The following is a 115,343-nucleotide window of genomic DNA, read 5'->3' as shown; positions in this document are numbered from 1 at the left end:
TATGTGCCAGAAGTAGTGTGTGTGCCCCAGGTATCTCATAGACTTCACGAGATTTTATGCCAACTAGGCGATTTTCTACATGATCAATACGTCCAACCCCATGCTTACCAGCTATATCGTTTAACTTAAGAATAAGTTCATGTAATGGATATTTAACTCCGTCTATAGCTACAGGAACCCCTTGTAAAAATTCAATTTCAATAATATCTGCAACGTCTGGTGCATTTTCTAAAGAAACTGTTAAATCGTATGCATCCTCTGGTGGTGCTGCCCATGGATCCTCTAGAATGCCACATTCGTTCGCACGTCCCCAAAGGTTTTGGTCTATAGAAAATGGACTGTCTAGGTTAATTGGAATTGGAATGTTTTTCTCTTTGGCATAAGCGATTTCTTCCTCACGGCTCCAGCTCCATTCACGTACCGGAGCAATTACCTCTAAATCTGGGTTTAATGCATTAATAGACACCTCAAAACGAACTTGATCATTTCCTTTACCTGTACATCCATGTGCTACAGCAGTTGCACCTGTTTTCTCTGCAATTTCTACTAGTTTCTTAGAAATCAATGGACGTGACAATGCTGATACTAAAGGATATTTGTTTTCATACCATGTATGAGCCTGCATAGATATGAGTGCATATTCATTAGCAAATTCTTCTCTTGCATCAATCATATAGCTTTCAATAGCTCCAACCTCTAACGCTTTGTTTTTTACAAATTCTAAGTCTTTGCCCTCTCCTACATCTAAACAAACAGCTACTACATCATAGCCCTCATCCTTAAGCCAAGTAATTGCTACAGAAGTATCTAATCCACCTGAGTATGCTAAAACAACTTTTTTGTTCATTAAATATTCCTCCAATGTATTTATATACGGTTATTTTGTATTAATATACATAATGTAACACTCAAAATGCATAAATACAACTATAAATTTATTAATTATACAAATATATTAATTATTTATAAAAACTATTACTCTCTTAACGCGCATTATTTGAATCAACGGACAAAACAAGCGATAATATGAAAAAGGAGTGATTCAAAGAAATGTCCAAATTATTTACACCATATAGCGTAAAAGGCTTAAGCTTAAAAAATAGAATAGTAATGGCTCCTATGTGCCAATACTCTGTCGAGGCCAAGGATGGAACTCCTAATGACTGGCACTTCGTCCATTATGTATCTCGCGCAGTAGGCGGCACCGGCTTAATCATTGTAGAAATGACAGACGTAGAGCCTGATGGAAGAATTACCGATTATGATCTAGGCTTATGGTCAGATGAACAGATTCCTGCTTATGCAAGAATAGTTGAGGAAGTACATAAACATGATGCCAAAATAGGTATACAAATTGCTCATGCTGGAAGAAAAGCAACAGATGCTAAACAACCAGTTAGTTCTTCCAACATTCCTGTTGAATCTGATGGCACATGGAAGGAACCAAGACCCTTAACAATTGATGAGATAAATGAAATGGTTAATAAATATAAAGAAGCAGCTCGCCGTGCAGTAGAGGCCGGGTTCGATACAATAGAATTACACGGAGCCCATGGTTATTTAATACACCAGTTCCACTCACCTTCTATTAATAACCGAACTGATGAATACGGAAAGGATTATGCTAAATTTGGTGTGGAAGTTATAAGAGCAGTGAAAAGCGTGATACCAGAAGATATGCCTCTCTTGTTCCGTATATCCGCAATTGAGTATATCGATGGTGGCTATGGCTTGGAGCACTCACTGGAAATAGCAAAACAGTACAAAGAAGCAGGAGTGGACGTTTTCCATGTTTCCAGCGGTGGTGAAGCAAATCCAGGGAAAGTGAAGCCGGCAAATACCCCTGGTTATCAAGTTCCATTTGCAAGAGCTTATAAACAAGCTTTAGATTTACCGGTCATTGCTGTAGGAATTTTAGAAGAGCCAGTTTTAGCTGAAAAGACTTTGGCAGAAGAGGATATAGAATTGATAGCAATCGGTCGAGGTATGTTAAAAGACCCTTATTGGGCATTGCATACGGAAGAAGTATTAGACGGAAAAGCAAATGTTCCAAAGGCATATAAAAGAGGATTCTAAAGCCTTAAAAGCAGAACCAAAATTGAAAACAAATATAAAAAAGCTATGGAAATTTTACGACTGTAAAATCTCCATAGCTTTTTTGCATTATATCTTGTCTGTTTGTTGAATCTCTATACCCTGAGAAACAACCTTAACACCATTAATTAAAGAGTCGAGTGCGGGACAATGATCCTCTACATATGTAATGAATTCTTCAATTTTCTCAGGCGATTCATTAGATTGAATATTAACTTTATATCTTACCTCTAAAAAACCAGGACGAATATCTGAAAGTCCAAGGAAACCATCCGTATCAATATCGCCTTCTAAATCAACAGATATATGATCGTACTGAATGCCAAATTTCTTTGCTGACATTTGCGCAACAATTGTTTGGCAAGCACCTAGCGATGAAAGCAATAATTCTAAAGGATTCATACCTTTGTCTGTACCACCTAAACGTTCCGGTTCGTCGATGATAACTTGATGTCCGCGTGTTCCAACCTCCACTTGGAGCTTATCCACTAAATTTGCAGTTGAACTCATAGTAGTAATTGCCAATTATATCCTCTCCATTTCTAATGATATTATATTACAAAACTATTAAAATAGAACATTAAATAACAAATTTAAAATTCCGTTTTAGCTTTTACTTTCTATGCTCTCCGCTATCCTTTTTAATTCCAGAGAACGATGTTTAATAAAATTTGTCATGTATTTTTCGAGGAATAATAAATCTGCCAACCTCCCCAGAATTCCCAAAGGAGAACGATACACAAACTCATCCCTTACCAATGTACCATTTTCTTGTCTTTTAAATTGATGGTTGTGTGTAAATGAATGGAAGGCTCCGCTTACCATCACGTCTCTAAAAGTATGAGGCTTGTCCATCTCAATAATTTTTGCGGTTAACCTTTGCCGAACACCGAAGTGTGTAGCTTCCCATGTTACACTATCTCCTTTTTCTAATAACCCTTTTACTTTACCACCAACAGCCTTTTCCTTTGTTTTTCCAGTCGTTTGAGTGTGTATGGCTACATCCCGTGATAAATCAAAGCAAAGATCTATTGGGGCATCTATTAAAATCTCATATATAATAGTTGGCATTATTTTTCCCTTTCTTAAATAGGTTAACTCTAAAATGAAGGCGTAAATGTCATTGCTTCATTACAGCTGATATAACCTTTACGTTTATAAAACTCAATACTATCATCACTTGGCCAAACGATAACAAACTCGTACTCGTTCGACTCCACCCATTTATTCACTACTGTAAGAAGATTAGAGCCAATTCCTTTGTTTCGTTCCGCAGGAATAGTGTAAACATTGGTCATATATACAAATGGATTAGTAATTCTACCTGGACGAGGAACCTTATGAATAAGCTCCATATAAATATGAGATACTACCTGTTCATTTATTTCTGCAATCCATATAACCCATGAATTACTTTCGATTGCTTGTTCCAAAAATTGTCTACATTCCATTTGAAATTCCTCTAGATCATGATCAGCCGCTTTTTCATTATGCTCTATTGTAAAATCCCATCGCATTTGAATTAACTGAGCTATATCTTTTTTCTGCGCAAGCCTGATATTCATAGCATCCTCCGTTTATGCATAATGCATTTTCCAGAAAACTACCTTTAATAAGTTACATGTAGTTTCTCCTACTCTACAATTATAACAAGAACAGTTGCTTCATTGATTCGATTTATTAGGTGAACTTAGGTCTTGGAAGAAAAACTTATTATTTAATAATAACTTTTTATGCAAATTGGAATAAAGAGATTGCTTTAATCCTCAACTTCTCACAGCTTGTAATCCTTCATGTTCCTTGCATTTACCTCAAATTCATACTATACTAAACCCTAACGTTACGGTTAGGAGTGATACTATTGGGACAGAGAAACTAAGAATTGGCGAGTTAGCTGAAAAAAGTGGCATTACTAAGCGTACCATCGATTATTATACTACTCTAGGGCTATTAGATGCTGAACGTTCTAGTTCCAACTATCGTTACTACCCTTATGAGGCTATTGAAAGACTAAGAGTTATAGAAGAGAAAAAGTTAAAAGGTATGTCACTTGAAGAAATAAAAAGAGAGCTTGCCAAAGATAGCATAGAAGAGATTGATATCCAGGAAATACGATTACAGATGCAATATTTAGAAAAAGAAGTTTCTCACTTATTGGAACAAATAAATGAGAAGGAAGATAACACAAAGTATTCCATCAAACAGAAAGTTTCATCAGAAAGTGTTGCTCTTATGCAATCCTTATTATTATTAATCACTTAGGAGGTGAAGTCTTACTTTCGAGTAAGACAACTTATTGACCGCATTGAATTTAACTATTTTTGTCATATTAATCGCTTTAACCGCATTCTTCGTAGCTACGGAGTTTGCTATCGTAAAGGTACGTCATTCCAGAATAGATCAGTTAGTAGCAGAAGGTCGTAAAGGTTCTAAGGCTGCAAAACAAGTTACATCGCGCTTAGATGAATACCTGTCTGCCTGTCAGCTTGGTATTACTGTAACTGCTTTAGGAATAGGGATGGTTGGTGAATCGACATTCGAATTTATCCTACATCCATTGTTTGAAACAATTGGAATTAGTACGGACAACATTCATTACTTTACGATTGGTGCTGCATTTTTAATCGCTACTTTTTTACATGTCGTGGTCGGAGAGTTGGCTCCAAAAACAATAGCTATCCAAAAAGCAGAAGCAGTAACCCTTGTTTTTGCTAAACCGATAATGATTTTCTACAAAATCCTATATCCATTCATTTGGTTCCTAAATGGCTCTGCTCGCTTGCTCGTTGGGCTTTTTGGTATGAGACCAGCATCAGAACATGAACTATCTCACACAGAAGAAGAGCTTCGATTATTACTTGCGGAGAGTTATAAGAGCGGGGAAATTAACCAAAATGAATTGAAGTATGTAAATAATGTATTTGAATTCGATGACCGCATTGCTCGTGAAATCATGGTACCTCGTACTCAAATTATTGGTTTTGAAAGAAAAGCTACCTTTAATGAGGTATTAACTACGATTTCTGAGGAACGTTATACACGCTACCCTGTTTATGAAGAAGATAGAGATAATATCATTGGATTTATTAATATTAAAGATTTCTTAACTCTAGGTATTAATAATCGTATAACATTGGAAAACTTCAATATAGAGGATTTTGTTAATCCTGTGATTAATACAATAGAAACTACTCCGATTAACAGTCTGTTATTGAAAATGCAAAAAGAGCGTATTCATATGGCTATATTGTTAGATGAATATGGTGGTACGTCTGGGCTTGTAACCGTTGAAGATATCTTGGAGGAAATTGTAGGAGAAATCCGAGATGAATTTGATGACGACGAAATAGCAGATGTTCGGAAAGTCAAAGAAGACCACTATATCATTCACACAAATGTGTTACTTGATGATGTCGCGAAATTGTTGAAAATAGATCTTTATAATCCTGATGTAGATACAATTGGTGGATGGTATTACACTCAGGACATAGAGTTACACATGGATGAACAAATTGAGTATGGTGGTTATATATTCTCCATCAATGAAAAACAAGACAATCATATCCAATTTATCGAAGTACAAAAATTTAATGCTTAATTTAATATATAAAACCCATTTTGATATTTCAAAATGGGTTTTATATATATTCGCTCAATCATTGTTATAGGACTTACTTAGCATATTTTCTTAATGATTAATTTATTAATAGATTTAATGCCTTCTCAACTATAAGTTCAGCACTATTCTCTTCAGGTGGCATCCATAAGCCAGTAACAGGTCCATATATAATGGGATTCACCTCAACTTCGTAACCCCCTGCTATTCGACTCTTTAGCATCTTTTCAATTTTCTAATGTAATACTATGTTCTATCATATTAACGTTTTTACCTGCTTAAAATCATAATTTTAATCTCTCTTGGTTATAGAATATTCTACTTTAACAAGAGAAAGCTTGACTTAAAAGAAATGAATTTTTATGATGAGATAGAAGGCAAAAAAAAGGGAGAAGAAATATGAGCCCACTTATTAGTATTTCAGATTATATCTTTAATAATAAAGAATTGTTGGCTAGTAATATCGTTGATGAGGTAATCAATTCTCTAGATATGGATATACCTCGTTGGGAACAGGAACAAGCTAAAAATATGTATATTGAGTTTGTTACCTTTATTGGAGAGTATATTTTAAGTGGTGAGGAGAAAATCCCTGAATCCTTATTAATATGGAGTAAAAAGAATGCAGCAATGGTTTCTCTTGATGGTAATCTATCTACCCTAGTAGTCAGATATCTCCCTACTCGCAATGTAATTACTGACATACTGACTAATTTAGCAATCACATTCGATCTTAATTTGAAAGAGCTAAGTAAATTGATTAAACAGGTTAACAGAATGTTAGATATGAGCCTTAACGAAACGGTTGCCAATTATGAGTATCTAGCAAGCGAATACCAAAAGATGTCCCAAATGGAATTAGCAAAGGTCGGAGCACCAATAGTTCCTGTTAAAGAAGGAATTATAGTTTTGCCATTGGTAGGACACATTGATACATATCGGATAGACTATATGATAGAAAATTTAACTCCTAAAATTGCAAGTGCTGGTGTATTTTACGTTATAATTGACTTTTCAGGGGTATATAAAATCGATAAAGGAAACGTTCAATATATAAACGAATTGGTTCAAATGATTCGTATAATGGGAATTAGTGTTATGGCAACAGGGATTTGCCCTGATTTAGCTAAAATGACCATTAATGAAGGAATAGATGTGGCTGCAGATGTCATTTACCCTAATTTAAAGATTGCATTAGAAAGCATTAATTAATATTATTACTTCAGGAAAAGTACCCATTATATACCACTATGTTATAGTTTGCTAATCCTACAAGTTGTTCTGTATGATTGTGTACAAATCCTTGTAAGGAGCTAGTAACTATGATGTATCTTTTAGCTATTGTTTTACCACCAGTAGCAGTTTTATTCTCCGGGAAGCCATTTCAAGCTTTTCTTAATTTACTACTATGTTTTTTAGGTTACGTACCTGGAATTATTCATGCTATCCTTGTAGTACATGACCATAAAGCAAATAAACGAACGCTTAAACAAACAGAGCTAATAAAAAGGAATAATAAATAATCGAATATTTGCAGGGAATAAAATTGCCCCTCTAAAAAGCTCCAAAAATTTTGCGCAAAGCAAAATTTCTGGAGCTTTATTTTGAATTAGACATTTATAGCTTTATGGGATTCATTTATTATTACTCCTAAAAGTCCTTCATACTTTCTCCAAGAATATAATGTGAATTTTGTTTCCCCCTTGTAAAGGTAATCAATCTATAAAAGCCATATTTTCCCCTGTTCCTTGTCCTTTCTGTTATCTCTTTAACCTCATTAATGTACTACCATTCACATCGGTAGAAAATCCAAATTGCTCATAGTAGGAAACTAATCTTTCAGGACAATAAAGCTCGACTCGCTCTACATCCTGAATGACTGAGTGATTTAACAGACTGTTCATTAGAGTAAACCCATATCCTTGCTTCCGACCGTTTTCTTTTACAATTACATCAAAAATAAACGCCCTGTATACTCCATCTGAAATTGCTCTTGCGAAACCCACTAGCTCACCTGAGTCCTGATCAACTAAGCCTATCGTTACATGACTCAAATCAATCATTGTTTTTATATCAGCTAAGCTACGCTCTTTTGTCCACCATTCATTTTGAAATAATTGATACAAGTCTGTTAAATGCTTTTCAGTAAAATGATGGATTACTTTTATAGACATTTTAACTCCTCCAAGAAATATAAAATTTATTATAATGTGTAATCATTTTAGTAGGATAAAAGGACTTAGCTTACTTCAAACAAACTAAGTCCTTTTAAAAATCATATGGTTATTTAGATATTCAACAAAAACCCAGTTACCTATCCTAGAACGGCAGGCTCTGAAAAAGGGAAATGCTTAACCCTAATGCCAATACGGTTCCTACAGAAAGTAAGCTTATCATTTTCCACCAATTTATCTCTTTTGAGGGTTTTACAGCCTCTTGGGAAACTACAATCCAGATCACTACAGAAACTATTGATATTATGGCAAAAAACTCTTTAGACATATTTAATCCCCCCCTTAACCCTTATGTTCCTTAGTTTCTAGCATTAATTATCAAAAAATGTGGAGTTGTCATCAGCTTGTGATAACCTTTAGGATCTATATTCTTAAATTCTTCCGTAGGCTGTGGCTCAATAAGACGCTCTAATTTAAAATATTTTAAAGTTTCGTTTAAGATGGCTTGCATAGGTCTCCTATAAAAAGGCACTTCAATTATTTTCCCATCACGCTTCCACTGATCTATTATAAATTCATGTGCAAAATAATCTCCTTCCTCTGTTTTTTTCATATCCATAGATGGGTGGTGTACCGAAAATATGAATTGACCGCCTGGCTTTAAGATTCTTTGAAACTCTTTAAATGTCAATTCCCAATCATTGATATAATGTAGCACTAATGAGCTAATAATGAGATCAAAACTATTGTCTTCAAAGGGAAGTTCTTCTTCTAAGCTTAAGCAAAGAACATTTGCTATGTCCTTTACTCTTCTTTTCGTTGCCTCTACCATTTTAGGACTGATATCGATTGCTGTAACCGTTGCCCCTTCCCGTATAAGCTGGGAGGTATACCATCCTGCAGCACAACCCGCATCCAAAACGCTTAGATTATTTAAATTAGAAGGCATTTGTTTGACCATTTCTGGTCTCTCATACTCCGTGTTATATATACTTCTTTGATCGACGTTAAATTCATAATCATCGGCGAGCTGGTTATACGCCTGAATGACACGATCCTTCATGTTAGCCCTCCTTGCTGACTTGTATATACTGGTCTAACCAATCCTCTATCTCTTCCGTTTTTAATCGCTGTTGCACTTCTTTTTCAAATAATGGAGGATCTAAAAGCTCATCCAAATTCCCTAGAACACTCTCTACATTGCTTCTGTTAACGAGAAAATTTTCATTTGGAAGTCTTAACTCTATTTGTTCCAAATTCTTAATAAGTACAAAAGCAGCTGTAGTATTATAAATGACCGATTGTTGTACTTGACGAGGAGAAACGTCACTTAAATCTTTATAATTCACGATTAACAAAAAACGATCAGGGTCCTGTTCAAAGCCATTCAAATAATTTTGTAAAGGAAGTGATTGAAACAAATGTGCATTATTTGAGTTGTTTCCCATATATAGATTTTCATATACTAGCACCTTGCTAAAATCATGGGTCTCTGGATCAAGCTGCCGTAGCATTTCTTCCGCTTGTAAATTTTCTTTTTCTGGTAGGTAAAAAAGGTTCGTCCATCCAAAAAGTATAAGCCCAGTAATGAATAATCCAATTATTAACTTATTCTTCATAGTTCGCTTCATTACCTCCTCTGATAACTATGTTTTTAAATCTGTTAATTAATAAAGGTACAATGATGGAGAAAAATGGAGCCAAATAGGCTGCTATAGTCTGACCGAATTGATAAGGACCTTCAATAGAGATATTACGGCCAAACCATAGATCACTACCAAAATGGATGGCAGTAATCATTCCCCACTGCGCTACCATAAACAATGCCCAAATAATCCAAATCCATTTTTGCCATCTATTCATAAAAGCTAATTGGATTGTTCTTTCATTCGTTAAAGAACCTGCTATGATTTTTAACACGATATAAAATACGCCAATTATTAATATGATTATTAACAACAGCCAGCTCGTAGCCCTTAAGGAACTAAAAACATTAAACGGAATAGAGATGATCCATGCTATCAATAAATAAATCAGCGACCATTGCGTAAGCTTGACCAACACTTTACTTAATTGAACTGATTGTACACCTTCGATTACACTATCCAGTTTAGACATCTTCTCTGTGCTAATCCTAAATGCTTGTTTAGAAGTTATGCCCTTGTTCATAACTAAGTCTTCAATTTCAGCCTCTAAATTTCCGATTACTTCTTCTTTTAACTCTAATGTTTCTTCATTTTTTGGGTATCCAGCAAACATTTTATTAACATAATTTCGTACCTCATTCATCTTAATCACACCCTCCTAAAACTAATCGATCAATGAGCAGCTTTGCTCGATTCCATGCTCTTACATTTTCTTCGTAGGCCGCTAAGCCTTCTTTTGTAATCGTATAATATTTTCGTCGGCCACCTTGGGACTGATCACCCCAGTAGGCATGGATAAGTTCAAACTTTTCTAATCGTTTCAGACTGCTATATAAACTCGGCTCTTTCAATATATACTCTCCATTGCTACCGACTGAGATAGCCTTCATAATTTCATATCCATAATTATCTCCTGCCTTTAAAACCTTTAAAATTATGGTATCGATATGACCTCTTATTAAATCAGCACTTACTTCATTTTCTGACAAACTTATCACCTCTTATTAAAATGTATATCAAATTACTATGTCTGTCAAAGTACTATGTCATAAGTAAAAAAATAATTGCTTCCCCGCCCTCTCATCATGACAAATCAAGAAAAGTAGGAAAGATAATAGGGGCTTTCCTAAAAAGAAATCAAATAAAAAATAAACAGCTTATGATTTTAAAATCAATAAGCTGTTTATTATCAACTGAACTTAAATTATTTGTTATCCTTTTCATTTCCATGCTTAAAATTTCCTGTCGCTTTGGCCATTAGCAATTGTGCTTCCTTGAAGTCTGCAGAATGGATCTTGCTCAAAAATTTTTCGCTAGCTTTTCCTACGAGCGTGGTAACATGTCTTCCTTGAAAAGAGATAAATACTTTTTTATCTTTCGTAATTCTATACGTAAAGACTTCCTCGCCCAATCGATTCCGTTTATCAATGTTATCCATTAATTCACCTCTTTACATTGCCACTAAACTGCTTATCTTTAAGCACTCACAATTACACATTTCAAGTAAAGGTATTTTGATCATGAACCAATAACCATTTTTCATTATTTTTTTTAAATATTAATGTAAGGTAATAAATTTTGTTATATGGATTCCCATTCTGATCCACGTCCTTATACTCAATCTCCACAACAGCGTAGCCCATCTCGTCTGTACACTCTTCTTTAATGATTTGATAACTTAAACTCCAATCGATATCAGCAAACCAATCTTTATTAAATTCAGCGACATCTTTATACCCGCTAATCAAGCGACCGTTAGGCATTATTACACTTATATCTTCTTGTTCAGAAATAGTTTGTAGAAAAGGAATAATATCTTTATTTTGCATTAAATCTAAGTGCTTAATCAGCACAGTGTGAAAACTCTCTTTAATCATACGGTTACTCTCCTTCATAAGTTAATTGCCAGTTGATAATTCATACTTACTTAAAATTTTTTATATTTTCTTACCTACTTTGCTTACGTATTGTTAGAGTTGTAGTTAGCGCTCTTAAAGAACGACATCTTGCTTAAAGCTAAGATATATATATATTTGTATATGAAGACATACCCATACTTCTAATCCAATTCAAGTTAACCTATAGCTTCCGTTTCTTTGGACGTGCCATCACTCTAATAAATGCTTAAGGACACGCTAAGTATTCCTCTTCCACACGTAATTCTCAAAACAAGTATATTTAATGACTTTCATCATACCGCCCCCTTTTAAAAAAATAAAAATTCAGACTATTTAAATTTAACATTATTTACCTTTCCTTTCAAGGAAATATGTAAAAAAGGAATAACGAGCACAAAGGAGTGGGAATTTTCCGGTATAAAGAAACTTCTAGGTAGAGATAGAGAACATTTCTTACCGTCCTCTTTATTAATTTAAAATAAATGTTTATGACCACTTAAAAGTAGGTATAATAGAATAGATACTTTTGACTAATGAAAAAGGAGGCATTTATAATGAACCTCATTTATATAGAACTAGTTAGACTAGTAGATGATTACTATAGATGTGAAAATGACGCTTTTAAACAAGAAATTCTCTATGATATACAGTTATTAACTAAGGCTGTTTGCCTTACCGAGTAGTTTTAATTAATAACTTAAGAGAATAAGAAAAGTCCTATAAAAAAAGACTCCACAATATGGAGTCCATTTAATATATATATTTTTACTATATATTCTTAATAGCTTCTTTAATGGATTGTGTCCCATTAACGACATTAAAACTTTTTTGATAGGTGCCTGATTCTTCTAAAGATGCTACAAGTATCTCCGCTACATCCTCGCGAGTAATTGTACTTGGCTCTGCATCCACCCCAACCGTCACTTTTCCTAGTGCTTTTTCATTTATTAACCCACCAGGTCGAACAATAGTATAGTTTAGTTTACTTTGCTCAAGCATTCGGTCTGCATAATGCTTTGCAACATAGTATGGTCTCATTTCAGCGTTCCAATTTTCACGCTTGTCAGCATCAAATGCACTAACCAAAATATATCGCTCAACCCCAGCCGCTTCAGCCGCTTCCATTGTTTTTACTGCTCCGTCTAAGTCAATAAGTAATGTCTTATCAGGACCTGTATGTCCTCCTGAGCCTGCTGCGAAAATGATTGCATCAGCTCCAGTAAATGCTTCGGTTAATGAGTCTACCTTACCCTCGAGATCAAGTAATGCTGCTTCTATCCCTTTTTTCTTAAATTCATTAACCTGCTCCTGTTTTCGAACTACTGCTGTCACCGTATGTTCCCTATGATCTTGTAATTTTTCCACGACCTGTTTACCAATCTGACCATTCGCTCCTACTACTATTACTTTCATTTATATACACTCCTTTTGATAATTGAAATAAAGAACCCCTTCATTTAAGTGAAGGGGTTTGAAATTATTAGTAAGGTTTAGATTCTCGACCAACATCTTCTGCTTTATCCGCAGCAGCATTAGCACCCGGAGAGCTCTCTTGTTTTTGTTGTTTTTTTAAGTCTTCCATTTCTTTCATCTTCATCTCGATACCTTCTTTTACACGACGACCATAATCTCCGTCTGCCTGTGTAAAGTGGTAGACCATAGCCTCTTGGATACGAGGATCACAAATCGAAAGTGCGGTAGACAGGTTGTTTATCAATTCATCGCGCTCCCAATCTTCAAAGCTACGATAAGTCTCGCCTGCTTGTCCATAGTTATTCTCTCGATCTATTGGTGCACTTGTAGCCTTAGCATTATATTGTGGCTCGTGCTTAATTCGTTCCGTTTTTTCTGCTTCCTGCAATCCACCTATCATGGATGGTTCATAATTGATATGTGGATTTCCACCAGCTTCCTCTGGTCTATGCACATCCATTTGACCACGATGCTGATTTGTTCTTACAGGAACCTTAGGCGCATTAACTGGAAGCTTCAAATAGTTTGCTCCTACGCGGTAACGTTGTGTATCAGAATAAGAAAAAGTACGACCTTGAAGCATTTTATCATCTGAGAAATCCAAACCATCTACTAGTACACCAGTACCAAAGGCAGCTTGTTCAATTTCTGCATGATAATCTACTGGATTTCGATTTAATACCATTTTACCAACTGGTAGGAACGGGAATTGTTCCGGTGGCCATAGCTTTGTATCGTCTAATGGGTCAAAATCTAATTCAGGATGCTCATCATCGCTCATAATTTGAACAAATAACTCCCACTCTGGATATTCTCCTCGCTCAATGGATTCATATAAGTCCTGTGTGGCATGAGCAACATTTTTTGCCTGAATGGCATCAGCTTCATCTTGAGTTAGGTTGCGAATACCTTGCTTTGGTTCCCAATGATATTTTACTAATACTGCTTCGCCTTTATCATTTACCCACTTATACGTGTTTACACCAGATCCCTGCATATGGCGATATGTAGCCGGAATTCCCCATGGGGAGAATAGGAAAGTAATCATATGTGTCGCTTCAGGTGATTTAGAAACAAAGTCAAACATACGCTCTGGGTTAGGGATATTAGAAGCAGGGTCTGCCTTAAATGCATGAATCATATCTGGAAATTTCATCGCATCACGAATAAAAAATATTTTTAAGTTGTTTCCTACTAAGTCCCAGTTACCATCTTCCGTATACATTTTAACTGCAAAACCTCGTGGATCACGAGCAGTCTCTGGAGAATCCTTAGAACCTGCAACTGTTGAAAAGCGCACCATCAAAGGTGTTTGTTTTCCAGCACCTGAAAATACTTTTGCACGAGTATACTTTTCTACGGGCTCGTCCCCTACTTTTCCGTAAGTTTCAAAATAGCCAAAAGCACCAGCTCCACGAGCATGAACTACTCGCTCAGGAACTTCTTCTCGGTCAAAGTGTGAAATTTTTTCAATGAAATGATAGTTTTCAAGAGTAGCTGGACCGCGATTTCCTACAGTTCGAATATTTTGATTATCCGTTACAGGATGACCTTGTCGAGTTGTAAGCGTCTCTTTTCCTTGGTTACTTTCGGTTGAACCATTTCTCATTTCTTTTTCTTCTGCCATTATGAAATCCTCCTTCGAAATAGTGCATTCCTTATTTGTAATTCCCTGATATATCACCTTAAAACCTATTTATCAGTTGTTTTTCGAAAAATAATCCAGTTAAACAAAATAAAAAAGAGACATAGGTAGTCTCTTTTTTATCAGTTCCTATTATTTTTAAAAGAAGGACTTAATTCGCTCCATACATCAAATTTGTTTTCATCAAGATCCTGAAATACAAAATTTCTACCAGCATGTCCTCTATCTTCTATTTCCCCAACCCGCAATCCTTTTTCTTTAAATTCTTTGTGTAATAATAGGAGATTATCTACCCCATCTACTTCAAATGTTAAGACAAATTGCTCTCGGCCATGGAAATCTTTAAAGTTCAGACTTTCTTCTTTTTTACTTTTAATCAAAAAGACACTTTGATTGGCTAGGTCCAAAATGGCCTTATCCTCGTCCTTATAATTCTCGACAGCGCCGAGTTGCTCCTGGTACCAGTCGCTTGCGAGAGAAACATTTGAAACTGGGATATAAATAGTTCCAACTCTTATTAATTTCTCATTCAAAGCCTTCCCTCCAATATTGTCCACGTAAGTCCACATATTATAAAAATATTATGTATTAAAAAACTACCAAATCTTCATTGCTGTGTCGAATTATTTCTGGTAACTTAAGTTAAATCCGTTAAAATTCACAAATTCTCCGACTGGTTTTCGATAACCTCTTGGCCTAGTATTGTCTACACTTTTACCTATAGTAATCATCATATAAGGTTGTAGATGATCAGGAATATTGAACTCTTTCCTCATTTCATCTACATTATGCACATGCATTGGACAAGTATCAAAACCGAAATGTTTAGCGCAAAGCATAAATAACATTGCATGGATCCCAACATGGAGCGCTAACTCAGTATCTAGTCCATTAGAATTTAAACGCAAATTATCATTATATTTTTTTATATTTTCTATAGTATTTTCATATTCCAATTCACTCATCATTTTAAGCATTTTCATAGGACTAAATATTCTTTCTGCCTCGGACTTTTCAGCACTATTTTTATTACCCATTACGATAACAACAGCACTTGCTGTCTGAATTTTATGTTGATGGTGGTTTAATTCCTTTACTTTTTCTTTTTTCTTTTCATCCATGATTACCAAGTAATTCGCAAATTGAAGATTGAATGCGCTTGGTGCAAGTTTTGTTAAATTGAAAATTTTCTTAAAGTCATCTTCTGTCATTTTTTCTTCTTCAATAAAGTTAACTGCTGAATGACGAAATTTTATTAATTCTTCTATATTCATGTTTATTCTCCTCAAAAAATAATTTGTATTATAAAAACAATAGATTAGTTCTTTCGACTGATACTCAATAGGACTAATTACACTTTAACATATATTAGTAACTAATTTCAACAATTTTCTGAAAATTATATAAATATAATATTAAGAGTTACTTGAAATTCCAATAAAAACACTTGGTTAGAGCAAAGATTGGTGACTCAGTTAGTATATCGCAAGCCGAAGACCCTAGTAACATCAGAAAGAGAAGCAACTAAAGCCTTTCCTTGGAAAAAATACCGCTGATAGCGAAAGTGAAACTTCCTCACTTAATTTCTATATAAAAGATGAAAGACTATAGGTAAACACCAATATTCAAGGTGTCTATCTACAGTCTAAAAATAACATCTGCACTAATCTCAGATGAATCCATATTTATACTAAAATTTTCGGTTTTCGTTGCTCAAGCTTTGGTTCTTCGCTATTTATTTCTTCGCCTGTCTCAATATCAATAAATGTGCTAGTTTCATTGAACCATTTGTCTGGTGCCTGATGTCCCCAGAATGTTTGACGTAGAGGATCATTTAAATCCCAACGCTTTGGCTTCATATCTGGGTCGCAAGTCAAATAGTCTCCTGTATATAACTCTATACGATGACCATCTGGATCTCTTAAATATAGAAAGAATGCGTTAGATAATCCATGTCGACCTGGTCCGCGCTCGATACAATCCGCATAGCCCATACTAGCCAACACATCACAGCAGTCGAGCACGCTCAGCCTGTCAGATAAAGTATACGCAAAATGATGAAGCTTAGGACCTGGCCCACTCATGAACGCTTGATCATGAACTGTAGGCTTTCGGAATAACCAGGCAGCCCATAAGTCACCTTCTTCCGTTTCTGTGTATTCGGAACAAGAAAATCCTAAACTCTTCACATAAAAATCATAGGCTTTTTGCACATTTGGTACAGCACAATTGACATGGTCTATTCGCTGAATTTTTGCTCCGCGATATAGATCGTATTTTTGAAGCATCCGATCCACGGTAGGCATTTCTGCAAAAAATTCTAGCGGAATACCCGAAATGTCGTGAACTCTAAGCGTTCTACCGATAGCATACTGATTTCCTTTAGGCATCCACTTCGTTTTAAGTCCTTTAGCCTTGAATAATTTTTCAATGTGCTCCAAATCTTCTTCCTTCATCACCTTGTAGCTTAGCACTTCCACAACTGATTTTTCGGCTTTTTTTAGTAACAGACTGTGATGACAATGCTCTTCTAATCCTCTTAGATAGACATGCCTATCATCTCTCTCAGTTTCTATCATCCCCAACCCATCTACATAGAATTTACGAGATAGCTCTAAATCCTTAACATGTAGCACTGTGCGAGCGATACGTATAATGGAAAAATCCAATGGCCTTCTCCTCCTTTCTATTGTTTTCCGAATTGCTGGATATGATGGTCAGCAATTGATACGTGAATAATTTTATGCTCCGTGTAAAAATCAAAGCTGTAATGCCCACCTTCTCTGCCTATGCCAGAATACTTCGTCCCTCCAAAAGGAGTTCTAAGATCTCGAACGTTTTGGGCATTTACCCATAGCATTCCTGCGTCCACTTTATGTGCTACACGATGTCCACGTTTAATATCGTTCGTCCACACATAACCTGCCAATCCATAATCAGTGTCATTCGCAAGCTTAATGACTTCTTCTTCATTTTGGAACGACATAGCAATTAGAACAGGGCCGAATATTTCTTCTTTAGCAACCCGCATTTGGTTATGAGCATTTAAAATTAATGTTGGAGGCACAAAATTTCCTTTGGAAAATTCAGCTGGAATATGTCCTGAGATTACATCAGTACCTTCTTCACGTGCTATGTCTATATAGCCACGTACCTTGTTATAGTGACCTCGATCAATAAGAGGACCAACCTCCGTCAGGTCATTTAAAGGGTCTCCCACTTTGATATTAGCAACTCTCTTTTTTAATGCATCTATAAATCTGTCTTTTATGCTTTCTTGGACGAATAATCGAGAATTAGCCGTACAGCGTTCTCCATTAAAGGAAAAGATACCCCATACACAGGCGTCTAGTGCTCGCTCGAAATCAGCATCCTCAAAAACAATTATTGGAGATTTGCCGCCTAGCTCCATGGAACAGCTCTTCAAGGTGTCTGCACTATTTTTTATAATAGTAGATCCAGTTATAGTCTCCCCGGTAAACGAAATGAGCTGTACGTCTGGGTGCTTAACTAAAGCATCACCAGCTACTTCTCCCTTACCGTGAACCACATTAAAGACTCCTTTTGGTAGATCTGCCTTATGAATCACCTCTGCTAATAGATTTGCCGATAGAGGAGAAAGCTCTGCTGGCTTTAGGACTACTGTATTTCCTGTAGCAAGTGCTGGAGCAATCTTCCATGTCTCAAGCATGAAAGGTGCATTCCATGGAGTTATTAAACCGGCTACGCCTACAGGGGCATGAATCGTATAATTGACAAATTCGTCATCCACCTGATAGACATCCCCTACCAGACGACTCTCAACCATTCTTGCATAAAAGCGAAAGTTTTCAGAGGCACGGTTTACCATTTTTCTTGTTTGGCTTATTGGCAAACCGGTGTCTAAAGCCTCTAAATATGCGATTCGTTCTACTTCCTCGTCAATAAGGTCTGCAATACGATAAATATAAGACAGCCTTTTACTTAACTTCATTGTTTTCCATGGACCATTGTCAAAAGCATCACGAGCTGCTGCAACAGCTTTATCTATATCTTCCTTTTGGCCTTCCGAGACTGTATTGATTTGCTCGTTCGTAAAAGGATTCATGTTGTTGAAAGTTGCACCACTAGCTGCAGGCGTAAACTCACCATTTATATAGAGGGAAATGCTTTGTTGGGTTTCATGCTTGAGTGACATTAACTCATGAGAAGACACCATGTTCATCACCTTCTTTCATTAAAATTGTTGGGCAGTTTCTTTCGGCAGAATATCTAAGCTTATTAGAGTCTGTCGCACTTCATCCTTTACTGCTTGTGATGGTGGACCTAATGGAAGTCGCAGTTTAGGGTTTATCTTCCCCATCATCCCTAGGGCCACCTTTGCCGGAGCAGGATTCGTATCTCTAAATAACGCATCATTCAAAGGCATTAGTTCGAAATGTAGATCCTGAGCCCTCTCCACATCTCCAGCTGTCCAAGCATTGTAAAGCTCCGCTACTTTAGCAGGTTCTACATTAGCCGTCGCGCTAATAAAGCCTGCACCGCCAATAGCTAGCATTGGATAACATAGAAGCTCTATTCCTGAATAAAGAAGAAAATCTCTTCCACAATTAAGTAGGACACGATTAACATGCTCAAAATCCTTATTGGCCTCCTTTACTCCAACAATGTTTGGACACGCTTCAACTAGTCTCTTCATCGTACCGACTTCCATATTTACTGCAGATCTGCCTGGAATGTTATAGATGATAATTGGGATTTTCACAGAGTCTGCAACTACTTTGAAGTGTGTATATAAGGCTTCCTGATTTGGTTTATTATAGTAGGGAACAATTACCATAGCAGCATCAGCGCCTAGTTCCTCTGCATACTTAGTAAGCTCCATTGTTTCTTCGTGGTTGGTTGACCCTGTACCAGGTGCAAAAAATACTCGCCCAGCAATTGTTTCACTGGCTAGCTTCATTACTCTTTTACGCTCATTAATCGTTAACGAGCTTGGTTCCCCACTTGTACCCGTCACAGATATACCGTGACTCCCACTTTCTATTTGCCAATGGATAAGGTTCTTAAAGGATTCCTCATCTATTTCTCCATTTTCTGTAAAGGGAGTAACTACAGGACAAATAGAACCTCTTAGCTTCTTTTTTTCTTCTTCATACGCCATTTTATTCGACTCCTTTCAACCCTTTATTTTCTTCCTCCAGCTATTTGTTTAACTCTTGGTATTTACCTCCAAAAAACAAGAGAGGCTCACTTGGTTCGTGCTTTACCCCTATTACTTTTCCGATGAAAATAGTATGATCGCCTGCGTCTATTTGGTTAAACAACTCACATGTGATAACTGCAAGTGAGTTCTTTAAAATAGGGTGCTCCTGATAGTAATCAAATGCTACTTCCAGGTTTGAATTCAACTGCCCGGCAAACTGCTTAGAAAGCTCCAGTTGGTTAGCAGCCAAAATATTGATGGCAAATCGTTTAGATGAGTTTATATAAGAATGCATTTTAGCTTGGTCTCCTATGCTTATAGCCACTAGCTTAGGCTCTAGAGAAACTGACATGAATGCATTCGCTGTCATGCCATAAACTTCGTTCTCTACTTTTGTAGTAATTACCGTAACTCCAGTTGCAAAGGTGCCCATTATCGTTCGGAATAACTGATTATCTATTTCATTTTTAAGCTGTTGCATGGATACACTCCTTTAGAAAATCTTTACTATGAAAGTATGCCTGCTTCCTTTTTGGCTCTATTTAGAAAGCTAGTCACCATATCCTTATACGGTTGTTTATTGAAGCTATCATAATAAGCATTGGACATACGAACCGGATCTCCAAAGAAATAATATTCATATAGAGCTTGTCGATTTCCAAATGCACTGATGGATATATCCCAGCCTAAACGGAAAAGCTGCACACGTTCTTCCCCATTTATATTTGCACCCTGAGTATAGCGATGTACTAAAGAACCTACATCATCGTTGCTAAAGTCTGCTTCAGTTGGCAATGCCATTAATCCTGAGGCACCTAAAATTTTGATAATTTCATTCATACGCTGGTACATTTTAGGGAACCAGTTTCTTGCTGCATTTAATGGCTCGAAGTCTGGAGTCATATTGCCATATTGGTCTATCTTCGCATTATGCTCTGCTCGGTATAAATGAGAGCGCATCACCTCTAGAATCACCATGATTTCACTGGCCTTTTCCTTTACATGCATGAACTTATCGATACCAATGGCCTCCATCATGCTAATAACTACACCTAGGATAAATTCAGTTTTCACAACGTTTTTAGAGATTACTTGATGCGTCATATGGATAACAGCATTCGTTTCTGCATACGTACGATTACAAATATCAGTGCTTTCACAAACGAAGACTCTCTCCCAAGGCACTAACACATCCTCGAACGATATAATCGCATCACTTTCATCAAATCTGGCACCTAGGGGATGGTCCCATTTACTCTTTCCATAATCAAAAGATTCGCGAGAGAGAAATTTTAAGCCTGGCGTGTTGTTCGGAATAGCAAATGCAAAGGCAAATGGATCGTCCACTGTACCGGGAGTTCGATTTATAGTAGATGGAAAGACGACTAATTCATCCGTTATTCCCCCTAAGGTAGCTAGAAGGCGACAACCGTTTATGATAATTCCATCTGTCGTCTTTTTAGTAATACGGGCAGATAAGAAAGGGTCCTTTTGTTCCGATTGTGTTAGCATGGATCGGTTCACCTGCGGATGAATAAGTGTATGCGTAAGACTGATGTCGTTCTCTCTCGCATATTCATAATAATCTTCTGCATTTTTAGCAAATTGCTTACTCCCGCCGCCCTCCTGTGCAAAGAACTTACTTGCTGTTCCAAACGCCATAATGCTTGTGTTTAAATAGTCAGGTGAACGACCCATCATTCCACCCGAAAAAGCTGCCCATTCACTATGCATTTCTCTTCTTTTAAACAAATCTTCCTTTGTTTTCGGTGCGATAAAGGAAAGCCCCACCTTATCTCCGGTAGTTGGTGATTTGTATAACATTTTTTCTGGCTTTTCATGCTGGAGATCATATAAACCCGCTACACTTTCTATCACGTTTTTAAAAGCTGGATGGGTAGTCACATCCTCTACTTTTTCTCCGTGAATCCACACCTCTGTTTGACGATCCTTCACACCTTGGATGTATTCCTTCCCTGTTCGAGCACCCATATTTACTACCTCCTAAATCCGAATTTTCTGAACAAATTAAACAAGAATATATGAAATAATATATGATTTAAAGCATGATGATATTTAAAAACGAGAATGAATATTGTTCTGCTTGTACGTTCCTGAATCACTAAATTCAACCAATTCCATAGACAGTGCTAAGTATCTTTTATTCATCGTTTCATCGAAGTGAGCTTTAATAACCTCGAATATAGTGTCACATACTTCTGCCTTGATTTCTTCAGACCTACCTGCAGCAATCTTTAATGTGGCATGTACAAAGGCATCATCCTCTAACCCATCAGCTACTCGATAATCTGTTAGCTCGATTGCTCTCGATCGAATTCCTCCAATTGGGAATGTATCGTTTCTAGCTATAAGTATTTGATGAACATCTTTTAAAAGCTGCTCCACGTTAATGTCTTCCTTTAAGTTGTCTGTATACTCTACAATAAAATGAGGCAAATCAATTCCCCTTCCGTATTAACTCTTAATGAATTTTTCATCGCCTATAATAGTATTTGCTAGACGACCAACTCCTTCAATTTCAGTCACAATATGATCGCCCACTTTAGTGTCCACCGAGCCTTTAGGTGTCCCGGTTAAAATGACATCATTTTCACTTAAGGTCATAAAGCTACTGATATATTCAATAAGTGTTGGAATATCAAATATCATATCTTTCGTATTACCCTTTTGAACGAGCTTATCATTAACATACGTATATAATGGAAGATTCATTGGATCTGGAATATACTCCTTATCCACTAACCATGGTCCAAGCGGAGTACAGCCATCTCTATTTTTCACACGAAGATTTGGTCGGTAATAGTTCTCGAGGTAATCTCTAAAAGCATAGTCATTTGCTATACTATAGCCTTTAACATAATCGTAAGCGTCTTCTTTTTTTACATGTTTGCCTTTTTTACCGATTACAACAGCAAGCTCGCATTCGTAATGCATGTAAGTTATATCTGATGGTCGTCTGGTAAACCCATTATGACCTACAAATGTATTAGGTCCCTTTAAAAAGATAAGAGGTTCAGAAGGAGCATCAAAAGCTAATTCTGCAGCATGATCGGCATAGTTAAGACCTAAAGCAAAGGTAGTTCGCGGGTTAAGGGGTGTTAACCATGTAACCTCATCCTGGTTCACAATCCTACCATCCTCAAGCTGAAGCCTAGTGTCATATTCATTTGCATTATAAATAGCTCCACCATATGCAACTCTAGCTCTTTTTATAGGAAACACCCCTCTTCCTCATCCATCATATAGTTTTCTAATGATCCTATTTCGCTTATATCAATTCTGATCTGATCTCCTACGTGTACTTTAGGAGAAGCTGTAGGAATTCCGACCAGTAGGAGGTCCCCAACGTCTAACGTCATAAACTCCGTTATTTCTTCTAGCAATCTAGCAATTGGGCGCACTAGAGTAGACGTGTTTTTTTCTAACCGGAGTTCATTGTTTATATAGACCTTTATCGTAAAGGAATTTGGATCCATAATATTTTTGGCATCTATGATCCAAGGTCCAATGGCACAAAAACCATCCCTTGCCTTGTATGGCACCGCTGGTCGGAAAATACTATCGTGTGGAATACTGACATCATTTACAATTGTGTAACCAGCAATATAAGAAAATGCATCCTCTTCTTTTATAGCAATTGCCTTCTTACCAATAACTACTCCTAACGATGCTCCAACTTCTAGTGTAGAGACCCCCTTTGGCATAGGAATAGGAGCACTATGAAAATTGATTGTATTTGCCGGTTTTATATACAAGATAGGTGCGTTAGGAGGAGCAGCATAAGGTTTTTGATGAAGCTGCTCTTCTATGGCTGTGAGATCTTCTTTATAGTTAAGTATAGTTCCGTACACTGTCCCACAAACGGGAGAAGCAACAGGGTAATCCTTTAGCCCATTTCTTTGTCCATTTAAGTAAAACGAATTAGTGAGAGGATCCACCTCAACTGTTTTTAACGCGTTTAGATGACGAAGCTTTATGCTTGCTGAACTCATCTGTATACCTCCTTAGACCGATAACAATGCTTTATCGCTTGTTAACTTCTCTCCCCGGATTCGTTGGAATTCATCCATAAGCTTATTAATTGTTAAAGTTCTTTTCTCCTCGGCATCTATTTGTAAAATGATTTGACCTTTATCCATCATTATTAATCGATTGCCTAAATCTAAAGCCTGCTGCATATTATGCGTAATCATCAACGTCGTCAACTTATCCTTTTCCACCAGTTCCTTTGTTAAACTCGTAATGAGTTCTGCCCTGGAAGGATCGAGTGCTGCTGTATGCTCATCTAAAAGTAAAATGGCCGGCTTTGTAAAGGTTGCCATTAATAAGGAAAGTGCCTGCCTTTCTCCACCAGACAGCAACCCGACTTTTGCATTTAGTCGATTTTCTAAGTTGAGATGTAACGTTTCCAGAGAGGTCCGAAAAAATTCACGCCTTTTCTTATCGACACCAATTTTGAGACTTCTTTTTTTATTTCTTGAATAGGCCATCGCAAGATTTTCCTCAATAGTCATCGTCGGAGCGGTACCAGCCATCGGGTCCTGAAAAACTCGACCAATCATTTGAGAGCGTTTATATTCAGGCATCTTAGTAACATCTTTTTTTTCAATCTCTATTGTTCCAAAATCTGGAGATAGAGCGCCCGATATCATATTAAGCATGGTTGATTTACCTGCTCCGTTACTGCCAATGACTGTCATAAAGTCACCCGAACGGAGCTCAAGGTTAATTTGGTCTAATGCTACCTTTTCATCTGGTGTTGCTTCATTAAAAAGCTTATTAATCTGATTGAGCTTTAACAATAGCTGGCCCCTCCTTCATCAGTAAGGATTGGTTTTCTCGAAGTCTTTCAGAATGTCGCTTTGCCTTTCTATTTTTTTCCCGTTTCTTTTCTAAAAACTGTGGTAGCACAAGTGCTCCTATAACAATTACCGCGGTGATAAGCTTCATATCACCTGTATCCAAAAAGTTTAAACGGAGAGCCAGTGCAAGCACGATACGATAAATTATCGCTCCAGCTATTACGGCTAATGTTGTACGGACAATCGTTTTTGTTCCAAAAATAGCTTCACCAATAATCACAGAAGCAAGACCAATTACAATCATCCCAATCCCAAGGCCAATATCCGCAAATTTAGCATACTGAGCGATTAAGGCCCCTGAGAAAGCAACTAGTGCATTTGAAAAACCAAGACCTATAATGATTAAAGTATCTGTATTGGCTGATAGACTGCGGATCATTTTCTTATTGTCACCAGTTGCTCTGATCGCTAAGCCTATCTCGGTCTTTAAAAACCAATCTACTATGATTTTAATAAGGATGACTACTAAAGCCATTAGAAAAAATGTTCCCCATGTAGATGGAACTCTTTCTACTCCAAGCATTTGCAAAAAGCTATTGAGAGCGGAATCTATCCCAAGCCCACTCCAAAATGATTGGAACTGAACAAAAAGAGTTTCCGCATTCAACAGGGGAATATTAGGACGACCTATAGAGTTTTCAGAGGTGAGTCCCATAATTCTTAAATTAATCGAGTACAGTGCAATCATCATTAATATCCCAGATAGAAGGGGATTTATCTTTCCCTTCGTATGCAGTAACCCAGTTATACAGCCTGCTATAAAGCCTGCTAATATAGCCATGCTTGTTGCCAATACGGGATGATACCCAAGTATAATCATCGTAGCGGCAGTCCCTGCCCCTGTTACAAAGCTACCGTCAACCGTCAAATCTGGAAAATCTAGCACTCGGAATGAGATATACACTCCAAGTGCCATAATTGCATAAATGATTCCTTGTTCCATTGAGCCGAATACTGCTGAAAACATAAAGAATCACCTCCTCGTTATTCGCTCATTTCAGCTTTCCACTCGTCTTTAATATCCACACCAATTGTATCTGCAGTTTCTTTGTTCATAATTAGTTTTAGCTTTTGAGGCACCTGTACTGGGATATCAGCAGGCTTACTTTCCCCTTTTAATATTTTGACTGCCATCTGACCAGCCTCATAACCAATATCAAAGTATTCAAATCCATAAGCTCCTAAGCCACCACGTTTAACCGAATCAAATTCTCCTACCATAACTGGAATTTTATTTTCATTTGCTACCGAGATTACCGACTCCAGAGCGGATACAACTGTGTTATCTGTAATGATATACATAGAATCGACTTTCCCTATAAGTGATTCCGTTGCTTGCTTGACGTCAGCTGTTGTAGCTACAGATGCTTCTACAACTGTCATATCCATGTCTTCCAATAACTCCTTTACGGAATCTACTTGAGAGCGTGAATTTTGTTCTCCGGAGTTAAATACCATTCCTACTTTCGTTGCACCAAGCTCTTCTTTTAAAAATTTCATTGTATTAGCAATAGCGTCCGGGTGGGAATCAATAGTACCCGTGACATTACCACCTGGCTTTTCCATCGATTCGACTAGCTCTGCACCAACTGCATCTGTAACAGATGTAAATACAATCGGAATGTCCTGCGTTGCACTAAGTGCAGCTTGAGCACTTCCTGTTGAGTTTGCAAAGATCAAATCTACATTGGAGCTAACTAAGTTTGTAGCTATAGTTGTGTTATTATTACCGTCTCCTTGCGCATTTTGAAACTCGTATTCTGCCTCGATCCCTGCATCCTCTAAAGCCTTTTTAAAGCCGTCATAAGCTGCATTTAAGGATGGATGCTCCGCAATTTGAGTAACTCCAATATTATAGGTTTTGGACGAAGAAGCTTCATCTCCCTCATCTCCACAGGCAGCAAGTAACAAGGATGCACTAGCTAATACAGTTAAAAGACTCTTCCATCTCTTCTTCACGTTTATTTCCCCCTCCGACTCTTTTAGTTATATAACAAGCTTCTGGTAAAATAGTTTACAGCCGTAATTTAACCAATTACCACTTCCTTCTTTACTGGAGCTAGATGAATCGCTTGTCCAAGCAATCCTTCCACAGATTCCAGTAGTGCCTCATTTATGCCTGGGTGCACGTAATTTGGAAATTTTATATCCTCCTCCTTCGCAGCCATCTCTAATAGTTGTAAAAAGGAGCCTGACAATTCGATAGCGCCATCCCCAATCATATGAATTCCTTGAATTACTTCGGTCGTAGATTCAGAGATTACCTTTATAAATCCATCTCTTTTCCCAGTAATTGTGGAATAACCATTGCTGCCAAGCGGAAATTTACTTGTACGTACAGAAAGTCCTAGGTTATTTGCCTGTTGTTCCGTTAAACCAACAGTTACTACCGGAGGGATTGTATGAGCACAAGTGGGTGCGATCGTTATGTCCACCTCTGGTCTTTCTCCAGCAATGAAAGATACTGCCGCTTTTCCTTGTTTGATAGCCTTCCAAGCAAGCAGGGGACCACCTGTTACATCTCCAACTGCATATATGTTGGGGATTGAAGTTTCTAAACGATTATTTACTTGGATAAAACCATTTCCACCTAACTCCATGCCCAGCCGCTTCAACCCAAGCTCTTCTACGTTTGAGACCCTAAGCTCAGGAACCACTAAACAAGAAGCCCCCATTTTCATTTCTTTATGCTGATTGGTTAACACCGTAACAGAGACACCGTTTAAATCCTCATGAGTCCCAATAATTTCTTTTTTCTCTACTACTTTTATTTTTCTCTTTTTAAATATTCTTAATAACTCCTTATTGACCGATTCATCAAAAGGTAGCCCAGTATCGGATTCTATTAATAAGGTTACTTGTGTGCCAAGTGCTGCCAAGCTTGAGGCCGCTTCTAGGGCAATATAATCTTGACCATCAATGATTACATCTTCAGGCAGCTTGCTTAGTTGAAACAGTTCAAACGGATATAGCACATGAGGACTCTTAGATGTTATATAGCTAGGAAGTATATTTTTACTACCTGTAGCGATAATTACTTGGTCAAACTCATACATATCGAATTGGTGACCATTTTCCACACCAATTTTATGCTTTGCTATAAACGTAGCTTTCCCTTGAACGATTTCTACCTTATTCGCCTGGCAAAGTCTTTCTACACCTGACCTCAGCTGTCCGATTACTTCCTTTTGATATTCAAGTAATCTCTGGATATCTATATCTCTTCCAGCCGCATCAATACCAATCTTAGCTAGCTGATCCAACTCGGAACGTTTCGAGCTTGCAAAAGTATAAACCTTTGAAGGTATACAGCCTTCGTTTAAGCACACTCCTCCCAGGTTTTTTTGCTCAATTAAAGTAACGGAAAGGCCAAGCTGAGCACCTCGTATAGCCGCGCTGTATCCTCCTGGTCCACCCCCAATAATGATCAGATTTCGTTTATGGCTTATTTCTCCTACAACCATCTAAATCATCTCCAAAATTAGTTTATGTGGATGTTCGATTAAACTTGAAAAACGATTCGTGAATGCAATTGCAGTTGCACCGTCTGCTACGCGGTGATCAAATGACATGGATAGATTCATGATGTGTCCAATAACAATCTCATCCTGCGCATTAACGATTGGCTGTTTTTTGGTTTTATGAAAAGCGATTAATGCAGTCTCGGGATAATTGATAATAGGAGTGGCGGCTATGCTGCCTAAAGGTCCTACATTACTAACTGTAAATGTGCTGTTTTGCATTTCTGATGGTTGAAGCTTTCCTGCTATGGCCTTTTGTGTTAATTCTTTTATTTCTTGATTTATTTGTATGAGAGATTTTTTATCGGTATCGTGGAGTACAGGGACAATCAGTCCGTTTTCTGTGTTGGTGGCTATGCCTATGTGATAGCTTTTCTTGAGGAGTATCCGACTATTTTCTTCGTCAAGCTCGGCATTGAATATCGGAAAATCCTTTAAGGAAATGACAAGTGCTTTCAAGAGAAAGGCTGGAATACTTATGGAATGACCAGTGGCTTTCAACTGTGCCTTCATTTCTAATAGATTAGTCATATTCACTTCGTCAAAATGGGTTACATGTGGGATGGTAAAGAGTGATTTCTTCATATTTTCAGCAATCTTTTTTCTAATTCCTTTATAGGGTATTTCATCTGGTTGCGTCTGGACAACAATCTTCTCAGGTATAATCTTCTTCTCTGTTTTATTATCTATAAACCTCATAACGTCCTCTTCTGTAATTCTTCCTGAAGGATCTGAAGGGGTCACATCCTCTAAATTGATGTTATGTTCCCTAGCTATTTTTCTTGTGTAAGGCGTAGCTAGTATTCTCTTATAAGTAAACTCTAAGGATTTATCTTCTTTTAAGGGCTGGTTACTGCTAGTCTCTACTGATATATCCTTTGACGACTGCTCGGTTGAGGAACCCCCTCCGCCCTCACTTTCTAAGGAAAGAAGACTGGTACCTACTTTTACCATTTCTCCTGCAGCAATTCGAATCTCTTTGACAATACCAGTACAAGGAGAGGTAAGTTCAGCAACCATTTTATCTGTTTGGACTTCAACTAAAGGCTGGTCCGTTTGCACCCTATCACCCACTTTAACTAAATAGTGGATAACCTCTCCTTCAGTCATTCCTTCTCCTATATCATGTAATTTCACATCAATCATTCAAAACCCTCCTTAAAAATGAATTACTTTATCAATCCCCTCCATCACTCTAGCGGGAGTAGGTAGATAATGCTCTTCTAAAGTAAAGAATGGAACAGGAACATCAAAACCTGTAATTCGCTCAACAGGTGCTCGCAAATATAAGAATGAGGTATCGTTAATAATAGATACGATGTCATTACCTAACCCACCTGTAGGATGAGCTTCATGAATGATTACTGCTCTAGTTGTTTTTTGCACAGATTTGGCGATTGTTTCCCTATCTAATGGATAAAGCGTACGTAAATCTATTATTTCGCAATGTATTCCTTTTTTTCCTGCAAGCTCTGCAGCTTTTTGAGCAATTGAAACCATTGCTCCCCAAGCAATGAGAGTTACATCTGCCCCTTCTTGGACAACCTTCGCCTTTCCAATTTCCACTTTATATTTATTTATTGGAACATCTTCTCTCACCGATCGATAGTTCTTCATAGGCTCTAAAACAAGAACTGGGTCAGGATCTTCCATTGCAGCTATTAACAATCCCTTTGCATCATATGGACTGGAAGGACAGACCACTTTAATACCAGGCATATGAGTAAATAAGATTTCGGTGCTGTCCGAATGTATTTCCGGTGCACGTATGCCTGCTCCATAAGGTGCACGAATAACCATTGGCACTGTAAAACGAGACATAGACCTCATCCGAATTCTCGAAGCATGTGTCATGATTTGCTCATATGCTGGATAAATAAACCCTAAAAACTGAATTTCAGCTATTGGTCTAAATCCATTTACAGCTAATCCAATAGAAGTACCTATTATTCCTGATTCAGAAAGAGGAGTGTCGATTACTCGATCAGCACCGAACCTTTCTTGGAGTCCCTCAGTAGCTCGAAAAACCCCACCATTTTTACCCACGTCTTCACCAAGCACAAGTGTAGATTCGTCCTCCTCTAGTAGAACCCGCATCCCATCGTTTATCGCCTGGATTAATGTCATTTGCTTTGTTGTCTCTTGTGAAGCACTTGATTGTTTTAACTGGGTCATTGATCATTGCCTCCCTAAATATGCAAGATACGCATCTTTTTGTTCGGTTAGCTGAGCAGGCATATCAGCAAATACATGGTTGAAAACATCCTCTACGTTAGGAGGTGGGAAATTTTCCATTTCTTCTACAGCTGCATCTATTTCATTACTAATCTCCTCAGTAGTAGCTTGCAACCATTCTTCATTCCAGTAACCGTAGTTTTTCATAAATAACTCTAGTCTTAAAAGGGGATCCACAATATGGTCTCCCATGGTAGCGGCTCTATATTTGGATGGGTCATCTGCAGTCGTATGAGCACCTTTTCTCCATGTGACAGCCTCTATTAGACTAGGTCCTTCACCTGCTCTTGCTTTTTCCACTGCTTTAAGGGTTTCAAAATATACGGCGAGGCTGTCGTTTCCATCGACTCTAATACCTGGCATTCCATAAGCCACTGCTTTTTGGGCAATAGTTTCAGAATTCATCTGTTTTTCGATAGGAACAGAAATTGCAAAGCCATTATTTTGATTGAAAAAGATAGCTGGAACTTTAAAAACGCTAGCAAAGTTTAAGCCCTCATGGAAATCTCCCTCGGAGGTAGCCCCATCACCAAAATAAGCGATCGCAATATTTTTTGTACCTTTCCTTTTTTCTGCCCAGGCTGCTCCAGCTGCATGGGGAAGCTGAGTAGCGATTGGCACAGCCGGAGGAAAAATATTTTTATTTTTTGGGGATAAGCACCCCTCTATTCTTCCATTCCAGTATAAAAAAGTTTTTGCCATACTCTTACCAAAAGTTAAAGTTGCCCCATGATCACGATAGGTTGGAAAAACCCAGTCATCTTCCTTTAACGCAAGCGCGCTACCAACCTGAGCTGCCTCTTGCCCTTCGAATGGAGCATAGGTTCCTAATCGACCTTGTCTCTGTAGATTAATGGCTTTTCGGTCGAATGTTCGAATACGGAGCATGTGAAAGTAAAGTTCCTTGACTAAGGTTTCCTCAATTTGTTCTTTGAATTGTTCATCTAGTAGTGTCCCTTCATCATCCATTATTCTTTTTAAAGGATAATTATGCTTCACTTAGCTTCCCTCCGATCACTTATTTACGAATACTCCACTTTGGTTTTAGTGGTGTTGAATAAAAGTTATTGCGAGTTTTTCGGTTCTCAATTCGCTTTTCACACATAGCATTTGCTGCTTCATCAGTTGTACTTCCTGTTAAGGAAGCCTCCTTATATACCTCTATTAAGGTATGATATATTTGCTTTGTTTTTGCTAGAACTCGTTCCTGATTAATACCATATAGCTCATCAGCCACTTGAATAAGACCACCTGCATTGACGATATAGTCAGGTGCATATAATATTCCTTTTTCTTTAAGCATTCTTCCATGTCGATCAGCTAGTAATTGATTGTTTGCTGAACCAACAATTGACTTTACACGCAGCTTAGGTATCGTCATATCATTTATAATTCCACCAAGTGCGCAGGGAACAAAAATATCGGCATCAGTAGAGTAAATTTCTTCATTTGATACAACCTGGATGCTCCCCTTTAAATCTACTGAAATCTGTTGAATAGCATGCAGAGTTTCGTCGTTTATATCGGTAACGAAAAGGTTAGCTCCTTCCTCTAGTAAGCTAACAGCAACTTTATAGCCGACTTTTCCTAAACCTTGTATTGCATAGCTTTTCGTTCCAAGTGCTTCATCTCCAAAAAGGGTCTGATTTGTTGCTTTTAGCCCATATATCACTCCTGCAGCTGTAGGTATGGAAGAATCTCCTCCTCCACCATAGGCTTCAGGCAGTCCGTTTATAAAATTAGTTTCTTTCATCGCATGTATAAAATCATCCATTGTTGTGCCCATATCTGTACCTGTAAAAAAGCGTCCACCCAGTGAATTGACAAATTGACCAAATGCTCTGAATAGCTCCGGCGATTTATCTTTTTTAGGGTCACCAATAATAACTGCTTTTCCGCCACCAAAGTCCACATCTGCGGCGGCACATTTATACGTCATACCTTTTGAAAGCCTAAGAACATCTTCGAGCGCTTCTTCCACACTATTATATGGTTGCATTCGACAACCACCGAGAGCTGGCCCAAGTGTAGTATTGTGAATTGCGATAATTGCTCTTAAGCCAGTAGCGGGATCATTACAAAATACAACCTGTTCATGAGAAGACATTCGATCGAAAAGCTCAAATTCTTTAGTCATTGATAATCTTTCAGCTAGCATTTGATTGGTTCCTCCTTAGGCGGTTTCAGTGTATATTCTTACGCTGAGGCCTCGTTCCATTTTGTTTTTATTGTAGCCTTTGGCAAAATAACTTGAGTTACCTCCCCCAAACCAATAACTCCTGTATCACTCTCTGCAACAACATTTGTTATAACTTTATTGTCTCGAAGTTCTGTGACTGTAGCAGTCAACGTTACTATACTTCCATAAGGAGCAGGAGAAACATGTTTGATCTTAACTGCAGCACCCATTCCTTCTTGTTCAGAGCTTAAATAAGGTAAAATTATTTTCCTAGATACCCATTCCATATGATATGTCATACTCACAGTCGAATAGACAGGGTGCACCACTTCACCTTCAAATGCTGCGAACATGCTTTCAGTGACTGTTATATGAATAATCTCTTTCCTACCAATCTCTAAACCTTCTAACATAGCGTTCACCTACTTTAAATTATGTTTTTAACCCCACTTTAATGGAAGCGCTTACAAGTTAGTTAAGTTTCAAATTCTATTTCTTTAAAAACCATGCAGGAGAAATTTCGTTAAATATTTACAAATATCATATATCATTTTATATATTATTACAATATTTTATCTGAATTTATTTTATTATCAGAATATAAAGTAAATAATTGTTGATATGACAACTATTTATTGATTTCATATATTAAATGATATACAATTCGATTATTATGAAAACTAATATGAATAAACGCCAATATGCTTACAAAGTTATTCGAACTAGAATAGTAGATGGTACTTATGCGCCTGGTCAACGAATTATTATCAATCAAATTGCAAAGGAGGTCGGCTCTAGTCACATTCCGGTTAGGGAAGCGATTCATCAGCTTGAATCCGAAAAGCTGCTTGAATTTAAACCTAATATCGGAGCCATCGTCAAAGGAATTGACAATCAGTTATATAAGGAATCATTGGAAGTACTCGCTTTACTTGAGGGTTATGCTACTGCTATTAGTGCCACAAACATTACAGCTCAAGGTATAACAAAGTTAAAGGAAATTAATAGAGAAATGAAAATCATGCTTGATAACTATGAATTAGACAAACTAGGAGCACTTAACAGAGAATTCCATTTTCATATTTACTCATTTTGTCCAAACGAATTACTCATAAAAAATATTGAAGAAACATGGGGTCGGTTAGATATAGTGAGACAGGCTGGTTTTACGTTTTATCCAAAACGAACGCCCCAATCCATTGAAGAGCATGCGACCCTTATACAATTACTTGAGGAAAAGGTAAGCAGTGCTACGATCGAGCAATATGCTAGGAATCACAAACTAAAAACGCTGGATGCCTTTAAACTAAGAAGTTAAATTCGCTGACCAGAGTTGGTCTTCGTCTTTAGCTTTTTTTTAATCGTCTAAATTCTGTTAGATTATTTTGCAGTTTTTGTTCTGCTTCAACCATCATTCTATTGAACAATTCTTCTACTGAAGGTAGATCATACAACAATCCAGCTATTTGGCCACTATTTAAAAAACCACCTTCTAGATCCCCCTCTAATGCACCTTTTTTATGGTGCTCCTCTGTCGTACTATTCAAGTAATCCTCGATCGTCATCCCCTGTTTTTCTCTGTCGATCAACCGACTCGCATAAGGAGTATTTAATACTCTCCTTATTCTACCAACGCTCCTCCCAAGCAATAGCGTATCTAAATCACTAGCTTGAATTAGTCTGTTTTTATATAGTTCATGAAAGGGGGCATCTTTCGTCGCCACTAACCTTGTTCCGAGCTGCACTCCACTAGCACCTAGGGATAATGCGGCCGCTAATCCATTCCCATCACCAATTCCTCCTGCCGCAATTATAGGAATACTCACATGTTTTACTAGCTGAGGGATTAACGTGAAAGTGGTCAATTCCAGATTAGAATTAATACCTGCCGCTTCAAAACCTTCACCAACTACAATATCTGCCCCTGCTTGTTCTGCTTTTAGCGCTTGCTTTACAGAAGCGACAACCGTCATCACTATAATCCCATTTGGCTTCAAAATAGGAATATAGGGAGCTGGGTTTCCAGCCGACAAAGAAACAATCGGTATTTTGTGTTTTATAACAAGTTCAATCATTTCTTCCACAAATGGTGAAACATTAATAGCAATATTAATAGCAAATCTTTTTTCGGTTAACTTTTTAGTTTCTAGTATGATTTGTTCCACTTCTTTTGGTGTCATCGTACCACAACCAATCGTACCTAAACCTCCAGCTTCCGATACTGCAGCTGTAAGCTGAGCGTTACTTATGTTTCCCATCCCCCCCTGAATTAATGGATAGGAAATACCTAACAATTCACAAACGTATATCATTTTTTATCCACCCCTATTAAAATATGTTATATTATAATTAGTAGAATGACAATTGCTAATATTTAAAAAGGAGGAAATTATTTGATTATTTCATTTAAAGGAAAATCACCAAGTATAAGTGATAACGCAATGGTTGCACCGGGAGCGAAGATTATTGGGGACGTACGAGTGGGCAAGGAATCCACTATATGGTTTAACGCTGTTTTAAGAGGCGATGAGGCACCTATAACGATTGGTAATAAATGTAGCATACAGGATAATTCAACGATTCACTTGTATGAAGATGCTCCAGTTATTATAGAAGATGAGGTGACTGTAGGACATAATGTCATTCTCCATGGCTGCAGGATTGGTAAACGATCCATTATTGGAATGGGATCTACTATTTTAGACCATTCTGAAATTGGAGAGGAAAGTATTGTAGGAGCTAACACGCTTGTGCCGTCAGGTAAGAAATTTCCTCCCCGTTCACTAATCGTCGGCTCACCTGGAAAGGTTGTGAGGGAGCTAAACGATAAGGATCTTGAGCTAATCCAACTATCAATTGATACTTATGTGCAAAAAGGATATGACTACCGAGAAATTTTTGAAGATACCCTGTCAGTTAGAACTGCTGATTAGTCTTTGAACATCAAAGTTACAAAGAGCTTGGAGATACTGTTCCAAGCTCTTTTTATGTGTGTTAGTTAAAGAGAATTTTCATTTTAAAATGTAAATACTGTCTTTAAAAAAATGGTCTCCATATTTTATGGGCACCCGTACTTGAAATGACAAATTAATTGCAACTAAAAAGACACTATTTGGCGTGGTGTCCCCATCATATTATATCCCATCAAAAAGATTCCCTATCGCTCTACCAATACCTCGAAGTATCCAAAAAACAAAACGAATTGGCCATATAATTATATCAGTCACATTGATCAAGAAATCAAATATACTCCATTTTGAAACGTTATCCTTTTCTTTTTTCCTTTTCGTCCTTTTCTCTTTTTTCCGCAACGACCAATCACTCATGTAAATGATCTCCCCCTTTTTTGTTTTCTTATAGTTACGGATAATCGTTAAAGAAGTTTCTTCAAAAAGGATGCTTTTTTAGGTTTATTACATTCATGAAATATTAACTACATGGCTATTATTCCTTCAATAGAGGATGGTGATTAACATCATACTCATCATCTTTTCTTTGAAGATCATTATCCTCTTGGAAAACTTCCTCAAAAAATTCACTTGCTAGAGGAGCAAGTAATTTATAGTATTGCTCGAACAAAAGAGCGGCATGGTTACCACTCCAAATGTCGGGTAATAGCTCTTTTGGAAGACCAGGGTCAATAAAAAGAAACTTTCGATACTCATGTACTAACCTTGTTCGTTCTACAAAACAATCTGCAGACGACATTTTATTATCGTTTATCATACTTTGATGAACAATATACTGATGACTATAAGTAGCTATAAACTCTTTATATCGTGCTTCTATTTCCTTAAGAGGCCAGCTTTTTTCTACTAAAGTTTTATTCTCCTTTGGCCCTTTATTCTCAGAAACAAAAAAATCCACATATTCTTGTATTGCATATTTATCTATTAAAAACTTTACTTCTTTTTCTAGATTATTTGGAGAGATCCAGCAGCCACTAGAAAAACTCCCAAAACCACTCCATAAAAGCTCTTTTCGAAGTTCATCTCTAATTTGCCTTTTTTCCTCCGGAATGGTGTACATTAACATGCGCCACTTACCGTCCCATTCGTTAGGCATTAGCTTAAAAATTCGATTTGCCGCTTCTTCCATTCTTACCTTGCCTCGATTAGTTAGATAATAATAGCTTTTATTACCTTGTTTTTCTGACTCAAGCCATCCTTGTTTCATCATTCTAGATACTGCAACACGAACAGATTGCTCATTATGTCCAAATTCCTTGAGAAGACGAATCAGGCTTCCTATCCATATTTTATTGCCATAGTGCCTTATATAGTCACCATAAACAGTAAAAATCATTGACTGTGTATTAGACATCCTATTAATCACTCATTTCTATTTTACCTAATTAATAATATATCACTTTTTCAGAATTTTTTCTTAAATTTGTTATAAGAGTATACTAATTATTTCCCTGAAAATAATTTAATTTTCAGAATTGAATTTATGTAGGGAAGTAGACTTTAATCACTCTCCCCTTCCCCTTACATATCCAAATAAAATTTATCGTCTAAAAAGTAATTCGATTTGATTCACAATATATTCTGAGCTATACTCCGTGCCCTCTTCCATCCACCATTCAATAACTCCAAACATCGCAGAGGCAAGTATATCTAAGGAAACACGTTCGGGGTCATCTAAGACTTGTCTTGTGGTTCTCCGCATTTGTATAAAAGATTTAATTTCCTTATGCATTTTTCGTTTAAAGCGATCTTCCTTAAACAATATCGAGAACATTACACGATGATCATAAAAATAATCTAAATAGGATAACAACTGATTGCGTTCATTTAAACTTTCTAATAGTAGTAAGGGCTTTAACTTTTCCTCTAATTCAGCAAAAATGTCTTTGACAAGTTCTTTTAATAAATCATTTAAGTCAACAAAGTGTAAATAAAAGGTAGCTCGATTTAGTTCGGCTTTGTCGGCTACTTTTTTAACAGTAAGCGTTTGAAGATCATTCTTTTCTTTTAATAATGCTATTAATGCTTCTTTAAACATTTTCTTAGACCGCATTGCTCGCGGATCTTGCTTATTGGTAGACAATTTTTATCACTCCATCTATTATCATCGACTTCTTTAACACTGTGTCTATTATTGTAGTTTAAACCACATTTATATGTAAACTGTTTATGTCATTTAATAGGTATAATTGGTATAATCATTTTCATTGACACCATGTCGATAAAGTTATTTAGAAAGGAATTTTATATGTCTACTCAGATAAATAAGAAAGTATTAATGACAATTTTAATCATAGGATGTTTTTTATCCACATTAAATCAAACGCTATTAAATGTAGCGCTTAGTAGTTTTATAGAAGTATTTAAAGTATCACCTAGTACCGTACAATGGCTAGCAACAGGCTTCATGTTAGTAAATGGTATACTAATTCCAATTACAGCTTTTTTAATGAAACGCTTCTCCACTCGGCAGCTATTTATCAGCTCAATGACTCTCTTATTAATAGGGACTCTTTTTTGCGCTCTTGCTCCGAATTTTAGTATTCTCTTAATGGGTCGTATGATTCAAGCAGCTGGGGCAGGAATTATTATGCCACTCATGATGAGTATTGTTATGTTCATTTACCCACCAGAAAAACGCGGAAGTGCAATGGGCTTAATAGGCTTTGCTATTATTTTTGCCCCTGCAATTGCTCCTACATTAGCTGGATTTATACTTGAATATTTTTCATGGCGTTGGTTATTTATTGGGCTGTTACCTTTTGTTGTATTTATAATCGTATTAGCATTTAAATACTTGATAAATATATCTGAACAGGAAACTGCTCGGCTGGATGTACTAAGTGTTATATTATCTACCCTTGGATTTGGCTTTTTACTTTATGGATTTAGTAGTGCAGGGAGTCTAGGCTGGGCTAGCCTAATTACCTTAAGCTCTATTATTACTGGGCTAGTCATCACTTCAGTATTCTGCATACGTCAGTTAAAATCAGAAGATCCTTTACTCAATCTAAATGTTTTTTCAAATAAGACATTCACTATGACTTCCGTGATTAATGTGCTTGTTACGATGATTATGTATGCGGATATGATATTACTGCCAATATACTTGCAGGATGGACGAGGATTTACTGCTCTAGATGCAGGCTTATTATTATTACCGGGTGCGTTAGTCAACGCTTTCATGTCACCAGTCACAGGAAAACTTTATGATAAATATGGTGCCAAGCCACTGTTTATAATTGGATTGTTATTCGTTATTCCGACCATGTGGGTTGTGACAGACTTAAATGATACAACTTCCTTTACATTTTTAATGATTAGAACGATTTTTTTACGTGTTGGGCTTAGCTTTATAACTATGCCGCTAAATACTGCAGGGTTAAATGCCTTACCAAAATTACTTATAACGCATGGTACTGCTGTTAATAATACGGTTCGTCAGCTTGCTGGCTCCATTGGAACAGCGGTTGTTGTCACTATTTTTACAGTTCAATCAATAAAACATACAGAAAATATCTCAATTGAAATGCCTTCAGCTGGTCTTGAACAGCTTAAAGCATTAGCATCAATCTATGGTTCAAGCGACGCCTATGTTTTTATGACTATCCTGTCAATCTTGGCGCTGATATTAACAATATTTTTTCCTAACAAACTTAAAAACATTCCAGCTAAAACAAAAACGACATAATTTACAAAAGACCTCGGAGAAAAATCTCCGAGGTTTTTGACTTTAAATTATAGATAGAATCATTCGTAAGCAATAATTACTGAACATTTTCAAATATAGCAGCTATACCTTGACCTACACCTACACACATAGTGGCGAGACCTAATTTTACTTCTCTTCTCCTCATTTCATATATAAGGGTAGTAACAATTCGTGCTCCGCTTGCACCTAACGGATGTCCGAGAGCGATCGCACCACCATTCACATTCACAATTGCTGGGTCGAGTTCTAATTCTCGGATGCAAGCTAAGGACTGGGAAGCAAAAGCCTCATTTAATTCGACTAAGCCAATTTCTTCTTTTAAAACTCCTGCGCGCTTTAGTGCTTTGTTAGTTGCATATACGGGTCCTATTCCCATTACACCAGGCTCTACACCAGCAGTAGCGGATGCAATATACCTCGCTAAAGGCTTCAAACCTAATTCCTTCGCTTTGCTTGCGCTCATTAAAAGTAAGCCTGCTGCCCCATCGTTAACACCTGAAGCATTTCCCGCGGTTACAGTCCCTTCTTTAAAAATGGGAGAAAGCCTGTTTAGTTTATCTAGACTAGTTTCTGGTCTCGGATGCTCATCGATTTCAATGATCACTTCCTGCCCCTTTTGATTTGTATACTTCACTGGTATTATTTCGTTAGAGAAGCGGTTTTCATCCATTGCTTTTTTAGCCCTTTGCTGACTTTCAAAGGAATAGAGATCCTGATCTTCTCTAGTTATTTTAAATTTCTCGGCAACGTTTTCAGCAGTTTTTGGCATAGACTCGGTACCATACATTTCCTCCATTAAAGGATTTATAAATCTCCATCCAATTGTAGTGTCTATAAGATCCATATTACCACGCGGAAATTCTTTCGAAGGCTTCTCCATTACATAAGGGGCTCGGGTCATACTCTCTGTGCCACCAGCAATGTATATGTCTCCATCGCCAACTGCTATGGCACGGGCAGCATAAATGATAGCATCTAAGCCTGAACCACAAAGTCTGTTTATCGTCGTGCCTCCAACCTCCTTCGGAAGACCGGCAAGCAAAGCGGACATTCTGGCAACGTTACGATTATCCTCACCTGCTTGGTTGGCATTGCCTAGGACGACCTCTTCTATTTGGTCCATTGGTAAACCTTCATTTCTTTCGATTAGTCCTTTTATTACAATAGCTGCTAAATCGTCTGGTCTAATACTTTTTAAAGACCCATTATATCTCCCGAAAGGAGTACGAACTGCATCGACTATTACAACCTCTTTCATCTTTCCCCCTCCTCACCGGTATAGCTGTAAACTCCTTTGCCCGTTTTTCTTCCAAGCCGACCAGCCTTGACGTATTGTTCAAGGAGCGGGGCTGGTCGATACTTTTCACCAAGCTTTTCATGTAAATATTTTAAATTATTGAGTCTAGTATCTAAACCAACGAGATCTCCTAGCTCAAACGGACCCATTGGATAATTCAAGCCGAGCTTAATAGCCTTATCAATTTCCTCTGGCGTCCCAAGTCCTTCCTGAAGCATATAGAACGCTTCATTACCAACCAAAGCACTAATTCGACTAGTTACAAATCCTGGAAACTCTTTCACTACTACAGATTCTTTCCCCATTTGCTCAGCAACTTTTTTGACAACTTCAACTGTTTCATCACTCGTCTCTAACCCTCTTACAATCTCTACTAGCGGCATTTTATGTACCGGATTAAAAAAGTGCATGGCAATTGTTTTATCGGGACGGTTAGAATAGGAAGCAATTTCAGTTGGACTCATTGTAGACGTATTAGTGGCAAAATAACACTTAGCCGGAGCATGCAGTTCTAATACTTCAAATACGGATTTCTTAATAGCTAGTTGCTCAGGTACAGCTTCTATAACTAAATCAGCTGTTTTCACAGCTAAAGAGAGATCTATTTCATAGCTTATTTGGTTCAAAGATGTTTCCGCCAAATTAGAAGTTATCTTTTGTCTTTTAATGCCTTTTTCAAATAAACCTATTATTTCTTCTCTAGCCTGTTCTAGTGCAGCTTGCTCTGTGTCCACAATCTTTACGTGAAAACCAGATAGCGCAGCTACGTAAGCAATTCCTCGACCCATTACCCCGGAACCCACAACAACTATGCAGTTAATCAGTATAAGCACCTCCATATTTTTTATTACTATACTAAAAAAGAACAGGAACCACTCTAGCTCCTGTCCTGTTATTTTATAGTCCTAAAGGGTTCAAAGGACGGCTGCCATAATATGATAAAATACTCTTCGTTTCCGTGTATAAATCTAATGTTTCAATACAAAGCTCTCGACCAAAGCCTGACTGCTTATAGCCCCCAAACGGAGTGCCTGGAAATGCAGAAAACGGACAATTTACCATTACAATTCCGGCTTTTATTTGATTAGCTACTCTTGTCGCTTTGGCTCCGTCTTTAGACCAAACCGCAGATCCGAGACCAAAATTAGTATCATTAGCTAGCTTAATAGCTTCTTTTTCATCTTTAAACTTCATTACTACCACAACCGGTCCAAAAATCTCTTCCTTCACTACATTCATGTCGTGATTGACATTAGTAATGATAGTCGGCTCAAACCAAAATCCTTTCTCATATCCCTTCGGAGAGCATTTATGACCTCCTGCAAGAATTTCAGCCCCATCTTTAATCGCTGACTGAACATATCCATCTATAGTGTCCAGCTGTGTTTGATCTATAATTGCTCCCATATGCGTTCCTTTATCAAAAGGATTTCCTAACTGAAGCCTTTTTGTCTTTTCTACAAATTTACTCATAAATTCCTCGTAGATTTCCTCTTGAACATATAATCGAGAACGAGCCTCACAGGATTGACCAGAGTTATAGAAAATACCAAACAAGGAGCCATCTACTGCGGCATCAATATCGGCATCAGAAAATACTATACTTGGAGACTTCCCCCCCAATTCAAGAGTTACTCGTTTCAAGCTTTCAGATGCCTTCCCCATGATGTCCTTTCCAATAGGCGTGGACCCTGTAAAAGCAACCTTATCTACTTGGGGGTGCTCAACTAAATAGTTGCCTATATCCGTCCCCGATCCTGGAATGACGTTGACCACTCCGGCTGGCACGCCTGCCTCTAGGCAAATTTCCCCTAGTACAATGGCAGTGAGAGGAGTTAAGGATGCGGGTTTTACAATAACCGAACAGCCTACCGCTATTGCCGGAGCAACCTTCCAGGCAGCCATCATTAGTGGGTAGTTCCACGGTATAATCTGTGCACATACGCCAACAGGCTCCTTTTCAGTGTAGTTATGAAACTGACCAGGTACGTTATTAACCGTACCTCTATGTCCAACGATCGCACCGGCATAAAATTCAAAATCCTCTATTGCCTGTGTTACTTGGCCCTGAGCTGCATGTAGTGATTTTCCGGTATCTAAAATCTCCAGTTCTACTAATTCATTAAATCGAGATCGCATGATAGCAGCTATTTTATTTAACACTTGTGCTCTTCGACCAACGGGATACATTTTCCACTTTCCATGATCAAATGAATGACGTGCAGCAGCGATTGCCTTTTCTGCATCCTCCTTTGAAGCCTTTGCAACTTCTGCAACTAGCTCGCCTGTTGCCGGATTGTAGGTTTTTATCGTTTCACCATTCGTCCCTTTCATTTTTTCTCCATCTATTATTAAATGATAAAATTCTCTTTTAATAGTTTCTTTTTCTGTTTTGTCGTCTTTAACAGTTGTCAAAATACCCACTCCTTATTTTCCTGTGAAAACAGGTTTTCTTTTTTGTAAGAAGGCTTCAACACCTTCCTGGTGATCAGATGTTAGGCCGGCAATACGTTGCGTTTGTGCCTCTAATTCTAAGTAATCCTCTAACCTCATATCTGAAACCGCTTTCAAATTTTGTTTTATAAGAGCAATTGCTTTTGTTGGTAGTGATGCAAGTTGTTCTGCAAAGTTAGTTACCTCGGTTTCCCAGCTTTCCATAGGTATTATCTTATTTGCTAAACCTAGGTCCATTGCTTTTTGTGCCGTAACCTTCTCTCCTAATATAGATAGCTCTAACGTTTTCGCATGCCCTATTAGTTTCGTTAAGTAGTACAGGTTCCCACAATCAGGTACAAGTCCTACATGTATAAAGGCGTTGATGAGGCTCGCCTTTTCAGAAATCACTCTGAAGTCACATGCCAACGCTAGACTAAGCCCTGCTCCTGCTGCTACTCCATTAACAGCAGCTACTATTGGCTTTTCACATTGCCGTAACTGGAGAAGCATTGGATAATAGGACTCTCTGAGTAGATTACCATGATCCATCTGATCATCTACTTCTGCTAAATCCTGCCCTGAACAGAATGCTCTTCCTTCTCCAGTTAACACGATGCATCGTACTTCCTTGTTAGCTGATGCCGATTTAAAGATAATCTTAAGTTCTCGATTCATATCCCAGGTAAAAGCATTTAGCTTATCTGGTCTGTTAAGGGTAATCCATGCTACTCCATTTTTCACTTCAAACTTAATAGTCTCATACATACTCTCAACACCTCGCTATTTCCCTTTATAGTTCGGTTTTCTTTTTTCCATAAATGCATTCATTCCCTCTTTTTGATCTTCGGTACCAAATAGCAAATAGAAATTTTTTCTTTCATATTGCATACCTTCATGGAGGGAATAATCTACCGCCTTGTTAACGGAGTCCTTTATGAGACGGAGAGAAATGGGCGGTTGTTTAGCAAGCTTGTTGGCCAGCTTCATTGTTTCTTCCATAAGTAGCTCGCTCGCTACTATCTTGTTTATAATGCCATGGTCGAGAGCAGTGGTTGCTGATATTCTTTCCCCCGTCCAAAGCCACTCTAGAGCCTTTGTTCTTCCGACTAGCTTCGTCAACCTTTGCGTACCACCAGCGCCCGGCATTACTCCAAGGCCTACCTCTGGGAATGAAAATTCCGTTCCTGTGGCAGCTATCAAAAGGTCACAGGCAAGAGCAAGCTCAAAGCCTCCACCAAAGACAAATCCTTTCACTGCTCCAATAATCGGCTTTTTTATAGTAGCTAAACGATCCCAGTCTGAAAACTGATCCAATAACTCAAGACTAATCGGATTATCTCCCATCATTTCCTCAATATCGGCACCAGCTGAGAATGCCCTGCCTCTTCCTGTTATTACTATTACTCGAACTTCTTTTTCCTTTTCCAATGCTAGCAGTGCATCTATTATCTCTCTAACCATTTTTCTGTTTAAAGAATTGAGACGGTCAGGACGATTTAATTCGATTAACCCGATTTGATCTTTAATGCTTGTTTCTATGAAATGGAAGACCATTTAAGCATCCTCGCCTATCATTAGCGTAACCAAGTCTCCTGCAAAGCCCATTAAATCCTTTCCTGAAGCCCTTCCTTCCAGTGATTTTAATCCAGCTTTTAAGGAATCCATATCCTCATAGATCATTTCACACATTAAATAATATTCCGTTTCTCCCCCCATTGGAGAACCCGTAAATTTAGTTACTTTCATTTCTCGTAAACCTGGGATTTTTTGTGTAATGGGAGAGTGGACATTAAAATAGTGTTCATCAAATTCCTTTTTGTTTTCTGGGTGCTTATACATCGCGACTAATTTAGCCATTCATAATCCTCCTTTACATAATCGTAGATATTGGTTTCATTGCTTCAAATACATTTTTGCAGTTTTTACAGTATAGAATGCTTCTGCAAGCTGTTGGACCAAAGAGATTCTCTAAAGTTGTATAGGTAGAACCACAATAAGCGCAGTCCACATGCCAAGCATTATCATCTTCCTTAAATTGAGGTGGAGGTGCTATTCCAAATTTTCTTAAATTTAAATGACCTTGTTTCGTAATCCTTTCCGAAGTCCATGGTGGATGATAAATAAAATCTACCTCGACTCCTAGCACACCTGGTATTTTTTCAATTGCAGCCTTCGTATTACTTTTTATAATTTCGAGGGCAGGACAGCCTAAAAAGGTAGGTAATAAATGGATATAAACTTTAGCCCCATCTATTTTTATCTCCCCCACCATACCAAGATCCATAATACTAACCGAGTCTATCTCCGGATCCATTACCTTATATAGGGCGCTTGTTACTAAATTTTTTGAAACTATTAAACTTTGGTTCAACCTTGTCACCCCTTTTCCATTTGAACCTTACCAAGATGCTGCAGGGTCCACCCTATATACCTCTGAAAGAGTTTCAAGCGCCTCATCTAAGTCATACAAATGCTCTCCATTACGGCCGTTTTTAGTTGGTATGGTAGATATATTAGGCTTCGACAGCTGAAGAGATTCAAATGTAGGAGTTACAACTTGTAGCCATCTTTCTATTAATACATTCTCAGGTTCTATTAACTGATGCTTTTCTATAATCTCCTTGTCTGCTCCATAGGAAAAAAAATCAGCAAAGTCATCACTAACTAATAAAATGGCATCTGTCATTTTCTTTTTAGCTAAGTCGGTTGAACCCAATAATTGCTTAAACCATGTTTCCCAATGTAAGCGGTGGTAGTAAATTTCCATCTTTACCTTTTTAGCAATTTCAGCCAAAGGAATATATGAACTAGAACACAGGGAATCGACTTTAACCTTTTTGGCAGTCATATAAAAATAGCTTCTGACTACTTGCAAAGCCCAATCATATTGAGGGACCTCCATGTAAGAGCCTTTCCCGTTAGCTCTTTCCGTTAATATACTATTCTTTCTTTTAGTAGAGACCCTCATATGTGCAAGATCTTCTGCGTTTCCTAAACCTAATTCTTCTAAAAGGTTATAAAACATGACAGCATGCCCCATGCTATCTTGACTAATGGATGAGGAAGCTACATCTTCTTCTATGTGTGGAGCTAGGCCTAACCACTCGGATCCCCTATAGGCATACATAAAATCATCATCAGCTAACTGAAAAAGCAAGCTGGCTATTGCCTCCCTATATTCCTTATTCATCTCAACAGTCATTTCCGCTCCCCTCCCCAAGAGAGTATTTCTTTTTCATCTAAAATTTGCTGCTCATATTGGCGCCACTTTTTCTTTAAGTAGCCGTATCCCTTGGTCGTTCGATAATCCTTGTTGTCTAACCTTATTAATGTTTGCTTTTCTTCCTGTTCAAGCTTTCGTATATGCTTACGATTAACAATCCATATATCAGCTACCGGTTCTCTTCTCATAAAGTTTTCTTGTGCCATTATAAAAGCCATATCTTCATTTGGAGCGAGTAAACTAAACTGATGTAAAAAAGCAGAGCTTGGGGTACGTTTGCTGAATATCTCATATTCTTGATAAAAGTCCTTTTCTTCGTTCATTTTAACCCTCCTTCCTTAGCTTACTGTCGCACTAAGCGCATCACGGACCCATGCATTATTTTCATAAGAGATTTTTCTTAAATTTAATCGCGCCTCTGATCTAGGACCACCGTTTTTTATGATTTTCTTAAATTCATTCCAATCAGGTTGCTCGTATATCCACGTATTGCTATCTTGATCAAATTTCAAGCTTGGGTCAGGTACAGTCAGCCCTAAAGACAAAATTCTAGGGATGTATTTATCAAAAAAAATTTGCCTAAATTCTTCATTTGTTTTCGTTCTTATCTTATATTTAATAGTTAAATCCTGTTTAGAGGAGCCAGTGGTTTCTTTAGATGCGGGACCGAAGAACATAAGTAGTGGTTCCCACCAACGATTTAGTGCTTCCTGTATCATATCTTTTTGTTTGCTTGTACCTTCTGCCAGAGCCATGATAATTGATTCCCCGTGTTGCGCATGAAATACCTCTTCTGCACAAATTCGCTGTAGCGCTCTTGCATATGGACCATACGAGGCATTTAGCATATTAGTCTGTGTAATAATAGCCGCTCCGTCTACAAGCCACCCGATAATCCCAGCATCTGCCCAAGTTTTCGTACCCATATGAAACACATTGTGGAACTTGAGATCCCCTTTAAAGAGATCCTGCATCAAATCAGCCCTATTTTTTCCATATGGTTTAAGTAAATCCTCTGTCACTCTAAGCAGCAGCTGCCCATGGCCCATTTCGTCTTGGACTTTTGCCATAATGCCAAGCTTTCTAGATAGAGAAGGAGCACGTGGCACCCACTCCTTTTCAGGTAAAGCGCCCATTATTTCACTCATCCCATGCATAGAAATCAATTTAATTAATGTGATTCTGTATTCCTCTGGCATCCAATCATCGGCTTCAATCTTATCTCCCAATTCAATTCGTTCCATAAAACGATCCATTCTCTGCTGCTCTTCTTGTGAAGTTAAAACTACGCTCACTTACATTCCTCCTTTATTTAAGCTATGCTTTACGAAAATAACTCATAACACCATAAAAACGACTCGAAATAAAAGTTATATAACATGCTAGAATTCACAAGTAAACAAATGCTTTATACCTCAACAAATTTTAATAAAATGTCATTTTATTAGCCTCAATACGCAACCAGCATTTATATAACAAATACCAAACGTAAAACTTAAATTATGTGATACTTTTATTACAGATTAATATTATCCTTTAAATTAGTCAACTAAAAATTCAGAAAATAACAACGAATATTGGACCATAATAGCAAGAATTAAGACGATTCCTTCTCCTATATTTGTTAAAGTAGACATAGGGCAATTACAAACGATAAAAGTTATATGATATGATGAATAAAATTTACTGAAAAAGGGAGTGAAAATTCGTGGCTAGAGCAAATCTTTCTTTTGAGGAAATGTGGCAAAGATTCATGTCTTGCGATAGTAATTATGACGGATGTTTTTATACAGCTGTTAAAACTACTAAAATTTATTGTAGACCTTCCTGTAAATCTCGAAAACCCAAAAAGGAAAACGTACAGTTTTATAAAACCAAATCTGAGGCAGAGAATGCTGGTTTTCGAGCCTGTAAAAGATGCAAGCCTGATATAGAACTTGCGCCACAAGAGGTGCTAGTAAGCGAAGTCATTTCTTTTCTGACCTGCAATTACAAGCAGGTATTAACGCTTGAGAGCCTCTCTTTACATATCGGAGTAAGTCCATTCCATCTGGAACGAGTCTTTAAACATGTAACGTCCGAGAGTCCACGTACGTTTTTAGAAAAAGTTCGCATAGAAAAAGCAATCGATTTATTGAAGAATACAGATAATACAAACCTAGAAATATCATTGAAAACTGGCTTTAAAAGTACATCAACTTTTTATAAAGCTTTTAAAAATTCCTTACAGACCTCACCTAGTGAATATCGTAAACAATGGAGGAGTTCGCAAATATGAATGAGATCCTACAACCTGATACACTAAATATACCCACACCTCCCGACTTTAGCTTCGAGGAATGTCTAGCTCATTTAATGAGATCGGAACAAGAAACAGTGCACCAAGTAATAAATTACTCTATTTATAAAGCTATTAAATTAGATGATGATGAGCCCATTTTGTTTATAATTGAATGGAAACCTGATGCTCTACATGTACGATTTCCACTTACTACACCTTCTGCTAAGCAAAAAGAGCAGATTATTTCATTTATAAGGGAATGGTTTGATCTGACTACGGATTTGAATGGGTTTTATGAGCTCGCTAAACATGATCCTATATTAAGCCCGATCGTTCAAGACCATTTTGGCTTACGAATCATGGGAATTCCTAATCTTTTTGAAGCATTAACTTGGGCCATTATCGGTCAACAAATTAATTTAACATTTGCCTATACTTTAAAAAAGCGATTAGTAGAAAAATACGGAGACTTTGTAGAATATGAAGGGAAAAGATTTTATGCATTTCCTTCCTTTGAAATGGTTGCTTCTTTAACAACAGATGATTTAAGAGCCTTACAATTTAGTTCTAGAAAAGCAGAATATATCATTGGTATTGCTCAGCTGATGAAAGGCGGAAAGTTAGACAAGGACCTATTATTTAAACTAGAGACATTTGAACAAAAGCATTTGTTTTTAACGACTATAAGAGGTATCGGACCTTGGACTGCAGACTATGTGTTGATGAAAAGCCTACAAGAGTCCTCTGCTTTCCCTATTTCAGACGTTGGATTGCATAACGCCCTGAAAAAACAATTAAACCTTGACCGTAAACCTACGATGGACGAACTAAAAGAACTAGCCGAACGATGGAAAGGCTGGCAGGCATATGCTACATTTTATCTATGGAGGTCCTTATAATGTATCAAGTACACTATCAATCACCAATTGGAGTATTAGAAATCTCAAGTACGAGCGAGGCTATTGATGCTATTCGCTTTACGGAGAGAAAAGAAGTGGAACGCGCGCTAGAGACCGATCATCCTCCTATACTCCATACTTGTATCGAGCAATTAAATGAGTATTTTTATGGAGACCGTATGGAATTTACCTTTCTCTATAACTATGAGGGCACTGAATTTCAGCAATCGGTTTGGCAAGCACTTACACAAGTTCCTTATGCGACAACTGCTACCTATAAGCATATAGCCGAAACGATTGGGAAAAATCGTGCGGTAAGAGCTGTAGGAAGTGCTAATAACAAAAACAGATTGCCTATTGTGATACCCTGTCATCGAATCATAAGCGTTGGAGGAAAGTTGACTGGTTACGCTGGAGGACTATGGAGGAAAGAATGGCTTTTACAGCATGAACGAGCTAAATTGCAAAATATAAACACCACTACTCTATAAATAGTAAGAAGGAGCCCTAGGGAAATATCCAGGGCTCCTTCTAAGCGTTACCGAGGTCTTTGGAATAGAAATCAAACTTGTAATTTTCTTAGTCTAAAAATCAGGAAAAAGGATAGAACGAACAAAGCAATACCTACAAATAAATACCATCCTTTTCCATCATAAGAAATCATAAGAATAAGTTCCCACAAGTTTGATGGACCAGAATCAGGACTATCACTATGTGGGTAATTAAATATAAAAGGTAATATTCCGAAGACAGATAAGATTACACCTAAAATAGGTAAAATAATAGAAACTACTTTCATAAATACACCTCCATTTTTTTCTTGTTATCCGTCTTTTTGAATTTTTATTTAAGTAAAGATCATTACGAAAACATCCAATCAGTAAAAACCATTTTAATCATGCTTTTAATCGCGGAATTGTTAAAATTTATAAAAGATTATGGCGATTCCTTAATTCGTTTTAGAACATACATAATTAGCAGCAATAAAACTAAGGAGAGCAGACTGATATATATGGTTTTTATATTTGTAGAACTTTCGGGTGATATCTGTTCCTCACCCTTATTAGCACTTGAGTCTTTTAAAACTTTTTCAATTGGTTTTTCACCTTTTCCTAATTCAGCTAGATCCTTATCTGCTAAAGACAACAGAGTAGTTTTGGAACAGTAATTCACTTGAATTTCTCCATTTGATTCATTTGCATATACTAAATACTCTTGGTTCAATTCAAATTCATAGCCACAACTCTCCGTATTTCTTACAGTATAAACTGTAATTGGTGATTGATTCTGCCCCTTCCAATATTCATTTACCTCGAAATGTACAGCAATAGGATCAGCAGAAGAATAAATGGACTGATTTTTGTTTTCATCAATTATTTCAACAACTGTTCCTGAGAAAACTGTGGAACTAAAATCTAATTCTTCTTTCACGGTGTTTGGCCGATCACATGAACAAGCGTAACCTGTAACAGTGAAAAAATTAATAAAAGGAAGAAAAGTTATTATAACCAACAAAATAATGTACTTAACTTTATTGTTAATTATAGAATTTATTTTCATTCAACCTCCCGTTTAACACTAAAAGTGTAGATTACATTATTGTTCTTCGTTATCAAGAAAAATAAAGTTACCATCAATAATATCCTGTAAATATTCTTCAAAGCTGTCTGCAATCACTTTGTATTCATCTGGATCATGTAGAAATCGAACTATTTGACCGCTTACACCATCAGATGAAGGATTAAAATCAATAAAGAGTCTTGATGTCCCACCGTTGTTCATACAGTCTGCAAAATGAATATACTTACCGGGTAGCAGTCCCTCTGGATTTATCTTAGGGTCAACAGCCTCCTCGTCATCTTGATATTCTAATAGATAGGAGACGTCTTCTTCTTCCTTTGAACTATCGAGCATCTGTTGTGTAGATAGCAAATAATATGGATATTCGCCATCAGCAACATCAGCGCCTAAAATACAAACTGCAATTTCATTTTCTTTATATTCCCGCCAATATGTACCGTCTATATTTTCCAGTAAACAGATTAGTGATTCTGGACATTCTGGATATTCTGACCTGAGGGTATTAATATCCTCTTTTGAAGCCCCATGCGCTGTATTTAATTCGTCGAGCTCGTTTTTTGATAATGCTTCTCTTAACCTAATTAAAAATTCGTTAACCAAATTCATTATTTTACCTCCTATAAAATATCTGAAATATCTATTTGAATTTACATGTATCTATTTTCGGTACTTAATCATTTGCTCCTTAATGAGACGTTCCTGATCGTCTAAGTTAAATATGCCTGGTTCCCATGTCCGTAATACTCCATAGCCCCCAATAATTTCTTTGTCAACTTCGAATATCACAGCTTGCAAACGTTCTCCATTATCATCTTTTTCTTTTAACAGATAGGTATGCTGTATAACTTCTTCATCTTTATAATCACGTAAAAATGTAATTCCACTCGCTTCATAGTTATTAAGTATTTCATCAGGAATGTCTAATATATATGTTTCAACTTCGAGTGACTTCTTAATCTCCCAACCTTTTTCTGATAAATATATTTCGTGACGTTCATTAACAGTTTCCTGACCACAACCTAGAACGAATAATATTCCAACAATAATCATAAAGAGCATTCTGATTTTCATTACAACACCTCATTTTGTAATTTGATGCAAGAATGATAGTGTTCTATATCTTATTCAAATCTATCTCCTAAGAATCATTATATTCACGAATATACTCTTAATAACTCCACCTTTTTTCTAGAATGCTGAACTATTAAATATTATTTCTAACTTATATTATTCGACTAAGAAAATTTATATCCTCTAAAAAGGACAATCATTAAGTGGTGTAGAATATGTATAAAAAACTATTAATAGGAGGGTTAATTTGAAAAATCAAGTTTGTGTTATAAGCATTTATGTGCCAAATTTAAATCAAGCAATTGACTTTTATACTAATACTTTAGGTTTTGAACTACATAAGCAGTATGGTCCTAAGCTTGCATCACTCGTTAACGGAGATTTACCACTTGTTTTGGAGGAAAATGATAGTGCTATCAATAACCAAAATGCCTCGGGAGTTGCATTAGGATTGCAAACGGAAGATATTTATGAAAAGGTTAAATTCTTAAAAGAAAAAGAAGTACATTTTATAATAGATCAGCCAACTGATTGCCCTCCAGGAAAATTCATTAGTTTTCGAGACCCTTTTGGAAATATTTTAGAATACCTGCAATTTGAAGATTAATAATTTGGTTAAAAATAAAAAAATTGAATATAAATTTGCATTAAAAAGGGCTGGAATATGTTACTAATAGGTTCAATTATTGGGGAGAAAACGCTAAAATGCATATCATTTTCTTCCCTACTCAGCATATGATTCGCATCTTAATTAAAAGAAAAATTAGCAAGCTAAATCGCACATTATCGTCTGTGCGTTTTTTTACTTCCCATAGTTTATTGTAGTGACTTATTCGACAAACGAGCCCGATTATAGAAATCGGTTCCATTTTCATATGCTCAGACATATTTTTCTGGTGTATACAGTCGCATATAATGATAACCATTCTCCATATTCCTTGTTATTTCAAAGCCTATATTGCTCCAAAATTTTTGTGCAGTTATATTTTCTTGATTAACTGGTAAGGAAATCCTACTTGCATTGTATTCTTTCCACAAATATTCAATACAAAGCCTAGCTGCTGCTGATCCATAGCCTCTTTTTTGATAACGGCTATCTATCATAAAGTTTATGATTTGAGGGTTATTTTCACCCACATACATTAAAACATAGCCCACCATCACATTATCGGCATAAATTGCAAAGGGGCGTGAATCATCATAAAATACCCAAGCTTCGGCTAACGACCACGCTACAGTGTCTACATAGTCTACATTGGTATCTGTTATATGCAAGTTTAGACATTCTTCATAATTGTCCTCATTAATTTTTCTTAACTCCACCAAGGTATTACCTCCTTCCAAATAGTGTTAAGGAAGTTTACGTACATAATTCAACTTTTGATATGTAAAATTAGCAAATAAACAAATAAATCTTAATATAACCAGGAACTCCTTGCACTTTAAGGGTTTACCAGTCATCACCCTCGATGAGCAAAAATACTTTCTAACCTACTACTGTTATTTAGATTTACAAAAGGACCCTTGACACATGTTCAGGGGCCCAGCACTATAGATTAATAATTTGCTAAAAGTGTTTTTTGAAATTCCTCTGTGCTTTGTCCAGTAGTTTTCTCCAATGTGTTATAAAAATCATTTAATGACTCCGATAATAACAACTTGGCTATGATTTCTGATCCATATAAACTATCCAGCTTTTTCACCGTAAAGTAGCCTTGTAGATATACTTTATAATGCTCCAGTGATGGGGGGATGGTTTTATTTGTGTCTAGTAAGCGATAATCCACTGTTCCACCTAGGATCTCATGGTTAATCACCCTATCCTGATAACCAACGTACTCACTTAGCCCCTCTATGAACCAAAAAGGCAGATGCTCCATTTTACTACTCAATCCATTAACCTTTGCAAATTGGTGAATACGATAGTGGGTATATTCGTGTAATAATATTCGTTCCCATCTTTTTTCATCATCCATCTTCATTAGATGAATAGATTGATTCCTACGTTTGTAATAACCTACTGCTCCAGGGGACACTTCCTTAATAGCGGAGGAATCATTGTATATTTCAATCTTTAAAGGGTCCTTTAGCTCTGACCCGAAAATCCGATCTAGCTTTGCCTTTTCCTTAGCTAACAGCGAGGAGTACTCCTGCACAGAAGCAATATTATCTGCTGCAAAATAATAAGAGATACTATCAATCTGCTTAGACTCCACATTTTTTTGGATTGAGTCTCCTGAAAATAAAGAGAATAATTTTCTGCTTCTCTTCTCTTCTGCTTTGGCTCCAGCAGCTAGAGGCGCTATCTCTTTATAAGGTTCTTCTATGAAATTAGACCATGCGCTACCTCCTAGATAGAAGGAGCATAATAAGGTAGCTGTTAATATAAAGCTAACAGTGGGCCGAATAATGGAGACCGAAAAGTCTCGTTTGGTTTCCAAGTAATACATATAAAAGATAAAAAGTAAGCAGCTAATTAATATGCTCCACACTAGATTGCTCCAGCTATAATACATAGTAAATGCTTCCACGGTATACGCTCCAATGACGAAAGGAAACAACAGACACAAAGCTCGCTTGATGATCGTTCTCAATTTATCCTCCTATTGAATGGTTCTACGTTTACTCGTTGCTATGTTTTGCTTGGCATGGTCGATTTGCTTCATACCAACCATTGTTGATAATATGCCCTTCGTATCCATTAGGAATCGCAAGCTATCATCTGTTTTTTGTATATCTTTGCCTAGGTTGAAGGGAGCGCTTGTCGTTACGTGCATACCTAACTGTCTTGCTACTTCGAGTACTGTCATTTCAATTCCAGCAACTGATTGAGTTTTCTTTTTGATTGCTTCAGGAAAAACTCTATTTACAGGTAATTGCACAAATCTAAAGTGATGGTCTTCCCCTCCGACATTTCTGGCTATACTTTCTGCTATTTCTAAAGAGATATATCCTTTCTCATCCTGATCACCAATAAGTCCAAGCCATGTAGCCATTCCATAAAAGCGGATAGTTTGTTTATCTACCTGTTCCTCAAAAAAGTAAAATAAATCCTCCAGCTGGTTGTAGAATGCATCTTTTCCAAGGACCTTCATAGAAAGCTCTGGAACATGTAAATAATATATATCAATCGTATCCAAATGAAGGTGCTTTCTGCTTTGCTCTAAAGCAAACCGGAAATAATTAGGAGTGAGTACGTGCTTTTGAGTTTCAACAGTTTGTATATCTGTCTCTTTAATAATTTTATTTTGTAAAAGCACCGACTCTAAATAATCCTTTGGAACAAGTCCTGCATCTTTATCACCAGGTAGGAGCCCACCTTTAGTAGAAAGGACAAATTCTGATCTGTTCAATTTTTTGTTTTCTGTTATCTCTAAAAGAACCTTGCCGATGTCTCTTTCTGATTTCATACCACGATAATTTAAAGCTGTATCAATAAAGTTTAGTCCATTTAAAAGACAATACCGGATAGTTTCTTGATATAAGACAGAATGGTCCTCCGTCATCTCTCCTAAATGTGTTCCAATTGCTATTGGAGAGCAATAAAACCATGGCGTTTCTCTAAAATTAGATTGATGACGACTTAGATAACCAAAAGTATTTTCTCTAGATGCAAAGCCTTTGATCATTGGATGCCCTTCTCCTTCAAGAAAGCTAAAGCCATATAATAAGCATTAGCGGTGAAAAGCTGTTGAATATCACCATTCGCTATCAATGAATGCATTTCCTTAAAATCGAACATATGAACATCAACAAATTCCGTAGGATCCAGCTGTTGATCACTAATATGAAATGCATCTAAAATCAAATAGGTATATACCTTATTTGTTTGAGTAGCTGGGTTTACGTAAAATTGGCCTAGTAATATCGGCTCTTGGTCGGTTGTATAACCAGTCTCCTCTTGAACTTCTCTAAGAATTGCCTCCTGATAGCTTTCATGTCCCTCTGGCTTTCCAGCTGGGATTTCTAAAAAAATATTTTGACCTGCGTAGCGATATTGGCTTACTAAAATAATTTCGTGTTCCTTTGTAAGGACAATCGCATTGACCCAATCCGTATATTCATTTACATAGTAGTCTTCAATTACTTGTCCATCTGGCAGTTCGCAAATGTCTCTTCTTAAATTACCAAATGGGGATTTGAAAACATACGAGGAACTTAACGTTTTCCAAGCGACCAATCGTTTCACTCCTTTATCTTGAATTTCAGTAGGTAAGCCATAATAATGACTTAAATTCAAACTTATACTTTTAGCGAGGTACCACAATCGGAGCAAAAATTAGATGACCGACGAACAGGATGGCCACAGTTTGAGCAATAGGCTTCCGCTTTTAACTGTCCCTCCTCCCATCCTTGGCTGGCTGCAGCCATTTGTTCACGTATTACCTCGTTATTCAGTTCTATTAATTTTTTATGATTACCTATTCCAGTTAAAACAAATCCAAAAAAGATAATGGGAGCACCTACAAAGAATAACCAAAAATACTGCGGTTCCTCAAAAAAATCCAGCGTAAAAAATTCAAAAAAAGCAAACCCTATGCAGCATACGCCAACTATCATCATAAATGGACCTATTAGCTTCACTTCAAGGTCACCTCATTTTCAAAAAAATTCATAAAGACCTCCATCAAAATATTTAAACTCTTCTATTGAAATAGGTGTAGAATCATAACCCTCATAGAAAGCTTCTACTAAAAGTGGATTTGATTGTATAGATCTAGTTGCAAGAGCTAGGTCATACCGTGGGTCTCCATATGCTACTCCAGCAAGATCAATAAAAGCATATACCTTACCATCCTTCACAAGTACATTATCAATCGTACAATCCCCATGTATAAGTGTTTGAGGTACTGGCTTAGGCTGGTTGAATTTTAAATAGGTCAGTAGCTCTTCATTGCCGTCGACCTCATAATGCATGACGTTATATGTGGCGGTTTGTAATTGTTTTTCAAGCCAGGTCTTTTCAGTTAACAATGCTTCTGGTGACCTAGTAGAATGTAATAATTTTAGGAGATTTCCAAAGCTAAAAAAAAGGGTTCTCTTTTCATCGATTGTATTTGCTTCGTGTAAGGCTTCTCTTAAAGGCACACCCTCTAACTTACTCATTAGAAGTGAATTCTTTTCTTGCTGCTCTTGGAAATGCTTGAATAACGGAATCGGAAGTTCTGTCTCTTGATTTAGAAGCACCATTAGCTCTGCTTCTTTTTTTAGCCATTCCCGATAAGGTAGCTCTGTTGCTACCTTCCATACCAAATCCCCTTTTTCTGTTTGTAGAAAGGTGGTAAATGATGTGCCACCTTGACGCTTTGGGGAAGATTGAGCGAGTATTTCACCAGTTATTTTTATATCTAAACCTTTAATTATTTGTTTATTCAAAATAAAACACCTCTAGGCCATATTATACAATAGCTTAATGATAAATAACTATGTCTTTTTCATTATTTTGTAAAAATTAAAACTTTTTTCGTTATATCCATTGATGCATGAACCATCTATCCCTATATGTTACCTACTTGCATATTCTAATGAATATGGTTAGCTCACAGGGAGGAATATAAATTGGGATTATTCATCAACGATAGCCAGCATCCAGGTGTTTTTAAAAATAATGGCGAATTAAAAGCTAGCAACCAAGTAGAGTTTCGTAGTAACTACTTATCCGATTTCATGCTTAGCCAAGAAGCTACAAACCAGTCTGTTTTAGAAAATATTAGTCGACTAAATAATTCGCAACAACAATATGGGGACCAACAAATAACGCATTGGAATGAAATTAACAAAAGACTTGAGTACTTAAAGGATTTAAATATGCAACATGAACAGGTTGAAAAACAAATACAAACTGGGCTACAAAAATTAGAGCAACAAAACGAGAAATTGCACCATTTAATAACAGAAGAGCAGCTTGGAAGACAACGTTTAATGGAGCATATTGAGCATCTAGATGAAACGAATCACCACATAAAGGTTCGACTAGACAGCTCAGAAGAAACTAATGGAGTAATCGTCAAGAAACTAGATGATCTTTCATTAAAAAATGTAGAAGTACTTTCAAATATGGATCAGATGACAGCTTTTCAACACGAAGCAATAACCAAAATAGACGAACAGCACCAGTTCCATCATACAATTGCCCAACAAATGAGCGGTTTGGAAGAATCACAAAAGGGTTTAACAAGTCGAGTAGATCTCCAAGAAGGCTTGCTGGAGAAAATAATGAGGCAGATCGATCATATTCGATTTTCATTATATGAAAGAACAAATTTCATAGAGGAAAAAATGGAGAAGTTGTATCAGACTTCAATAGCTAGTTTTCAAAAAATAAAAAATGGGTCTAATTAATTTACTTTGGGAGTAAATTGCAAAGATATTAATGTACAACTTGGATACTTTCAATTTACTTTCTAGCAATCTAAAAAGATTATTATAAGTGAGGTGATGTTTTATAAAATGATAACCTTAAGAAAAAATTAAGAATTATCCTACCATAATCTTAAAGTCTACTTGCTATGCTAGATATATCTAGTAAGGGAGTGAGACAGTTGAAAAAATTCTTCTTATTATGCTGCCTTTCAACATTTGGTTTTTTTATCTTTACTAACTATACCAATGAAGACAGACAGATCTTTACAATTGAAGAAGAACAGATTTATGTAGGGAATCTTATATTAATCAATAACGAGGTAAAACTTCAAAAAGAACCGACCGAGATCATAGCGGTACCTAATAACTTTGCAAATAACGTGGAAATTCAATCAGAAATTACTGTACATAAGGATTTACTGACCCCTATGCAGGATATGTTCAAGGCAGCTGAAAAAGATGGAATGATACATTTTAAGCTAAATAGCGGTTTCCGTACTGGCATTGACCAACAAAAACTGTATGAAGAATTAGGTTCTCAGTATGCCCTACCAGCTGGCTATAGTGAGCATCAGTCAGGCTTATCCATTGATATTGGTTCTACCGAAGGAATGATGGAATATACACTGGAAGCAGAATGGTTAGCCCAGCATGCACCAGAATTTGGCTTTATTTTGCGTTATCCGGAGAACAAAGTTGAAGTTACTGGAATCGCTTTTGAACCTTGGCATTTTCGCTACGTTGGAAAACCCCATAGTCTTATTATGACCAAGGAAGATTTAGTGTTAGAAGAGTACCTAGCATTTATAAAAGAAAAAGGCGAATATGAAACAACGATTGAAGGTAAGCACTATCAAATAAGATATGTAAAACCGGAACAATTAAAAATTATGGAATTATTAAAAACCAATCAAGATGAAATCTCGGGGGATAATTTGGGCGGAATCATTATCACTAAAGTAATTGATTGAGCTTATACTCTAACGCCCATAGAATGACAAAAATAAATTCTACTCCTATATGTCATTAACTATTAAAAACAAGCAAACATATGATTGAACCCAAAGTCTACAGTTTCCTTTTCAACAAATTGCTAATTTTTTTACTCATTTCTTTATCAAAAGTATAAATTGTATGGGTATCATCAGTTTTCATTAAAGAGCTGTTTTGACTATTCTCTCCTACCCATAAATAATAACTTTGTCTTTTATCGTTTTTAAATGTAATATCCATATAATAATCAGGATTAGCCATATTAACAATTCCATCTTGTTTTACAGAGCTAGAGATCATATCTTTAAACTCTTTTATAATGGCTTCATCTTTAATAACAATATCATCTTCCAAAGTTGAGCTTGATAGAATAACTTCCATTACTTCACCTTCTGCGTCTAATTTTTCATTTAACGCTTTCTGTGGGTAATCGTATAATGTTGCTTTGCTTTCATTTGACTGACATCCTAAAAGTAAAATAGATAAAAAGGTTAATGGGAAAAGAATGAATTGTATTTTTCTCAAAATGTCACTTCCTTTGAACTTTTATTATTTCATCATTAGACGGTTCATCCCTTGCTATGTTTCAAATATAAAAATTATTACATAAAAAAAATACCCCATGCATATTAGTCGCCAACTAATATGCATGGGGTATTTAAATCACGATATATATTATGTCGGGTTAGACTGTTTCCTCTAGAATTTTCTTCAAGTCGGACCATTGTTTCAATCTTGGCATATCGATTAATTGGTTATACGATTGGTCCTTTATGAATACTTTTGTATTTACATTTTGAAGTGTTTCTAGTACCGCTGGCTTATCATCGAAATAGTAATCTAACTCTAATGCCTTGATTGTTGCTATTTTTTCCTCATCCTGCATCCCACAGTAAAAATTTTCATCTTTAATAGGAAAGCCTTGTGCTTTCATCCAATCTCGTGTTTGAGCGCAATATTTTTTGGGGCGAGAGGTAATGTAGTAAATCTCATGTCCATCATTTTCTAGAGCATTTAAAGTTTCCAAGGCTCCTTCAAAGGATGGGCATTCGGTAAAATATATTTCCTCCGTACAATCTCTCCACATAGTGTTTCCAGCTTCTTTTTCCAAACCAAAAGCTTCATGAATCTCTACCGTTTTTAAAGCATGAAATACGTCAAGATTCACATTTTGATTAAGTTTCTTATTGTATAAGTGAAAAGCATGCTCTCTCAAATTAATTAATGTATCGTCAATATCAAAGCCGAATTTCATTTTTATTCTCCTACTCTTATACCGTTATCACATATAACTGTTATTTCATTTAATTTTCTTATACTAAATCGTAGTATGGGTATGTAGCTCATTATTTTTTAGGATAGGCTATTATACGAAGATCGTCTCCGAACTTTTGGAATTCATCAAAATACAATTGCTTGGCAGCATCCATTGACTCTGGATTTTCTCCAGTAAAAGGAGTAATGGATTCTTTGCCTCCCAGTACTTTTGGAGCTATATAAATATAGTATTTATCAATTAAACCAGCATTCAGAAAGGCAGAATTTATCGCCCCTCCACCTTCAACCAGTATGTCGGTTAACCCTTGTTGATATAATTCACTAAGTACCTCTTCTAAATCCAGTCCACTATTTTTTTTGGAAACGAATAATACCTTTGCTCCCTTTGATTCATATTCCTTCACACGGTTTGAATCTACTTCTTTACTTGTTACTATAATCGTTTCGGCTTCCTCTGTTTGAAGGACCTGTGCATCTAAAGGAGTTCGTAGGCTGCTATCCAAGATAATTCTTGTTGGATTTTTTCCATCAAGCTCAGTAAGTCTTGTAGTTAAGGCTGGATTATCTGCTATTACTGTACCTACCCCTACTAAAATACCGTCTACTTCATTTCTTAGTGTATGCACATCTTTACGTGATACTTCTCCAGTAATCCATTTTGAATGTCCATTGTAGGTTGCGAGTTTACCATCTAGCGTCATGGCAAATTTTGAAATGACAAATGGACGCTTGGTAAGCATATTGTGTATAAAACGCTCGTTTAACTTTTGTGCTTCTTTTTCTAATATGCCGACATCAACCTGAATGCCCGCATCACGAAGCAGTTGAATGCCTCTCCCTGCAACCTCAGGATTAGGATCCCTAGTCGCTACAACGACTCTACTTACCTTCGATTCCTTCACTAAATTTGCACAAGGTGGTGTTTTACCGTAATGTGAGCAAGGTTCTAAGGTTACATAGAGAGTGGAACCTTCGGCATGCTGTTGAGCCATATTAAATGCATGGACTTCTGCGTGAGGCTCGCCTGCCTTGCGATGTAATCCCGTACCAACAATCACTCCATTTTTCACAATTACTGCACCCACTACTGGGTTAGGATTCGTATTGCCTTTCGCACTAGCTGCTAAGTCTAATGCAAGCTTCATATATTCCTCGTCGGTTTTCATTGTATACACCTCACACTTTTAAACTGGGGTTCTCTTCTAAAATATGTCCGGATTTTTTCACCTTCGTATTCAAATAAAATTCATTTGTTTCCGTCAGTCCACCCCATAAAGGCACGTGATCCTTAGCAAGAAGACCATGGTTCTTTAACGCAGCCAGCTTCCTAGGATTATTAGTTATTAAAGTCACCTGCTTGCTTCTCAATACTTCTAACACGCGAATTGCATCTTCATAGGAGCGACTATCGTCTTCAAAGCCTAGTGCATGATTGGCTTCAACCGTATCATAGCCTTCCTCCTGTAAAAGATAAGCCAGTGATTTAGAAAATAAACCGATTCCTCTACCTTCATGATCTGCTAAATAAAAAATGGCTCCACAGCCATGATTTACTACCATTTTCATCGATTCATGTAGCTGGAAACCACAATCACAGCGTTGACTACCAAAAATATCTCCTGTGTGACAAATACTATGCATACGAACAAGTGCATCTTCCTCATTGGCGAAGTCACCATAAACAAGAACAGAGGACTGTTGGCCAAAAGCTAAATTTGAATGTGACAATGAGATTAAAATATCCTCATTTGATAAATTTTTATCAATTTTAACCCACGTATACCATTGAAAGGTTGTTTGGAAATCACCTTGTTTAATAGGCAAGTTAACTGGTCCTACTAGACAAAGGTCAAGCTCCTCAACCGTTTCTATTATTTTGATTTTATCCTGTAACAATGTCAGCGTTTCTTTATTTATATTCATTTTCATTCACCTATCATTCATATTCATCATTTTTGTCTATTATATTCTAATTATTTTTTGTTACTTACATAACGTAACCTAGTATATAATTACAACCTAGCCGTGTCAACTTTTCTTCCCTTTTCCATTAAGGAATGGTGCGAACAAACATAAATATCTTACCATAACTTTTAACCCTAAGATAACATAATCTTTCTTGACTTGATCTGACAAAAAGTAAAAAAATAATAAGCATTTATAATCGTTTCGCTCCATTTTAATGTTTATAAAAACTAGAGTCATACACATTAGTCAATAAATCAAAAAACGTTAAATGAGCAACTTGATTTCTGTAAAAACGTTTCTCTATGCTTGGCTATGGGGTCGAGAATATCGGGAAAAGCAGCACTAGATAGTTCGGACTAGTGTGTCCTATCATTATATACCATTAATACTATTGTATATGTAAAGGTTAATTTAAAAACAAATAAAAAATGAGCTAGGATATATTTATCTTTGCTCATTTACTATATTATTATTTTTTATTAACTCACAGTTAGTTGAAGAAGAATAATTTCTTAAAATACCTGTTGGTTAAGTAATATTTTTTAACCAAGTCATCATTCTAATAACTTGAAAAGGTTCAAACCAAGTAACTAAAAACAGTAATATGATAAAAATAGCAACTGATATATATTTCACGCTTCCTTTTTCTTTTTTAGAGATCGCAATAAAACTAAACACAGCCCCTATAAATATAAAAATAACTCCAGTAAGTATAATAGATTCACCGTAACCATCTATTAACCAGTTCAATATAAAGAATAGAATCCCAATAGACACCAAGACTATTGAGCTAATACTGAATCGTTTCATATATAACACCTCTATTCATTTAACTTCTAAGTATGACTTTAAAATTTCGTAAAAGTTTCAATTTGTGTCCAGCTAACCTTTTGCATTAAGATCAATAAAAAAGGCATTACTCCTACTCAAAGTAATGCTCCCATAAGATGTACAAAATCATTCACTTAAACCAAGTAAATATTGAATATGCTCCAAAACATTTTTTTGATTAATATCATATCCTGTTGACTGTTGACCGTTTTCCATACCAACTCACGCCCACTTATAATCCCTTTGCTTACTTTACTTCAATAAGAAAATGCCTTTACACATTCTTGTAGCTTGCAGCTGTTAGCTTAAGAAGAATTTTTTACTTTATTCTTCCGTTTCTTACGATAAAAATAACGCCACAAATAAAAGACAGTCCAAGCTATTACTAACACTAACAAACGAATATACTGATATTTTTGTTCACCATAAAATATAAAAATGCTTCCTATAATAAACGTTGGTACTACCAAATAGAACCACATTCTTACTTCCTTGTTTTTAAAACTTAATTCAAATCTTTCACTCATACACTCTCCCCCTTTATCACTTTCTTCATCTACCTTTCCCCCTAATACGTATGAAAAGAATTAAGGTTCCTATTTTTTACATTTAAACCTCAATAAGATTAGTTTTGCTAACTAAATCAAAATAGAAGTTGAAGAGTATCAGGTAAAAAGCTTTCGTTACTCTTTTTGATATTTATCTACAGAATGGATATTCAAAGTGTCACAGGCTTGTGTTGTATAATCACTTCCTAAAGCCTGAATAGTAATATGATCGTGGAATATCCTATCACCAAATTCCCATTCAATAGACCATCCATCATTTCCATCTATGTCGTAACCAATAAGAGTTCTTTCCCCCCATGTCTCCGTACCTGTTGGGGCTATCCAAAATAATATTGATTCAACGTTTTCTGCTTCCACAGAAATAGCAATTTTCTTAATCCCTTCAGGAACAATATGCCATCCATGCTCCACTTCTAAATCCGTATTAATGTTTTGGATCCTGGCTTTATTATCTCTATTTTCCGAATGAACGGATGAATTTTCTACATTTTCTTTTAAGTGATTCTCTCCTACATTATTACATGCAGTGAGTATCAGTATTACGATTAAGAAGCCCACCCCAATATTATTCGTTCTCATACGCATCCCCTTTATTATAAGAATATTACTTTTTTGGTAAATTTCAAAATAATAATTTAAACATATTTTCATCTTCTACTTAAACTGAGCCAGAAGTTTAAGCGCAACCACATAAAAACATTGTAAGAAAAAACAACCCTTCCCTTATATATAGCCAAATTAAGGAAAGCAGAGGAAATGCTTATCTTTAACGCAAAGAAAAAAGACTATAGACAAATTTAAATTTATCTGTAGTCTTAATGAGTTTATTTATGCGATTTTAAGTAAACATTTAATTATTATAAAAATGTAACCAAGCCTCATGAATTCCGCCAGCACAATTTTTAGTTGCTCTAAATAATTGTGGATGATCCTGTATGTCCATTAGCTCTGGTTGAGCATTTGCTACTATAACAGAAGGATATCCAAGACTTATCATTTCCTCATCATTACCTGAATCTCCTGCAATTAATATAGATGCATTATCATCTACATATTTTTCAATCACGTATGTCAAAGCAGATCCTTTTCCACTGTTCTCAGGAAGTATATCAATATCCCTTCCTGAACTGAAGATAAATTTGTGTGATATATTAGCTTCTAGCAATTCTTGCTTAAACTTCTTTACACTTGCTTCATCCTCTTGCACAGTATAAGAAATCCTAGATTCGTTTGGCAGCTTTTGTTGAACAATAGTTGGATAATTAGAAGCTATTTTCTTTATAGCCTCTGGATTCCAATTTTTCTTCATTAAAAGATTCCACTGTTCATCTGGTTTAAGGTCTTTGCCTATATATATGCCTGTTCCCACATCCGAGATTAAAATACTCGGCACTGGAATGTTAGCCTCTTTCATAAGTTCTATGGCTGACTGCCGATGCCTACCTGTGACATAAACTAAAGTAACTTTCTTTTCCAAACCCTCATAATAGGTAAGTAGCTCTTTTAGGTGTTTTTCATCACCAACAAACGTTCCGTCAAGATCGGTTGCTAGCATTTGCGTAATCATTTGCATATAACAATTCCTCATAAGTATGATCTATTTCTTTTGCAATGGAAGACCAGTTAAAAATGCGTTTTGCACGTTCTCCAGCTTCTCTGCCTAGTCTTTTTGCTAAAAGATTGTCTTTTAATATCGTTTTCATAGCCTTTGCGAGCTGAGAAGGATCTTTTGGCTTCACCTGTAATCCTGTCTTTCCATGAGACACGACATCTTTAAGTCCTCCGACTTCGGAGGCTATAACTGGGGTCCCACAGGCTTGAGCTTCAGCTGCCACAATGCCAAATGATTCATAATAGGATGGTACAATTACTGAAGTTGCTTTAGAAAAAAGTTTACTTAAACCTTGTTGAGATTGAGGCCCTATAAATTCAACATATTCCTCTATCCCTTTCACTTGTTCCCTTAAATGAGGGATGACAGGTAAACCTGAGTTGAAATCTATTTCTTCCTTATCACCACCAGCTAAAACTAATTTAGCATCCAGTTCTGGATTTTCTTTTTTTAATTTTTTAAAGGCATCTAACAAAGTACTAATTCCTTTTGTTTTCTCTAGTCGTCCAGCATACACTAGCAACGGCTTATTCACTGATTTTTTCTTCACTTGAGATTGGAATTCTTTTGCAACTCCAATCGATATTACTTCAATATTTGTAAGTGGTCCTGCAAAGTCCTGAATTATTTGCTTTTCAATCTCTGTAGTAGCAATCACCTTATCAGCAGATGCCAAAACTTTCTTTTCTGAATCTAGACGAATCGGATTAGCAGTTCCAGTTGCTTGTTTTTTTGCAATACCCAATGAATGTGATGTATGAACGAGGGGAATGCCAAACTCTTCTTTTAAAGAAAGCCCTAGTAAACCGGACATCCAATAATGAGAGTGAACAACATCATATTTTTGTATGGTTATATTGTTTTTTATTTCATCATAGAATTGCGGTAATAAATCATATATTTTGTCTTTTGGAATATATCCTTTGTGCCCGGCAGCAAATCTAATGACTCTTGACATATTTCCTAATTTTTCTACTTGAGGAGCATCAGGGTTACACCAATGGGTAATAACATCTACAGCTATACCTCTTCTTCCAAGGGCAAGGGCAAGTTCTTTTACATAGTTGTTTTGTCCTCCAGCCTGTTTTCCACCTAATGTTTCCAGTGGATCCCCATGCTCGGAGATAAATAATATTCTTTTCCACATAACTAGCATCTCCCCTTATCTTAAATAGTAACTATAATGTATATACCCCATTGTCAGAATATTAAACTCAAAAAATATATTTATATAGAATATTAATTACATTGGCCCGTTTTAAAACTACGTGGAGGAGAAGAAAATACTATTTTAAAAATTGGATGTTTATCACCTAAGAGGTCATTTCATACATATCATTTTTAATAAAATTGCAAATTAAAAAGCCCAGAGTATTCCTCTGGACTTTGGTAGATCAATTATTAATTTTTATTAAATGCTCCCATGACTTCAATGGTTTGAGTAATATTTACAAAAGCATTGCTGTCTACTTCTTTAATCATTTTCTTTACTTCTCCAAGTTCATATCTTGTGATGACAGTAAAAAGCACTTTTCTTGGTTGTTTCGTATAAGCTCCCTCTCCGTCCAAAACAGTGATTCCTCGGACCAAGCTTTTAAGCATCTTGTCTTGAACTTCCTCACCTTTTTCGGTGATAATCATCAGAGTTACTTTCACATGTTTCGTATGAATGACATCGACTACTTTTCCGAATACATATAGCACTAATAATGTATACATCGTTTGCTCCCAACCGATGAAATACCCTGAGGCTAAAACAATTACACTATTCATAACAAGCATTAGAGTACCTAAAGAAAAGTCTTTCTTCTTAGTTATGACTAGGCCAATAATATCTATCCCGCCAGTCGATCCATTGAATTTGATGATCATCCCTGTAGCAGCCCCACCAATTACTGCTCCAAAAACAGAGGACAACAGTATATCTTCTGAGATTTGATAAACCGGAATATATTGCATTGCTAAACTCGTTAGGAAAACAGAGTACATACTATATGCTACAAATTTTTTCCCAATACTAACAAAACCTAGAAGAAATACTGGGATATTTAGGATAAAAATTATCCAACCGATATTCCATCCGGTTAAAATCCCAATAATCATCCCAATACCAGAAAATCCACCAAGAATAACTTCATGAGGAACTAAAAATAAGTTCAGTGCAACAGCCATTAATAACGATCCCAAAGTAATAACAATAAAATTTTTCATGTCTTGCTCCTTAAATTTAATCGAACTTAACTATACATCATTTTATTAAAAAAACGTATATATAACAAAAAATAGATTATTGTATAAATTCCGTAATTAGTTTCCATGTCATACGAACGATTAACTCTTTAAATGATAATCTAAATGAACTCATCAAATTTAAAGGCAAGATAATTCTCATTTTATATTATTAGGACGTCTAGCTGAAAACATTTCCTAGAGCACTACCTTTTGCTCAGTCATTTGAAGCCACAACTGTTCAAGTGTTTGACAATTCCCTCTGTGAAGTAATTGTTGGATTTCACCTGTTGCTAAAATTCGACCATTATGAATTAAAATAACCTGATTGGCAATTTCTTCTGCTAGGCTGAGGAGATGCGTTGAAAAAAGGACTATTTGATTGTTGGCTCTCTCTTCTTCTAGCATTACCTTTAATCTGGCAATCCAGTAAGGATCTAATCCATTAGTCGGCTCATCTAAAATATAGAGTTGGCTATCACCTATCAAGCTCTGCGCTAAGTTTAATCGTTGACGCATACCTTTTGAAAACTGGCCGATTTTTAACCTTTTCACCTCAGATAATCCTACTTTTTCTAGTAACTCCGCTTGTCTTTTTATAGGAACTCTTTTCAAATGTCCAAGAAAACGAATAATTTCCTCTGCGGTTAACGTATCAGGAAATTCAATATCATCTGGCATATAACGAGCGTCAGGAGATTCGCGAATAATGTCACCGCTATCTTGACTTAAAGAATTCGTTAAAATATTTATTATCGTACTTTTACCTGCACCATTTGAACCTACTATCGCTGTAATATCACCAGGCCTCAACGTAAAACTAATATCAAAAATACCTCGATTCTCTTTGAACACCTTCGTTACATTGTGAAGTTGAATCGTCATACTCTCTTACCTCGAATCTTTAAGATAAATGTTGCCATAATGAGAGACCCTATAACCCATAAGCTAGAAATAAGTAAAAAAAAGAAATAACCAGATGGTGTAGAATAAAATTTTGAAATCCCATAAAAGGCAGGACCTAGTACGGCTGTTTGCTCAGAAAAGACAAAGTATCCGTAGCGAATCCATTCAAGTGGATTAATATGAATTATTAAGATAACTAGCTTATGTAGTAAGTTTTCTGAAGAAAACGTACCTATTGCCATAATGATATAAGAAAATAATAGACTGACTATGGACCAAACCCCTAGTCCCATAGCTAGTGCATGTAGACGGCTTTTTGCTAAACAGCCTAAAAGAACACTTAATCCATTGAAAATGAACAAAATAAGCAAAGTGATACTAATTGCAAATAGAGGCAACTTCAGACCCCCAAAGAAACTACCTACAAAAAATGCTACTGCAAACACAAAAAGAATAATCCCAGCAAACACTAAGCAAAGAGCAATATATTTTGTCGTCACATATTGTCTCATTGTTAATGGATATGTTCTAAGTAGCCCTAACCAGCCCGACTCATTGTCACTCGCTATGTTCATACTTCCAATTGTCAACATAAAAAGAGGCAGTAGAAACAGTAAAATATTTAAAAGAGAAGCCGTTTGACGTGTAAATCCATCCGTTTCAGGTAAGGCTAAATGTTGAATCATCAAGATTGCTGTGAAAACGATTGCAAACAAAATTGTAACAATTTGAATCCATTTACTACGTAAAAGCTGCTTACATTCGAGAAATACCATTTGAATGCTCATTAGTGTTCATGTACTCCCCATTTAAATGTTAGTAGTTCTTTGTAAGAAACAAGCTCACCTGGTTGCTTGACCATATACTCATTAGCTTCATCAAGTGAACTAAATGCAAGTACCCCATAATTCATCGGTGTCCAATATTCCTTTGAATAGACATAGAATGCTTCTTCAATATCCAACCATTTTGAAGTATTATTATCTTTAATATACCCTGCACCTATTTTTCCCTCATCGCTTTGCACAACATACTCCATTAAACAACCTAAATCGTCAAACACAATATAATCCCCGTTTTTCAGTACGACCTGTGCTGTAAAATCCATATGCGTTATGCTCATATTGCAAATAAAACAGACATCCGTTTCAGGGTTTATTTTTCTAGGATCATACGTTTGTTCACTACACGCTGTTAAAATTAAAATTGATAATATAAATGTAACTAGTTTTAATAATTTCACTTTAATTTTCTCCTTACGATAAACGCTCCAATTATTAAGGAGCTACTTGTCAGCAGCTGCCAAATGTGAATCTTTAAATCTAAGTTGATCTGATTTTTAAGCATGGTCGGTTGTTCGTCTACAACCACAAGCATATTATTCCCTGTAACTTCCGTATCCATCATATTTAATGTCACAACACTTGGAGATTCCATGAAGTATTGATAGACAGGTTTTCGTACCATCCACTGACCAAATGAGTTTGTCGCAATGTACGGGGTATCCCCTATGCCATCACCGTCATAATCTTTTCCGTTATAGTCGTCATAATAATTACTTTTTAATTGGATTCCTTGTTGATCTGTACGTGCAGCTAGTATATTTCCGTGAAATTCGTTACGATGGACTAATACATCTCCAGATTGCCTTACTTGCAGTACCGTGCCGTTAGTTGAAAATAAGTTTCGTGTAATATTCATTTCACGTGCATTCTGTACATCCATTGCCGTCGTATTTTCATTTAGTTTGTTATTTTCAAATATGACATTCCTTACGTCATATACATAGACACCTAAACTATTTAATGTATTATTTCTAGCCACGATATTATTGAAAATCTGGACATTTTCAGCAATCATCACCATAAAACCAGTCATATTATTAAACACTTCATTGTTCAACAATTCTACATCTTCGCCATACATTATGTGCATCGCATACCGACTATTTTGGATAAGATTTTCGGAAAGTACAATGTCGCTTACACTTTCTAGATAAAAACCATCCATCATCCCATCAATATAACTGTCAATAGCTTCAATTTTTTTAGATTTATAAATAGCAATAGCATGTCCTTTTGTTGAAAAATGTCCATTATTACCAATTATATTTACATGTTCTAGCCTAATATTTTCACTATTTGTTATTTTAATACCTTGTTTAGATTCTTCAATTTGTATATTCTTTAAAGATAAATTTTTTACATTATCTGCAAAGATCGATATATCCTCTGCTTGAAAAACAATATTATTCACTTCCACATTTTCAGTATCTGAAATCGTTAGAACTGTTGATATGGAATGAATTTCAGTACCTTCCACTCCCTCAATTGTGATCGGCTTTGATATTACTAATGATCCTCGATAAACTCTTCCTTCTAATAAAAGAGTACCACCAGATTCAGTATTATCTATTAGCTTTTGCAACCGGCTTTTTACATTTTTTTCTGATTTTTCTACTTGTGAAGCGGTACTTAATCCCAGCGGATGTTTTGGTCCAGCATTAGAATGAGTTGGGATGAATGTCAGTACGAATATAAAACAACAAATAGTGAAAACAAACTTCCTCATTTGCCTGCACTACTCATGAGATTTGTCTTGTGGAGTATTTTGGTTAGATTCATCTGTCATAGAATTTTCGGTATTTATATGTTCATGTTGACCATGAGTATGATCAGTACTGTTCATTTTCTTTTTCTTATGACGTTCAATAGCTTGAATTTGAATCTCATCAAGAGTAGCTATTGCAGAATGCTCATGCTCGTCTATATATGCATTTGCATCCTCTTCAAATTTAAAGAAAATGTACCCCCAGTTCATTGGCGATTTCAAATCAGTTTTAACAGCATAAGCCTCGTCTGTGCTAATCCATTTTAGTGTATGGTAATCCCGTACAAATTTTTCATTTACTACGTTATAGACATACTCATCATTTAATAAACAACCAATGTCATCATAAAAAACTATTTCGCCATTTTCTCGAATAGCTTGTGCAGAGAACACCCCTTGTTCACTCTCTCTCGTATATACCTTCATACTACACATATAACAAGTCGTATCCTCAGTCGGTTCTTGTAAACGTTCATCGACTGCCCATTCAGTCTCTTCAGCTATAGAGACTTTTTTTTCTGTTGCCTTATTTTCTGACACTGTATTTGTAGCTTCTTCTTTTTTTGTTGTTACTATATCTGAAACATCTCCACAAGCGTATAAAGATAATGCTAAAGGTGCTAAAAATAATAACTTTTTCATTGATTTACCTCTCTTTATGCATATTTTTATTTCATGAGTTTTGAAGAAAAATGTATTTGTTTTACAACAGAGGATGGGTTAACTTTTATAGTGAAGAGACAAATAAGCCATCACAACAACTGGGTTTGTGATGACCTATCTACCTTGCACTTTTTTCATTGAAGATGTAATTAGCTAATAGGACGTGCTATGAATGATGAGTGATAAATAATAATCTAATTTGAGCAACTTTCTGATGTTTATGGAAATTGGTATATCTATTCTGAGTCTTTTTAGAAAGCGAAGTTCCTAAATAGCTATTGCAAAATATCAATCCAAATTTTAATTGCAGTTGCACCAATCATAATAGCTAGCAGCCATTGTAAAATTTTCACGTTCATTTTTTGACCTATTTTTGCCCCTAGTGGTGCTGCGATGATACTTGCGATAATCATAATAAACGCAGGCCAGTACTCAATTTGACCAGTCATAATTTTACCTACACTACCTCCAATAGAAGAAATAAAGGTGATGGCTAGACTGGTTGCAATAGTAACACGTGTTGGTATTTTTAAAACCGTAAGCATAATTGGCACGAGTAAAAAGCCGCCCGCTGCTCCGACAATCCCCGATCCAACTCCAACAATAAGCGCTAGACTACTTGCAAGAACTTTATTGAATGAAATATTACTGTTTTCTTCTACAGTTTTACGCGGGATAAACATCATAACTGCAGCAATAATAGCTAGTGTTCCGTACACAATATTAACAGCATCTTCAGATAAAAATCCTGAACCGTAACTACCAATAAAGCTTCCGAGTAAGATTGCTCCACCCATGTAAATGATCAATTGCTTATGGAGCAGCCCACTTTTTCGATATGCCCAAACACCTGCAATAGAAGCGAAGAATACTTGAATAGCACTAATTCCTGATACTTCATGTGCAGAAAATGCTACCAGTCCGAATAGTGGTGGAACGTATAATAGCAAGGGGTATTTAATGATGGAGCCCCCAACTCCTAGCATGCCCGAAACAAATGAACCTATAAAGCCAAGGGCAAAAATAACAATTATAAAAGTAATGGAAAAATCCATAATGTCCCTTCTTTCTGTAAAAAAAACGAGTAGAAGCATATTCTACTCGCTATTTATACTGTTAAGCTTTCTGAATGTAGAAGAATAATACACCGTCTTCTTCTTTTTGTTCAACAATTGTATGCCCGCCAGCTGCTGCCCAAGCTGTGAAGTCATTTAAAGCACCTTTATCCGTAGCAAGTACTTCTAGTACTTCACCCGAATTAATCGTATCAATTGTCTTTTTCGTACGTACGATTGGCATTGGACATGCTAATCCTTTTGCATCTAATGTTTTTGTAATGTTCATGTTATATTCCTCTTCTCGAATAATTTTTTGTAAGTGACTTTATAAACTTATCCTCATGAGACAAGTATATGAAAAATTGTTTATATTAACGTACCGCACAACGGTTTGGACCGATTTCCATTTCCGTTTGTTCTTCATCACTTGGTGTAACTTTCCCCATATTCACGTGACGAATTTCCTGATATGCATTTGGTTGAGGTGGTAAGTTATCCGTTACCATTGAACGGAATACTTCCTCATCCTCCACATTCAACCCATGATTTTCTGCAAAAAGATCTCCTAAACGTTTTGCCACTGTACCATTTTCGTTTAATTCTTCAATAATCATAAAGTGTGCTGGTAATACGATTAAATCTTCCGCTAAAGAGCGATAACGAGAATATAATGTTTCACGTAAATCTGCTACCCAATCTTCTGCAAGGCCGGCTAAATCTGGACGGCCAATAGAGTCGATAAATAGAATATCCCCGGTCAATAAGTACTTTTCATCAATCACAAAGGACGTTGAGCCAATCGTGTGGCCTGGTGAGTAAAGTGCACCTACTTCAATTTTTGATGAACCGAGCTGGACAGCTAACCCGTCTGTCAAAGGTGTATAGTCAAATACAACCTCTTCTGCATCCTTCGGTGGTAAGTAATAGGTTGCTCCAGTTTCAGCAGCGATGTGACGTCCACCGGAAATATGGTCTGCGTGTAAATGTGTATCAAATACATGCTTAATTTCTACACCTTTTTCCTGTGCAAATTTTGTAAATACTTCTGTGAAACGGACTGCATCTATTAGCGCTGCCTCACCTTCAGAAATTGCCATGTAAGATAAGCAACCTTTTCCTAAACGTACGAATTGATATAACTCCCCACCATTTGCAAGATCTCCTACTTTAATTGGCTCTAAATACATAGACCAGGATTTCATCCCACCGGCTAAATAAGCAACTTCACGACCAGCATCCGACAGCATTTCAGCAATCATAATAGAAGAGCCTTCCTTAGCACATACTACTAAAACATCTTTGTCAGCAGGAATTTGCTCTAGTATCTCTTCTACACCATCCAAAAGATCAAAATATGGAATATTTAAATACTCAAATTTATGTCCTTCAATTTTCCAATCTTCAAATGCATCCGTATTACGGACGTCTAAAATAAATAAATCTTTATTATCAATTACTCTGCGAGCTACATCAGCAGCTGACCATATATTTACTGTCATATAAAGTACCCCCATAGGTATAATTTTATTTAAATTTTTTAGGTCGGAAGGGAATCTCCCTCCCCGTACCTAATTAAAAAGTTAAAGTTGGTGATGCTTCTTTCGCGAATTCTAAAAACGTAACCGCTCCACCTACATCGATACCGTCTACAAAATCATTTTTTGTTAAACCCATAACATCCATTGTCATTTGGCAAGCAATAAATTTCACACCTAGCTCTTGAGCCATTTCAACTAATTGAGGAATTGCTGGTACTTGTGCATTAGCAAAGCCTTCAGCAAAATGCTCTTTGCCTACTGGCATTTCAAGAGCGTGCATACCTTGCTTATGGATTAGGTTCAAGCCTTCAAAAGTAAAGAAAATTGCTACTTCCTTATCAGAAGCTGCCGCTGCTGTTGCGATGTTAAATACTTTATATGCATCAAATAAACCGCCGTTTGATGCAATGATTGCTACTTTGTTTGACATATTATTCTACCTCTTTCTGTAATTCGCCTTCATATCCAGACATACCTGGTAAGACATTATATATATTTTTAAAGCCTGATTGAGCTAATTGCTGAGCGGCCAAATCAGACCGTGTACCCGTACGACAAATAACATAAATAGTTTGATCTTTATCTAATTCATTTAAACGGTTTGTTAACTCACCCATTGGGATGGATTTAGCACCAGGTATATGTCCAAACCCGTATTCTGCAGCTTCACGTACGTCTAAGATTAAGCCATCGCCAGCAATTGCTTCTTCATTTGAAACAGTTTGTTCAAATGATTTTTCTTGTTGCTCGCTAAGTTCCGGGTTGCATTTTCGTATATAATGATAAAACACACCATTTTCTTCATGAGAACCAATGTATTGGTGACCTACTGTTTTTGACCAAGCTGCTAAATCCGCGACAGAGCCTTTATCTGTAGCTTGGATTTCTAAAACTTGACCTTCTTCTACATCGTTCATTGCTTTTTTAGTTTTTACTATTGGCATTGGGCAAGCTAAGCCCTTTGCATCTAATTTCACATCTGATTTAAACATTTGTTACCTCCACCTATACCGGTTAGGGTATAAATTATTTTTTTTAAATGTAACTTATTTAACTTCGCCATTCCATTCAAGCATTCCGCCAGACATATTCGTCACATCAAAACCTTGAGATTCTAAAAACGTTGTTGCTTGGCCACTGCGACCACCTGAACGGCAAACCATAATGTACGGTTTAGTTTTATCTAATTCGTGTAAACGAAATTCTAACAAGTTTAGTGGTATATGGATGATGCCAGGGATATGGCCTGCCTCAACTTCAGAAACCTCACGCACGTCAATTAAATTTAAATCTTCCCCTGCTTGTAACTTTTGTTGTACTTCCTCTGGTAAAATTGTTTTCATGTTAATATCCTCCTAATATGCACTCATGCCACCACGGACATTCGTTACTTTAGTAAATCCCAATTTTTTTAATTGTTTACACGCTTGACTTGAGCGCATTCCACTTTGACAGATTACAATGATTTCCTTGTCTTTTGGTAACTTCGAAAGATCAGAACCAAGTGGTATATTTTTAAACTGGGGTATATTTCGTGATTTAAATTCACCTTTTGTTCTTACATCGACAAATACTTTATCCTTATCGTTAATCATTTGTTTTAACTGACCCGTAGATATATTTTGGATACCTTTTGTCGGCTTAAAGCGCCATATTAAAAATACTGCTACGACTGCTATGATAAGTATTGTTTCCATATGTCACCTCTTATATGAATAAGTTTACATTGCCATTTTCTGCATCTGCTAAATAAGCTGCAACACCTGCATATTGAATACCATCTAAAAGCTCTTCTTTTTGAAGGCCAAGTAAATCCATTGTCATCGTACAAGTTACTATTTTAATATCTTGCTCTTGAGCCATCTCCACAAGCTGTGTTAGCGTTAATGCATTGTGCTTTTTCATCACATGCTTGATCATTTTTGGTCCCATTCCTAGCATCTGCATTTTTGATAAACCGAGCTTTTCTGCACCTCGAGGCATCATCTTTGCAAACATTTTTTCTAGAAATCCTTTTTTTACATCAACTGGTTCTTGTTTACGTAACGCATTAATTCCCCAAAACGTGTGAAAAATAGTTACTTCGTGGTCATAAGCTGCTGCACCATTTGCAATAATATAGGCAGCCATTGCCTTGTCATAATCTCCACTAAATAAAACGATTGTTGTCCTTTTCTTTTCCATAAATATCTCCTTACCCGTATAGGTATTTTTTATTTTAAAAATAAAAAGTCTTATCGACTTTTTACTAATAGATCAACTGCTTGCTTTACCATTGCATTTTTATCAAGTGTTTCTTCACTTTCTTTAGATAAACACTCAACTAAATTATCTGTGACAATAACACCAATTGTACGATCTACAGCAGAACGAACAGCACTTAGTTGTGTAATTACATCTTTACAATCTTTTTCTTCTTCCATCATGCGTAGTATACCTCTAAGCTGGCCTTCTACTTTTTTCATTCTGGCTGTAACCTTCGCATCGTATTGCATCATCTCACCTCATTTAATCTAAATTTGTTCTAAACACATAATACTACCCCATAGGGTATATGTCAATACAAAAGATTAAATGCTTTGAATCTCATTTGCGAGAAACAGAATATGAAGGTCATTAAAGGATCTAGGGTGACCACTTCCTATCATTTGATGAGATAAATCATCTATACTTGTTTGTTAGATTTCGTAAGGCTTCTTCACTTACTGGTCCTATAATCCGTTCAAGCTCTTGCCCGTCCTTATTGAGAAGTACCGTAGTGGGTATTGAAACAATATTATAGGACCTACCAAATCGATCCTCTTCATCTAACAAAATAGGATACGTCACTTCATATGTTGCCATAAACTCTGCTAACGCTTTCGGACCATTATCACGGTCAGTCAAATTAACCCCAATCAGCTCCACTTGATCTGGTAAGTCTTCAGAAAAACTTTGTAAGTGAGGCATTTCTGCCTGACATGGTGGGCACCAGGTTGCAAAGAAATTTACGACTGTCAGCATCTGATCCTTCTCAGATAAATTATATTTATCATTTGTGGTAGTCTCTAAATCGATTGACTCTCTGGGCGTTGTAGAAATGGTTATGCGCAAATCGCTTAATGTCATGGCCATTAAGCTAAGCACACCAATTAATGCGATATGCTGATAACCTTTACTTCTTAAAATCGAAGAAAGAATGACTAATAAATGAGCAATGACTAGCTCATCAAGCCACCCACCTAACCACAAAAGGAATGGCCATTGAGCTAGTAATATCCAATGTTTCCATTTTCGTTCTAGTAAGAGTAATAGCGCTATCCAAATAAGCGCAATAAGCCATTGCTCCATTAATATAGAACTAGCTAATTGATGGGCTGTTATAAAGCGTGCCCAATACTTTAACAGCACCTCCCAATCAATTTCCTTTCGGTATTTTATAAGTACAATCATCATGACAAGAAAGGCTAAAATACTTCCTTTTAATCCGCCATCAAAATAGAGTATTGACATAGGTGCTTGTACAAAACTTTCCCAGGCAAAAATGATATAACTTAGTTTCCAGATTAAAACGTAAACCCAAAAAAGACGACTGATTATTTTATCAGTAATTTCATCTTTATTTTTATTTCTAAAATCGCTGTAGAGAATTGCTATAAAAAATGCAATCCAAGAAATGGGGATAGAAAATTGTCCCAAAGTTATATAAGTCATAAACATCTCCTGTCAATATAAGTTATATCACTCTCTCCCAATGCTATTATTTAAAATTATATTCCGTTACGATTGGTTCACGACCTTGCTGCTGGTCATTAAAATATTCATATAGGCTGATTCCTAGATAGGAGCCTGAAATATTATATACATGATCATAACCATTATGCTCTAATGCCATGACAGCATTATAACTGCGCTGCGCGGAGCGACAATGTACATAAACAGGGATACCTTTCGGAATCTCATGCATCCGTTCACGTAACTGACTCAAAGGAATATTCTTGGCCCCCTTCAGTGCACCTTTTTCAAATTCATTGGGCTCTCTCACATCTACAATAAATGCTCCCGATTCAACTAATGCACGTACTTCACTCACACGTACTTGTTTAAAACGTCCTGCCATAATATTCGTTGCCACAAGTGCCGCTAAATTCACGACATCTTTTGCTGTAGAGAACATAGGAGAATAAGAAAGCTCTAAGTCTTTTAAGTCTTCAATTGTCCCATTCATGGTAATAAGAGTTGCAATCACATCAATACGCTTATCTGCATTACCTTTTCCAATAGCTTGCGCACCCACAACACGTCCTGTAGGCACTTCATAAATCAATTTAAAATGTAATGGATTGCTCGAGGGCATCAGTCCAACTTTATCTGAGGCAATTACGTATACAGCATCCACTGGTATACCAATTTCTTTCGCAGTACGTTCATTTAATCCTGTAGCTGCTGCTGCAAAATCAAACACCTGAATACTTGTAGAACCAATTACACCTTTATTCATATTAGGAATACCATAAATATGATCTGCAGCTGCACGTGCTTGACGCTGTGCTGGTCCCGCTAATGCTAAACGAGTTGGTTTATTCATTAGGCGATGATAAACTTCGATTGCGTCTCCAACAGCATAGATATTTGAATCATTCGTTTGATAATTTTGATTTACTTTAATTGCTCCAGTTTCACCAATCTCAAGTTCTGCGTCAACCGCCAGAGATGTCTCTGGACGAACACCAATTGCCAATACTACGATATCCGCTTCAATCACTTTGCCAGAACTTAAAGTAATTGAGGACAAATTAATTTCAGCTAAACCATCGTCGACAACTAACTCAATACCCTGATCCATCATTTCTTTATGCAATATTTGTACCATATCTTCATCGAATGGTTTGAGAATCTGAGTTCCATGTTCAACTAATGCAACATCACGTCCAGCTAATCGAAGGTTTTCAGCCACCTCTACACCTATAAACCCACCACCAATAATCGCAATTTTTTTTGCGTCTTTTTGGACAATCGCATTTTGCAACCGTTCAATATCTACTACATTACGCACCGTAAATACATGTGGTAAATCGGTTCCTGGTAGTTTCGGTACAATCGGACTCGCACCTGGCGATAAAATTAACTTATCGTATGATTCAGTAGACAGCTCACCTGTTATCACATTTTTTATCGTAACAGTTTTGTCATCACGGTTTATTGAAACGACTTCGTTGTTAACTCGTGCATCAATATTATATTTCGATTCAAACGAATCTGGCGTCATCATTAGTAGACGCTTACTATCTTCCACGATTCCGCTTAAATGAAATGGTAAGGAACAATTTGAAAAAGATACATGCGGACCTTTTTCAAACATAACAATATGTGCTTGCTCATCTAAACGTCGAATTCTGGCAGCTGCTGAAGCTCCACCAGCCACACCACCAATAACCACGATTTTCTTCATCCATATTACCTCCATACGATTATTTATATCATTAGCTAGGGTTTCAAGAATCTTTAAATTTGAAAAACGCGATGCTATTGTCATCACGCATTGCTTATGTATGCCAGTTATAATAACATCTACTACTGCAATCCCTACATAAGGAATGTTCTAAAAAATCAAGTATATAGTTTAATTTCATTTACTTTCATCCTTTACATTATACCCCTATAGGTATAATGTCAATGAAAAACTATTCTTTAAATAAAATCTATTGCTCATAGATAATTCTACAGCATTACTAAACCAAAATAACTTATATGTATAATGAATTCCCCAAGACCAGTAGTCGTCATACGCTGTTCACATTGCTTAAATACTATGATAATATTTAAATGTCTAAAAATTCTAATTACACGACTAGTATTCTTAAATATAAATACATTCGTCTCAAAGATGTGCGGTGTTAGTAGGAGCGTCCTTTTGTATATAAAATTGAAGAGACCGGGACATACCTAATCAATAAATTAAAAGAAGTCAAATAAGCAACTTGACTTCACGTCTTTATTATTATAGGTAACTTATTTTTTAATAAAATTTCTCTATTATTGTTGTTTGGAGAGAAGGCGGCGACTCCTGGGGGAACAGCACGAGCTGAAAGCCCCGCAGGAGCAAAGCGACGAGGAGATTGAAGCCGTGCCCCCGGAAAGCGTCCGCTGGAACGGAAAACAACTATGCTTTATTTCAAAGCCTCTTCATTTGCAATCTATTTAATATGTCAGATTCCTGAATCGTTCATGAGAACCCCTCTCCACCCGTCTGGATCTTCAAATGTAACCCCATTCTTCTCCCAATATGGATTTTCTGATGAGACAGTAGGGTATCCCATATCAATTAATTGATTTACAAGAGTGTCTAGAATGTATTTTTGAGGTATATAAAATACGAGTAAATTATCCTTAGACGGACTAGGACATGGAGAAACGTCCTTATGAGCAGTAAATTCTAAGTGGTACAACTTGTTTGGCAAACCAATCATCACCCCATCGTAGCCGTCATGATCCTTGAAGCTTCCAATTATTTTTAATCCTAAGCCTTTATGGTAAAAATCAACAACCTGACTTAACTTATCAGTAGGTCTTGCAATTCTTATTTGAGCTATGCTATTTTGCCAATCATTCATCTCACTGTCCCCTTTTCCATAAATTGTATCATGTAATATAAAATCCTTACTTCCACCATTAGAATGAACTTATGTAGAACAATAACTATTAACCATAGAAGGAGTGTTTAAATGAGACAAATTATTGCAATGGGCGGTGGTGGTTTCTCCATGGAGCCCGACAATCCACTGTTAGACCAATACATATTAGGGCAAGCAAAGAAGCAATCACCTAAGGTTTGCTTTATACCAACTGCAAGTGGGGATCAAGATAACTACACAAACCGTTTTTACGAATCTTTTAATAAGCTAGAGTGCTCGACTTCTCATCTTTCCTTATTCGAGCCCAACTTTAGTGACTTGGAAGCGTTTATTTTGGAGCAGGATATTCTGTATGTCGGTGGAGGAAATACTCGAAATATGTTAGTGCTTTGGCAGGAATGGGGACTAGATTCTATTCTTTTAAAAGCATATAAAAAAGAAATTATTTTAGCAGGTCTTAGTGCAGGTTCTATCTGCTGGTTTGAGGAAGGACTGACCGATCCATTAAATGGTCCGTTATATAAGCTTGACTGTCTTGGAATTTTAAAAGGAAGTAATTGTCCACACTACGATGGAGAAAGTAAAAGAAGACCAGCTTATAAAGAAATGATTGCTGAAAACAAAATGAAACTTGGTTATGCAGTAGAAGATGGAGTTGCCTTACATTTCGTGGATGAGCAATTACATATGTCCGTTAGTTCTCGTATTGACCGTAAAGCGTATTTTGTCAATAGCATGGAGTATGCAGTTCAAGAACTCGAAATAAGTACTAAGTACCTAGGTTAATAATAGCTATATACATGAATCTTAAAATACTAGTCAAATTCTCTTTCTTAGAGTTTAAGGAAGCAACATTTCTACTACATAGATGCATAAATACAATAAAAAAATAAAAAATATTTTAGTTTCCTCCACAGTTTGACAAATTTTTCATTAATGATACTTTACAATAAAAAAAGTTCATCATTATACCAAGAAACCATTACAGTAAAAATCTGTTAAACGGAGGAAAATATCAGTGGAAACCAAGTGGCATGAAACATCTTTATTGATCTTAATAACTAGTAAAAGAAATGATATGTACAAAAAAGCAAAAAGTCTCGGGTTTACTCATCCTGTTGTAGTAGCATGTAGCCAAGAGCTCGATCAACTACTGAATGTTTATCAAGGAAAAGTATCTTGATCATACAAAAAACCAATCAACTATTGCTTTGCATTGATTGGTTTTTTCGTTATTTTTTATTGAAAAAGCTTTTACCTAGTAATTCAACGGTTTTGGGAAAAACAGCATATAACTTACTAGTGAAACTCATATAAAAAGGTAAATCTACCTCTCTAACAGGCTTATCAATGACTTTCTTAATAGCATCTACGACATTTTGAGGAGAAAGCAAATGTTTGCTCATTTTCTCACGGTAGCCCCCTGTTTGGTCTGCTAAATCTAAAAATGGAGTATCTATCGGACCAGGATTAATAGTGCTCACTTGAATACCATATTCCTTTAATTCCATTCGAGCTGCATTTGCAAACCCAATGATTGCATGCTTAGATGCTGCATAAGCAGAAGCCTTAGGTGTGGCAACCTTACCTGCCTGTGATGCTACAAAAATAAAATGTCCTGTATTTCTCTCTTTCATCAGCTTAGCAAAATAGTTGGTGAGCATAATAGGTGCTTTTACATTCACACTCAGCATTTGATCTATCTGTTCTTCCGTTAAATCTGTTAGATAAGCAAAGGTACCCACTCCTGCGTTTAATATGACAACATCTGGAGTTTCCACCTTCTCAAAGAGATTTTCATAAGCCGTTTCTTTCGTTAAATCAGCAACAAGGACATGGACTCCTTGCTTTTCCAGCTGACCTAGGGCATTAATATTTCTCCCTGTTGCATAAACCTGATGACCATCCTTATGCAGTTGTAGCGCCAGCATAAATCCTATACCACTTGTGGCACCAGTAATGAGAATCCTCTTACGCTTGTTCATATAAAAGAATCCCTTCATCTGTCCGCTTTTCTTGAATGAGATCTTCGTCCATTAAATAATCTATTTGACCGATTGTTTCAGATAATGTCAAACCAAGCTCTTTTTCGTAGACCTTTGGAAACAACCTCTGAGTTAGTTCAAAAATAGTCTTTTCCCCATCCTTCATCATTTCAAGAACATGTAATGCTCTCTCCCGTTGTCTTACTAAACGAGAAGATATTAAATCAGCGACTCCAAATACCTCATTTCCATGGCCACTGTATACCTTTTGAATGCCCAATGCTTGCACTCTTTTTAACGCTTCATTATACTGAAGCATCGATTTTGGGCGAGGTGCGGATTTGTCCAACGGTGGTTCTATTAATGGATTAGAAGAAATTTTTTCAAGGATTAAATCCCCACCAATTAACACCCCATTTTGTTCGTCCCATAAGGAAATATGACTCTGCGCATGACCCAAAGTTTCTAAAACCTGCATATCTGGATGACCTGGTATGGCATCTCCTTCCTTCAACACCGCATCTAATGAACGATTACCGATGAAGTTTAATGGTCTTCTCATTTTTTCAATCCATTTTAAGTATTGTTTAGGAACACCTTCCTCGACCAGACATTTATAATAAAATTCATCATGATAAGATAAAAATGCTTGGTCTTTTCTTAGCCACACTTGGTTATATTCATGTCCTAGAATCCGGGCTTTTTCAAACGCCTCGATCCAACCCGAATGATCAGGATGATGATGACTAAGGATGACTTGTTCTATATCATCGAGTTCATAACCTGCTTCGTTTATACCATTTTTTAAAGCTACTAGTGCTTGTTCTGTTTTTGGTCCTGCATCTACTAGAGTAAGTACGTCTCCTTTTATAAGGTATGCATTAACATCCCCTACAGCAAAAGGCGTCGGAATAATTATCTTATGTATCATCTTTGTGTTTCTCCTTTACATGAATGACTATTCATTTATTTTACAGGTTAATAAGTTAGGAGTCACTAAATTAGATTGACTTTTTATAAAATGACCTCTATAATTTCATTAATTCAGATAATTCTTGCTATGAAGAAGACTAGTACATATATGATGGAGTAAAGAGAGTGAAATGCCTGCTGAAAATTTCATCTCCCTCTCATATAAGGAACCTGCTTCGGAGCAACTATGTAAACATAGTCGTGACCTTCGCGATAAGAAGGAAAAAGATGTGCTATTTTATAGCAAACTTAGGTGGTACCGCGGAAATCAAACGTTTTCGTCCTTATTTAATATAGGGACGGGAGCGTTTTTTTATATTCAAAACTAGGGGTGAGTTGATGGAAGACTTCCAAAATATGATACATGTACTGGATATGGAATTCCCTATTCAAAGCAATAAGAAGGATTCTTTTTTATCCTCTTACTCCCCATATGATATAACTCGTTGTTGATCATTGAAAGGATATTTAGATGATAATTTAATGTTATCTAATGTTTGCTTATTATTACGAAAAGAAAATTATAGATAAAACTTACTTGAAGGAGGATAAACGTATGACTAATATAGTTTTTGTAGGGGCTGGCTCCATGGCTGAAGCTATTATCCACGGCTTATTGGAGGAAAATAAAGTTTCTCCGGATTCCATTTGTGTGATGAATAAATCAGATCAGAAACACCTTCAGTATTTACAATCTAAGTACCAAATCGATATTATGTGCTCAGAAAAGCTTGCTCTGCAAAAAGCTGACATTGTATTTCTTGCTATGAAACCAAAAGATGCCATAGACGCTTGCAAAGATATCTCTTTATATATAAATAAGACGGCTACAATTGTATCTGTCATTGCGGGTGTTTCCATCCAAACAATAGAGTCGTACCTTGGAGAGCGACCAATTGCACGTGTTATGCCTAACACCTCTGCCTCTGTTGGTTTGAGTGCTTCTGCCCTTTGCTGTAATGACAAAATAAATGATTTATCTAAAAAGGTAATAATAAACTTATTAGAATCAATAGGAACTGTCATGCTAGTAGAAGAGGAGGATATGCATGTAGTAACTGCCCTGTCCGGAAGCGGACCAGCGTATCTATACTATTTTGCTGAACAATTTGAAGCAGCGGCTGTTTTGCACGGGCTAAGTAAGGAAGATGCCCGTCAATTGTTCTTTCAAACGATGAAGGGGGCAGCGCATATGCTTATGAACGGCAGTGTGGAGCCTGCTGAGCTTAGAAGAAAGGTTACGAGTCCAGGAGGTACAACAGAGGCAGGCATTGAGCAGCTCATGTCACACAAGGTCGACGAGGCTATTTTTGCATGCATAGATGCTGCTCAGCAAAAATCACGTATACTTGGGAAACAGTATGAATAGGCAATCAGACGAATATCTGTAAGAAACCATCCCTAAATCCTATATTAGAACAAAACTTGGAAAAACTAGTTCATAAATATAAAACAGTGAAATCCTCAATTTGATTTCACTGTTTTATTTCTATATGAATCCTGCTGAATTTTCGTAAGACGACATCTAACCATTCTAATTGTTTGAGGCAGTACCTCCTAGCTATTATTGTAACGGGAATTCTGACCCGCCATTTAGTTTTCCAATTTTTCTAATTGACCGTTTATATAATTGAACTCATTAAAATCATCTGCAATATAAATAGGGAAATTATAGGAAGAAACTTGATTTAGCAAGGTTTTTAAATCCTCTGCCATGAAACGAGCACTTATATGGTTGACTATTAAATTTTTAGCTCCAGCACTTTCACAGACATTTGCAGCATCAGTAATTGTCGAATGCCCATATTCTCTGGCAAGCTCCTCCGTCCCAGTGTCGAAGGTACCCTCATGTATTAATATATCTGAGTCCTTTGCTAAAAGAATAGAATTTTCGCAATGTCTCGTGTCACCTAAAATGGTAACCTTAAACCCATTTTTGGGTTGTCCTGTTACATCAGAGCTCTTGACTGTTTTCCCATCTGGTAATATAACATCCTCACCGGATTTTAATAGCCTTAATAATGGACCTCTTGGAACCCCTAGAGCATCCGCCTTCTCGATTAGTAACTCAGGAGGAAGTTGCTTTTGGGTTACACGATACCCATAACAAGGAATAACATGCTCAAGCATTCTTGCTTCTACAATAAACTGTTCATCCTCAAAGATTATTCCCTCTTCTATCTCTACGATTTGAAGAGGATATTTTAATCGAGTTTGGGACGTAGATAAAGTAACTTCTAACCAATCTTTTACACCCTTTGGACCGTATATAGTTAGCTGCTCGTCGCCAGCTAGAAAAGACCTAGAGCCTAGCAGCCCTGGCAAACCATAAATGTGATCTCCATGCAAATGAGTGATAAATATTTTTTCTAGTTTTCTCGGTTTAATAGTTGTTCGAAGAATTTGATGCTGGGTTGCTTCCCCACAATCAAACATCCAATAAGTCCCTCTTTCCTCCAGTAGCTTTAAAATCATTGAGCTTGTGTTACGTTGCTTAGAGGGCATACCTGCTCCGGTACCTAAAAACAAAATTTGCATATATATCCAACTTCCTTATTTTATATAATCTTCGTTATATATCATTTTAACATTATGAGCGCTTGGGACAATAGTATGTTCATGATTAGCACTTATACAAACATGCTATTGTTTCCTGAAATATTTATCGTAACCTAAAAAACCGTTAAATGAGTTTTAAACTCATTTAACGGTTTTTGATTAATGAATGTCACGCTTTTTGAAACTGCCACCGCGAACCTCAGCTACATCGGTAATTACTACAAATGCACTTGGATCCTTTTCTTTAATAATTGTAATTAGTTTGTTTTCTTCCATTCGAGTAATGACACACGTAACAATGTCAATTGTTTCGTTGGTAAATCCGCCTCTTCCATTCGAATAGGTTACCCCTCGACCAAGTCTATCCTGAATAGCTGCTCCAATTTCCTCTGAATGCTTACTAACAATCCTAGCAGATTTGGATTTTTCAAGACCTACTTGAATAACGTCAATGACTATTTTAGCAATATAATAAGTAGTAGCCGAATACAGTGCACTCTCTAGACCATATATGAACCCTGCACCAACAAAGATAAATGCATTTATAAATAATATAATATCTCCCACTGAAAATGGTACTTTACGTGAAACTAGAACGGCGAGTACCTCTGCTCCATCAAGTGCACCACCGTTACGAAGTACAATACCAATACCTACCCCAAGCATTACACCACCGGATAATACTACAAGTAACGGGTCTTCCGCACTTAAAATCGGATTAATATGATGTAACAAAACAGTGGAGACTGATAATGCGGCGATACCAATGATACTAAATAAAGCAAACGTCTTACCAACCTGTTTATAACCTAAATAAATAAAAGGAATGTTTAAGACAAATAGTAGGATTCCTAATGGGATTTCAAATAAATAATTCCCCATGATACTGACACCTGTCACTCCGCCGTCAATTACAGAGTTTGGGATTAATACAGCTTCTAGTGCATAGGCAGCAATCACAGCGCCTATAATTATCATAATAATTCGACCTATCGTTTCTGGTGTTTTTGTTTTCTTCATCTACTCGTAAAACCCCTGTTCTTATTAAATTGATTTTTTATCTTTCGTGGTCATCTAAAAAGTCTTTACTAAAACTTGTTTTAGATTCAAAAGAAGGCTTTTTATCCAACTTAATACCTCTTTTAATAATCCCTGCTCCAAATTTTGTTTGAAGCTGTTCCACAAGCTTTAATATTGGCTCCTCTTTTGCATGCTCTTCATAGTTAAAAATAGATAATTGCTCTACTGATTCTCCCTTATCAAATACATTGTTAACTGTGACGCCAAGCAGTCGAATAGGCTCGCTATTCCAAGCTGATTCAAATAATTGAAAGGCTAGCTGAAATATTTCATCCTCTTTAAAGAGGCGATTAGTTACAGTCTTACTTCTCGTTTTATTTTTCCAACTAGCATCCCGAATATGTATTGTGATAGAACGTCCAGCGAGGTTTTTAGATTCTAACCGTGATGCGACTTTCCCAGATAGTCTTCTGAGTACTTTTTGAAGCTCATCCATATTTGTTTCATCATATGGTAATGTAGTAGAATTACCTACGCTTTTTGTTTCAAAAATAGATTCTGGATTTACTTCACGATCGTCTATGCCATGAGAACGATTATATAACCTAGCACCAGCTTTACCTAGCTTTGATTTTAAAATTTCAGGATTGGCACTAGCTATATTTCCAATGGTTATAATACCCAATGATTCTAGTTTTTTAGAGGTGCTTTCCCCAACGCCATGCATTTCGATTACTGGTAAGTGCCATAGTTGTTGTGAGACCTCTCGTTTTCTCAGCACAGTAATACCCATCGGCTTTTTCATATTGGAGGCTGTCTTAGCTAAGAATTTATTAGGAGCAATGCCAATAGAGCAAGGTAAATCTAACTCTCGCAATATTCTTTGTTGAATGGATTTTGCAAATCCTACTGCATCATTTTGTATATCAACATCGGTTAAATCTATATAGCCTTCATCAATAGAGACAGGCTCTACCATTGGAGTATAAGACCGTAAAATATCAAACATTGCTTTTGAGGCGGCTCTATAACTTTCAAAATTAGGAGGCAATAAAATTAGTTCCGGGCATTTTCTTTTAGCCTCCCATACTGACATGGTTGTATAAATGCCCCTTGCTCTTGCCTCGTAGGAGCATGTTACTAATATTCCTCTACGTTCCTTCGGATTCCCAGCGACTGCGATTGGCTTACCTTTTAAAGAAGGGTTATGTGCTTGTTCTACAGATGCATAAAAGCTATTCATGTCTAAGTGAAAAATGATTCTGTTTCGTTTAGTCAAGTCTCTTCACCTCTTCTACATCTTTAACTCCTTCAAAATAAAAAGGGAAAAAAGGTAGCCATTTAATAGCTACCTTCCACTGTCCAATCGTAAAACAGAACTTACCCATGTCTAATATTATATACTACTTACTTCAAGGTTTCCTTTATTGTCTTCTAAATAAGATTGTATGTCTTGTATGCCTTCTAATGAACGGACTAAAATAGAAGGGTCTATAATTGTAATCATTCTATCTTCAAGATTAGCAATATTCGTGAAATATTTTGTCTTAGAATAATTCATAATACCCAGCTGTTTTAAAGATTCAGAAGGGATATCTAAAATCTCCTTTGCCTCTTTTACAAGAATACCAACTGACATTTCTTCCGTATGCATCGTAACAACACGGGCATTAGCATTCATAAGACCACTCTGATTATATAGAATCTGTTCAAAATCAATTATAGGCACAAGCTCTCCTCTAATTTTCATCAATCCTATCAAATAAGTCGGTAAATGAGGGATAGGATTAACTTTTTCTAGCTTTTCGATAGAAACTACATGATCAATAGATACTGCATATTCTTCATTTCCGGATTGAAACACAACTACCTTTTGAGAAGACATGGATTAAAACCTCCTGGTGCATTATTCTGCGGCAACCTTTACGATTTCTACAAGTAAATCTGCTAGTTTTTCAAGTTCCTCCACTGGCATTCTTTCATTTGTGGTATGGATTTCCTCATAACCGACTGAAAGAATTACTGTTGGTACACCAAAGCCAGCTATTACATTGGCATCGCTACCACCACCGCTTGTTTTTATATCGGCTTTTCTTCCTATATTTTCAACCGCACGCTTTGCAACCTGTACGACTTGATGATTTTCTTCAAAACGGAAGCCTGGATACATTAATTTAGTTTCCGTAGTAGCTGTTCCACCGAATTGCTCTGCTTTTTCTGCAAATGTATTTACCATATGCTCAACCTGTGCATCTAGCTTTTCTTTATCGATAGAACGAGCCTCTGATAAAATATGAACAGTATCGCAAACAATATTTGTTGCCTGACCACCCTCGAAGCGACCTATATTAGCAGTTGTTTCATAATCTATTCTACCTAATTTCATAGCTGCGATTCCTTTAGCAGCTAATGTAATCGCTGAAACACCTTTTTCAGGAGCAACACCGGCATGCGCAGTTTTTCCAGTAATGGTAGTCCAAAGCTTTGCTTGATAAGGTGCTGCAGTAACAATACCGCCTACTTCTCCATCACTGTCTATAGCATAACCGTAAGTTGCAGTTAGCAAGGAAGGGTCCATTTCCTTAGCTCCAACTAGGCCACTTTCTTCTCCAGCAGTTATGACCACTTGTATATCTCCATGCTCGATGGACTGCTCTTTTAAACGACGTATTGCTTCGAATAATGCTGCAATCCCTGCTTTATCATCAGCACCTAGTATAGTGGTACCATCTGAGTAAATATAGCCATCCTCTTTAATAACTGGTTGGATTCCCTTACCTGGCACAACCGTATCCATGTGAGTAGTAAAGTAGATGCTATCTGCCGAAGACTTATTTCCCTTCAAGGTAGCGATTAAATTACCAGCTCCATGTCCATTTCTCTGTGCTGAGTCATCTTCCAGAACTGAAAAACCGAGCTGCTCGAGCTTATTCTTTAAAATTGGTGCAATAACTTGCTCATGCTTTGTTTCAGAATCTATCTTCACTAATTCAAAAAATTCTTCTATTAAACGATTCATCTTGTAAAAGACTCCTTTATAATGGGATATTCCCATGCTTTTTCTTAGGTCTAGTTTCTTTCTTGTTACGCATCATCTCTAGTCCTTGGATTAACTTGATGCGAGTCTCTCTCGGATCAATAACATCATCTACCATCCCCATGGAAGCTGCTACATATGGATTCGCAAATTTTTCACGATACTCTTCAATCTTTTCAGCACGAACCTGTTCAGGATTATCGCTAGAGGCAATTTCTCGAGCAAAAATAATATTTGCTGCTCCCTGTGGCCCCATAACCGCAATTTCGGCATTTGGCCAAGCAAAAACTAGATCTGCCCCGATAGATTTAGAGTTAAGCGCCACATATGCTCCACCATATGCTTTACGTAAAATAACAGTCATCTTTGGAACTGTAGCTTCCGAATAAGCGAATAAAATCTTTGCACCGTGTCGTATAATACCACCATGCTCTTGTTTTATCCCTGGGAAGAAGCCAGTCACATCTTCAAACGTGATTAAGGGAATATTGAAGGAATCACAGAAGCGAATGAACCTAGCTGCCTTATCAGACGAGTCGATATCGAGTCCACCAGCCATAACTTTCGGTTGGTTACAGATTAATCCTACAACCTCTCCTTTAATACGAGCCAAGCCTACTACTATATTCTTTGCAAACTCTTTATGAACCTCCATAAATGAATCCTTGTCAACGACCTGATCGATTACTTTACGAATATCATATGGACGAATTGCTTCAAAAGGTACGATGTCTGCTAAATCTGGGCGGTCATCATCTTCTTCTAATGGCTCTAGAACTGGTGGTTTTTCCTCAAAGCTTTGTGGAAGGTAGCTCAATAGCTGTCTTACACTTTGTAAAACTTCTTCTTCTGTTTTACCGCGGAAGTGTGCATTACCACTAATCGTATTATGTACTTTAGAACCTCCAAGATCTTCTGAAGATATCTTCTCTCCTGTAACTGTTTCAATTACCTTAGGTCCTGTAATAAACATTTGGCTTGTTTCATCTGTCATAAACACAAAGTCTGTAATAGCTGGGGAGTAAACCGCTCCACCCGCACAAGGTCCGAGAATTACAGATATTTGTGGAATAACACCGGAGTAGATAGCATTACGGTAGAAAATTTGTCCATATCCATCTAAAGAAACAACGCCTTCTTGAATACGTGCACCGCCTGAATCATTTAAACCTATAAACGGAGCACCGTTTTTAGCAGCCAAGTCCATCACGTTGGAAATTTTAAGTGCGTGCATCTCTCCTAGAGCCCCGCCGAAAACAGTAAAGTCTTGTGAAAATAGGTATATAGCTCGACCATTTACTTTTCCGTATCCTGTAACAACACCATCTCCTGGCCCCTCTTGCTTGTCCATGCCAAAGTCAACCGTACGATGTTTTATAAATGGATTCAACTCAACAAAAGATCCTTCATCTACTAGCAGTTCAATTCTTTCTCTAGCAGTCAGCTTCCCTTTTTCATGCTGTTTTTCTATTCTTTCGTCTCCTCCACCTAATTCCACTTTACGTTTACGGTCATATAGATCATTAATTTTTTCGTAGATATCCATTAGTTATTTCGCTCCCCTTGATTTATCGCATAGTTCATATAAAACTCCACCAGAAGATTTAGGGTGAATGAAAGCAACCTCAGCCCCTCCTGCCCCAATTTTAGGAGTCTCTTGTATTAAACGAACTCCCTTTTCCTTTAACTCATCTAGTCGCTCCTGAATGTTTTTCACTCCGAATGCGACATGATGAATTCCTTCACCCTTTTTTTCGATGAAGGCGTGAATGGTACTAGTCTCATCAATTGGTTCCAGTAACTCTAGTTTGACATTTCCGCTGTCGATAAAAGCTACTCTTACTTTTTCGGATTCTACTTCCTCAATATGTATAAGTTTCAAGCCTAAAATTTCAGTATAGTATGGTAAAGAGTTTTCTAAGCTTTTTACAGCAATTCCGATATGGTCTACCTTTTCCATTGTTTGCACATCCTCTATTGTTTGACTATTCACTATACTATTGTACATATATTACAAAAAAAAATCTCTACCTCTTGTGCATTTTTTCAATTTTGATAAAATAGGAGTACAAGCAAAAGGAGAGAATTTAATGCGCAATCAAACATTTCGTAAGATTATTGTATATCTCATGATATTTGTCATGGTAATGTCCACATTATTGTTCGGTCTAAGCTTCGTATTATAGGAAATAAATGAATGTAAAAACAGCGGGTAGCAATTTATGCTTCCGCTGTTTTTTTGTAGACTATACTTCCTCGCAATACTCTTCGAATAAACCTTGAAGATGTGTAATGACTGAGGTTGGGGCATGCCCTTCAATTTCATGACGACCTATTTCTGCTACTACTTGTCCATCTTTTAACATTACAAATGATGGGGATGAAGGCAAATGATCATCTCCGAACATATTACGGGCTTGTTGTGTAGCTAATTTGTCTTGACCAGCAAATACAGTGACTAAATGATCAGGACGTTTGTCATAATGCACAGCATTTGCAGCTGCAGGACGAGCGATGCCGCCAGCACATCCACAAACAGAGTTGATCATTACTAGAGTTGTACCTTTTCTAGCGAAAGCAGCTTCTACTTCTTCCGGAGTAGTTAATTGTTCATAGCCACTGTTTTCCATTTCACTACGCGCTTGTATAATCATATCGTTCATTAATAAGTTAAAATCCATATTCATTTGACAGCTCTCCTTTTTCAATTCAAACTAAGTTTATCAGATTATTTATATGAATTCGAGGAAAATAACTCCTGAATAGCATCAGAAACAGTGATTTTTTCTTCTCTTACTTGTTGTTCTAACTGTTTCATCGTCTGCTTTCTTTCAATTGAGGCAAAAAAGTCATCATACAATCGATCTACAATCATTGATTTAAACCAATCAATCGTTTGTTCTTTTCTTCTCTTTTGCCAAAAATGCTGGTAATTCATTTTTTCCTCGAAGCTCTTAATTGTCGCCCACACCTTATCTAGACCTCGGTCATGTAAGGAGGAAACCGCAAGCGCTGGGGTTGTCCAATTGGGAGCAGAGGGAGCCAGAAAATGTAATATTTGTTTATATTCAGCTACCGTTTTTTTGGCTAAGGCTTCATTAGCGCCATCTGCCTTGTTGACGACGATTGCGTCTGCTAGCTCCATAATACCTTTTTTCATTCCTTGTAATTCATCACCTGCACCCGTCAAGGCAAGAAGTAAGAAAAAGTCTACCATTCCCCTAACGATAGTCTCACTTTGACCGACTCCTACTGTTTCTACTAATATGACGTCATATCCAGCAGCCTCACATAGCAGCATGGTCTCCCTAGACTTTTTATGCACGCCTCCCAGTGTACCTGCAGAAGGTGACGGACGTATAAAAGCGTTTGGATGCTTTGCCAGCTCTTCCATCCTAGTCTTATCCCCTAATATGCTTCCGCCGGTTAGGGATGAACTTGGATCAATTGCCAGTACGGCTACTTTATGACCGGAATTACATAGCATTTTTCCAAAGGCCTCAATGAACGTACTTTTTCCTACTCCAGGCACCCCAGTTATGCCTATGCGAATACTATTACCAGTGTGAGGTAACAATCGTTTCAGAAGCTGTTGACCTATCGTTTGTTGCTCAGAGGTAGTGCTTTCAATAAAAGTAATCGCTTTGGCCAAATGAAGTCGAGAGCCCTGTTTAATCTCATCACTATACGCTTTAGTATCTATAGAAAGAGTAGTCTTCTTTGAAAACTTTTTAACCGAAGACCTACCCATACCGTCGTGCTGAGATGTTACACCGCTCTTGACATGTAAAGAAGAGGTTACCTTTTCCTCATCTGCCATTATCCTTCCACTTCCTCGTAGCCAAGTCGCTTATAAATTTCCTCGATAACTTTTTGAGCTGCGACCGGAATAACAGTACCAGGACCAAATATAGCAGAAGCTCCATTTTCGCGTAAGAAAGCATAATCCTGTGCTGGAATAACACCACCAACAACGATTAAAATATCCTCACGACCAAGTTTCGCAAGTTCTTCTTTCAATGCTGGTACAAGGGTCATGTGTCCCGCTGCAAGCGAGCTAACTCCAATTACATGGACATCATTTTCAACTGCCTGCTGAGCTGTTTCTGCAGGAGTTTGGAATAGTGGACTAATATCAACGTCAAAGCCTAAGTCAGCAAATGCAGTAGCAATTACTTTTGCGCCACGGTCATGTCCATCCTGGCCCATTTTTGCGATTAAAATTCGAGGTCGTCTACCCTCGTTTTCTTTAAAATCCTCTGCCATTTGCTTCACAGAATCAATTTCTTCTGCGTCACTAAAATTAGCACTATATACTCCACTCACTGAGCGAATCACCGCCTTATGTCTACCTGCCACAACCTCTATCGCATCTGATATTTCCCCAATAGTCGCTCTTTGGCGAGCGGCATTTACTGCTGCAGCTAGAAGATTTTCATTACCCGTTTTAGCAGCCTCAGTTAATGCTGATAAGGCTACTTGAACAGCTTTTTCATCTCTATTAGCCTTAACACGTTCCAAGCGTTCCATTTGTTTTTGACGAACAACTGTATTATCAATATTTAAGATGTCGATGGCATCCTCTTGCTCAAGACGGTATTTGTTCACCCCAATGATAATCTCTTTTGAAGAATCTATTTGGGCTTGTTTTTTAGCAGCGGCTTCCTCGATTTTCATCTTTGGTAACCCTGTTTCAATCGCTTTCGCCATTCCGCCTAATTCTTCAATTTCTTCTATTAAAGTCCAAGCCTTCTCCATCAATTCATTTGTTAACGTTTCTACATAATAAGAACCGCCCCATGGATCAATTACCTTTGTCATGTTTGTTTCTTCCTGTAAGAAAAGCTGTGTATTCCTTGCAATTCTAGCGGAAAAGTCTGTTGGAAGTGCAATCGCTTCATCTAAAGCGTTTGTATGCAGGGATTGAGTGTGTCCCATTGCTGCTGCATTTGCCTCTACAAGAGTACGAGTCACGTTGTTAAAAGGATCTTGCTCTGTTAAGCTCCACCCAGAAGTTTGCGAGTGAGTTCGTAGAGCTAGAGACTTAGGGTTTTTAGGGTCAAAGCTCTTCATCATCTGAGCCCAAATTCTTCGTGCCGCTCTCATTTTTGCTACTTCCATGAAATAGTTCATACCAATTGCCCAGAAGAACGACAGTCGAGGAGCAAATGAGTCTATTTCAATCCCTGCGTTTATGCCTGTACGTACGTATTCTAATCCATCAGCAAGTGTATAGGCCAACTCGATGTCAGCTGTTGCTCCTGCCTCCTGCATATGGTAGCCGGAAATAGAAATGGAATTAAACTTTGGCATGTGCTGCGCTGTATATGCAAAAATGTCAGCAATTATTTTCATAGACATTTCCGGTGTATAAATATACGTGTTACGTACCATATATTCTTTTAAAATATCATTTTGGATCGTTCCTGCAAGCTGTTCCGGTGTAACACCTTGCTCTTCTGCTGTAACAATGTAAAATGCCATAATAGGTAATACTGCGCCGTTCATGGTCATGGAAACAGACATTTGATCTAACGGTATACCATCAAAAAGGATTTTCATGTCCTCCACCGAGTCAATTGCAACACCTGCTTTGCCGACGTCGCCTGTTACTCGCTCATGATCAGAATCATATCCTCTATGTGTTGCCAAATCGAAAGCTACAGACAGACCTTTTTGACCCATTGCTAGATTTCTTCTATAAAATGCATTACTTTCTTCCGCTGTAGAAAACCCTGCATATTGTCGAACGGTCCAAGGCTTCGACACATACATTGTTGGATAAGGTCCACGTGTATTGGGAGCTATACCTGGCAAATCATTTATATGGTTTACATTCTTTAGATCTTCCGTCATGTATTGTGACTTTAATTCGATTCCCTCATTAGACATAAAGGAACCATGTTTACTGTCTACTTTATTTCCAGCCTTTTTTAATACTTCTTCTATAGAAACAGCTTCATAATTAGGCGTTGTCATGTGAACCCTCCTTCTGAGCTAGTGCCAGTAATTCTTTTCCTTTTATAAGAAGAGACTGTCCTGCATAAATAGAACCAGAGAGCCCTGCTTCTAACCAATCCTCATACTCCTCGAACTTCCCTGCTACATCTAATGGCACGGAAAGCTTTTCATTCAATAGAGCAGGTACTAGTCCAGCTGTTTGGTCATCACTACCTACAAAAACAGCATATTGAATATCGTCATTCATAATCCACTGCTGTAAATCAAATGGCTTTAAATTGGCTTCTGCAAGGACGGGAGTAATTCCGATCGCATTCAAAAAGCCATTAATATAGTCCATTCTAGGCTTATACTCCTTTAGAACACCATAAGGAAGTATGGCAGCCTTAAGTGGAGTCTGTTTAAAAGCTTTTCGTAGGTCTTCAAAAGGTTCTGCTAAACGTTTATAGTCCGTAAGTTTAACCGGATTTTCTATTACATCATCGGGGTTAGCATAATTATTCGTACCGATTAGAGATTTTTTTCGAGATGACACTGCCTTTAACTGTAGCTCCCATTTCTCTTGAGCTCGTTGAAGTAGCATACTTTCTCTCGATTCTGGGGAGCTATCTTTCATAAGCTCAATAAAATATGTCCAAGCCTTCTCAACAAGCTGTTTAGTCAATGACTCAATATAAAAAGAGCCTCCAGCTGCATCGATTACACGTTGAATATGTGTTTCTTCCTTTAATACAAGTTGCATATTGCGAGCAATACGGTTAGAAGTTGCAGTTGTGCCAGTTAAATAATTATATGGATATGCACTTACAAAATCTGCACCACCCAATACGCAAGACAATGTACTGTTACCAGCACGCAATAAGTTTACTGTTTCATCAAGTGCTGAGAAAGACCGGAGAGAGGTTTCTGCATAAACCGGTATAGCCTTCACATTTTCTTTACCAAATGCTTCTCCAAACGCCTTCCAAAGTATTCTAAAAGCTCTCAGCTTTGCAATTTCCATAAAGAAATTAGTGTCTACTGAAAATTGTACAAAAGCTTTTTCTTCTACTTTCTCGATACCATGAAGATGCACAAATGTATCCGCTTGCACTAATACGCTCGCTAATTCGCTAATTGCATCCCCACCAGCCTTATGTAACTTGGAGCCATCTAAATGTAATGTACGAGCTCCTTTAAACTCTTCTTCTGCTCCGATTATAGAACCATTTAAATGATCAAAGTGTTTTAAGAAACTTGGATCATTTTTTACATCAAGTAACACCTCATAATGTGGGAAAAGCTCCTTCAACTCCTGAAGCTGTGAATCATTCCACTTGTGCTCAATCTCTACTTTATAATTAATGACATTATTTCCTTTGGAAAGGCTTTCGTTCAGATCAGATAGGATTTCCTCTGATGTTAATCCTACTGATTGCTGTGCAACCTTCCAGCTTGCTGATTCTTTACTTTCTCTTACAGTTTTAGTTTGTTCGTCGGGGATATTTTCCAAATCCGCTAATGTGTAAAGCGGTTTCAATATAATTTCTTCTAATGTCTTGGTTTCTAAAGATTCTAACGATTTACCCTTTAATGATTTTACTGCAGCCTGCTCCCATTCCGTAAAGCTTGCTTCATTAAATTTGGTTTGCTTCATGTCGTTTATAGTCATATGAACGCTTTCGCTTCCCCCTTATATAATTATTGTTATATATCTATTCTACATGAGTGATTCAAGGTAATAAAGTGATTTAATGACTTATCAGTATATTAAGGATAATTTCCTAAACAGTCCGATTCTCTTCTGTGTATCAGCGATTGAACATATAATTTGAAAATAAAACAATAATTGAATCCATTTTTCTCTATTCTTATAATTATTGGCTATGTTAAAGGCTAGGGTTGATTTATGATGTGTTCTAAATCGGCAAGTAGAATTGATTTTTCGCACCAGCCGGACGCTTTCCTCGGGGTGAGCGATAAGCCATCACCCATCGCTTTCGCGCGAGGTTGTGATGTCTTATCTGTCTCACTCATCCCGTAGGAGTCGCCGTCTGGTGCTCCAATCAATAAATGGAGAACGGCTTTAATTTATATAGTTCTATTTATAAATCACTCGTATAAACAAAGCCGTAAAAATGATTCAACACACTTCAAAAATTATTTATGAATAGTCATTTAAATTGTACAGTCGGAATAAAAGAAATGTTTAGTTAAAATCAACCAATAACTTTAACATAGCTTTATTATTTAAAAACAAGACTGTTTAATAAATTATATCTGTTTATGTAAAAAGGTATATCACATTTTTAATTATGAATTTAACTCAAATTAATGTAAAACTTTAAATCGAAAGAGGTCAAAAATGACAGTACTCTTTTTAGGCTTTATTTTATTTCTTAGCCTTTCGATAGGATGTATAGCTGCTTATATGGTTTATGGGATACTTCACCAAAAATATGAAAAAATATTCGGGTTGTTATGTGGATTATTATTAATTGGTTTACTGGTATTTGAAATTGTTCCAGAAGCTCTCGAGTCCTTTGAAAAGCTTGGGTTATTTTTAGGATTCTTTTGTGGTTATTGCTTGTATAGCTTAATAATTCCACATCGACACGTTGCAAAAGATGAAACGAGTACCATAAGCCCTATGATTATTGGACTATTTTTACATACGATTCCCTTAAGTCTGACCATTGGCACGTTACTTCATAATGATTCGTTCCCTTTATCCGTCACTGCTTCTACAGTCCTGCATCATATCCCAGAAGGATTTGCTCTTACAACACTTTTTCTGCTTTATAAAAAGAAAATCATAGGCTTAATGATTTGTTTTCTTTCTCTCTCTATTTGTTTTATTTCTTTCATTTGGATTGGGGAACACCTGATTGTCTCAACTAGAATCCAAGGGATTTTTATGGGGGTTTCTATTTACCTTATTAGTACAATCAGCTTAAAAGAATTTATTGTTCCTCTTTTTAAAGGTAAATGAAAATCGTATTAAATTTAAGGTTTATTAAAGTTATTATGACTTTGGCTAACAATTCTTTTTTTATAGTGATTGTAAACATAAACAAAGGAACTTTCAAATCGCTATAAAGAACATAAATAGATGATGAAATTGGGGTTGGTGACAGTTTTTCAGCTTTGTTTATGCGAGTAAATTGATAGCGCTTTAAAGCGTCCGGCTGGAGGCGGAAATCAATTCTACTCTCTGACCTAAGATTTATTTGCGTCATAAATCAACCCTACCCTTTAACATAGCCTAAATTTAAAATATATGTGACTTTTGTTAAGTAACCATCGTCTAATAGTAAAGGAGTTGTTGTTATGACGAAATTCTCAGTGTTAACCATCGTAACTGGACTTGTATTAGTAGGGTGTAATCCAGTTAAAACAACTGATAATAACGAAAAAGATATACATGAAGTCTCAGATAGTACAAGCACACTTAGTGAATTTTCCTCTGTAATTACACCCGGCTCAGAACAGAATGTAGATGGCCCTCCTCATTATGAAGTAAAAAACAAAGGAGAGCTATCTATTCAGGATGCAAAAAATGCTTATGAAATGTGTGCAAGAGCGCTAACCGACTATTATAAGGCGGTATGGAATGGCACGAATATTGAATTGAATGCTTTTATGAATAATGAAAATCTTGTACATTATACACAAAAGAAGATACAATCCCAATTTGACTTGTATTTCACGATTAAGCTTGCAGATGACCTTGTACAAAGTGTGGGTATTGCCACTCGTGATGTAGATTGGGAAGTGGAGTATACGAACAATGAGGATGGAGGTTTTCTCTATTTACACTTACCTGCAGAAATCAATTATAATCAAGGTAGCTTTGGTGAAGCCACTGAATTTCTAGTGCGTAATGAAAATGATCAGCTGGTCATTGTTGATTGGTATACAGGTGGGAAGGATACTTATGATTTTATGGTTCGAGGAGAAAACGAAACGATTGACAACCCAACTATTTGGAATAATAGTCAATGGGTGAAGGAGATAAATAGTAATCAGCTTAATTTCTCAGGCTCAACTCGATAATTACATACAGCTAACTTGTAATACACAATTAAATTTAATGCTGGCTGCTACTAATTTAATTTATGAACAGCTGTAAAAAAGAAAATAAGAGTTTACAGTTCAATTAGCTACTCATCTAAACTGTTCCTGTAGAAGGTAATAAGAAGGACTAGTACTGCTTCTGTGGCAACTTCCGATATTTATTTAGTGTGGGTCTTGCTCTTCGGGAATGGTACTAAATACTAAGCTTTTATCATTTCTGACTGTCACATAATTTTCAAGCTGATGGACCCATCCGTCTTCTCCTTTTACACCTCTTCCAGCTAATATAAAGCTATCTGGATTTATGCTCTTAACGGAGAATTCTAATCTATATACGTCTTCCGAAGCTTCATTTGTATAGCTTAACTCTAGATCGTCTAAAGTAAATTCGGTTACCATGTCATCATTTTTCAAATTCTCCGTTGCTGTATCCGTAATTCGTTCTCTTAGCTCATCTTCTGCTGAACCTCCCCTTAAAAAGAAAAACCAAAAAGGAACAGCCATAACTAAAAGAAAACAAAGAATCAAAAAAGATAATTTAAGCATTAAAATTTTTTGATATGGTGTAGTTGAGATTAGCTTCACGGCTAGCTCCCCCTTTCATAAAAGTAAACGTAATTTACATAAATAACATCGATAATCCTGGTGAGGCAATAACTCTAGTAGTCTGAATCTTAAACCCCAGAATCCCACTTTTCCTATTTTAATGACCCTCCATAGGTGTAGTACTGAATACTAGTGTCTCGTTATCCTTGACCGTTACATAATTCACTTTTTCATTGATCCAACCACTTTCGCCCTTAACCCCTCCTCCTGTCAGTATAAAATTTGTTGGATCTGTAGGTTTAATGGAGAAAGTTATTATATATACCTCTTCTGACTCTTTGTTTTTATGACTTAGCTTAATCTTGTCAATTGTGAACTCCGAAATAGTGGGATCTTCCTTCAGCAGAGAACTTGCAGCAATATGGATACTTTCAGTTAAATCTCCCGAGACATTAGTGCTGTTGCTACTTTTAAGTAACCAAACGATGCTAAGAACAATTGCAAAAATAAGTAGTATTAAAAATATATTTTTCCCATTCTTAGAGGAAGGTGATTTAGAAATTAGTTTCACCTTTAACACTTCCTTATCTACAAAAATCGTATACTTATCTTTATATATACGATTAACTTCTAGAAAACATTCGCCACCTCCCTCACTGTTAATACAAAGGAAAAATTATTAGAATTTCGGCATGTCGATTGCGGTATGACTAATTTTTCTACGTATAGAAAAGTATTAGTCTACATATGAAGACGCGATCTTTACTATAATCACCAAAAAACCCCGAGAGATGTGACTCACGAGGAAATTCAGTAATATGATGAAACTCTTTAGGAAACGTTTCCTATTGTTAGATTCACTATTATGAAAGAGAATCCCTTTTACCAAAAGCCATGCCATCTTACTTCTACATTCCTTGCCTGCCTTTTTAAATCTACGTCCCTCATTTTACAGCTCCTGCCGTTAGCCCTTCCATAAACTGCTTCGATGCAAGGAGAAAAAGAACCATCATAGGCAATGAAGCTAATGTTAGCCCTGCAAACAAAGACCCCCAGTCGGCTGAATGCTCCCCAAAAAGAGAAAGCATACCAACAGGAATCGTCATTTTTGCCTTTTCAGTTATAAATATGAGCGGGAAGAAAAAGTCATTCCAAGCAGCTATAAAGTTTATTATGACAACTGTTCCTATAGCAGGTCGCATAAGTGGAAGAAGCACATGCCAAAGGGTACGAAGATTCCCAGCCCCATCCATCCTTGCCGCCTCCTCAAGTTCCATCGGTAACGTCTTGAAAAAGCCTGTTAAAATAAGCATTGTAATAGGGGCACCAGTAGCTATATTCATAAGTATTAAAGACCATAAAGAATTGATGAGGCCTAGATCACGCATCAAGATAAATAACGGAACTATCCCAAGCTTTATCGGAATCATCATACCTAGCAAAAACACAAAGAAAATGGCACTATTCCAGCTAAAGTTAAATCGAGCAATATAAAATGCAGCCAAAGAACAAAATAACACGACTAGAACTACAGAAGTAACGCTCACCATGACACTATTATAAAAATATTGGTCAAATGGAATCTTATTTAATAACGTTCTGTACGTATCTAGACTAAAGCTTGTAGGTAATCCTAAGGGATCCTTGAATATCTCCGAACTAGATTTAAAAGAAGACATAAACATTAAAAAAATTGGATATAAGCTGACGGTAGCAACTCCGAACATGACAATATAATAAAATGGCCTGGTCCAAATAGTATTTTTCTCCATACTTTTCACCTCTTACATTTGTACTTCTTTTTTATTCATAAGCTTTAGGAAGATCATTGTACATATTAATATGAAGAAAAATAAAACAGTCGCAAGTGCGGAGCCAAGTCCAATTGCCGTTGAGCTAGAAGCAGTGGAGCTACCAAAGGCAAGTCGATAAAAAAATACTGCCATTGTATCTGTTGAGTAATATGGTTCTCCCATCGAGCCTTGCATAGCATAAACGAGCTCAAATGCTTCGAACGATTGAATAAAGGTCAAAACCGTCATAATCAATATAGATGGAATCATTAATGGGATGTATATCTTTCGTAACATGGAAACTCCCTTTGCTCCATCCAGTCTTGCAGCTTCGATGAGTTCACCTGGAATGCTTTGGAAACCAGCTAAAAATATTAGTACACCAAACCCCAAGCCGAACCAACAGTTCACAAGGATAATGGAAATTAGAGCTGTTTCTGGCTCACCCAACCATGCTCTTTGTAGATCTTCTAAACCAAGCTTTCCTAAAATAAGATTGAGTGTACCAAAGTTAGGATTTAAGATTAGCTTCCACAAGAAACCAACTACAATAACTGATAATAACCGCGGTAAGAAAAAAGCTACTTTGAAAAATTCAGCACCTTTTACTTTTTTATAGACTATAAAAGCTAAAAGAAAAGCAAGGCCATTCATGACAACCATTTGTATGCAAAAGTAAAGGACATTATGGGAAAAAGCATTCCTAAACATGGACCCATAAGGCTCTGTAGTAAAGAGAGTGACAAAATTATCCAAACCAACAAAGGCATCTCTTGTGAATCCTTTAAAGGAGAAGAAGCTATATGATAATGCTGCTAGTATAGGATAGAGTACAAACATCCCATAAATGATTAATATAGGGACGGGGAAAAGGTGGATCGTCCACCCCTTCCCCTTCTTTGAACGCTTTACTGGAGCTGTTTCTTCTGACATATTTCACAGCCTCCTTACTTATTTATTGAAAGGGGGAAAACCACGATTCAGCACTTTTTTGCACCTTATCGGCTACTTCCTCTGGTGTAACCTCGCCAAGATACATTCCTTGTAATTCTGTTTCTAGGACAGTTTTTGTAGTAGGATCTCCACCTGTAAAATTTATAACCCAATAATACGGGGTTGAACTTGTTTCCACCGCTTTACTTAGCTCACTAAGAAGCTCATCTTCTGAACTGATCCCAGGAATTGCACTAATCATATTAAATTCTTTCACAAAAAGCTCTCCAAATTCCTTTGTTGTTAAAAACTGAAGAAACACCTTAGCTGCTTCTTTGTTTTTAGAATTTGCATTTATCGCAAATGAACCGTCAACCCACGAAGTTACTGTTTGATTTCCTTGCTTAGACGGCATTGCGAAATACCCATAATCTAAGTCTCCGTTTAAATCGTTAACTACGGGAATTTCCCAGCTCCCAAGTGGGAACATCGCTGCCTGCTCCATAGCAAACATCGTGCGAATATCATCCATTCCTAGCCCCTCAGAGTTTTTCGGGAAGTATTTCTTTAAATCATTCATTACTTGAATGGACTCTTTAAATGCCGAATCAGTAAAATCCGTTTCCCCTTTGATCAGCTTTTCTGCAAAGGTATTTCCATCAACAACCCCTGCTCCAACTATTCCATGGGTTAACGACAATAGCCAACCTTCTTTAGTTCCCATTGCAATAGGCGTAACTCCGGCTTCTAATAGCTTCTCATTCACTTCTATAAACTCATCCCACGTTGTAGGGATTTCAATTCCATGGTCTGCGAATATCTTTTTATTGTAGAAGAATTGAGTGGAGCTAATATTCAGGGGAACCCCGTATTGCTCTCCGTCAGCTCCTCGAGATGCAGCTAGAAATTCATCGGAATACTGGCCTAACCCTTCTAAATCACTAATCGGCTCTACAAATCCAGCATCCACTAGCTTTAATCCTGCACCATAAGGTCTTAAATGAAAAATGTCAGGGCCCTCTCCTGCTTGTAGTGCAGTATTTAATACTGTATTGTATTCTGTATTTTTAGTCGGGTTAAATTCTACCTGTATTTCCGGGTGTGTTTCGTTAAAAAGTGCGATTACTTTTTCATATTTCGAAACATCCTCTGTTCTCCAGCTTCCAATGGTTAAGTTTACTGTTTCCTTATCTCCTGATGTGGCAACTTTGTCTCCATCTCCCTGTGAGCCAGTTGTGGACGAACTATTTTCCTTATCATCTGAACAAGCACCTATAATGAAGGTAACCAACATAATCAAAAAAATTGTAAGACCATTTTTAATCCAACTTTTCATAATTAGTACTCTCCTTTTTTATAAACGTCTCGTAAACGCTTTCATGGATCTCCAGTCTAAACTCTTTTTTTTGGAACATCCCTCCCGTAATGTATTGCATTGGTTAACAGCACCACAAATAGTTTTTCTTTTGGATCTATCCATATAGATGTTCCAGTAAATCCTGTATGTCCAAATGAGCCAATGGACCAGTCTGTACTGATTGTAACTTCAGTATCTTTACCATTCCATACTTCAAAGCCTAGACCCCTGTGTTCAAAAAATTTTTGATGACAGTCTTGTAACCAGGCAGGATTAAATACAGTTTGATCAGATGGATGTAACCAGTAATGCACGTATTGAACAAGGTCATCCAAACACGAGAATAATCCTGCACTTCCTGATACCCCATTTAACATATATGCTTTTTCATCGTGTACTACTCCTTGGACATAGCTCCCATTCATATATTCAGTTGATGCTATAAGACTTCTAACCTCTTCTTTAGGATTAAATGTCGTATTTTTCATCCCCATTGGTATGAGAACTTCCCTCTCTACAAATTGATCGAAAGTCTCTCCCGACACTTCCTCAATAATTTTCCCTAACAAAATCATTCCTAAATCGCTATAAACTACAGTTTTTCCTGGCTCAAAAATTGGATTGACACTAAGTATCTCCTCTAAAACATCTCGATTCTCTCCTCTTTTTACTGGTGGGGATAAATCTGCAGGTAGACCACTATTATGATAAAGAAGGTGTTCAATATTAATATTTGGATATTGGAATTGTGGAATATACTTTTGAACAGAATCCTTTAGAGATACCTGTTTTTTATCTAGCAGAACGAGAGTGGCTGGTAATGTTGCAACTACTTTGGTTAATGATGCGATATCAAAAACAGTTTCCAAAGTGATTTCCTTTACTTCACCAGTATTTGTAACAAATGAGCCAAAGCTGTCCCTATATAGCACTACATTGCCTTGCTGAACATGAATGACGCCTCCAGGTATTTTCTTAGCTACCAAGTATTCATTTATAATATTCCTAAGCATAATTCCCTCCTCCATTAAATTTAATTTTCTGATAATTATTAATTACAGTATATAAAATATCATTCTAAGAAACAATCGAATTTTTAAAATACTATTTTAAGTTGCTTGCATTGCAGAACGCGTCAGCCAGATATAGAAATGAGCAGCTTTCAAATTTAAAAAAGCGAGCAACTGGACCAGTTAACGTCCGCTTACTCGCTTTAAATACTTTTAAGGACTCATAAACAAATTTCAAACGGGAGAAAAATAGATTAAACAACTACCGTTAGCTTCCTCATGAATAAACCAGTGTATAATAAACCGATCCCAATCATAAGGATAATTCCAATATATACAGACATCATGGTCGGTACTAAAAATGCCCCGATAATAATCGTGGAGCGAGCGATTAAGTCTGCTCCGCTAAATGAGAAATTAGAAAATGCGGAGTAAGATCCCCTTTTGTCTGCGGGTATCATATTTGCTTGCTCGGCATTTCTTACAGGGGAATATATCAACTCACCAACCGTAGCAATTAAATTAAAGAATATAAGTATATACCATGTATTGGCAGATGTTATCGTTATGTATCCAATGCTATATAATGCTAACCCCACTAGCAATACACGCTTATTGCTGAAACGGTCCGTTATTTTGTTGATAAAAAAAGTCAAACAAACGACTAAAAGCATGTTTTCTATATTAAGTAAACTTAGCATTCTAACTCCGGCAAGCTCGAAATCTCCTATTTGGACCGATTGAAAAGTTTCCGCTAGCCTTACACCTATATAGCTGTTTAAAGAAAACTCGGCAGCAAAAATGAACATGGACCCAACGACTACCTGGACGAAAGGTTTATCTTGAAAGGCAATTTTATAATTATGTATGAGATCAATAAAAACGTTTTTGTGCTGCTTTTCTAAAAGCTTATTATGTCCATCCACCAACCAAATTTTATATGCGATTGGAAGGCATAAAGAGGTAAAAGAGAGTAACATAAACAATTCAATCTGATGGTTTAAATATAGTAATCCCCCTAATGCAGCCCCTATAGCCATTGACAAATTAGTTAGCCAGTAATCCAGCGCATATACTTCTTTTCGATTATCAGGAGAAGTAGAATCGATGATGATTGCATGCATAGCAGGCCTCCCTAAACTGCTTGTAATAATATATAGCGTATAAGCGATTGCAAACATCCAAATGATATTAGATTTAGGTAGCAAGCTAAGGGTCATGCAAACGAACATACACCCACTTAAGAGAGATGTAATTACTAATAACCCCTTTCTTGGTAAGCGGTCAGAAATATATCCTCCAATTAGACTGATAAAAAAACTTACACATACTGTACCTATTAAAAATAAACCAGCCCAGACCTTACTCATCTCTTGAGCAAAGAACAATGCCATAAAAGGCATAACAGCAGATGAAACTGCCCTATTAAAAAAAGATGTAATCAATCGGACCTTAATATTTTGTGGGTAGTTTTTCCATTTCATGTTGTACTCCTCCTCTGTATTTAGTATATTAAACTAGACTTTTTAATATAAAAATGGACAAATAGGCAAAAGTTGTCCACTTATAGAGGTGTATGACATGGATCGCTCATTATTAACCCTTTGGAACACTGTTCCCTCTGGCAATATAAAGCAGGAAGAAATTGCAACTATAATAGGCTTCAGTACTAAGCAAACAAAGCGATATTTACAAAGATGGTCTTCAGAAGGATGGATAAAATTTATTTCTGGTAAAGGTAGAGGGAATTCCTCCCAGTTAACGTGGTTAAAAAATGTAGAGGCTTGTTTCGAGGACCAAGTCATGCAGATTTTAGAAAATGAAAGTGCAGAAATAAGTAGCAAATACTTAATGTTTGACTGGTCGACAGAATGTCGCCAAAGACTAATGAAAAAATTCCAAAACAAACTTGGCTTTGAGCAACAAATAAACGATAAGCTTATTGTTCCAAGGAAAAATCCTTTTCTCACACTTCATCCACTGCAAGCAGCAGACTCCCATAGTGCTAATATTGTTGCTACAGTCTACAATCGTCTAGTTTCTGTTGATGAAAACGGAGTAGTATCTCCTGAGCTTTGTCATAGCTGGGATATGACAGACTCGAAGCTTCGTCTTTACCTAAAAAAAGATATTGCTTTTCATGACGGATCCATTCTCACTGCAGAAGATGTAGTATATTGCCTTCGGAAACTAAAAGATGATCCGCAATTTCGTTTGCTCTGCGAGCCAATTAAACAAATAGAAGCAATTACTCCCCTGATAGTTGATATTACATATCCTGCAGGTTGTAGCTACTGCTTGCAGCTTCTAGGAAGCATGAATGCCAGTATTTATAAGGAGCATTTAGACTTTGTTTATGGGACAGGCTGCTATTATGTGGAGGAAAATGGTCCATCCATTACTACATTAGTCGCATTTAAAGACTTTTACGGTGAAAGACCTCTTTTAGATACAATAGAGTTTGTTCAAGTTCCAGAGGATTTCGAAAATGTATATCGCACGTCCTCCAATCAGCAAACCTATTTTCCCATCGAAAGTGACTCAGGCTTTGGGGTAGTTTTGATTAGTCCTCAATTAGATATAGACCAAAGACACTATCTTCATTACATTATTTCAAAATACCGGCATGAGATACATACGGCGGATGATAGACTTTTACCTAATGAAGAAGGATGCTTAATTGGAATAAGTACACCGTATGAATTACATAACATACCTCGACCGAAGTTCAAGAAACCTATTGTACTAAAACTAGTAAAATACACTAACAAATCTTCACACTGGTTAAAAGAAATACTTACTCAGAATGGCATTCCCGTTGATGTTATCACAGTCTCCTTCATAGACAATCTATTAAATAGGGAATTAAACCCTAACACTGACTTATATATACATGGAGAAATCTTTGAGATGAATCAAAACTATTCATTTTTTCATTTTCTTATGAATGGCTATTCTCCATTAGTCACTGTATTAAAGGGACAAAAGAAATACCAAAACAAATTAAAGAAATACGCCATTACTCCATTTGAAGAATGGACAGCTCTTAATAAAGAAATAGATCGTATGCTAATAGAAGATTCGTTAGTTTGTCCTTTATACTATTCAAAACGGCATATCCCTTTTTCTGCAGACTTAATGAACATTAAGATCAAGCATTTTGGTTTTGTGGATTATTCTAAACTATGGGTAAAGCCTAATATTCCATTAGATTAAGGATTGATGGTTTTATACTTTATAAAAAAAACTGAAGACAACTTTTAGTTTGTCTTCAGTCCAGAGTGTAGACAAAAGGGTTGGAAATCGAGCGCAGCGAGGGAGTTTCAAGGAGGGAAAACTAAGGACGTCACATCGTGTGACAACGTTTTCCTGACCAACATCCTGTTGGCCTAAGCCGTGCCCGCGAAAAAGCGTCCGTTCGTAGCGGAAATCAAATCTTCCTCGCGTCACTTCTATTTTAAAAGAAAAAAGACTGTAGGCAAACTCCAAAATTTTTGGAGTTTGTCTTCAGTCAATAATTAACGTCTTTTCATTAAACGAATCGCTTGTATGGATAGTCGCACTAATAACACGGCACACAGAAATAATCCTACAAAGGCAGCAGCATTTAAATAGACTGCATAAACAGCATCAATGAATTGAGCAATAGCTAGTAGTGAGGAGGAGATAATTCCAAAAGTGATTCCAACTAGTAATAATATAAAACGGGAAAAAAGATTGGTTACGAATTCAGCATTATTTTTGTCGGAAAAGATATCATGGTGTAATATTATTTTTCCACTTTCCACTTTTTGAACTAGCTTATCGACTCGTCTTGGAATTTTTCGTAAAGCAGGAATCATTAAGGCGAATTCTTCCTCTAGTCGCTCTTTTGTAGCACCTGGATCTCTGAAAGGTTTCTTAAAGAGAGAACTCAAGTAATGTGAAGAATATTCCTTAGCTTCTGTAAAAATATCAAAATTTGGTTGAACTAAATGTAAAGTGCCCTCTAATGTAACGATAGAACGTAAAGCTATACCAACCGAAGGATAAAAAGATAGTCCAAAATCTCTAACAACTTTAAAGAAGGCTTGAATTAGTTCTTCTGTTGGTATTTGTTCCACATACGATATGCGAAGAAGGATTTGCGAAAGCGCCTGTTCCATTTTGACCCGATCAATATGCTCGTGATCTTCTACAAGTAAAGTAATCGCATCATAAAGCATGTCGGCATCATTATGTTGAATCCCCATTAAAAATATCTTCATACCTTCTTGTTGGGGCTCTGCCAACCTACCAACAGCACCAAAATCTAGCAATATTGGCGTTCCATCTGCTTTATCGATGAATATATTCCCTGGGTGAGGGTCGGCATGGAATATCCCTGCTTTTAATATTTGATCAAAAAAGGAATATAAAACTGTGCGAGCAAATTGTTCTCGGTCGATATTCAGTGATTGAAACAAAGAATCCCCATTTCCGACACTTTGACCATATGCATGTTCAAAAACGATGATACAGTCATTACTAAGCTCAGCATAAACATGAGGAATCTTAACTTCGTATTTACTCTCCTCTAGCGCTTTTTTAATTTGTAAAACATTTCTTTTTTCAATTTCGAAATTTACTTCTTCCTTCAAATTTTGTGCAAATCCTAAGGCTAGTTCACAAAGGCCTAGTCGCGCAGCCCAAGATGATTTATCTGTTAGCCATCGAACAAACTCTAGCAATATATTTAAATCATCCCTAATCATACTTTTAACATCAGGTCTCAAAAGCTTAACAACAACCTGTTGGTTATTATCTTTTAAGATTGCTTTATGTACTTGACCAATTGATGCAGAAGCTACTGGAATCATGTCAAAATACGAGAACATATCCTCCATTTTATATGGCAAAGACTTTTCAAGTATAGATTTTACCTCTGATTCCTTCAAAGGTTCTACGTTTTGCTGTAGCTTTTCTAACTCTTTGATAAATACTGGAGAAAATAAATCTCGACGAGTGGAAAGCACCTGACCAAATTTAATAAATATTCCACCAGCCTGCTCCAACGTATTCCGAAAAGCAATAGCCATTTCATGATCATTATTTCTGTACCTTGAGTATTTCATTGCTCTTGAAATACCATTTTTCACAGCAATTTGGATGACTTGTCGCATCCTTTTTTGCCCTCTCCATTGATTTCTTATCCTCAAAAGAAATGGCCTAGGTTTTATTCCACTTTCTTTTCGCTCTCCTGAATCCATTGGACTAAATAGCTCAAAGAACAAATATAACAGCATGGATATTAATAGCATGCTACCAATCCATATAATAGTGCTCACATCCATAAATGAATAAGCAAAGTTCTCTGAAAAAACATCAACGCTCTGTAAATATGCATACCAGTAAACAAATAGCGTAAATACTAAGCTTATAAATACAGAAAGCACTCTTTTCATAAAGTTTATTTGAGAACCCATTAATTTGCCACTCACATAATAAATAAATAAAGAAATTAAGATTATTTGTCCAATCAATTTTACATATATCAAAAAAGTCCCCCCTATTCTTTTCTTTCTATTTAGTTATACATTCCCCTTTTCTACTTATTATTAATCTTATTATTGATTAAATTTTTAATAGAGAATAATATTACAATTCAATTATTTATATGAATTAAATAAAAGAGAAATTTTTTTATCCTTTTTTTGAGTAAACCCTTAATTGCTTTTTTAAAAGATATTAGGTGATATGCTATCATATGGACTTATTCCTGCTCGTATCATGCCGGATAATACAATCAAAAAACCTCTCAATACATTTTCTATATATTTTCCACTAAAAATTTCGGTTGTTATATGCTGCATTAACTAAATATCGCATTTCTTAAATAGTATTTTTTTACTATTTTCGTAGAAGGAAGTTTCACTTAAATTAGCGTGGGTAATTTTTAGAATGTAATCAGTAAAACTTAAGGAGGTTTTTATCTATGTTTTTTAACAAAAAAGAATTAAGTTTCCATGCGGTACCGGATAAGCCAGATCCAGTATTAGCAAAACATTTACAAGAAATTATTGGCGGTCAATTTGGAGAGATGAGTGTTGCCATGCAATACCTATTCCAAGGATGGAATACTAGAGGAAATGAAAGATATAAAGATTTGCTAATGGATACAGGTACGGAAGAGCTGGGACATATTGAAATGATTGCTACAATGGTAGCTAGATTATTAGAAGGTGCACCAGTAACAGAGCAAGAAAAAGGCGCTGCAAATCCACTTATTGGTGCTATAATGGGTGGGATGAGCCCTAAGGATGTATTAGTAGAGGGTATGAATCCACAGCACGCAATTGTATCAGGATTAGGTGCAATGCCAGTTAACTCAGTAGGTGTCCCTTGGAATGCAGGCTATATCGTTGCAAGTGGTAACTTGTTAGCAGATATGCGTCATAATGTAATGGCCGAGTCTCAAGGACGCTTACAAGTTGCACGTCTCTACGGCATGACGGATGATAAGGGAGTTAAGGATATGCTATCCTTCCTGTTAGCTCGAGACACAATGCATCAAAATCAATGGTTAGCAGCTATTAAAGATTTAGAAGCAACTGAAGGCGGAGTTATTTGTCCAACTACTGTTCCACCGGAATGGGAAGCAACCGAATTCTCTCATACGCTATATAACCATTCAGAAGGTGAAGACAGTGCAGAATTACCATGGTTAAAAGGAAATGCTCCAGATGGACATCCTTTCTCGTACGACCAAGGGAAAGCATTTGGAGAAAAGCCAGTCTTAAGCCCTGCTCCACCTTCCTTACACAATACATTGCCAGCTGAAGACTTGAAATAATCATAAACGGACTATAAACAAACATGGTACATCCAAGCTTGTTTATAGTCCGTTTTTTTATTAATGCTTTTGATAGAAGGTTTATAAACTGGATTATTCTTTTCCACATTCAATACAGCGATGATCTGAATCCCCATCGCCATACATTCGCAGCTCCTTTTCCAAGCCACAGATTATACATTTATTTAAAAAAATTTGTGGTAATATACCTGACTCTGCCAAGGGCACCCATTCGTTTTCATACAGTTTTTTTGTCATCCCATAATCAATTAATATTAGATTGCCTTTATCATCTAATCCGTAATTTCCGCTATCCAAAAAATCAAAACCATCTAACTTTGAATCAATAAGATGAATTGCATCCTTCAGGTCATCTGTTAAACGACTATCATGGATAAGATTAATTTCATACGAATACCCATTTTCCAATGGTAAAGGTTTAAAATAAGGTTGTATCAGCATTTGTTGATCTAAATACGTAACCTTTGCTACGTGTTCTGCTAAGCCCTCTTTCTCCAAGAAATCATACATATATTGCTCGTTTAATCCTTGTTTATATCCTATTGGATGTAGAAATCTTTTAATCACTATATCATTATATTTATATACTTTGCGAGTAGAACCAATACCTATAAAATTATCCTCCACACATAGTTCTATATATATCTTTAACTTCCATCTATTCTACCTGTCCTTAAGGTTAGTAAATCGTTTACTTCTTCTTTTATATACTCTTTAAATGCTACTAAATTTTCCCTCTTAAACTGTAAATCAGACCTCTTCCCTGTATACATATCTATCGCAAGATTCACTAGCTGGCTTTGCTTTTCAGGTAAAAATGTTGATCCCCACTTACCAGCCTCCATTTTCGAGAAAATAGTACCATCCTTTAAATAACGGTATACCCTTAGCATATTTAATATGCAATAAACTGGTTTTTTCTCAATGTTGCTCAAACAGTCTCTATAGTCTTCCAAAATTGAATCGATATAATCAGTCATAGGAATATTCGGGAATACATGCTCTATTGATTCACCTCTAAGACATATTCCTTTGTAGTTAATGATAGTGATGTGGGCAGCCAAATCAGCATCTCTATACTCATCTATAAGCCATTGCTTTTTGTTTTTTTCGTATCTTTCTCTCCAGTACTCACTATAATGATAATCATAGGCTGGTGGATACTCCCATTTTTCTAGCTGGCTTCTATTCATAAAACTAATTTCTATTGGGAAAGGTTTGTTAGACGACTTTAAAAAAACCTCGGTTAATGTTAATTTTTCGTGTAATGATAAGGCTTTTTCTGTCACTACCAATAAATCTATGTCACTACTTAACGGATTGAACCCTCCTAAGGCTAGAGATCCGTGTAAATAAAAACCGACACTATTTTCTTTTATCACCGTTTGAATTTCGTCTATTACTTGTATGGTAAATTCTTTGACTTGATTTGTAGCGTCATCCCACTTCATCGATTAGATACCTCTTTCAATGGCATAAATTCCTCTGGTTTCAATTCCTTTGCCTCTATCACTATGGCAGTTAAAAAAGTATCTGTCATCGTTTCGTGTCCCTCTCCCTTTTCCCAGAAAACTGCATCTCCAGCTCTCACTTGTATCTTCGTTTGTTCTTTACCAGTTACCCATCCCTCTCCATTAACAATTAATAATAACTGGGGCATAACAACCTTATGAAATCCGATAACACCATTCTCCTCCAAGTGCATACAGCCTATTACGGCCTCACTCCCTATTTTAGTTACTTTAGACATGATGAAATTTGAATTGTAATGATGGATTTTCTGTCCAACCTGTTGATCAAAACGTAAAATTTTCATTTTGGCACTCCTCCATAACTACATTTATTCCATTCTAAAGACAAATTTTCCTTCTTATAGAACACAATAAAACCCTTTGAAGTTTCTATTGTAAACGCTAAAATAAAATGGACAGTTTCTGCTAAATAACATTGAACACTTTCGCTAATCTAATAGATTTTCAGTAAACTATATATATTCGTTTACTGGGGGTCAGACAAGTGGAGGAAAAATTAG

Annotated in this window: 131 protein-coding genes and 1 other annotated feature (1 of these 132 running past the window's edge); of the genes, 23 read left to right on the top strand and 108 right to left on the bottom strand. The window is 36.6% G+C overall.

Going from position 1 to position 115,343, the window contains the following annotated elements; translation table 11 throughout:
• Window positions 1-847 carry the 5' portion of an argininosuccinate synthase gene (locus tag M3627_RS04310; RefSeq protein ID WP_251553070.1) on the bottom strand. 362 nt of this gene lie to the left of the window's left edge, so only the first 847 of its 1,209 coding nucleotides appear in the window; its start codon is at window positions 845-847; its stop codon lies off the left edge, out of view.
• 203 nt (window positions 848-1,050) lie between these two features.
• Between M3627_RS04310 and M3627_RS04305 the strand changes: the two genes are divergently transcribed.
• The gene (locus tag M3627_RS04305) at window positions 1,051-2,076 is read left to right on the top strand and encodes an NADH:flavin oxidoreductase/NADH oxidase (RefSeq protein ID WP_169358286.1); all 1,026 of its coding nucleotides are present in this window, start codon (window positions 1,051-1,053) and stop codon (window positions 2,074-2,076) included.
• A gap of 87 nt (window positions 2,077-2,163) precedes the next feature.
• On the opposite strand, the gene M3627_RS04300 is transcribed toward M3627_RS04305, so the two are convergent.
• The 3 genes from M3627_RS04300 to M3627_RS04290 form a co-directional block, all read right to left on the bottom strand.
• Window positions 2,164-2,619 (bottom strand): OsmC family protein, encoded by a 456-nt coding sequence (locus M3627_RS04300; RefSeq protein WP_251553069.1) that lies wholly within the window; start codon window positions 2,617-2,619, stop codon window positions 2,164-2,166.
• An 81-nt stretch (window positions 2,620-2,700) separates the two neighbouring features.
• Complete coding sequence (locus tag M3627_RS04295; RefSeq protein WP_169358285.1) at window positions 2,701-3,165, bottom strand: SRPBCC family protein; 465 nt, start codon at window positions 3,163-3,165, stop codon at window positions 2,701-2,703.
• Window positions 3,166-3,194: 29 nt separating this feature from the next.
• A complete protein-coding gene (locus tag M3627_RS04290) occupies window positions 3,195-3,659 on the bottom strand; it encodes a GNAT family N-acetyltransferase (RefSeq protein WP_251553067.1) in 465 nt (154 codons plus the stop codon).
• Between the two features lie 235 nt (window positions 3,660-3,894).
• On the opposite strand from M3627_RS04290, the gene M3627_RS04285 reads away from it, so the two are divergent.
• The 4 genes from M3627_RS04285 to M3627_RS04270 all read left to right on the top strand — a co-directional run bounded on the left by M3627_RS04285 (window position 3,895) and on the right by M3627_RS04270 (window position 7,233).
• Window positions 3,895-4,356, top strand: a complete 462-nt coding sequence (locus M3627_RS04285) for a MerR family transcriptional regulator (RefSeq protein ID WP_251553066.1) — start codon at window positions 3,895-3,897, stop codon at window positions 4,354-4,356.
• A gap of 34 nt (window positions 4,357-4,390) precedes the next feature.
• Complete coding sequence (locus tag M3627_RS04280; protein ID WP_169358283.1) at window positions 4,391-5,692, top strand: hemolysin family protein; 1,302 nt, start codon at window positions 4,391-4,393, stop codon at window positions 5,690-5,692.
• 417 nt (window positions 5,693-6,109) lie between these two features.
• Window positions 6,110-6,922: an STAS domain-containing protein gene (locus tag M3627_RS04275; protein WP_169358282.1), complete on the top strand. Its 813-nt coding sequence runs from the start codon at window positions 6,110-6,112 to the stop codon at window positions 6,920-6,922.
• A gap of 110 nt (window positions 6,923-7,032) precedes the next feature.
• Window positions 7,033-7,233 carry a YqaE/Pmp3 family membrane protein gene (locus tag M3627_RS04270; protein ID WP_169358281.1) on the top strand — a complete coding sequence of 67 codons (201 nt, stop codon included), beginning with the start codon at window positions 7,033-7,035 and terminating at the stop codon, window positions 7,231-7,233.
• A 237-nt stretch (window positions 7,234-7,470) separates the two neighbouring features.
• On the opposite strand, the gene M3627_RS04265 is transcribed toward M3627_RS04270, so the two are convergent.
• The 8 genes from M3627_RS04265 to M3627_RS04230 form a co-directional block, all read right to left on the bottom strand.
• Complete coding sequence (locus M3627_RS04265; RefSeq protein ID WP_251553065.1) at window positions 7,471-7,884, bottom strand: GNAT family N-acetyltransferase; 414 nt, start codon at window positions 7,882-7,884, stop codon at window positions 7,471-7,473.
• Window positions 7,885-8,029: 145 nt separating this feature from the next.
• On the bottom strand, window positions 8,030-8,212 hold the full coding sequence (locus tag M3627_RS04260; protein ID WP_251553064.1) for a hypothetical protein: 183 nt from the start codon (window positions 8,210-8,212) through the stop codon (window positions 8,030-8,032).
• Window positions 8,213-8,242: 30 nt separating this feature from the next.
• Window positions 8,243-8,947, bottom strand: a complete 705-nt coding sequence (locus tag M3627_RS04255; protein WP_251553063.1) for a class I SAM-dependent methyltransferase — start codon at window positions 8,945-8,947, stop codon at window positions 8,243-8,245.
• A 1-nt stretch (window position 8,948) separates the two neighbouring features.
• On the bottom strand, window positions 8,949-9,503 hold the full coding sequence (locus M3627_RS04250) for a DUF4825 domain-containing protein (protein ID WP_251553062.1): 555 nt from the start codon (window positions 9,501-9,503) through the stop codon (window positions 8,949-8,951).
• Window positions 9,493-10,173 carry a hypothetical protein gene (locus M3627_RS04245; RefSeq protein WP_169358276.1) on the bottom strand — a complete coding sequence of 227 codons (681 nt, stop codon included), beginning with the start codon at window positions 10,171-10,173 and terminating at the stop codon, window positions 9,493-9,495. The genes M3627_RS04250 and M3627_RS04245 overlap by 11 nt, the downstream gene beginning before the upstream one ends.
• Window position 10,174: 1 nt before the next feature.
• Complete coding sequence (locus M3627_RS04240) at window positions 10,175-10,519, bottom strand: PadR family transcriptional regulator (RefSeq protein WP_169358275.1); 345 nt, start codon at window positions 10,517-10,519, stop codon at window positions 10,175-10,177.
• A 215-nt stretch (window positions 10,520-10,734) separates the two neighbouring features.
• Window positions 10,735-10,968, bottom strand: coding sequence for a hypothetical protein (locus M3627_RS04235; RefSeq protein WP_169358274.1), 234 nt, complete (start codon window positions 10,966-10,968; stop codon window positions 10,735-10,737).
• Window positions 10,969-11,029: 61 nt separating this feature from the next.
• Window positions 11,030-11,425: a YybH family protein gene (locus tag M3627_RS04230; protein ID WP_251553061.1), complete on the bottom strand. Its 396-nt coding sequence runs from the start codon at window positions 11,423-11,425 to the stop codon at window positions 11,030-11,032.
• A gap of 557 nt (window positions 11,426-11,982) precedes the next feature.
• Here M3627_RS04230 and M3627_RS20760 point away from each other — a divergent pair.
• On the top strand, window positions 11,983-12,111 hold the full coding sequence (locus tag M3627_RS20760) for a hypothetical protein (RefSeq protein WP_277347061.1): 129 nt from the start codon (window positions 11,983-11,985) through the stop codon (window positions 12,109-12,111).
• An 85-nt stretch (window positions 12,112-12,196) separates the two neighbouring features.
• Here M3627_RS20760 and M3627_RS04225 read toward each other — a convergent pair whose 3' ends face one another.
• From M3627_RS04225 to M3627_RS04125, 21 genes are all read right to left on the bottom strand, one after another.
• Complete coding sequence (locus M3627_RS04225) at window positions 12,197-12,841, bottom strand: SDR family oxidoreductase (protein WP_169358272.1); 645 nt, start codon at window positions 12,839-12,841, stop codon at window positions 12,197-12,199.
• A gap of 67 nt (window positions 12,842-12,908) precedes the next feature.
• Window positions 12,909-14,528, bottom strand: a complete 1,620-nt coding sequence (locus tag M3627_RS04220; RefSeq protein ID WP_251553060.1) for a catalase — start codon at window positions 14,526-14,528, stop codon at window positions 12,909-12,911.
• Between the two features lie 140 nt (window positions 14,529-14,668).
• Complete coding sequence (locus M3627_RS04215; RefSeq protein WP_251553058.1) at window positions 14,669-15,079, bottom strand: VOC family protein; 411 nt, start codon at window positions 15,077-15,079, stop codon at window positions 14,669-14,671.
• 90 nt (window positions 15,080-15,169) lie between these two features.
• Window positions 15,170-15,820 carry a nitroreductase family protein gene (locus M3627_RS04210; protein WP_169358269.1) on the bottom strand — a complete coding sequence of 217 codons (651 nt, stop codon included), beginning with the start codon at window positions 15,818-15,820 and terminating at the stop codon, window positions 15,170-15,172.
• 411 nt (window positions 15,821-16,231) lie between these two features.
• Window positions 16,232-17,215, bottom strand: coding sequence for a 3,4-dihydroxyphenylacetate 2,3-dioxygenase (gene hpaD, locus M3627_RS04205; RefSeq protein ID WP_251553057.1), 984 nt, complete (start codon window positions 17,213-17,215; stop codon window positions 16,232-16,234).
• Between the two features lie 17 nt (window positions 17,216-17,232).
• Entirely contained in the window at window positions 17,233-18,744 is a 1,512-nt protein-coding gene (gene hpaE, locus M3627_RS04200; protein ID WP_251553056.1) for a 5-carboxymethyl-2-hydroxymuconate semialdehyde dehydrogenase, read from the bottom strand.
• A gap of 18 nt (window positions 18,745-18,762) precedes the next feature.
• On the bottom strand, window positions 18,763-19,689 hold the full coding sequence (gene hpaI, locus M3627_RS04195) for a 2,4-dihydroxyhept-2-ene-1,7-dioic acid aldolase (protein ID WP_251553055.1): 927 nt from the start codon (window positions 19,687-19,689) through the stop codon (window positions 18,763-18,765).
• Between the two features lie 40 nt (window positions 19,690-19,729).
• A complete protein-coding gene (locus tag M3627_RS04190) occupies window positions 19,730-20,191 on the bottom strand; it encodes a flavin reductase family protein (protein ID WP_251553204.1) in 462 nt (153 codons plus the stop codon).
• A gap of 47 nt (window positions 20,192-20,238) precedes the next feature.
• Complete coding sequence (gene hpaB / locus M3627_RS04185; RefSeq protein ID WP_251553054.1) at window positions 20,239-21,723, bottom strand: 4-hydroxyphenylacetate 3-monooxygenase, oxygenase component; 1,485 nt, start codon at window positions 21,721-21,723, stop codon at window positions 20,239-20,241.
• 84 nt (window positions 21,724-21,807) lie between these two features.
• Window positions 21,808-22,188 carry a 5-carboxymethyl-2-hydroxymuconate Delta-isomerase gene (locus tag M3627_RS04180; RefSeq protein ID WP_251553053.1) on the bottom strand — a complete coding sequence of 127 codons (381 nt, stop codon included), beginning with the start codon at window positions 22,186-22,188 and terminating at the stop codon, window positions 21,808-21,810.
• A gap of 18 nt (window positions 22,189-22,206) precedes the next feature.
• Window positions 22,207-22,965: a fumarylacetoacetate hydrolase family protein gene (locus tag M3627_RS04175; protein ID WP_251553203.1), complete on the bottom strand. Its 759-nt coding sequence runs from the start codon at window positions 22,963-22,965 to the stop codon at window positions 22,207-22,209.
• Window positions 22,962-23,744, bottom strand: coding sequence for a fumarylacetoacetate hydrolase family protein (locus M3627_RS04170; RefSeq protein WP_251553052.1), 783 nt, complete (start codon window positions 23,742-23,744; stop codon window positions 22,962-22,964). The genes M3627_RS04175 and M3627_RS04170 overlap by 4 nt, the downstream gene beginning before the upstream one ends.
• Window positions 23,745-23,756: 12 nt before the next feature.
• A complete protein-coding gene (locus tag M3627_RS04165; protein ID WP_251553051.1) occupies window positions 23,757-24,554 on the bottom strand; it encodes an ABC transporter ATP-binding protein in 798 nt (265 codons plus the stop codon).
• Window positions 24,532-25,581, bottom strand: coding sequence for an ABC transporter permease (locus tag M3627_RS04160; protein WP_251553050.1), 1,050 nt, complete (start codon window positions 25,579-25,581; stop codon window positions 24,532-24,534). The genes M3627_RS04165 and M3627_RS04160 overlap by 23 nt, the downstream gene beginning before the upstream one ends.
• A gap of 17 nt (window positions 25,582-25,598) precedes the next feature.
• Window positions 25,599-26,573: an ABC transporter substrate-binding protein gene (locus M3627_RS04155; protein ID WP_251553049.1), complete on the bottom strand. Its 975-nt coding sequence runs from the start codon at window positions 26,571-26,573 to the stop codon at window positions 25,599-25,601.
• 68 nt (window positions 26,574-26,641) lie between these two features.
• A complete protein-coding gene (locus M3627_RS04150) occupies window positions 26,642-28,078 on the bottom strand; it encodes a dihydrolipoyl dehydrogenase family protein (protein ID WP_251553048.1) in 1,437 nt (478 codons plus the stop codon).
• Complete coding sequence (locus tag M3627_RS04145; protein ID WP_251553047.1) at window positions 28,079-29,281, bottom strand: dihydrolipoamide acetyltransferase family protein; 1,203 nt, start codon at window positions 29,279-29,281, stop codon at window positions 28,079-28,081. It abuts the gene before it with no gap.
• A 12-nt stretch (window positions 29,282-29,293) separates the two neighbouring features.
• Window positions 29,294-30,310, bottom strand: coding sequence for an alpha-ketoacid dehydrogenase subunit beta (locus M3627_RS04140; RefSeq protein ID WP_251553046.1), 1,017 nt, complete (start codon window positions 30,308-30,310; stop codon window positions 29,294-29,296).
• Window positions 30,311-30,313: 3 nt separating this feature from the next.
• The gene (pdhA, locus tag M3627_RS04135) at window positions 30,314-31,369 is read right to left on the bottom strand and encodes a pyruvate dehydrogenase (acetyl-transferring) E1 component subunit alpha (RefSeq protein ID WP_251553045.1); all 1,056 of its coding nucleotides are present in this window, start codon (window positions 31,367-31,369) and stop codon (window positions 30,314-30,316) included.
• Between the two features lie 19 nt (window positions 31,370-31,388).
• Entirely contained in the window at window positions 31,389-32,528 is a 1,140-nt protein-coding gene (locus tag M3627_RS04130) for a Leu/Phe/Val dehydrogenase (protein WP_285841630.1), read from the bottom strand.
• 38 nt (window positions 32,529-32,566) lie between these two features.
• On the bottom strand, window positions 32,567-32,962 hold the full coding sequence (locus tag M3627_RS04125; RefSeq protein ID WP_251553044.1) for a thioesterase family protein: 396 nt from the start codon (window positions 32,960-32,962) through the stop codon (window positions 32,567-32,569).
• 260 nt (window positions 32,963-33,222) lie between these two features.
• Between M3627_RS04125 and M3627_RS04120 the strand changes: the two genes are divergently transcribed.
• Window positions 33,223-33,867 carry a GntR family transcriptional regulator gene (locus M3627_RS04120; protein ID WP_251553043.1) on the top strand — a complete coding sequence of 215 codons (645 nt, stop codon included), beginning with the start codon at window positions 33,223-33,225 and terminating at the stop codon, window positions 33,865-33,867.
• A 28-nt stretch (window positions 33,868-33,895) separates the two neighbouring features.
• Here the strand turns inward: M3627_RS04120 and M3627_RS04115 are convergent, their stop codons facing one another.
• On the bottom strand, window positions 33,896-34,861 hold the full coding sequence (locus M3627_RS04115; RefSeq protein WP_251553042.1) for an NAD(P)H-dependent flavin oxidoreductase: 966 nt from the start codon (window positions 34,859-34,861) through the stop codon (window positions 33,896-33,898).
• A gap of 81 nt (window positions 34,862-34,942) precedes the next feature.
• On the opposite strand from M3627_RS04115, the gene M3627_RS04110 reads away from it, so the two are divergent.
• Entirely contained in the window at window positions 34,943-35,482 is a 540-nt protein-coding gene (locus M3627_RS04110; RefSeq protein WP_251553041.1) for a gamma carbonic anhydrase family protein, read from the top strand.
• Between the two features lie 201 nt (window positions 35,483-35,683).
• Here M3627_RS04110 and M3627_RS04105 read toward each other — a convergent pair whose 3' ends face one another.
• From M3627_RS04105 to M3627_RS04095, 3 genes are all read right to left on the bottom strand, one after another.
• Window positions 35,684-35,875 carry a hypothetical protein gene (locus M3627_RS04105; RefSeq protein WP_251553040.1) on the bottom strand — a complete coding sequence of 64 codons (192 nt, stop codon included), beginning with the start codon at window positions 35,873-35,875 and terminating at the stop codon, window positions 35,684-35,686.
• Between the two features lie 118 nt (window positions 35,876-35,993).
• Complete coding sequence (paaX, locus tag M3627_RS04100) at window positions 35,994-36,872, bottom strand: phenylacetic acid degradation operon negative regulatory protein PaaX (RefSeq protein WP_251553039.1); 879 nt, start codon at window positions 36,870-36,872, stop codon at window positions 35,994-35,996.
• 186 nt (window positions 36,873-37,058) lie between these two features.
• Entirely contained in the window at window positions 37,059-37,601 is a 543-nt protein-coding gene (locus M3627_RS04095; protein ID WP_251553038.1) for a TetR/AcrR family transcriptional regulator, read from the bottom strand.
• A 195-nt stretch (window positions 37,602-37,796) separates the two neighbouring features.
• Between M3627_RS04095 and M3627_RS04090 the strand changes: the two genes are divergently transcribed.
• Window positions 37,797-39,209, top strand: a complete 1,413-nt coding sequence (locus M3627_RS04090; protein ID WP_483315275.1) for a DHA2 family efflux MFS transporter permease subunit — start codon at window positions 37,797-37,799, stop codon at window positions 39,207-39,209.
• Window positions 39,210-39,285: 76 nt separating this feature from the next.
• Here M3627_RS04090 and M3627_RS04085 read toward each other — a convergent pair whose 3' ends face one another.
• The 10 genes from M3627_RS04085 to paaA form a co-directional block, all read right to left on the bottom strand.
• Window positions 39,286-40,488 (bottom strand): thiolase family protein, encoded by a 1,203-nt coding sequence (locus M3627_RS04085; protein WP_251553036.1) that lies wholly within the window; start codon window positions 40,486-40,488, stop codon window positions 39,286-39,288.
• Window positions 40,485-41,351, bottom strand: coding sequence for a 3-hydroxyacyl-CoA dehydrogenase (locus tag M3627_RS04080; RefSeq protein ID WP_251553201.1), 867 nt, complete (start codon window positions 41,349-41,351; stop codon window positions 40,485-40,487). Before M3627_RS04080 ends, M3627_RS04085 begins: the two co-directional genes overlap by 4 nt.
• Window positions 41,352-41,424: 73 nt before the next feature.
• On the bottom strand, window positions 41,425-42,942 hold the full coding sequence (locus M3627_RS04075) for an aldehyde dehydrogenase family protein (protein ID WP_251553035.1): 1,518 nt from the start codon (window positions 42,940-42,942) through the stop codon (window positions 41,425-41,427).
• Between the two features lie 12 nt (window positions 42,943-42,954).
• Entirely contained in the window at window positions 42,955-43,728 is a 774-nt protein-coding gene (locus M3627_RS04070; RefSeq protein ID WP_251553034.1) for an enoyl-CoA hydratase-related protein, read from the bottom strand.
• Between the two features lie 15 nt (window positions 43,729-43,743).
• Window positions 43,744-44,517 carry an enoyl-CoA hydratase/isomerase family protein gene (locus M3627_RS04065; protein ID WP_251553033.1) on the bottom strand — a complete coding sequence of 258 codons (774 nt, stop codon included), beginning with the start codon at window positions 44,515-44,517 and terminating at the stop codon, window positions 43,744-43,746.
• On the bottom strand, window positions 44,518-44,820 hold the full coding sequence (locus M3627_RS04060; RefSeq protein WP_251553032.1) for an EthD family reductase: 303 nt from the start codon (window positions 44,818-44,820) through the stop codon (window positions 44,518-44,520).
• Between the two features lie 13 nt (window positions 44,821-44,833).
• Window positions 44,834-45,334 (bottom strand): 1,2-phenylacetyl-CoA epoxidase subunit PaaD, encoded by a 501-nt coding sequence (gene paaD, locus M3627_RS04055; RefSeq protein ID WP_285841629.1) that lies wholly within the window; start codon window positions 45,332-45,334, stop codon window positions 44,834-44,836.
• Window positions 45,335-45,361: 27 nt separating this feature from the next.
• The gene (paaC, locus tag M3627_RS04050; RefSeq protein WP_251553031.1) at window positions 45,362-46,165 is read right to left on the bottom strand and encodes a 1,2-phenylacetyl-CoA epoxidase subunit PaaC; all 804 of its coding nucleotides are present in this window, start codon (window positions 46,163-46,165) and stop codon (window positions 45,362-45,364) included.
• On the bottom strand, window positions 46,162-46,509 hold the full coding sequence (gene paaB / locus M3627_RS04045) for a 1,2-phenylacetyl-CoA epoxidase subunit PaaB (RefSeq protein ID WP_251553030.1): 348 nt from the start codon (window positions 46,507-46,509) through the stop codon (window positions 46,162-46,164). Before paaB ends, paaC begins: the two co-directional genes overlap by 4 nt.
• Before the next feature lie 15 nt (window positions 46,510-46,524).
• The gene (gene paaA / locus M3627_RS04040; protein ID WP_251553199.1) at window positions 46,525-47,442 is read right to left on the bottom strand and encodes a 1,2-phenylacetyl-CoA epoxidase subunit PaaA; all 918 of its coding nucleotides are present in this window, start codon (window positions 47,440-47,442) and stop codon (window positions 46,525-46,527) included.
• A 452-nt stretch (window positions 47,443-47,894) separates the two neighbouring features.
• Here paaA and M3627_RS04035 point away from each other — a divergent pair, with 452 nt between their 5' ends.
• The 3 genes from M3627_RS04035 to M3627_RS04025 are packed head-to-tail and all read left to right on the top strand — an operon-like array spanning window position 47,895 to window position 49,857.
• Entirely contained in the window at window positions 47,895-48,464 is a 570-nt protein-coding gene (locus M3627_RS04035) for a bifunctional transcriptional activator/DNA repair enzyme AdaA (RefSeq protein ID WP_251553029.1), read from the top strand.
• Entirely contained in the window at window positions 48,461-49,366 is a 906-nt protein-coding gene (locus M3627_RS04030) for a DNA-3-methyladenine glycosylase family protein (protein ID WP_251553028.1), read from the top strand. Before M3627_RS04035 ends, M3627_RS04030 begins: the two co-directional genes overlap by 4 nt.
• The gene (locus M3627_RS04025; protein ID WP_251553027.1) at window positions 49,366-49,857 is read left to right on the top strand and encodes a methylated-DNA--[protein]-cysteine S-methyltransferase; all 492 of its coding nucleotides are present in this window, start codon (window positions 49,366-49,368) and stop codon (window positions 49,855-49,857) included. Before M3627_RS04030 ends, M3627_RS04025 begins: the two co-directional genes overlap by 1 nt.
• 71 nt (window positions 49,858-49,928) lie before the next feature.
• Here M3627_RS04025 and M3627_RS04020 read toward each other — a convergent pair whose 3' ends face one another.
• The 4 genes from M3627_RS04020 to M3627_RS04005 all read right to left on the bottom strand — a co-directional run bounded on the left by M3627_RS04020 (window position 49,929) and on the right by M3627_RS04005 (window position 52,018).
• Window positions 49,929-50,165 carry a hypothetical protein gene (locus tag M3627_RS04020; RefSeq protein ID WP_251553026.1) on the bottom strand — a complete coding sequence of 79 codons (237 nt, stop codon included), beginning with the start codon at window positions 50,163-50,165 and terminating at the stop codon, window positions 49,929-49,931.
• A 137-nt stretch (window positions 50,166-50,302) separates the two neighbouring features.
• A complete protein-coding gene (locus M3627_RS04015) occupies window positions 50,303-50,797 on the bottom strand; it encodes a hypothetical protein (RefSeq protein WP_251553025.1) in 495 nt (164 codons plus the stop codon).
• 165 nt (window positions 50,798-50,962) lie between these two features.
• A complete protein-coding gene (locus M3627_RS04010) occupies window positions 50,963-51,553 on the bottom strand; it encodes an SMI1/KNR4 family protein (protein ID WP_251553024.1) in 591 nt (196 codons plus the stop codon).
• 51 nt (window positions 51,554-51,604) lie between these two features.
• A complete protein-coding gene (locus tag M3627_RS04005) occupies window positions 51,605-52,018 on the bottom strand; it encodes a DUF4830 domain-containing protein (RefSeq protein WP_251553023.1) in 414 nt (137 codons plus the stop codon).
• 247 nt (window positions 52,019-52,265) lie between these two features.
• On the opposite strand from M3627_RS04005, the gene M3627_RS04000 reads away from it, so the two are divergent.
• On the top strand, window positions 52,266-52,625 hold the full coding sequence (locus tag M3627_RS04000) for a VOC family protein (RefSeq protein WP_251553022.1): 360 nt from the start codon (window positions 52,266-52,268) through the stop codon (window positions 52,623-52,625).
• A 272-nt stretch (window positions 52,626-52,897) separates the two neighbouring features.
• On the opposite strand, the gene M3627_RS03995 is transcribed toward M3627_RS04000, so the two are convergent.
• The 6 genes from M3627_RS03995 to M3627_RS03970 all read right to left on the bottom strand — a co-directional run bounded on the left by M3627_RS03995 (window position 52,898) and on the right by M3627_RS03970 (window position 57,394).
• Window positions 52,898-53,341, bottom strand: a complete 444-nt coding sequence (locus M3627_RS03995) for a GNAT family N-acetyltransferase (protein WP_251553198.1) — start codon at window positions 53,339-53,341, stop codon at window positions 52,898-52,900.
• Between the two features lie 233 nt (window positions 53,342-53,574).
• Entirely contained in the window at window positions 53,575-54,612 is a 1,038-nt protein-coding gene (locus M3627_RS03990) for a collagenase (protein ID WP_251553021.1), read from the bottom strand.
• 9 nt (window positions 54,613-54,621) lie between these two features.
• A complete protein-coding gene (locus M3627_RS03985) occupies window positions 54,622-55,647 on the bottom strand; it encodes an aldo/keto reductase (RefSeq protein WP_251553020.1) in 1,026 nt (341 codons plus the stop codon).
• Window positions 55,644-56,198 carry an NUDIX hydrolase gene (locus M3627_RS03980; protein ID WP_251553019.1) on the bottom strand — a complete coding sequence of 185 codons (555 nt, stop codon included), beginning with the start codon at window positions 56,196-56,198 and terminating at the stop codon, window positions 55,644-55,646. The genes M3627_RS03985 and M3627_RS03980 overlap by 4 nt, the downstream gene beginning before the upstream one ends.
• A 62-nt stretch (window positions 56,199-56,260) precedes the next feature.
• A complete protein-coding gene (locus tag M3627_RS21025) occupies window positions 56,261-56,602 on the bottom strand; it encodes a zinc ribbon domain-containing protein (RefSeq protein WP_251553018.1) in 342 nt (113 codons plus the stop codon).
• A gap of 18 nt (window positions 56,603-56,620) precedes the next feature.
• Window positions 56,621-57,394, bottom strand: coding sequence for a phosphotransferase family protein (locus M3627_RS03970; protein ID WP_251553017.1), 774 nt, complete (start codon window positions 57,392-57,394; stop codon window positions 56,621-56,623).
• A 183-nt stretch (window positions 57,395-57,577) separates the two neighbouring features.
• On the opposite strand from M3627_RS03970, the gene M3627_RS03965 reads away from it, so the two are divergent.
• Window positions 57,578-58,360, top strand: a complete 783-nt coding sequence (locus M3627_RS03965; protein WP_251553016.1) for a hypothetical protein — start codon at window positions 57,578-57,580, stop codon at window positions 58,358-58,360.
• Between the two features lie 200 nt (window positions 58,361-58,560).
• Complete coding sequence (locus M3627_RS03960) at window positions 58,561-59,352, top strand: M15 family metallopeptidase (protein ID WP_251553015.1); 792 nt, start codon at window positions 58,561-58,563, stop codon at window positions 59,350-59,352.
• A 97-nt stretch (window positions 59,353-59,449) separates the two neighbouring features.
• Here M3627_RS03960 and M3627_RS03955 read toward each other — a convergent pair whose 3' ends face one another.
• From M3627_RS03955 to M3627_RS03825, 27 genes are all read right to left on the bottom strand, one after another.
• Window positions 59,450-59,899 carry a YhfM domain-containing protein gene (locus M3627_RS03955; RefSeq protein WP_251553013.1) on the bottom strand — a complete coding sequence of 150 codons (450 nt, stop codon included), beginning with the start codon at window positions 59,897-59,899 and terminating at the stop codon, window positions 59,450-59,452.
• A 160-nt stretch (window positions 59,900-60,059) separates the two neighbouring features.
• Window positions 60,060-60,629 (bottom strand): 5' nucleotidase, NT5C type, encoded by a 570-nt coding sequence (locus M3627_RS03950; protein ID WP_251553012.1) that lies wholly within the window; start codon window positions 60,627-60,629, stop codon window positions 60,060-60,062.
• A gap of 91 nt (window positions 60,630-60,720) precedes the next feature.
• Entirely contained in the window at window positions 60,721-61,818 is a 1,098-nt protein-coding gene (gene ribD, locus M3627_RS03945) for a bifunctional diaminohydroxyphosphoribosylaminopyrimidine deaminase/5-amino-6-(5-phosphoribosylamino)uracil reductase RibD (RefSeq protein WP_251553011.1), read from the bottom strand.
• A gap of 10 nt (window positions 61,819-61,828) precedes the next feature.
• Window positions 61,829-62,575, bottom strand: coding sequence for a GTP cyclohydrolase II (locus M3627_RS03940; RefSeq protein ID WP_251553010.1), 747 nt, complete (start codon window positions 62,573-62,575; stop codon window positions 61,829-61,831).
• Between the two features lie 573 nt (window positions 62,576-63,148).
• Window positions 63,149-63,430: a hypothetical protein gene (locus M3627_RS03935; protein WP_251553009.1), complete on the bottom strand. Its 282-nt coding sequence runs from the start codon at window positions 63,428-63,430 to the stop codon at window positions 63,149-63,151.
• A 326-nt stretch (window positions 63,431-63,756) separates the two neighbouring features.
• Window positions 63,757-63,978 carry a hypothetical protein gene (locus M3627_RS03930; protein ID WP_251553008.1) on the bottom strand — a complete coding sequence of 74 codons (222 nt, stop codon included), beginning with the start codon at window positions 63,976-63,978 and terminating at the stop codon, window positions 63,757-63,759.
• 156 nt (window positions 63,979-64,134) lie between these two features.
• Window positions 64,135-64,599 carry a hypothetical protein gene (locus M3627_RS03925; RefSeq protein ID WP_251553007.1) on the bottom strand — a complete coding sequence of 155 codons (465 nt, stop codon included), beginning with the start codon at window positions 64,597-64,599 and terminating at the stop codon, window positions 64,135-64,137.
• Between the two features lie 271 nt (window positions 64,600-64,870).
• Window positions 64,871-65,593 carry an HAD-IIB family hydrolase gene (locus M3627_RS03920; protein ID WP_251553006.1) on the bottom strand — a complete coding sequence of 241 codons (723 nt, stop codon included), beginning with the start codon at window positions 65,591-65,593 and terminating at the stop codon, window positions 64,871-64,873.
• Window positions 65,556-66,779, bottom strand: coding sequence for a glycosyltransferase (locus M3627_RS03915; protein ID WP_251553005.1), 1,224 nt, complete (start codon window positions 66,777-66,779; stop codon window positions 65,556-65,558). The genes M3627_RS03920 and M3627_RS03915 overlap by 38 nt, the downstream gene beginning before the upstream one ends.
• A 254-nt stretch (window positions 66,780-67,033) precedes the next feature.
• Window positions 67,034-67,843, bottom strand: a complete 810-nt coding sequence (locus M3627_RS03910) for a YitT family protein (RefSeq protein WP_251553004.1) — start codon at window positions 67,841-67,843, stop codon at window positions 67,034-67,036.
• A 216-nt stretch (window positions 67,844-68,059) separates the two neighbouring features.
• On the bottom strand, window positions 68,060-68,746 hold the full coding sequence (locus M3627_RS03905; RefSeq protein ID WP_251553003.1) for an ABC transporter ATP-binding protein: 687 nt from the start codon (window positions 68,744-68,746) through the stop codon (window positions 68,060-68,062).
• Window positions 68,743-69,555 carry an ABC transporter permease gene (locus M3627_RS03900; protein WP_251553002.1) on the bottom strand — a complete coding sequence of 271 codons (813 nt, stop codon included), beginning with the start codon at window positions 69,553-69,555 and terminating at the stop codon, window positions 68,743-68,745. Before M3627_RS03900 ends, M3627_RS03905 begins: the two co-directional genes overlap by 4 nt.
• A complete protein-coding gene (locus tag M3627_RS03895; protein WP_251553001.1) occupies window positions 69,555-70,010 on the bottom strand; it encodes a nitrous oxide reductase accessory protein NosL in 456 nt (151 codons plus the stop codon). Before M3627_RS03895 ends, M3627_RS03900 begins: the two co-directional genes overlap by 1 nt.
• Window positions 70,007-71,338, bottom strand: coding sequence for a right-handed parallel beta-helix repeat-containing protein (locus M3627_RS03890; RefSeq protein ID WP_251553000.1), 1,332 nt, complete (start codon window positions 71,336-71,338; stop codon window positions 70,007-70,009). Before M3627_RS03890 ends, M3627_RS03895 begins: the two co-directional genes overlap by 4 nt.
• Before the next feature lie 9 nt (window positions 71,339-71,347).
• Window positions 71,348-72,019 carry a nitrous oxide reductase accessory protein NosL gene (locus M3627_RS03885; RefSeq protein WP_251552999.1) on the bottom strand — a complete coding sequence of 224 codons (672 nt, stop codon included), beginning with the start codon at window positions 72,017-72,019 and terminating at the stop codon, window positions 71,348-71,350.
• A gap of 296 nt (window positions 72,020-72,315) precedes the next feature.
• Window positions 72,316-73,095, bottom strand: coding sequence for a sulfite exporter TauE/SafE family protein (locus M3627_RS03880; protein ID WP_251552998.1), 780 nt, complete (start codon window positions 73,093-73,095; stop codon window positions 72,316-72,318).
• Between the two features lie 61 nt (window positions 73,096-73,156).
• Window positions 73,157-73,384: a sulfurtransferase TusA family protein gene (locus tag M3627_RS03875; protein WP_251552997.1), complete on the bottom strand. Its 228-nt coding sequence runs from the start codon at window positions 73,382-73,384 to the stop codon at window positions 73,157-73,159.
• A gap of 85 nt (window positions 73,385-73,469) precedes the next feature.
• Window positions 73,470-74,597 carry an MBL fold metallo-hydrolase gene (locus tag M3627_RS03870; protein ID WP_251552996.1) on the bottom strand — a complete coding sequence of 376 codons (1,128 nt, stop codon included), beginning with the start codon at window positions 74,595-74,597 and terminating at the stop codon, window positions 73,470-73,472.
• Window positions 74,598-74,670: 73 nt separating this feature from the next.
• Window positions 74,671-75,066 (bottom strand): DsrE/DsrF/DrsH-like family protein, encoded by a 396-nt coding sequence (locus M3627_RS03865; protein ID WP_251552995.1) that lies wholly within the window; start codon window positions 75,064-75,066, stop codon window positions 74,671-74,673.
• Between the two features lies 1 nt (window position 75,067).
• Window positions 75,068-75,628 carry a sulfurtransferase TusA family protein gene (locus M3627_RS03860; protein ID WP_251552994.1) on the bottom strand — a complete coding sequence of 187 codons (561 nt, stop codon included), beginning with the start codon at window positions 75,626-75,628 and terminating at the stop codon, window positions 75,068-75,070.
• 54 nt (window positions 75,629-75,682) lie between these two features.
• Window positions 75,683-75,979 carry a rhodanese-like domain-containing protein gene (locus M3627_RS03855; RefSeq protein ID WP_251552993.1) on the bottom strand — a complete coding sequence of 99 codons (297 nt, stop codon included), beginning with the start codon at window positions 75,977-75,979 and terminating at the stop codon, window positions 75,683-75,685.
• 12 nt (window positions 75,980-75,991) lie between these two features.
• Window positions 75,992-76,333, bottom strand: a complete 342-nt coding sequence (locus tag M3627_RS03850) for a rhodanese-like domain-containing protein (protein WP_251552992.1) — start codon at window positions 76,331-76,333, stop codon at window positions 75,992-75,994.
• A gap of 10 nt (window positions 76,334-76,343) precedes the next feature.
• The gene (locus M3627_RS03845; RefSeq protein ID WP_285841626.1) at window positions 76,344-76,820 is read right to left on the bottom strand and encodes a DsrE/DsrF/DrsH-like family protein; all 477 of its coding nucleotides are present in this window, start codon (window positions 76,818-76,820) and stop codon (window positions 76,344-76,346) included.
• Between the two features lie 50 nt (window positions 76,821-76,870).
• Entirely contained in the window at window positions 76,871-77,131 is a 261-nt protein-coding gene (locus tag M3627_RS03840) for a metal-sensitive transcriptional regulator (protein ID WP_251553196.1), read from the bottom strand.
• 166 nt (window positions 77,132-77,297) lie between these two features.
• Window positions 77,298-78,329, bottom strand: coding sequence for a TlpA family protein disulfide reductase (locus M3627_RS03835; protein ID WP_251552991.1), 1,032 nt, complete (start codon window positions 78,327-78,329; stop codon window positions 77,298-77,300).
• A 46-nt stretch (window positions 78,330-78,375) separates the two neighbouring features.
• Entirely contained in the window at window positions 78,376-80,067 is a 1,692-nt protein-coding gene (locus M3627_RS03830) for an FAD-dependent oxidoreductase (RefSeq protein ID WP_251552990.1), read from the bottom strand.
• Between the two features lie 757 nt (window positions 80,068-80,824).
• Window positions 80,825-81,229 carry a VOC family protein gene (locus M3627_RS03825; RefSeq protein ID WP_251552989.1) on the bottom strand — a complete coding sequence of 135 codons (405 nt, stop codon included), beginning with the start codon at window positions 81,227-81,229 and terminating at the stop codon, window positions 80,825-80,827.
• A 111-nt stretch (window positions 81,230-81,340) separates the two neighbouring features.
• Between M3627_RS03825 and M3627_RS03820 the strand changes: the two genes are divergently transcribed.
• Window positions 81,341-82,036 (top strand): Type 1 glutamine amidotransferase-like domain-containing protein, encoded by a 696-nt coding sequence (locus M3627_RS03820; RefSeq protein WP_251552988.1) that lies wholly within the window; start codon window positions 81,341-81,343, stop codon window positions 82,034-82,036.
• 232 nt (window positions 82,037-82,268) lie between these two features.
• Complete coding sequence (locus tag M3627_RS03815; protein WP_251552987.1) at window positions 82,269-82,433, top strand: aspartyl-phosphate phosphatase Spo0E family protein; 165 nt, start codon at window positions 82,269-82,271, stop codon at window positions 82,431-82,433.
• Window positions 82,434-82,482: 49 nt separating this feature from the next.
• Here M3627_RS03815 and M3627_RS03810 read toward each other — a convergent pair whose 3' ends face one another.
• Entirely contained in the window at window positions 82,483-83,235 is a 753-nt protein-coding gene (locus M3627_RS03810) for an SDR family NAD(P)-dependent oxidoreductase (RefSeq protein ID WP_169358206.1), read from the bottom strand.
• Window positions 83,222-84,166, bottom strand: coding sequence for an MBL fold metallo-hydrolase (locus tag M3627_RS03805; protein ID WP_169358205.1), 945 nt, complete (start codon window positions 84,164-84,166; stop codon window positions 83,222-83,224). The genes M3627_RS03810 and M3627_RS03805 overlap by 14 nt, the downstream gene beginning before the upstream one ends.
• Before the next feature lie 120 nt (window positions 84,167-84,286).
• Window positions 84,287-84,496: a binding site (T-box leader), on the top strand.
• A gap of 267 nt (window positions 84,497-84,763) precedes the next feature.
• On the opposite strand from M3627_RS03805, the gene proC reads away from it, so the two are divergent.
• Window positions 84,764-85,576 (top strand): pyrroline-5-carboxylate reductase, encoded by an 813-nt coding sequence (gene proC / locus M3627_RS03800; RefSeq protein WP_169358204.1) that lies wholly within the window; start codon window positions 84,764-84,766, stop codon window positions 85,574-85,576.
• A 224-nt stretch (window positions 85,577-85,800) separates the two neighbouring features.
• On the opposite strand, the gene rnz is transcribed toward proC, so the two are convergent.
• The 7 genes from rnz to mce all read right to left on the bottom strand — a co-directional run bounded on the left by rnz (window position 85,801) and on the right by mce (window position 92,783).
• Entirely contained in the window at window positions 85,801-86,745 is a 945-nt protein-coding gene (rnz, locus tag M3627_RS03795; protein WP_251552986.1) for a ribonuclease Z, read from the bottom strand.
• Window positions 86,746-86,925: 180 nt separating this feature from the next.
• Window positions 86,926-87,786, bottom strand: a complete 861-nt coding sequence (locus M3627_RS03790; protein WP_169358202.1) for a YitT family protein — start codon at window positions 87,784-87,786, stop codon at window positions 86,926-86,928.
• Window positions 87,787-87,823: 37 nt separating this feature from the next.
• Window positions 87,824-89,065: a DNA polymerase IV gene (locus M3627_RS03785; RefSeq protein WP_169358201.1), complete on the bottom strand. Its 1,242-nt coding sequence runs from the start codon at window positions 89,063-89,065 to the stop codon at window positions 87,824-87,826.
• A gap of 117 nt (window positions 89,066-89,182) precedes the next feature.
• The gene (locus tag M3627_RS03780; protein WP_169358200.1) at window positions 89,183-89,671 is read right to left on the bottom strand and encodes a chemotaxis protein CheW; all 489 of its coding nucleotides are present in this window, start codon (window positions 89,669-89,671) and stop codon (window positions 89,183-89,185) included.
• 21 nt (window positions 89,672-89,692) lie between these two features.
• On the bottom strand, window positions 89,693-90,805 hold the full coding sequence (locus tag M3627_RS03775) for a M20/M25/M40 family metallo-hydrolase (protein WP_251552985.1): 1,113 nt from the start codon (window positions 90,803-90,805) through the stop codon (window positions 89,693-89,695).
• Window positions 90,806-90,821: 16 nt separating this feature from the next.
• A complete protein-coding gene (locus M3627_RS03770; protein WP_169358198.1) occupies window positions 90,822-92,369 on the bottom strand; it encodes an acyl-CoA carboxylase subunit beta in 1,548 nt (515 codons plus the stop codon).
• Window positions 92,370-92,372: 3 nt separating this feature from the next.
• Window positions 92,373-92,783 carry a methylmalonyl-CoA epimerase gene (gene mce / locus M3627_RS03765; RefSeq protein ID WP_169358197.1) on the bottom strand — a complete coding sequence of 137 codons (411 nt, stop codon included), beginning with the start codon at window positions 92,781-92,783 and terminating at the stop codon, window positions 92,373-92,375.
• A 130-nt stretch (window positions 92,784-92,913) separates the two neighbouring features.
• Here mce and prli42 point away from each other — a divergent pair, with 130 nt between their 5' ends.
• Entirely contained in the window at window positions 92,914-93,009 is a 96-nt protein-coding gene (gene prli42, locus M3627_RS20750; RefSeq protein WP_151109618.1) for a stressosome-associated protein Prli42, read from the top strand.
• A 60-nt stretch (window positions 93,010-93,069) separates the two neighbouring features.
• Here the strand turns inward: prli42 and M3627_RS03760 are convergent, their stop codons facing one another.
• From M3627_RS03760 to M3627_RS03745, 4 genes are read right to left on the bottom strand one after another with little or no spacing between them, the layout of a single operon-like run.
• On the bottom strand, window positions 93,070-93,510 hold the full coding sequence (locus tag M3627_RS03760) for a BrxA/BrxB family bacilliredoxin (protein WP_169358196.1): 441 nt from the start codon (window positions 93,508-93,510) through the stop codon (window positions 93,070-93,072).
• 41 nt (window positions 93,511-93,551) lie between these two features.
• On the bottom strand, window positions 93,552-94,643 hold the full coding sequence (meaB, locus tag M3627_RS03755) for a methylmalonyl Co-A mutase-associated GTPase MeaB (protein ID WP_169358195.1): 1,092 nt from the start codon (window positions 94,641-94,643) through the stop codon (window positions 93,552-93,554).
• Window positions 94,643-96,802, bottom strand: coding sequence for a methylmalonyl-CoA mutase (scpA, locus tag M3627_RS03750; protein ID WP_251552984.1), 2,160 nt, complete (start codon window positions 96,800-96,802; stop codon window positions 94,643-94,645). Before scpA ends, meaB begins: the two co-directional genes overlap by 1 nt.
• A complete protein-coding gene (locus tag M3627_RS03745; RefSeq protein ID WP_251552983.1) occupies window positions 96,789-98,420 on the bottom strand; it encodes a methylmalonyl-CoA mutase family protein in 1,632 nt (543 codons plus the stop codon). The genes scpA and M3627_RS03745 overlap by 14 nt, the downstream gene beginning before the upstream one ends.
• A 708-nt stretch (window positions 98,421-99,128) precedes the next feature.
• Between M3627_RS03745 and M3627_RS03740 the strand changes: the two genes are divergently transcribed.
• Complete coding sequence (locus M3627_RS03740; RefSeq protein ID WP_251552982.1) at window positions 99,129-99,755, top strand: ZIP family metal transporter; 627 nt, start codon at window positions 99,129-99,131, stop codon at window positions 99,753-99,755.
• Between the two features lie 338 nt (window positions 99,756-100,093).
• Complete coding sequence (locus M3627_RS03735) at window positions 100,094-100,819, top strand: hypothetical protein (protein WP_251552981.1); 726 nt, start codon at window positions 100,094-100,096, stop codon at window positions 100,817-100,819.
• Between the two features lie 183 nt (window positions 100,820-101,002).
• Here the strand turns inward: M3627_RS03735 and M3627_RS03730 are convergent, their stop codons facing one another.
• From M3627_RS03730 to M3627_RS03700, 7 genes are all read right to left on the bottom strand, one after another.
• Window positions 101,003-101,425 carry a hypothetical protein gene (locus M3627_RS03730; protein ID WP_169358190.1) on the bottom strand — a complete coding sequence of 141 codons (423 nt, stop codon included), beginning with the start codon at window positions 101,423-101,425 and terminating at the stop codon, window positions 101,003-101,005.
• A gap of 118 nt (window positions 101,426-101,543) precedes the next feature.
• Entirely contained in the window at window positions 101,544-101,957 is a 414-nt protein-coding gene (locus M3627_RS03725; protein WP_169358189.1) for a hypothetical protein, read from the bottom strand.
• Window positions 101,958-102,330: 373 nt separating this feature from the next.
• The gene (locus tag M3627_RS03720; protein ID WP_251552980.1) at window positions 102,331-103,158 is read right to left on the bottom strand and encodes a carbohydrate ABC transporter permease; all 828 of its coding nucleotides are present in this window, start codon (window positions 103,156-103,158) and stop codon (window positions 102,331-102,333) included.
• A 12-nt stretch (window positions 103,159-103,170) separates the two neighbouring features.
• Window positions 103,171-104,112, bottom strand: a complete 942-nt coding sequence (locus M3627_RS03715; protein WP_251552979.1) for a carbohydrate ABC transporter permease — start codon at window positions 104,110-104,112, stop codon at window positions 103,171-103,173.
• Window positions 104,113-104,134: 22 nt separating this feature from the next.
• Window positions 104,135-105,448, bottom strand: coding sequence for an ABC transporter substrate-binding protein (locus tag M3627_RS03710; RefSeq protein WP_169358186.1), 1,314 nt, complete (start codon window positions 105,446-105,448; stop codon window positions 104,135-104,137).
• Window positions 105,449-105,504: 56 nt separating this feature from the next.
• Window positions 105,505-106,482, bottom strand: a complete 978-nt coding sequence (locus M3627_RS03705) for a serine hydrolase domain-containing protein (RefSeq protein WP_251552978.1) — start codon at window positions 106,480-106,482, stop codon at window positions 105,505-105,507.
• Between the two features lie 251 nt (window positions 106,483-106,733).
• Entirely contained in the window at window positions 106,734-107,963 is a 1,230-nt protein-coding gene (locus M3627_RS03700; RefSeq protein WP_251552977.1) for an MDR family MFS transporter, read from the bottom strand.
• Between the two features lie 97 nt (window positions 107,964-108,060).
• Between M3627_RS03700 and M3627_RS03695 the strand changes: the two genes are divergently transcribed.
• Entirely contained in the window at window positions 108,061-109,695 is a 1,635-nt protein-coding gene (locus M3627_RS03695; protein ID WP_251552976.1) for an ABC transporter substrate-binding protein, read from the top strand.
• 302 nt (window positions 109,696-109,997) lie between these two features.
• Here the strand turns inward: M3627_RS03695 and M3627_RS03690 are convergent, their stop codons facing one another.
• Window positions 109,998-111,995 (bottom strand): ABC1 kinase family protein, encoded by a 1,998-nt coding sequence (locus M3627_RS03690; protein ID WP_251552975.1) that lies wholly within the window; start codon window positions 111,993-111,995, stop codon window positions 109,998-110,000.
• Window positions 111,996-112,432: 437 nt separating this feature from the next.
• Between M3627_RS03690 and M3627_RS03685 the strand changes: the two genes are divergently transcribed.
• Entirely contained in the window at window positions 112,433-113,290 is an 858-nt protein-coding gene (locus M3627_RS03685) for a manganese catalase family protein (RefSeq protein ID WP_251552974.1), read from the top strand.
• A 93-nt stretch (window positions 113,291-113,383) separates the two neighbouring features.
• On the opposite strand, the gene M3627_RS03680 is transcribed toward M3627_RS03685, so the two are convergent.
• From M3627_RS03680 to M3627_RS03670, 3 genes are read right to left on the bottom strand one after another with little or no spacing between them, the layout of a single operon-like run.
• The gene (locus tag M3627_RS03680; protein ID WP_251552973.1) at window positions 113,384-113,938 is read right to left on the bottom strand and encodes a protein kinase; all 555 of its coding nucleotides are present in this window, start codon (window positions 113,936-113,938) and stop codon (window positions 113,384-113,386) included.
• A 20-nt stretch (window positions 113,939-113,958) separates the two neighbouring features.
• Complete coding sequence (locus M3627_RS03675; protein WP_251552972.1) at window positions 113,959-114,762, bottom strand: aminoglycoside adenylyltransferase domain-containing protein; 804 nt, start codon at window positions 114,760-114,762, stop codon at window positions 113,959-113,961.
• Window positions 114,759-115,127, bottom strand: coding sequence for a cupin domain-containing protein (locus tag M3627_RS03670; RefSeq protein ID WP_251552971.1), 369 nt, complete (start codon window positions 115,125-115,127; stop codon window positions 114,759-114,761). The genes M3627_RS03675 and M3627_RS03670 overlap by 4 nt, the downstream gene beginning before the upstream one ends.
• Between the last annotated feature and the right edge of the window lie 216 nt (window positions 115,128-115,343).

This window comes from Psychrobacillus sp. MER TA 171 (genome assembly GCF_023713305.1).
Taxonomy (GTDB): Bacteria; Bacillota; Bacilli; order Bacillales_A; family Planococcaceae; genus Psychrobacillus.
The sequence above is the reverse complement of the archived record's forward strand: the minus strand, read 5'-3'. Positions and strand labels throughout refer to the sequence as shown.

Bases quoted from the DNA above. Each gene is read 5' to 3' on its own strand.
- M3627_RS04305 (WP_169358286.1), top strand. From the start codon at position 1,051: ATGTCCAAATTATTTACACCATATAGCGTAAAAGGCTTAAGCTTAAAA.
- M3627_RS04295 (WP_169358285.1), bottom strand. From the start codon at position 3,165: ATGCCAACTATTATATATGAGATTTTAATAGATGCCCCAATAGATCTT.
- M3627_RS04290 (WP_251553067.1), bottom strand. From the start codon at position 3,659: ATGAATATCAGGCTTGCGCAGAAAAAAGATATAGCTCAGTTAATTCAA.
- M3627_RS04275 (WP_169358282.1), top strand. From the start codon at position 6,110: ATGAGCCCACTTATTAGTATTTCAGATTATATCTTTAATAATAAAGAA.
- M3627_RS04270 (WP_169358281.1), top strand. From the start codon at position 7,033: ATGATGTATCTTTTAGCTATTGTTTTACCACCAGTAGCAGTTTTATTC.
- M3627_RS04265 (WP_251553065.1), bottom strand. From the start codon at position 7,884: ATGTCTATAAAAGTAATCCATCATTTTACTGAAAAGCATTTAACAGAC.
- M3627_RS04260 (WP_251553064.1), bottom strand. From the start codon at position 8,212: ATGTCTAAAGAGTTTTTTGCCATAATATCAATAGTTTCTGTAGTGATC.
- M3627_RS04255 (WP_251553063.1), bottom strand. From the start codon at position 8,947: ATGAAGGATCGTGTCATTCAGGCGTATAACCAGCTCGCCGATGATTAT.
- M3627_RS04250 (WP_251553062.1), bottom strand. From the start codon at position 9,503: ATGAAGAATAAGTTAATAATTGGATTATTCATTACTGGGCTTATACTT.
- M3627_RS04245 (WP_169358276.1), bottom strand. From the start codon at position 10,173: ATGAATGAGGTACGAAATTATGTTAATAAAATGTTTGCTGGATACCCA.
- M3627_RS04235 (WP_169358274.1), bottom strand. From the start codon at position 10,968: ATGGATAACATTGATAAACGGAATCGATTGGGCGAGGAAGTCTTTACG.
- M3627_RS04230 (WP_251553061.1), bottom strand. From the start codon at position 11,425: ATGAAGGAGAGTAACCGTATGATTAAAGAGAGTTTTCACACTGTGCTG.
- M3627_RS20760 (WP_277347061.1), top strand. From the start codon at position 11,983: ATGAACCTCATTTATATAGAACTAGTTAGACTAGTAGATGATTACTAT.
- M3627_RS04225 (WP_169358272.1), bottom strand. From the start codon at position 12,841: ATGAAAGTAATAGTAGTAGGAGCGAATGGTCAGATTGGTAAACAGGTC.
- M3627_RS04220 (WP_251553060.1), bottom strand. From the start codon at position 14,528: ATGGCAGAAGAAAAAGAAATGAGAAATGGTTCAACCGAAAGTAACCAA.
- M3627_RS04210 (WP_169358269.1), bottom strand. From the start codon at position 15,820: ATGAATATAGAAGAATTAATAAAATTTCGTCATTCAGCAGTTAACTTT.
- hpaE (WP_251553056.1), bottom strand. From the start codon at position 18,744: ATGGTGTCTTCTCATGAGTTAATGTCACTCAAGCATGAAACCCAACAA.
- hpaI (WP_251553055.1), bottom strand. From the start codon at position 19,689: ATGGCGTATGAAGAAGAAAAAAAGAAGCTAAGAGGTTCTATTTGTCCT.
- hpaB (WP_251553054.1), bottom strand. From the start codon at position 21,723: ATGGGTGCTCGAACAGGGAAGGAATACATCCAAGGTGTGAAGGATCGT.
- M3627_RS04170 (WP_251553052.1), bottom strand. From the start codon at position 23,744: ATGAGTTCAGCAAGCATAAAGCTTCGTCATCTAAACGCGTTAAAAACA.
- M3627_RS04160 (WP_251553050.1), bottom strand. From the start codon at position 25,581: ATGTTTTCAGCAGTATTCGGCTCAATGGAACAAGGAATCATTTATGCA.
- M3627_RS04150 (WP_251553048.1), bottom strand. From the start codon at position 28,078: ATGGTTGTAGGAGAAATAAGCCATAAACGAAATCTGATCATTATTGGG.
- M3627_RS04145 (WP_251553047.1), bottom strand. From the start codon at position 29,281: ATGATTGATGTGAAATTACATGATATAGGAGAAGGAATGACTGAAGGA.
- M3627_RS04140 (WP_251553046.1), bottom strand. From the start codon at position 30,310: ATGACCCAGTTAAAACAATCAAGTGCTTCACAAGAGACAACAAAGCAA.
- M3627_RS04130 (WP_285841630.1), bottom strand. From the start codon at position 32,528: ATGCTAGCTGAAAGATTATCAATGACTAAAGAATTTGAGCTTTTCGAT.
- M3627_RS04125 (WP_251553044.1), bottom strand. From the start codon at position 32,962: ATGTTAGAAGGTTTAGAGATTGGTAGGAAAGAGATTATTCATATAACA.
- M3627_RS04120 (WP_251553043.1), top strand. From the start codon at position 33,223: ATGAAAACTAATATGAATAAACGCCAATATGCTTACAAAGTTATTCGA.
- M3627_RS04115 (WP_251553042.1), bottom strand. From the start codon at position 34,861: ATGATATACGTTTGTGAATTGTTAGGTATTTCCTATCCATTAATTCAG.
- M3627_RS04105 (WP_251553040.1), bottom strand. From the start codon at position 35,875: ATGAGTGATTGGTCGTTGCGGAAAAAAGAGAAAAGGACGAAAAGGAAA.
- paaX (WP_251553039.1), bottom strand. From the start codon at position 36,872: ATGTCTAATACACAGTCAATGATTTTTACTGTTTATGGTGACTATATA.
- M3627_RS04090 (WP_483315275.1), top strand. From the start codon at position 37,797: ATGACAATTTTAATCATAGGATGTTTTTTATCCACATTAAATCAAACG.
- M3627_RS04085 (WP_251553036.1), bottom strand. From the start codon at position 40,488: ATGAAAGAGGTTGTAATAGTCGATGCAGTTCGTACTCCTTTCGGGAGA.
- M3627_RS04070 (WP_251553034.1), bottom strand. From the start codon at position 43,728: ATGTATGAGACTATTAAGTTTGAAGTGAAAAATGGAGTAGCATGGATT.
- M3627_RS04065 (WP_251553033.1), bottom strand. From the start codon at position 44,517: ATGGTCTTCCATTTCATAGAAACAAGCATTAAAGATCAAATCGGGTTA.
- M3627_RS04060 (WP_251553032.1), bottom strand. From the start codon at position 44,820: ATGGCTAAATTAGTCGCGATGTATAAGCACCCAGAAAACAAAAAGGAA.
- paaC (WP_251553031.1), bottom strand. From the start codon at position 46,165: ATGACTGTTGAGATGAATAAGGAATATAGGGAGGCAATAGCCAGCTTG.
- paaB (WP_251553030.1), bottom strand. From the start codon at position 46,509: ATGAACGAAGAAAAGGACTTTTATCAAGAATATGAGATATTCAGCAAA.
- paaA (WP_251553199.1), bottom strand. From the start codon at position 47,442: ATGGATCGTTTTATGGAACGAATTGAATTGGGAGATAAGATTGAAGCC.
- M3627_RS04030 (WP_251553028.1), top strand. From the start codon at position 48,461: ATGAATGAGATCCTACAACCTGATACACTAAATATACCCACACCTCCC.
- M3627_RS04025 (WP_251553027.1), top strand. From the start codon at position 49,366: ATGTATCAAGTACACTATCAATCACCAATTGGAGTATTAGAAATCTCA.
- M3627_RS04020 (WP_251553026.1), bottom strand. From the start codon at position 50,165: ATGAAAGTAGTTTCTATTATTTTACCTATTTTAGGTGTAATCTTATCT.
- M3627_RS04010 (WP_251553024.1), bottom strand. From the start codon at position 51,553: ATGAATTTGGTTAACGAATTTTTAATTAGGTTAAGAGAAGCATTATCA.
- M3627_RS04005 (WP_251553023.1), bottom strand. From the start codon at position 52,018: ATGAAAATCAGAATGCTCTTTATGATTATTGTTGGAATATTATTCGTT.
- M3627_RS03985 (WP_251553020.1), bottom strand. From the start codon at position 55,647: ATGATCAAAGGCTTTGCATCTAGAGAAAATACTTTTGGTTATCTAAGT.
- M3627_RS03950 (WP_251553012.1), bottom strand. From the start codon at position 60,629: ATGAAATTCGGCTTTGATATTGACGATACATTAATTAATTTGAGAGAG.
- ribD (WP_251553011.1), bottom strand. From the start codon at position 61,818: ATGAAAACCGACGAGGAATATATGAAGCTTGCATTAGACTTAGCAGCT.
- M3627_RS03940 (WP_251553010.1), bottom strand. From the start codon at position 62,575: ATGAATATAAATAAAGAAACGCTGACATTGTTACAGGATAAAATCAAA.
- M3627_RS03935 (WP_251553009.1), bottom strand. From the start codon at position 63,430: ATGAAACGATTCAGTATTAGCTCAATAGTCTTGGTGTCTATTGGGATT.
- M3627_RS03930 (WP_251553008.1), bottom strand. From the start codon at position 63,978: ATGAGTGAAAGATTTGAATTAAGTTTTAAAAACAAGGAAGTAAGAATG.
- M3627_RS03925 (WP_251553007.1), bottom strand. From the start codon at position 64,599: ATGAGAACGAATAATATTGGGGTGGGCTTCTTAATCGTAATACTGATA.
- M3627_RS03920 (WP_251553006.1), bottom strand. From the start codon at position 65,593: ATGCAAATGATTACGCAAATGCTAGCAACCGATCTTGACGGAACGTTT.
- M3627_RS03915 (WP_251553005.1), bottom strand. From the start codon at position 66,779: ATGTGGAAAAGAATATTATTTATCTCCGAGCATGGGGATCCACTGGAA.
- M3627_RS03910 (WP_251553004.1), bottom strand. From the start codon at position 67,843: ATGAAAAATTTTATTGTTATTACTTTGGGATCGTTATTAATGGCTGTT.
- M3627_RS03905 (WP_251553003.1), bottom strand. From the start codon at position 68,746: ATGACGATTCAACTTCACAATGTAACGAAGGTGTTCAAAGAGAATCGA.
- M3627_RS03900 (WP_251553002.1), bottom strand. From the start codon at position 69,555: ATGAGCATTCAAATGGTATTTCTCGAATGTAAGCAGCTTTTACGTAGT.
- M3627_RS03890 (WP_251553000.1), bottom strand. From the start codon at position 71,338: ATGAGGAAGTTTGTTTTCACTATTTGTTGTTTTATATTCGTACTGACA.
- M3627_RS03885 (WP_251552999.1), bottom strand. From the start codon at position 72,019: ATGAAAAAGTTATTATTTTTAGCACCTTTAGCATTATCTTTATACGCT.
- M3627_RS03880 (WP_251552998.1), bottom strand. From the start codon at position 73,095: ATGGATTTTTCCATTACTTTTATAATTGTTATTTTTGCCCTTGGCTTT.
- M3627_RS03875 (WP_251552997.1), bottom strand. From the start codon at position 73,384: ATGAACATTACAAAAACATTAGATGCAAAAGGATTAGCATGTCCAATG.
- M3627_RS03870 (WP_251552996.1), bottom strand. From the start codon at position 74,597: ATGACAGTAAATATATGGTCAGCTGCTGATGTAGCTCGCAGAGTAATT.
- M3627_RS03865 (WP_251552995.1), bottom strand. From the start codon at position 75,066: ATGTCAAACAAAGTAGCAATCATTGCATCAAACGGCGGTTTATTTGAT.
- M3627_RS03860 (WP_251552994.1), bottom strand. From the start codon at position 75,628: ATGTTTAAATCAGATGTGAAATTAGATGCAAAGGGCTTAGCTTGCCCA.
- M3627_RS03855 (WP_251552993.1), bottom strand. From the start codon at position 75,979: ATGAAAACAATTTTACCAGAGGAAGTACAACAAAAGTTACAAGCAGGG.
- M3627_RS03850 (WP_251552992.1), bottom strand. From the start codon at position 76,333: ATGGAAACAATACTTATCATAGCAGTCGTAGCAGTATTTTTAATATGG.
- M3627_RS03845 (WP_285841626.1), bottom strand. From the start codon at position 76,820: ATGGAAAAGAAAAGGACAACAATCGTTTTATTTAGTGGAGATTATGAC.
- M3627_RS03840 (WP_251553196.1), bottom strand. From the start codon at position 77,131: ATGCAATACGATGCGAAGGTTACAGCCAGAATGAAAAAAGTAGAAGGC.
- M3627_RS03835 (WP_251552991.1), bottom strand. From the start codon at position 78,329: ATGACTTATATAACTTTGGGACAATTTTCTATCCCCATTTCTTGGATT.
- M3627_RS03830 (WP_251552990.1), bottom strand. From the start codon at position 80,067: ATGAAGAAAATCGTGGTTATTGGTGGTGTGGCTGGTGGAGCTTCAGCA.
- M3627_RS03825 (WP_251552989.1), bottom strand. From the start codon at position 81,229: ATGAATGATTGGCAAAATAGCATAGCTCAAATAAGAATTGCAAGACCT.
- M3627_RS03820 (WP_251552988.1), top strand. From the start codon at position 81,341: ATGAGACAAATTATTGCAATGGGCGGTGGTGGTTTCTCCATGGAGCCC.
- M3627_RS03810 (WP_169358206.1), bottom strand. From the start codon at position 83,235: ATGAACAAGCGTAAGAGGATTCTCATTACTGGTGCCACAAGTGGTATA.
- M3627_RS03805 (WP_169358205.1), bottom strand. From the start codon at position 84,166: ATGATACATAAGATAATTATTCCGACGCCTTTTGCTGTAGGGGATGTT.
- proC (WP_169358204.1), top strand. From the start codon at position 84,764: ATGACTAATATAGTTTTTGTAGGGGCTGGCTCCATGGCTGAAGCTATT.
- rnz (WP_251552986.1), bottom strand. From the start codon at position 86,745: ATGCAAATTTTGTTTTTAGGTACCGGAGCAGGTATGCCCTCTAAGCAA.
- M3627_RS03790 (WP_169358202.1), bottom strand. From the start codon at position 87,786: ATGAAGAAAACAAAAACACCAGAAACGATAGGTCGAATTATTATGATA.
- M3627_RS03780 (WP_169358200.1), bottom strand. From the start codon at position 89,671: ATGTCTTCTCAAAAGGTAGTTGTGTTTCAATCCGGAAATGAAGAATAT.
- M3627_RS03775 (WP_251552985.1), bottom strand. From the start codon at position 90,805: ATGAATCGTTTAATAGAAGAATTTTTTGAATTAGTGAAGATAGATTCT.
- M3627_RS03770 (WP_169358198.1), bottom strand. From the start codon at position 92,369: ATGGATATCTACGAAAAAATTAATGATCTATATGACCGTAAACGTAAA.
- mce (WP_169358197.1), bottom strand. From the start codon at position 92,783: ATGGAAAAGGTAGACCATATCGGAATTGCTGTAAAAAGCTTAGAAAAC.
- prli42 (WP_151109618.1), top strand. From the start codon at position 92,914: ATGCGCAATCAAACATTTCGTAAGATTATTGTATATCTCATGATATTT.
- M3627_RS03760 (WP_169358196.1), bottom strand. From the start codon at position 93,510: ATGAATATGGATTTTAACTTATTAATGAACGATATGATTATACAAGCG.
- meaB (WP_169358195.1), bottom strand. From the start codon at position 94,643: ATGGCAGATGAGGAAAAGGTAACCTCTTCTTTACATGTCAAGAGCGGT.
- scpA (WP_251552984.1), bottom strand. From the start codon at position 96,802: ATGACAACGCCTAATTATGAAGCTGTTTCTATAGAAGAAGTATTAAAA.
- M3627_RS03745 (WP_251552983.1), bottom strand. From the start codon at position 98,420: ATGAAGCAAACCAAATTTAATGAAGCAAGCTTTACGGAATGGGAGCAG.
- M3627_RS03740 (WP_251552982.1), top strand. From the start codon at position 99,129: ATGACAGTACTCTTTTTAGGCTTTATTTTATTTCTTAGCCTTTCGATA.
- M3627_RS03735 (WP_251552981.1), top strand. From the start codon at position 100,094: ATGACGAAATTCTCAGTGTTAACCATCGTAACTGGACTTGTATTAGTA.
- M3627_RS03720 (WP_251552980.1), bottom strand. From the start codon at position 103,158: ATGGAGAAAAATACTATTTGGACCAGGCCATTTTATTATATTGTCATG.
- M3627_RS03715 (WP_251552979.1), bottom strand. From the start codon at position 104,112: ATGTCAGAAGAAACAGCTCCAGTAAAGCGTTCAAAGAAGGGGAAGGGG.
- M3627_RS03710 (WP_169358186.1), bottom strand. From the start codon at position 105,448: ATGAAAAGTTGGATTAAAAATGGTCTTACAATTTTTTTGATTATGTTG.
- M3627_RS03705 (WP_251552978.1), bottom strand. From the start codon at position 106,482: ATGCTTAGGAATATTATAAATGAATACTTGGTAGCTAAGAAAATACCT.
- M3627_RS03700 (WP_251552977.1), bottom strand. From the start codon at position 107,963: ATGAAATGGAAAAACTACCCACAAAATATTAAGGTCCGATTGATTACA.
- M3627_RS03695 (WP_251552976.1), top strand. From the start codon at position 108,061: ATGGATCGCTCATTATTAACCCTTTGGAACACTGTTCCCTCTGGCAAT.
- M3627_RS03685 (WP_251552974.1), top strand. From the start codon at position 112,433: ATGTTTTTTAACAAAAAAGAATTAAGTTTCCATGCGGTACCGGATAAG.
- M3627_RS03675 (WP_251552972.1), bottom strand. From the start codon at position 114,762: ATGAAGTGGGATGACGCTACAAATCAAGTCAAAGAATTTACCATACAA.
- M3627_RS03670 (WP_251552971.1), bottom strand. From the start codon at position 115,127: ATGAAAATTTTACGTTTTGATCAACAGGTTGGACAGAAAATCCATCAT.